Genomic DNA, 115,343 nt, shown 5'->3' on the forward strand with positions numbered 1-115,343 from the left:
ATTGACGATCTGATAGCTTAATTCGTAATCTGTATTTTTACCTTTATCAATACCGATGGCGGTGATCAGCAGCAAATCTGTCAGCTCTCTTTTATCCCAGCATCCTTGAAGAAGAACAATGGCGGCCAGCAGGAGCACAATCTTAAGGCTTCGTTTCATTTGGATCACCATCTTCTTGTTTTGTCTTCATATCGCCTGATTCCGGCGGATTGGGTTTCTGGTATTCTCCTTGACGCACCTTATTGTCATTGCCGATCAGTTCAGGCCGCTTCTCATGTGTCCACCAAGGCAAACGAACGATGGAGTCGCCCCAGTTTTTCAGAATAAACGGCGCAAAAGGAGTCATATATGGAACACCGAACGAACGGAGGCTGCATAAATGGACAAACATGATGATCAGTCCAAGAATAATGCCGTAAAAACCCGTCGTCGCCGCGGCTAATATGAAGAAAAACCGAACCAGCCGGGCAGATATCGCCATGGCGAAGGAAGGTGTGGCAAAACTTGAAATCGCTGTGATCGCTACGACGATGACCATCGCCGGCGACACAATCCCCGCCTGAACAGCCGCCTGTCCAATGACGATGGCTCCCACAATCGAAACGGCAGAACCTATCGCTTTCGGAAGCCGGATGCCCGCCTCTCGCAAAATTTCAAACGAAATTTCCATGATCAGCGCTTCCACCACAGCCGGGAACGGCACGATTTCACGCTGCGCGGCAATTACGATCAAAAGCTCTGTCGGGATCATTTCCTTGTGAAACGTCGTCGCACCGACGTAGACGGCAGGCGCAATAAGCGAAATAAAAAAGATCAACACGCGTAAAAAGCGGATGAACGTCGCAATGTCAAAGCGTGAATAGTAATCCTCAACTGATTGAAAGAATTGAATAAAAACGGCAGGGACAAGCAGGACAAACGGTGTACCGTCAACAAAGATGGCGATTCTTCCTTCAAGCAGATTCCCTGCGACCATGTCCGGCCTTTCGGTATGATATATCGTTGGAAAGGTCGTAAACACAGCGTCTTCAATAAACTGTTCAATATACCCCGATTCAAGGATGCTGTCGATCTCAATGCCAGCCATCCTTTTTTTGACTTCTTTCACCGTTTTCGGGTCGCACACCCCGTTGATATACATGATTGCCACATCGGTTTTTGTGACGCTTCCCATCGTCATTTTTTCAACCCAAAGATTCGGGTTTTTAATGATTCGGCGCACCAAAGAAATATTCGTGTCGACAGATTCGATAAATCCCTCACGTGAACCGCGGAATGCCTGCTGATTTTCAGGCTCCTTGATCGAACGCTTTTCCCCGCCTTTCGTGGTCGTAATAACCGCTGTTTCCGTTCCCTCGGCCAAAATGATCGTATCCCCTGCCATCAACGATTCAAGCATCTTGTCCAATCGCTTTTCTTTTTCGACACCGCCCAGCGCAACGGCATCACCTGCAATCGTCTCAAGAACATCCCGTCCGTATTCCTTTTTCGCTAATTCTTCAGAGCTCATGATCGATTCCAGCAAAAAGTCATGGATGGCTTTCTCATCTGTAATGCCGCCGACATAAACGACGGCCAATTCGATTTTCTCGTCAGCGCCCGTTTTTAATTTGCGGATGACGACATCTGCGCTGTTTCCGGTCGTTTCTTTAATCACGCTCAGGTTTTCGGCAAGCAAAGGACGCACAAACCCGGATACATTTACCGTTTCCGGGTTTTTATCTCCACTCATAAGAGATTCTTGTTTGTTATCTTTTTGATGACGACCTTTAAAAAAGAATGGCATGGCTGTCAGAATCCCCTTTTCGTTTTTCATATTTTTCCTTGCAAAAGCACATTTATACTATTCCCGGGGGAATAGTGCTTTATGAAAAGAGAAAAAATAACGGGGAACGGAGAGTGGTGAAAAGTTGAAACTGATCGGAATCGGGCTTTTATTATTTGTTTCCTTAGAGACTTTTGCTGTCATGCTTGATGTATTTCAAGGCATGACCTTGCAAAGAGCCGTAATAAACTCCCTGACGTTTGCCATCTTAGAGGTAGGCGAGTGGATCATGATCCTTTTATTTTTGTTTATCATTTTTCTCGAAGCCTCGGCGAACTTCCGCAAGAAGAAAAAAAGGACATAAAAGGCTCCCCATCAAAAGGGAGCTTAAACTTCAATATTTCCATTAACCGTATCTGTCTCGTGGGAATGGATCATACCTTTTACAACCCTATTGCCGATGATCAGCGTTTGCCTGGACGTATTGGTTTGAATTGCCGTCACTCTTGCAGCGGTATTGCTGCGGAGCGTGTTGTCGAGGATCGCCGAGTTCGACGATTGGTCGAGATAAATGAGGATAGCCGGCAAGGACGGCCTGCCGAGCGTGATCGTATTGCCAATAATCTCGTGTGTTCCGCGGGTGAGATACAGCGTGACAATCAGCGGTGAATCTTCGATGTCGTTTCCGATAATTTTTGTATGCTCATTTGTCGAGCAGTATATTGGAAAGTTTCTGAAGCGGGTGAAGGTGTTTTTCCGAATGACTGCAGAAGCCGTATTTGTGACGGATACGGCATATGACTCCGGCACCGTTTGAAAGCCGGCCGGCGAAATAAAGTTTCCTTCTATCACAGCATTTCCTTGCGATATCCAGATGCCTCTGGAGAATTGCTTGATGACGTTATCCTTTATTTGGACGTCATTGCCTGTGCTCCTGACCGCAAGTACGACATTTGCGATCTGATTGCCTGAAAACGTTACATTGTCTGATTGCGTGATGCTGAGAGCGGTGCCGGACCTTTGCTCAGGCACGTCGTTTTCGATATTATTCCCTTCAATGAAGATTTGCGACGTTTGATAAGCAAGAATTCCGGCATTTACAAAATCACGGATTTGATTTCCCGTGGCAAAAACGCTTTTTCCGCGGATATCGATGCCTGTCGTAAAACCCGAAATCAAATTCCCCTTTATAACGGCATCGCTTCTTGCTTCCAAAGCCCCTACACCGAGGCCGTTAATTCCGATGCTCTGTCCGGTGGATTCGGGGTTTTTCTTGATGATATTGTTTGCAATCGTCGTACTCGTCCCGTATCCGTATGAAATGGTACCGTCTGCGATATTGCCTTCGATGATGACAGAAGTGCCGTTGAAATTGGAAATGGCATTGTTGACATTGCCCTTTAACACGTTGTTTCGGATGATGACATTAACGGGTTCTTCATAGACGATGTTTCCTTCACTGTAGCCTTCTATATCAATCCCAAAACGGGGAGCCGTGCCGTTGCCTGTCCCCGCATCTGCAATTTCGCATCCTTCAACAAGAACATTGTCGCACCCTGTGATCGACAAATTATTTCTTCTGGAGCGCCTGATTTCACAATTGGTTACCTTAATACGCTTTGACGGCTTATAGCCGTCTCCTCCGTTGCTGATAATGATTCCGTCTCCTGTAAAATCGGCTATTCTCACATGTTCAATAACGACATTTGACGCCCCTTCGATACAAATTCCGAATCCCCATTCATGGGTCGGTCTCGGCGCCGGTGTATATGTGTGTTCATCCCTTTCCCCAATGATGCTGCCTCCGGATATTTTCACATTGGATGTTCCGCCTATATAAAAAGCAGCGTATCCCCATGAGCTGTTCGGTTTTACCTTGATGACGGTCTCCGCGTCCATCAAAATTTCAATATTGCCCGGAACATTGATGCCGGCTCCGCGAAACGGAGCACGCGGGTCGCTGTTTTTCGTCCCGTCAATCAGGTACGTGCCGTTCGGTATCCATACCGTGTTGTATCCCATCGACTTTGTCCATGCCAAACATTCGTTGATTGCATTTGTGGAGTCTGTTTTGCCATCGCCGACAGCACCGAACTTTGTCGCGTCAACCACTGTCATTCTCATTTCCTCAGGTTGCTGCTGCACGCTGTTTTCAGCCTCCTTTTGTAAAACGGTTCCTGATATATATATGCCAATCTAGTAAAATCCGCTTGTACATGAGATAGATAAAATTTTATTAAAAAATCTTTTCATCCGAATTTTTTTCCAAAACTTTTTACTATCCGCTTGTAAAGCGCTTCACAACTTGTTGCATCATCAATCAAAAATTCAAATCGATTGAAGGTGTATTGACACGAACATTATATAAGAATATGATTTTTATAATAGACATAGAAAGAGAAGGAGTATTGCGAATGTCAAACCATCAAAAAGAAACTTTTCAAAACATTCCGCAAAAGGGGTTTTTTGGACATCCCCGCGGACTCTTCACTTTATTCTTCACTGAATTTTGGGAGCGTTTTTCATACTACGGTATGAGAGCCATCCTTATCTACTATTTGTATACAGAGGTGACAAAAGGCGGCCTCGGGTTTGATCAAACCACAGCGAACTCGATTATGGCCGTATACGGTTCCCTCGTCTATATGTCCGGCATCATCGGAGGCTGGATAGCGGACAGGCTCCTCGGAACGGCAAACACCGTGTTTTACGGCGGCGTGCTCATTATGTTCGGACACATTCTTTTGTCATTCCCGGGAAGCGTCCCCGCGTTTTTCATCAGCATGTTCTTGATCATCATTGGGACAGGCCTTTTAAAACCAAACGTATCAAGCGTTGTCGGCGAGTTATACAGCCCTGAAGACACCCGTCGCGATTCAGGTTTCAGCATCTTCTATATGGGGATCAACCTTGGCGGATTTCTTGCGCCGATTATCGTCGGTACAGTCGGCCAGACATACAACTACCATCTCGGCTTCAGCCTTGCTGCTATCGGCATGCTGTTCGGGCTGCTGACCTATTTGGCGACACGGAAGAAAAACCTCGGACCTGCCGGAAGAACGGTACCGAATCCACTGACACCCGCTGAAAGAAAAATGGTGTTCGGACGGATTGGAATCGGTGTTTTGGTGATCGCTGCCATCTTTGGCTATTCCGCCTTTATGGGCTGGATGACAATCAAGCTGTTTACGATGATCGTCAGCTGTCTCGGTATTTTGATCCCGCTGATTTATTTCATCGTTATGTTTAAAAGCTCCAAAACGACGAGTGATGAACGTTCCCGTCTCACAGCTTACATTCCGCTGTTTGTCGCATCGATGATGTTTTGGGCGATTCAGGAACAAGGCGCCAATATTTTAGCCACCTATGCAGATAAACGCACTCATTTAGAATTTTTAGGTGTCCAATTGCACTCATCTTGGTTCCAGTCGCTGAATCCGTTGTTCATCGTTGTGCTTGCACCGGTTTTCGCATGGATTTGGATGAGGCTCGGCAACCGCCAGCCGTCAACGCCGACGAAGTTTTCACTCGGCTTGATTTTAGCCGGACTGTCATTTGTCGTCATGATTTTCCCTGCTTATATCAACGGCACTGAATCACTTGCCAATCCAATGTGGCTTGTGCTCAGCTTTCTGATCGTCGTTCTCGGGGAATTGTGCTTGTCTCCAGTCGGATTATCCGCAACGTCAAAGCTGGCTCCTGCGGCATTCTCAGCGCAGACGATGAGTCTATGGTTCCTGTCAAACGCTTCTGCACAGGCCATCAACGCACAGATCGTCAGATTTTACAGCGCTGATACAGAGATCGCCTACTTCGGCGTCATCGGCGGTGTATCCATCCTGCTCGGAATCATTTTGATGTTGCTGTCACCGAAAATTCAGAAATTTATGAAGGGTGTCAATTAAAAAGCAACAGGCTGATACTCCTTTTCTGAAGGATTTGCTTCTTGTCCGGCGAATAACTGAATAACCAATCGGTGCAGGATGGGAGGATAAAATATGGAGATCAAAAAGACGGCAAAGCCCGGATTTGTTGGTATTGGCTTTTCACAAACGGTTTCATTCGAAGAAGCCCGGGCAAAAAGCTCCACGGCATCATTCAGCAGCTGAAAGACCGGCGCGGAGAAATAGTCGGTGTTCAAGAAGACAGCGGCATGTGGGCCATATCGGATCATCACGGCGAAGGGGAATTCACTTATTATATACTAATGGAGACGGAGAGCCTCCCCGAAACCCTTCCGGAAGGAATGATCAGCTATCAGGCGCCCGCTCTGACATATGCTCATACAAGGCATCCGCAGCATGAGCGGCCTGAAGTGACTTATCAAAAAAGTCTATCAATGGATCAAAGATCAAGGTCTTCGTTTAAATTGTGACGCTTTTACACAATTGGAATTTTACCCGATGGATCAGGATTTAAACGAACTTGCGTTTCATATATACATTCCGATTCAATGAGAGATAGCGATGTTAAAGGCAGCCCCCGGAAAAAATTCCGGGGGTTTTCTTTGCGGTTACACACTCTAGAGTATCGGCGGTCTTTTTTTAACAAAAGTTTACATCCCCTCAAATGATAATTTTCATTGGTTTGCTAGGATAAGTGTTATCAAAAGGAGGTTTTAATATATGAACTTTTACAAAACGCTCGCTTTATCAACACTTGCAGCATCTTTATGGTCTCCCTCATGGAGCAGTCTCCCCCATAACGAAGCTGCGGCTCACAAAGAATTCACGGTGACTGCCGATGCGGAGACAGAGCCGGTCGACACCCCTGACGACGCGGCAGATGACCCGGCGATTTGGGTTCATCCGAAGCAGCCTGAAAAAAGCAGGCTGATCACAACAAACAAAAAATCGGGCTTAATCGTCTATGATTTGAAGGGAAAACAGCTTGCTGCCTATCCATTTGGCAAATTAAACAATGTCGATCTGCGCTACAATTTTCCGCTCGATGGCAAAAAAATTGATATTGCCGGGGCCTCAAACCGGTCAGACGGCAAAAACACGGTTGAAATTTACGCCTTTGACGGCGAAAAAAGCAAGCTGAAGAACATCGTCAATCCTCAAAAACCTATTCAAACCGATATCCAGGAGGTATATGGCTTCACCCTGTATCACAGCCAGAAAACCGGCAAGTTCTACGCCATGGTGACCGGAAAGAACGGAGAATTCGAGCAATATGAACTGTTTGACAACGGAAAAGGACAAGTCGAAGGCAAAAAGGTCCGCTCATTCAAAATGGGCTCTCAAACAGAAGGGCTTGCGGCAGATGATGAATACGGCAAAATGTACATCGCCGAAGAAGATGTTGCGATTTGGTCTTTCAGCGCCGAGCCGGACGGCGGAGATAAAGGAAAAATCGTCGATCGTGCCGACGGACCGCATCTAACCGCTGATATTGAAGGGCTGACGATTTACTACGGAGAAGACGGAGAAGGGTATTTGATCGCATCCAGTCAGGGCGATAACCGCTATGCCATCTATGACCGGCGCGGGAAAAATGACTATGTCACCGCTTTTTCAATTGATAATGGCAAAGAAATCGACGGGACAAGCGATACCGATGGAATCGACGTCATCGGCTTCGGCCTCGGCAAAACATATCCATACGGCATCTTTGTCGCCCAAGACGGAGAAAATACGGAAAACGGACAACCGGTCAATCAGAACTTCAAAATTGTCTCCTGGGAAAAAATCGCCGACGCGCTGGATGACAAACCTGATATAGATGATCAAGTCAATCCCCGAAAACTGAAAAACCGAGCCAAATAACGACCGATCCGCGGGTATTTCCCGCGGATTTTTCACATCCCTTCATGTTAAGATAACAATTAATGGAGGGATGGTATTGCGTCTAAATCTTTATGCTGTAGTGTTTATCATGTTGGCGGTTTTATCAAATGTGGTGCTTCTCTTTATTTTCGATCAAGGTGTGTTGGCGTATATTTCAGCTGTCATCTTCCTGCTCGCTGCTGCAAGTTGCACGAAGCGCCGGCCTGAAGAATGAGGCTTCCTAGGCTTTGCGGCTTCTCCGCAAAATGCTCGTTCCGTATGGAGGCAGTTTGAGAGCGCCTTTTTTCCGGGTTCCTTTTAAGACGTCCGTATATGTTTCTTCCGGAAGCGAGACCGTGCGGTTTTCCGCTGTAAAATTCATCACGAAAATATAATCGTGGCGGCCGTCTGTGCGGAGCTGGGCGGTGACGCCTTTCGGAAGCTCTGTATCGAGCACTTTGGCAATCCCGCACTCTTCAATGAGCCTCGATATAAACGCCTCTTGGAACGCCGCCTCATTCCTTGAAGCGATATAGTAGGCCTTCCCGTCTCCGAACAAATTGACCGTCAGCGCCGGCCGGCCCGCGTAAAAATCTTCCCCGTACAGAGCGAGCGCTTCGGCTCCTTCTAAATGAATCAGATCGCAAAGCTCGCTGGTTTCATAGCTCCCGCTTAATCCGAGCCGGTTTTCTGCATCCAGCACGATGGTGTTTTTCTGCCCGTCATGAAGCGCATCGATCTCCTCAGACCAAATGCCGAGCGTTTTTCTTAAGCCTCCAGGAAACCCTCCCAGGAACACAAGATCATCCTCATTGACAATACCCGACCAATAAGTGGCGACAAATGTACCCCCGTTTTGAACGAACTGTTCAATCCTTTCGGCGCTGCCTTCTTTCAGCATGTAGAGCATCGGGGCAACCAAAAGCTTATAGCGGGAGAAATCGGCCTCCATATGAATTACATCAACCGGTACACCTTCACGCCAAAACGGTTCATAAAACGATTTGGCGGTCCGTTCATAATGCATGCCGATATTGCGCGGACCTTGGGCGTCTTCCAAAGCCCAGCGATTCTCCCAGTCAAATATAATCGCGGCCTCGGGTTCGACTGTCGTTCCTGCGACATCCTCAAGTTTTTCGAGCTTTTCCCCAAGCTTTTTCACTTCCTGGAAAACGCGCGTATGCTCTGATCCCGCATGATCCACGACGGCCCCGTGAAACTTTTCGCTTGAGCCGCGGCTTTTCCGCCATTGAAAATACTGAACAGTGTCCGATCCGTGAGCGACTGCCTGTAATGATGACAATTCATGCATACCAGGGCGCTTCAGCTTGCTGACATCCTGCCAGTTCGTCATGCTCGGCGTACTTTCCATCAGCATGAACGGCCGGCCGCCTTTAAGAGACCGATTGATGTCATGAACAAAAGCAATATCGGCTCCAAGCCGGCTGTCTTCCTGCCGGCTGTTGTGCCATGCCGGATAAGAATCCCACGAGATGACATCAAGCAAATCGGCAAACTTCCAATAATTCAATCCGGCGTATGTTCCCATAAAATTCGTCGTCACGGGCAGTTCGGGGTTAAAAGAACGGACATGGGCAATTTCATGGCGGCAAAAATCAACCGTCTGATCTGTGACAAACCGCTTCCAGTCCAAATTCAGACCGTGAACGGCATCCTCGCCGTGCGGAGCCGGCGACTCGATCTCGTCCCAATCTGTATAGGTGTGGCTCCAAAACGATGTCCACCATGCATGATTAAGGCGGCCCAGCGTTTTGTATTTCGCGAGCAGCCACTCTCTGAACTTATCTTGGCAAAGTTCACAATGACACTCTCCGCCGTATTCATTGGAGATATGCCAGCCGATGACAGCCGGGTGATGCGCATAGCGCTCCGCAAGCTTTCCGTTTATGATCGCCGTTTTCCTGCGGTAGACAGGCGACGTATAGCAATGATTGTGCCGCTTTCCGTGAAGGTTTCTGATCCTGTTGCGCTCCGTTCTCAGCACCTCGGGATACTTTTTGGACATCCAAGCCGGTCTGGCGCCGCTCGGTGTAGCCAAGAACGCATAAATTCCGTTTTCCTTGAAAGTATCAAGAACCTGATCGAGCCAATCAAATGTAAATCTTCCTTCTTCAGGCTCGAGCGAAACCCAGGAGAAAATGCCGACAGACATCACATTGCAGCGGGACAGCTTCATCAGGCTGATATCTTCTTTTAAAACGTCCGGATATTTAAGCCATTGATCAGGGTTGTAATCGGCTCCATGCAACAGTCGGGGAACTTTCCGGCTGATCGGGGGATACGGTTTGACCATCGTAAAGTTTCATCCTCTCTTCCTCGTTTTCATATGACGCGGAGACAGACATTAAACGCTTTCAAAAATAGGTTGTTAGATTATATACTCTGTTTTCTTCCCTCTTCCCTGCCTAGTGGATGAATTTTCCTGTATGATTGAATTTATCTTTCTTTATTTGTAAAATATAATCTATCATTAACATTTTTAACTTTATTTCCATACACTTGACTAAATCAACGATTTTATTATAATTGATTAAAGCAACGATTTATAGGGAGAGAGGTTTTGAGATGACAGAAATCAATCATTCTATCACATTAAAATTCAGAAAGTTCAATCGATTCTACACAAATGTGCTCGGTTTTCTGAATGAACATATTTATGACAGCCCTTTTTCATTGACGGAAACCCGGATATTATTCGAAATTCACAATACGGCCGATTGTACAGCCAAACTGATTCAAGATACGCTCGGCCTGGACCGGGGCTATGTCAGCCGGATCCTGAAGCGGTTCGAAAAGGAAAATATGGTCTATAAAAAGAGAAGCGAGGAGGACAGCCGCAACCACTATATCTATTTAACAAGCTTCGGCGAATCCATTTATAAGAAGCTGGAGACAAAAGCCAATCAGCAAATCGAATACATGCTGAAGCATATCGGCGGCCCCCATCAGGAAAAGCTGACGGAGGCGATGAATACAATTGAATGCATATTGTCGGAACACCTGCCGCCCGAGAAATCGGACGTTTCCATAAGAGATTACTATATATCGGACGATATCAAACTGATGATCGAAAAACAGCGTGCGTTTTACGCGGAGACACACGGCTGGGACGATTCATTTTTGGATTACCTTCACGAAACATTTGATTCCGATATCGAAAACATCTGGATCGCGGAGAGCGCCGGAAGGTTTGCTGGATGCGTCGGGCTCGTCAAACATCCCGGCAAAACCGGACAGCTCAGATGGTTTCTGGTCGACGCCGCTTTTCGGCATCAGGGAGTCGGCACGCGCCTTTTGAAGCAGCTGATCGATTATTGCAAAGACAATCAATTTGAGCGGATTTTTCTATGGACGGTAAGTACGATGGCTGAAGCGCGGCCTTTGTATGAAAAATTCGGATTCAGACTGACGGAAGTGAAAGACGAGACTTTATTATGGGGACAGCGGCTCCGGGAAGAACGCTGGGATGCCGAGTTAGGCTGACGAAATGGAGGATCTATGAAACGGAAAATACACTACGCCTGGATTATCGTTTTTGTGACGTTTTTGACGCTTTTGGCCGTTCAAGGGGTGCGCCTTTCTTTCGGGGCCTTTATTCAGCCTTGGGAAGAAGAATTTTCAATGGACAGGGGCACGATTTCGCTTATTTCCATGCTGAGCTTTATTGTCTACGGCGTATCCCAGCCAGTGATCGGCAGGCTTGTCGACCGGTTCGGGCCGCGGATCATTTTATCTCTCAGCACGCTTCTGGTTGGCTTGAGCATCTTTTTTACATATCTCGTGACTTCTCCGTGGCAGCTGTTTATTTTGTACGGCATCATCGTTTCTCTCGGCGTCGGCGGTGCTTCGAATGTCGCGTCGACCGTAATCGTGACCAACTGGTTCAATGAGAAGCGGGGGCTTGCATTCGGCATTATGGAAGCGGGATTCGGCGCGGGGCAGATGCTGCTTGTCCCTGGATCGCTCATGTTGATCCACTGGTTTAACTGGAAAGTGACCGTCATCGTTCTCGGATTGTTTTTAGCTGTTATCGTATTTCCGATCGTCATCTTGTTATTGCGGAATCATCCTTCGGAAAAGAATGTACAGCCGATCGGCGGCACTCAGGGCGGCGAGATAAAAGAAGAGCCGGATGCCCAGCCGAAAAAGATTCCATACAAAGCCGTTTTTCTCAAAAGGACGTTTTGGTTCCTCGTCTTGCCGTTTTTCATTTGCGGATTTACAACGACAGGGTTAATGGATACCCACCTTATCCCTTTTTCGCATGACCACGGGTTTTCGACCGAAGTAACAAGCGCCGCTGTCAGCCTGCTGGCCGGGTTTAACATCATCGGCATTTTGATTTCCGGAGTCGTCGCTGACCGCTGGAGCAGCCGGAAAATTTTGTGCTTTTTATATGCCGTAAGGGCGCTGTCGCTTGTCATTCTGTTGTCGAGCCACAACTCGATGCTCCTGCTTTGCTTCGCGGTTTTGTTCGGTTTGGTCGACTTTGCGACCGTCGCCCCGACGCAAATGCTCGCAACCCAGTATTTCAGGCAGTACTCCGTCGGGTTCATTCTCGGCTGGCTGTTCCTCAGCCATCAGATCGGTTCGGCGCTCGGCGCTTATTTGCCCGGCGTCTGGTACAGCCAAACAGGCAACTATAACATGTCTTTCTACCTTTCAATCGTTATTTTGGCGGCAGCAAGCATTTTGAACATCCTCCTGCCGGAACCTAAAAAAATAAACCCAACACTGAATCAGGAAGGGCGTTCAGTCCAGCAATAATGGAAAAACCTGTTTTTGTTGTTCAAAAACAGGTTTTTCTTTATAAATTAAGAAGTTTTATTTTTATTGTAAATATCAAATGCAACGGCAATCAGAAGGACGAGGCCTTTAATTGCTTGCTGCCAGTCGATGCCCAGACCGAGCAGCGACATGCCGTTGTTCATGACCCCCATGACAAGCCCGCCGATGGTGGCCCCGCCGATCGTGCCGATTCCGCCGTAAGCTGAAGCACCGCCGATGAAACAGGCCGCAATGGCGTCAAGTTCAAACAGGTTTCCTGCTTTCGGAGTGGCCGCGTTTAGACGGGCGGCAAAAATCAAGCCGGAAAGAGCGGCTAAGACGCCCATATTGACGAAGACCATAAAGGTAAGCCGTTTTGTTTTGATTCCTGAAAGCTCGGCCGCTTTTTCATTGCCGCCGATTGCGTAGATTCTCCGCCCGATGACGGTTTTTTTCATAACGAATGTGTACCCGGCGATTAAGACGAACAATGTGATCAAAATGAGAGGTATGCCTTCGTACGTCGCGAGAATGTAGGTAAAAAGGTTGATAATGGCGATGATAAAAAACACCTTAATTGCAAACAGACCTTTTCCCTGCAAGTCAAATTGGTATTTCTTCTGCATGTTTCTCTGCTGAAGCTGATACACGAGATAAAGAATCGACACTCCCGCTCCGGCGACAATCGTCGTCATATGGAGCGCGCCTCCGTTCAGCCAGTCCGGGATAAAGCCGGACGCCATTTTTTGAAAGGACACAGGAAATGGAGCGATCGATTTCCCTTCAAGCACGATCATCGTGAGTCCTCTGAACAATAACATACCCGCCAGCGTCACGATGAAGGCCGGAATCTTGACATAAGCGATCCAAAATCCCTGCCAGGCGCCGATTGCCGCTCCCAGAAGCAACGACAGGACGACCGCCGCAAACAGCGGCATATCGTTTTCGATGATCATCATCGCGGAGACGGCGCCGACAAAAGCGGCGACTGAACCGACTGATAGATCAATGTGTCCCGTGATGATGACGAGCATCATCCCAATCGCTAAAATGAGAATGTAGCTGTTTTGCAAAATCAGGTTCGTAATGTTCAGCGGTCTCAGCAAAATTCCGTCCGTCAGTATTTGAAACAGCAGCATAATAAACACGAGCGCAATGACCATGCTGTATTTCCGGATGTTCTGCTTATACATGTCGCGAAACAGCTGAAAGTAACCGGGCTGAGCGCGGTCTTTATCCGTTTGCACCGGTGTCTGCATACGCCTCTCCCCCTCTCTTCATGCGGATGGTCATATATTTCATCAGCTTCTCCTGATCAGCTTCTTCTTTGGAAAATTCGGCGGTGATTTCCCCTTCACACATCGTATAGATTCTGTCGCACATCCCCAGCAGCTCGGGAAGCTCCGAAGAGATCATAATAACCGCTTTACCTGCTTCGGCAAGCTGATTGATGACGCCGTAGATTTCGTATTTGGCGCCGACATCGATGCCGCGCGTCGGTTCATCCAAAATTAAAATGTCAGGCTCCGCAAAAATCCACTTGCTCAGCATGACCTTCTGCTGGTTGCCTCCGCTTAAATTTCCGGTCCGCTGGCCGATATCGGGTGTCTTGATGTTCAATTTCCTGCGAAAATCCTCCGCTTCATGTTTTTCGCGGCGCTCGTCCATCACCAATCGGCTCGACACCTTCTCCAGTTTGGACAGCGTAATATTTTCTTTAATGCTGTCATCCAGAATCAGACCGTTTCCTTTCCGGTCCTCCGTCACATAGACGATGCCGTTTTTAATGGCTTCTTCAGGGTGGCGGATGTAAAGCCCCCGCCCGTCTTTTTCGATTGTGCCGGAGATGTTTTTTCCGTATGATCTTCCAAAAATGCTCATCGCCAGCTCCGTCCTTCCGGAGCCCATCAAGCCGGCAATTCCTGCAATCTCGCCTCTTTTGACAGAAAGGGCCGCCATGTTAACCACTTTGCGATCCTGTTGAAGCGGATGGTGAACTGTCCAATCCTTCACTTCAAAAATGACGTTCCCGATCTTGGCGCTTCTGTCAGGATAGCGGTTTTGCAGCTCCCTGCCGACCATGCCTCTGATGATCCGGTTTTCGGTCAATTGCCCGCTTTGCACATCAAGCGTTTCGATCGTCTGTCCGTCACGGAGCACGGTAATCGAATCTGCGACGTTCGTGACCTCATTTAATTTATGAGAAATCATAATTGAAGAAATCCCCTGTTTTTTCAGTTCGAGTAAGAGCCGCAGCAGATTCTCGCTGTCCGCTTCATTTAAAGCCGCAGTCGGCTCATCCAAAATCAAGAGCTGCACCTTTTTTGCCAAAGCTTTGGCGATTTCAACAAGCTGCTGCTTTCCGACGCCGATTTGGGAAACAAGCGTATCCGGAGATTCTTGAAGCCCGACTTTTTTCATTAATTCAAGCGTTTCCAGCTTTGTTTTTCGCCAATTGATGACGCCGCGGCTCGCCTGTTCATTGCCCAAAAAAAGATTTTCCGCAATGGAAAGCTGGGGGACGAGCGCCAGCTCCTGGTGGATGATGACGATCCCCGCTTCCTCACTTTGCTTAATATTTTTGAATTGGCATACTTCCCCTTTATACAAAATGTCGCCCGTATACGTACCGTACGGATATACACCGCTCAGCACCTTCATCAAAGTCGACTTGCCCGCCCCGTTTTCACCGCAGAGGGCATGGATTTCGCCCGCTTTCACGCGAAGGTGGACATTGTCGAGCGCTTTGACGCCGGGAAACTCCTTCGTGATGCCTCTCATCTCCAAAATGCAATCGGACATCGGATCACTTCCCTAATTCCGATTCTTTATAGTAACCGCTGTCAACGAGCACTTTTTTATAGTTCTCTTTATCGACGACGACCGGCTCAAGCAGGTAGGACGGAACGACCTTCTCTCCGTTGTCATACGTCTTTGTATCATTGACTTCCGCCTTTTCACCTTTTAAGACGGATGTCGCCATCTCAACGGCTTTTTTCGCCAGCTCTCTCGTATCTTTGAAAATGGTTGAGGTCTGCTCCCCTTTAATGATCGAATTCACGGAAGCAAGCTCCGCATCCTGTCCCGTAATAACCGGCAGCGGCTTCTTGTCCGATCCGTAGCCAGCGCCTTTTAAAGACGAAATGATTCCGATGCTGATCCCGTCATACGGTGAAAGCACCGCATCAAGCTTCGCTTTTGTATAATGCGCGCTCAGCAAATTGTCCATCCGGGATTGCGCGGTTGCGCCGTCCCATCTGAGCGTCGCGCCTTGTTCAAATGAAGCCTGGCCGCTCAATACCTTTAACTTGCCCGAATCGATATAAGGCTTCAAAACAGACATGGCGCCGTCAAAAAAGAAATGCGCGTTGTTGTCGTCAGGCGATCCCGCGAACAATTCGATGTTGAACGGTCCTTTTTTGTCTTTTAAGCCAAGCTTTTCTTCAATATATTTCCCTTGGAGTTCTCCGACTTTATGATTGTCAAATGTCGCATAATAGTCGACATGTTTGCTGTTCATAAGCAGCCTGTCATAGGAAATGACTTTAATATCCTGCTTATTTGCTTTTTCAAGGACGTCTGTCAGCGCTTCCCCGTCAATCGAAGCAATGACGAGCACATTGACGCCTTTTGTAATCATGTTTTCGATTTGTGAGACTTGGTTTTCAACGACATCTTCCGCATACTGCAGATCCGTTTTATACCCGAGCTTTTCAAACTCTTTCACCATGTATTTCCCGTCATACACCCAGCGTTCCGATGACTTTGTCGGCATTGAGATTCCGACGTAGCCTTTGTCTCCCCCTCCGCTCGCCTGATTCCCCGAACAGGCGGAAACAATGAGACAGAATAGCATTGCAGTGATCAACAGCCAGCATTTTTTCATGCTTGGTATCCCCCTTTTGATTTCTCCCATCATGAATCATGCCAACTGTACCATGTCTTTCGAATGTCCGTCTTTTGAATTAATTAACTATTTTTATAAAAATCAGACTTTTATAAAGCGCTTACATTACAATTTTCTCCCTGTTCGTTCAATTCCCGACATGCGTCGGTACTGATTGGGGGATACCCCCTTCGTTTTTTTAAATACCGTGCTGAAATAGTGCTGTGTATCATAGCCCGTTTGTTCGGCAATATCATGAATCGAAAGCGGGGTTGTCTCTAACAGATGAACCGCTTGGTCCATGCGCATCTCTGTCAAAAGCTGAACAAATGTGATGCCGAGCTCCTTCTTCATGATCCTGCTCAAATAGACGGGCGAGACTTGAAGCGCATCCGCCGTCTGTTTTAAAGAAAACTCCCTTTCAGTGAAATGCTTTTTCATATATTCTTTGGCCCTCGTGACAACCGGCGAGATATTAAATGCTTTCGAGACTTTCTGTCTGCATTGCTGATAGCATTGGGCGGCTGAGCGGCCGTTTTCGGCAAGCTTCGCGAAGCAGACGGCGGCGCCTGCCTGCATTTCAGCTTCGATCATCTCAGCAAGCGCCCGCTGTTCAGCTTCTGTAACAGAACGCCACAGGCAGGCGGCGATCAGACGGTCTCCGTCGAAAAAAACAGCCTTATCACGTTCATCGATAAAGAAGCGTTCTACTTTTTCTTTCAGACTGTCGGCTTCAGGCGGCTTGTTCCATACATGCCCGGCCGCGATGACACCGAGCGTCTCAGGATAACGTGCCGGCAGACGGAGGCATTCGAGCTGCCGGTAAACGTCTTCTTCGTCTGCCCGGCCTTCGATCCAGCTTCTGAAAACATGCTCTTTCAAAAGGCCGAGGTTTTGTTGAATATGCTGCTCGGCAAGCTTTTGCTCGCTGAGCTTCTTTTTTTCAGCTTTCAGCGACACGCTGATCTTTTCGAGCACTTGTTCCAGATGAGCGGGATCGACCGGCTTTAACAAATAATCATCGACATTCAGCCGGATCGCTTCTTGCGCGTACGCAAACTGATCGTAGCCCGTCACGATGACAAAGCGGCACTGCGGCAGGGCGCCGCGGAGCTTTTTCATCAGCGTGATTCCGTTGACGATCGGCATATTCAAGTCGACAATCAATAAGTCGATGCCGTGTTTGAGAGCGAGCTCAAATGCCTCCTCGCCATTCTCCGCTTCAGCCGACACCGACATTTGATAGCGCTCCCAAGAGACGGCATCCCGTATTCCTTCCCGAATCCACGGTTCATCATCGGCAATCAGTACGCGCCAACATTCACTCAAGGCTTGTTCCCCCTTTTGTTAAGATTGGAAGCCGTATTGTGACGGCGGTTCCGGCTCCTTTTCGGCTTTCAACCGTTAAACCGTACGGCTCGCCAAATGTAAGGGCGATCCGTTCATGGACGTTGATCATGCCGTAGCCCGCTGTATCGTCCCTGTGTTTGAATTGATCGGTTATTTGCTTTAGCGTCTCTTCATCCATTCCGGCTCCGTCATCCTCGATTTTGATGATCAGCGAGCCGTCTTCCTCCATACCTTTGATCGTAATATGCCCCGGCCCCTTTTTTTCTTTAATTCCGTGATAGATCGCATTTTCGACAATTGGCTGAAGTACGAGCTTTAATATCAGGCGATCGTCACAAAGCCCGGTCATTTCGATTGAGTAGTTTAATTTATCGCGGTATCGCGCTTTTTGGATTTTCAAATAGTTTTCAACATGTGCAAATTCATCAGACAGCGGAATGATATCTTTCCCTTTGCTCAAGGAGATGCGGAACAGCTTGGATAAAGCCTGCACGAGACCGCTGACCTCTTCCGCTCCTTTCTTCCTCGCCATCCAATTGATTGTATCCAGCGTGTTGTAGAGAAAATGAGGGTTGATCTGTGCCTGCAGCGCCCTTAATTCAGCTTCCCTTTTTTGGCGCTCTTGTCTTTCTGTGACTGACATCAGCTCCCTGATTCTCAACATCAGGCGATTGAAGCTTTTTCCCAATAGCCCGATTTCATCTTCCCTTTCCTCCTGATAACATGTTGAAAAATTCCCGCTTTCCGCCGTTTTCATGACAGCATTCAGCTTCAAAATCGGCCGCGACATGGAATGGGACAAATAATAGGAAGCGGACATTCCGAGAAACGCCGCCGTCAGTAAAAACAAAAGCACATACAAGTGGATTTCCTTCACTTCGAATACCGGTTCACCCGCTTTAAAAACGCCGACCGTTGTCCAGTTCGTAAAGGAAGACGTCTCATAAATGAACTGATACTCCTCTCCCTTGATCCGCTTCGAAAAATAGCCGGACCGGTCTTGACTGAACCACTTTTTCGGCAGAAACAGCTTTGAAGTCTCCGGTGCATAAATATTGCCGCCATTCTCATCCATGATCATCAAATAACCCGTTTTCCCCATACGGATATTTTTTGTCGCTTCTGCGAGGACGCGCAGCTTCAAATCGATGAGCACAACGCCTTTCACACGCTGTGTCTCAGGATCGATAACAGCTCTGACGGCAGAAACGACCTCGTCTTCCCTGTAGTGCACATGGCTTCTGATATTCCGATTGACAGGCTTTCCGATCATCTTGAAAATCCCTTCATTAGCGACAGCCGCCAGATACCACGGTTCTTTTGTCAAATCTGTCGGCGTGCGTTCATACATCTCATTGCTGATCATCTCACCCTTATCATTGACGACGAGAATGCCTGCGGCTTCAGAATATAAAGAAGTCAGGCCCTGCAAAAACGTCCTTCGCTTATAATCCGCCTCTCCGTCCTCCTTTTCGTGATTAAAAAACGCTTCCATTTCTTCATTCATTGATATTAAATATGTCAGGTTCTGCATGTGGCTGACATATACTTCAGCCGTCTTGTTCACTTCGCCGATCAGCTGCAGCGTTTGGTCGATCACCTGTTTTTCAATAATATTTTCAACGGCCCATCCCGATAAAATGCCGAGGCCGATCGTCGGCAGCATGCTGATTAATAAAAGAAGGCTGATCAGCTTATGACGGATCGGCGCATTGTTAATCAAACGTTTAATCATTCGCATAATAGGCTGCCACATTTTCTTTCGTTATGATCGTAATGCCTGTATCGATCGCTGCCGGAAGCGGGCGTTCATGCTTCAGATGGTGATTTGAGAAAAACAGCATGTGCAGCGACCAATAGCCCATTTGCCATGTGTCCTGACCCATTGTCGCGGAAATCGATCCGCTTTTGATGCCGTCCAGCGTTTTCTTGTCTTTATCAAAGCCGATGATGCATACTTCCCCTTCAAGTCCCGCCGCCTTCACAGCGCGGGCCACACCGCTCGCCCCATTGGCTTCTGTCGTGAAAATTCCTTTGATGGACGGATTTTTTTCCAGAATCTTCACCGCTTCTTTTTTCGACGTCAGCTCATCCCCTTTTCCGTCCAAAACCGCGGCGACCTTCATGTTCGGGTATTTTTGCTTGATCGTTTGTTCAAAGCCCTTCGTCCTTTCCTGGTGATTGTACTGCCGCGGCTGGGTAATGATGGCGGTCTCTCCCTTTCCATCTAAAAACTCGGCCATTCGCCTTGCGGCCTCAGCACCCGCTTCCATATTATTTGTGCCGACATATGTAGAGGCTTTGCTGAGCGGGGCGTCTGAATCGAATAAAACGATCGGAATGCCCTGCTCGTGCGCCTTGTCGATGACAGGGTTTAAAGCTTTGGGATCTATTGCCGAAAGCGCGATCCCCGCCGGCTTTTTTGCAATCACCTGCTCGAGGACGGTCGTCTGCTCATGGACATCATAATGGGCCGCCCCCCGATACTCGACAGAGACGTTGAAAAGCTGCGCAGCATCCTCAAAGCCTTTCAGGCCGCTCTTCCAATATTCGATTCCCGATTGAAACGTAACCATCACATATTTTTCGGACAGACTTCCGGCCGCCGGCCTTCTGCTTGCTTCTGTAGATCCGGTTTTATCGCCCCGGGAATAGTCGTAGACATACAGAAAAAACATACAGAGCATCACGGCATAAACAACTAACAGCTTCTTCATCTTCATCCCCCTGTTGGTCAGAGGACAAGACAGCGTTTACAATCTATCATGAAGGATATATTTGGCCGCATATTTTTCTAAGAATCCAGCTGAGGCATCCTGACAGAAATCCCGTCCGTCCCCTTTTTTCATCACAAACAGACAATTTCTCCCCCCTTGTTCATACGAAATATCTAATCTATTTGACATTCTGTTCGAAAAACCCTGTTTAGTGTTCGACAAGATCGCCTCTTTCTTAAAATTACCTTAAAGTTTGTGAAACAAAAAATAAATACAACAAAAATCCAAACCTTAAGAACCATGTCTTTAGACCTTGCAGGGAAATGGAGAAAAGTGCAAAATCGCAGTCATATTAAGGAATTCCCTGCATAACCGCTCGATTCAATTCTTTATTCACGGTACATTTTTCCTATTCAACTCATTTATACCATGTTGTAACATTAATAAGGTCCTTTAATGAACGAATCCCAACAGGTCATTTGAATCAAATTTCCGGGAGGTGGCAGTAACATGATCTGGGAAAAAACAGTTTTATACGGGCTGCAAGGTACACTTCTCATCAAAAAACAACAGCTCGAACAACTGAAAAATTGCCAAACCGAATTAGAAGCAGATAAAAAGGAATTTGACGATTCAAAAGACAGCATCAAAAAGCCCGAACTGTCGCCGACAACATGGCAGGGCAGCCTTGCTGATTCTTTTAAAAACGTCAGAAGCGATATGAAAACGGCCTACAATGATATTTGCGGAAAACAATTAAATGAAGTGTTTAAACAATTAAAAGAGAAAATCTCTTCCTTAAATGATGACATTGATTCACTAGGTAAGGATATCAGCTCATTAAAAACGAAAATCGAAAAGCTGGAAAAAGAAGAAAGAGAAGCCCGCCGCTAAAGGAGTGATTACGATGGGTCAAGAAATCAAAGTCAAAACGGGCGAAGTCAAACAGGCGCTCTCAAAACTGAAGCATTCAGCCCAAGCTGTGAAGCCGAACGTGCCGACAGATATCAGCGGCAAAAACAACCTTGACGTCGTCAAAAAAATCGAAAGCATGAACAAAGATTTGAAAAGTCTGACAAAAGCATACGCATCGGCTCTCGCTAAACAAATTGCACAAACCGAGCAGGCTGTCAACGCCATAAAAGACGCCGACAAAAAGCTGTCGTCATCGATCAAAGCCAAGTAGAAGGAAGGGACTACGCATTGAAAACTCTAGATGTTCAGGCTTTTCAAACCGGCCTAGACAAAACGCTGACCGAATTAAAAAACCAGACTGACGAGATTTCAAAAGTCAAACAAAGCGTCAAAGGCTTCACCTCCCTTGACGACGCCTTAAAAGGCGCGGGCGGTGAAGCGATCCGCTCGTTCTACGAAGAATGCCACACCACTTTTCTTCTTTTTTATGAATCTTTTGTTTCCGACTATAAAGGACTTTTAGAAAAGACGAAAAGCGCACTTCATTCCCTTGAACCGAACCAAAACGGCTTTATCTCGCAAAGCTTTCTTGAGAACGAACTCCATGACGGCGTCAGCCAAGCTGAATCGCTGACTGGCAGATTGACGTCAAAAGCCAATCAGACGATGGCCACTGTCAGCCACATCGTCGACCTGCCCGACCTTGACGATTCAGCCGTCAACGAGAACGCCAAAAAAGCGCAAAGACAAATCAGCGAGACGCTCGAAAAGCTCCACACTTTCGACCGCGAACAGACAAATGCACTGAAAGCGGCGAGGGATGACCTCGACACAATGAAGCAGTACATCCAGCAGCTGGAGAAAATGTATACGGGACCGAAGATTGAAATATCGGGATATAAAAGCGGTTCAATTTTAAAGCCGCAAAATGACTCAACAATCAGTCAAGCTCCCGGCGGCCTGCAAAGCGACCTGCAAAACCCCGGCGAAACACCGATGGAGAAGATGCTAGGGCGGTTTAGCGAAAAAGACGAAAAAGGCAAAATCGAAGACACAACAAAAGAAGAACTTCCATTTGAGATCGATTGGATGTATCCTGTATCGAGTGCGGGAAGTTTGTATGGGACGACTACTGCTGCGACGGATTTTGGGAAGAGTGTGAAGTATGTTGTTAAAGATGGGGTTAAAATTGAAAAAGGCATAGAAACCAATAGCGGAAGGAAGATAAGCGGATACAAGGTACAAAACGGCCAAGCAATAGGAATCAAAGGCAAAAATTATCCAGAAACATGGACTAAATCACAGTTAAAAGCCGGAAACACTCCTAAAATTGCTGAATATACAAAAGCTTCGTCTGCAGTAAAAGGGGCAATGAAAAGCAAATTGGGTTGGGCAGGTGTTGCCATCACAACTGGAGAAGATTTAGTGAAAAATATAAATGACCCTAATGTCTCAACAGAAAAAACTGTTGGTGATGTTGCAGTAGATGTAGGAGTTGGTGCTGCTACCTTAGGAGTCAGTGCTGTTGTTGGTGCGGCAGTTATTGGAGCTGGTGCTCCAATTATCGCAGCTGCTGCTGTAGGTTTTGTTGCATCAGTAGGGGTTTCTATGGCGTTAGGTGGGATAAAATTAGGTAAAGATAAAAAAAGCGTAACTGATATGGCAAAAGATACAGTGGAGTCTGGGTTAAAGACAGTCGCAGGCTGGTTTAAATAACCTAAAGGAGACGAGCATAATTGCTGAAATTAAATGAAAAAGTTATATTCAGAAGATTACCTGAAGAAACTAGGCATCATTTAATCATTTTAGTTGACCGAGACGAAAAAGTGAGTATGTGCATATTAAATATAATTATGTTAGATGCATTACTTTTATTTCTGCTGCTTGCAAACGGAATAAAACCGTTTACTATAGTAGCTTTACCACCTCTTATACTCGTTAATTTATGGATGTTTATTTTATTCTTCAAAGACATGGAATTACATAGAAACAATCTTGAATTTGTACTTTATAAAGGTTTTTCATTCAGTACTATGTCCTATTGCTGGTTTATTCTATCCCAGAAAATGTATTATTCCATCCTAGGACTTAATTGGTTGTTTATAATTTTTTCTGTCCTATTTCTTGTTATTGTGGCTCTAGGTTCATTTCGCTACTACTTGATAAAGTTTTCTATTCACAAACAAAAAAAAAGAGCAGTCCCTACTTGGGCAGTCTACTTATTAGCGGCTGGGCCAGCCGCTGGCTATATGATTTCTCAAATTACACTTCATTTTTCAGAATCTGTAATAAATATATTTATGAGCATTGTTTCTCTACTTGCAGCCTGCCTATTTTCTTTTATAGGTGCTAAATTTATACACCAATTTCTTTTTGTTAAAACAAATCAAAACATCATTAAAAATATAGGGAAGGGGAGAAAGTAATGGGTGAAAATAACCTACTGCCTTCCGGCTCCATCGTCCTCCTCGAAGGCGGAACAAAAAAATTAATGATTTACGGAAGAAAACAGATCGTCGTGAGCGAAGATCCACAAATGTTTGACTATATCGGCGTTTTTTACCCCGAGGGCTACATTAATCAAGAATACACTTTTGCTTTTAACCATTCAGATATTGAGAAAGTGATTTTCGAAGGCTATCAAGACGAAGAAGAAATTGAGTTTCAGCAAGTTTTGGCTGAAGCCGCGATCGATTAAACCTCTAAGCATCTCACAACGGGATGCTTTCTCTTATTCCAGTTTCCTGAATTATTGTTTCAAAAAGATAGACGAGATATGAAAAAAACACAGAGCCAAACGTTGCCGATGCAGAAAACACTCATCAAGAAAAAGGGGCTCAATATGAAAAACGAAAAAATTTTTCTATATAAAAAAATAAACGAAGCAATGATCATCTTCACGATTTTATTCCCTGTGGTTGGTATCTTTTTTGTCATCATGACGATATTGGGTTTATTGGAACAAGCCCCTTCAGAAATTCCCTTATTTGTTTCGGTTATCAGCTTATTTTTTTTCGTTCCTCCGCTCCTATTGCATATCTACAGAAAAAAGGTCTGGCTGAAAAAACACATGCAGAATTATAAAAATTCAGAGGGATAAGCGGAGGAATACAAGCTTTGCTGAGACTAAAAGAAACGGTTACATACAAAGATTTACCTTACAATATTCAATCACATTTGACAGCTCCCGTCAGCCGGGAAACGAAATGGGGAATGGCGTGTTTTATCGTGTTGATGCTGGATATTCTATGCATATTACCTGTGCTGGCGAGCAAAGTCGAATTTTTCACTTTTGCCGCCGTCCCTGTCGCTATTCTGATCAATATATGGATGATCATCATGAATAGCAGAAATATGACCGAATATCTTCATCACCTTCAATATGTTCGGTTTATGGGCGTATCATTCAGCGGTATGTCATATTGCCAGCTGATCACGGCGCAAAAAATGATGTTTACTGCTATCGGTTTCCATTTAACGTTGATCAGTCTGTCACTATTCATATATGCCGCCTCTATCTTCCTCGTTATTCGATATTACTTGGTTGTATTCCCTGATTCTAAAGGCAAAAGGGAGACAGCAGCTCCGACATGGGTGCTCCTCGCGACTGTTCCGGCAGCCGGTTTTATGATAAGTCATGCCGTTTTGCGAGTTTCCGAGTCTGCCGTCTATTTTTTGATGAGTACCGTCTATCTGCTTATGGCTTGTTTATTTTCTATGATGGGGGTCTACAAATACTTCTTCATCAAAGCGAATCAAGATATCATCAGACAGCATAGGATTGAAGGCACAAGGAGAGGTCATGTTTGAAAGGCAGAAATAAAATCATTCTCTTAGTTTATTCCCTATATGCAATAACCATCATTTTGGAAGCTCTTGTAAGACCTGCGATCAACTGGAGGGAAAAAATTTCCGTCATCGGCTTTATGTTCGTTTCAATTTCTTTATTCGCACTCATTATTTATGTGTTCATAAATAAGCCGAAGAAAGATCAAAGCGCGCCCCGATGCAACATCGTCGCGAAAATCTTTTGGAAGAAATACAGAAAGCCGTTCACGCTCTCTTTCTACTTCATCGGCATCCTGATTGTGGGGATATCCGTGTTTTTCATGCCCGAACTCTCACTCGCTTGGAAATCCGGCGTGTTTGCGATTTTGTTTGCCGTGATATCTGGCGGCTTTTTTGCGGTTTATCAAACGGCGAATCAAATGCTGAACCGGTCTTGTTTGGAAAGAATGCCTGACGAAGAATGAGAAGCTTTTTTTTTGTTAAAAAACGCTGGAGTCCGCCATTCATAAAGGAGTTATGATGTCACCAGAAACTTTTGTTGTATATACCGAATACTTTATCGCCGGTATGTTGGCCGCCCATTTCGCTTACAGTTTGGGTTTTTTAATCATAGCGGGCCACATGATCATTGAATATGAAAAAATGATCTTTTTAAAACCTGAAAAATGGTCCCATAAAATCACGAATACATTCGTTTTTCTTCTTGTCGGCACCGGTTACTTTGTTTACAAACGGCTATTAAAATACAACTGGTTCCTGAGAAAACTGTATTTCGCCCTTTATCTTGCGGGCAGAGGCATTTTAAGCATCATCATCTTTTATATTTTTTCCTTTCTGCTCCATCTCATTTTCAGCGTTTAAATCATTTACGATTGGAGTAATCTGCATGTCTAAATTTCTACAAAAACCAAGAAACAAAGCCATCTTATCCGTCTACCTGTTTTTCGTTTGCGGCTCCGTTCTCAGCTCTGTTCTGAATCCGGTGATGAGCCTGGGCGAAAAGCTGTTTATCCTCTGTTTTAATATTTTCTCGGCAACTTTATTCGCATTTCTCATTTATGTGCTGCTAAATAAACTGATGAAAGATGAAGACCACAAACACCCGGCAGCCCCCGAAAAAAACGGGATTAATCAAGTAATTTGGAAAAAATACAAAAAGCCGCTGATCCTGTTTGTTTATTTTGGCGGCGTGTTTTCCGTCTGCGCTGTTATTATTCCCATGCCGATATATACCGTTGCTGAAAAGCTCGTGATCCTTTCGATCGCCATTATTTTTATTACAATTGGCTGTATCTTGGCTTATAAAGTGACGAATAAGATGCTATCGAAATAAAACTTGGATTTGAGATAATTGCTGCAATTTATTGAAGAATCATCATGACATAATCAACAAGCCAGAATGCGATGATTCGGGTAATCAATGGGGGTAAAAGTTCCAGATGTTGAAATTGAATCAAAACGTGAAATATAGAAATCTACCTTCTGAGATTAAAACACATTTATCAACTCCTTTTAATAATCGCGAAAAATTCACCATTGTTATTTTCATTCTTTTCTTTCTCGATGTTACTTGCTTAGTGCCATTGTTGGCTAACGAAGTCAGGATTTTCACATTTTTCGCGATGCCCTTTATCATTGTCATCCATATATGGTCGTTCATTACGTTATTCATAAAACTGGATCGGTATAAAAAGAAACTCGCTTTTTTAATCTATACTGGCTGTTCATTCGCGGTAGTTTCATATTGCGCTTTTATCGTGACTTTGAAACGGACCTATTATGTGTTCGGTTTTAATTGGCTCATTGCCGGGACTGCGGGGCTGACCTACTTACTGTTTACCATTAAAATGATTCGTTATTTCTTAATTGAATTCCCCGTTTTCAAAAGAAAGAAAAAATCATCTCCTACCTGGATAGGACAAGTATTTACAGCGGCTCCTGCCGTAGGATTTATAACAGGTCATTTTCTGTTTCGCTCCTCCGAAGCTGTCATTAATACTGCAATGAGTGTCATTTCATTACTGACTGCTTGCACTTTTTCTTATATGGCTGTCAAATTTTTTCACCAGTTCTTTTTTATAAAAGCCAATCAAGATATTATTAATCAAAGATTGAAACAATACCCCGGAAAAAAAGCAAGAAAAAGAGCCGCTCGTATGCAGCAGCAAAATGAACGATAAATGTCGAGACGTAAACTAGTTATATTTGAAGCCTATTCCTCAAGAAACAGCAGTATAAAATCCAAAAAGACAAGCCAAAGCATGACTTGTCTTTCTCTACTATTTCCTCAGCTCCCCCAGCGTCTCCTCCCACCGCCGCAAAACCGCCGCTTCATCCTTCAGCTCAATCTGAACGCCGGAGATGATATCAGCGTATTTTGCGATATCTTCCCGTGCCGCTTCGACCGTACCGGCGAAGCGCGCTCTCGGGTGTTTGGCGTCTTTTAATTCGGGCAGTTTCTTTAAAGACAGCCGCACATAATGTGCTTTGCCTTTCCAGCAGGTGACAAGGAGCGCCCGGCCTGTTCTCGCGATGTTCGCGGTTGTCGTTGTGCCTTGCCAGAGAGCCAGGCGGATGTCGGTTTTGTTCAAAGCGAGGATTTCGCCGGCGCTGATCATCGCTGTGTGCGGCCAGCCGTCTTCTGTGACGGTCTGGAGCATCATCGCTTCGTGCCGCTTTCCGGCGAGTTTCTCTCCGTTTATCAGCTGAAACAATTCGTTAGATATCTGAGCCATGCCGGATGCCTCCCTTTAGATTTTCCGGTCTGGAACCGCCGGCACTTGTACGGCTGTTTCAACTTCAGAAGGGTCGATTTTAAAGGCCGGATTGTATTTTTCAGGATTTGTAATCGTCTCCGGCTCCGACGACCTCCAAGTGAAAAAGCAGTGCTGGCATTGATAAACTTCCCAGGCTCCTTCAACGGGTGACTTGCTGACGGTTTCCGCTTTTTTTAATTCGCAGCGCGGACATGTATGCATGATGAAACACTCTCCTCTTTTATTGATTTAACAGATTCATTAATTTCGCTTCCCACTCTTTCGTTCCTATAGGGGAATCGAGCGGCTGTGAATAGTGTCCTCTTGTTTCCGGGGCCGCAGGCGTTGTCGCGTCCAGGATCATTTTGTGGGTGATTCCCGCCGGTTCAGAACCCGGATCAAGCGCCAGAACGGATAAATCCGGGATGATGACTGCATCGTGTTTTGGATGCATTTTCGTTGAAATTGCCCACATCACTTGCGGGAGGTTAAACGGATCGACGTCTTCGTCAACGAGGATCACCATTTTGCAGTATCCGAGGCCGTGCGGGGTCGTCAGCGCGCGCATGCCGACGGCTTTGGCGAATCCGCCGTAGCGGCTTTTCGTTGATACAATGGCGATCAAGCCGTGTGTATACATCGCGTTTACCGCGACAATTTCATTCGGATAGGCCTCTTTTAGCTGCTGGTAAAGCGGCACACATGTATTAATGCCGACCATGTAGTCAACCTCAGTCCAAGGCATGCCTAAATACAGGTGTTCAAAAATCGGGTTGTTGCGGTGGCAGACGCGCTTGATTTTGATGATTGGCATGCTTCTTCCGCCTGAATAGTGGCCGGTAAACTCGCCGAACGGGCCTTCATACTCACGTTCGCCCGCCAAGATCTCGCCTTCGAGAACCACTTCCGCGCCCCATGGGATATCTAAGTCAGACAGTTTTGATTTGACGATTTTATAAGGTTCGCCTTGCAAGGCCCCTGCCATTTCGTATTCTGATTGATCGTATAAGAGCGGTGTGGATGCCGCCGTTGCAATGACCGGTTCGCAGCCGAGCGCAATCGTGACAGGCAGGTTTTCGCCGCGCTCTTCAGCCTGGCGCAAGTGGATCGCAATGTCATGCTGCGGGACGGGCTGAATGCCGAGGCGGTCTTTTCCTTTTACTTGCAATCTGTACATGCCGACATTTTGTTTGCCGAAGTGTTCCGGATCCTCGACATCTCTGGAAATGACGCATGCCTTGTCTAAATAAAAGCCGCCGTCGCCCTGATTGATGCGGAAGAGCGGCAGAATGTCAAACAGGTTGATGCCTTCTGTGATGTCGTTTTCATGAAACGGCGCTGTCTCCTCTCTTTGCACTTTTACAGGAAACTGATCATAGCGGCGCGCAAATTCAAAGAACTGTTCTTTGACAGGCGTGTCTTTCGGAAGGCCGAGCATTAACGCGTGGTTCGGCCAGGAGCCGATGACATTCAGCGCGATTTGGGCATTGTTATAGCCGTAAATGTTGTTGAATAAAAGAGCGGGTGATTTGTCTCCGAGGTTGTTGGCGGCGCGTGCAGCAGCTCCCAAATCGGGTTCCGGCTTCACCTCTTCCTGAACTTCAAGAAGCTGTCCTTCTTTTTTCAGCGTATTTAAAAAATCTCTAAAATCTTGATAAGCCATTCTGTTATCCTCCTTATTTCTCCTGTTTCATTCCTTCCCAGCGCTTCGCTTCAGACAGATGGATTCCAAATTGGTCCAGCGTCCGGAATACGATATGGTCGACCATTTCGGTCAGATTTTGGGGATGATTATAAAAAGCCGGCATCGGCGGCAGGATCACCGCGCCCATTTTTGTCAGCTCAAGCATGTTTTCAAGATGAATCTGGTTCAGCGGCGTCTCCCTTGTTAACAGCACAAGCTTTTTCCGTTCCTTCAGCATGACGTCCGCCGAACGGGTCAACAGGTTATCCGCCATACCGGTGCGGATGCCCGCCAACGTCTTCATGCTGCACGGTGCGACAATCATTCCGTCCGTTTGAAAGGAACCGCTTGAAATGCGGGCCGCCTGGTCTTTGTGGGAATACGTAAAAGATGCGAGCTTTTCTACGTCTTTCATCGTATATCCCGTTTCGTGCAGGATCGTTGCCGCTGCCCACGGAGAGATGACCAGGTGTGTCTCTGCGTCGGTTTTCTTCAGCCACTCCAGCATCCGCACGCCAAATATCGCGCCGGTCGCGCCCGTAATTCCGACGATGATGTTCATATGCGCCCCCCTTTCCCTCTTGGTGCTTCAGTTAAAATGATACGCCTCTATTTACCATATTGAAAATATCTGTTAAATCTATATATAATACTTTAAAGGTATAAAAAGGAGTGCCGAGAAAATGGATATTCGCCAGTTAAAGTACTTTGTTACGATCGCCCAAGAAGGAAAGATTACAACGGCAGCGAAGCGGCTCCATATCGCCCAGCCGCCGCTCTCCAGACAGTTGAAGCAGATTGAAGAGGAGCTCGGAGTCGTTTTATTTGACCGGAACAAAAAGAAAAATCTGACGCTGACCTATGAAGGAGAAGTGTTTTTGAAAAGAGCAAAAGAAATCCTGCACAAGCTTGAGGATTCCATCTTGGAGGTGCGGGAGCTGCGTGAAGAAGTCAACGGAACCCTTGCCGTCGGTTCAACGATTTACTGTGCGGCTCTATTGCTCTCAAAAGTCTCGAAGATCAGGGAAATGTACCCGAATTTAATGTTTAACATTTGGGAAGGTGAGCCTTCACGGCTGAGCGGGCTCCTGGAAAGCCGGCAGATCGATGCGGCGGTCACGACAACGCCTTTCCACAGCAAAAATATCGAATCAAAGAGCCTGCCGGAGGTCCCATGCAAGCTCGTTCTTCCGGGGAATCAGTCGTATGGCTTAAAAGGGGAAGCCGGAATGAAAGAAATTGCCGGTCTGCCGCTGATTCTGCTCAGGCCGTCGCATGGAAAAGGGATTTATGATGAGGTCGTCTATCACTTTCAATCATCGGGCTTGGAGCCGAGGGTCGTCTGTGAGTGCCACGATTCTACAACGCTCCTCAGCCTCGTCACTTCAGGATTCGGAGCAACGATTCTGCCGCTGTCCATGCTGCCGGCGCATTTTGCACGCCATGTTCAGACTTTGGAGATTCAAGACAATCCGTTCATTCTGCAGCCGTCTGTCGTTTGGCGGGCCGGCAGTTTTCTGCCGAAGCCCGTAAGAGAGTTTTTGGCTTTATTTTGATAAAAAAAAGAAAAGGCATCATGCCGATGCCTTCTCCTTTGCATTGGTTACAGCAGCTTCTTCCCTAACAGCGATTCGATCAGTTCGACGGCCGCCTCACCGGTTTTATTTTTATGATCAAGTATCGGGTTGACTTCAACAAACTCGGCAGAAGTAATGATATCTGCATCATAAAGCATTTCCATCGCCAAATGGCTTTCCCTGTAGCTGATGCCTCCGACGACAGGGGTGCCGACTCCCGGAGCGTCGCTCGGATCAAGACCGTCCAGATCGAGGCTCAGATGAATGCCGTCGCAATTTGCTGACAGATACTCGATCGTTTCCTCTATCACCTTCGTCATGCCGAGCCTGTCGATTTCATGCATGGTGTAGACTTTCATGCCGGTTTCACGGATATATTTGCGCTCTCCTTCATCAAGCGAGCGCGCACCGATGATGACGACATGCTCCGGCTTGATTTTCGGCGCATAGCCGTGAAGGTTGACCAGCTTTTCGTGGCCGACACCGAGACTTACCGCCAGCGGCATACCGTGGATGTTACCCGACGGTGATGTCTCCAGCGTATTTAAGTCGCCGTGTGCGTCATACCAAATCACGCCGAGCTGTTGATAATGCTTGGCTACCCCCGCCAATGTCCCGATGGCTATGCTGTGGTCTCCGCCCAACACGAGCGGGAAGCGGCGCTGTTCGATGACATTGTCGACGATATCGGCCAGCTTGCAGTTTCCTTCGAGTACGGAAACTAAATTTTTCAGCCCTTTGTCTCCTTTTGGCTGATCGCGGTTGATCGGCACATCGCCAAGATCATCGATATCATAGCCCAGCTCGGTCAGACGTTCCACGATATGAGCGTAGCGAATCGCGCTCGGTCCCATATCCACACCGCGCCGCGCCTGTCCCAAGTCCATCGGCATTCCAATCAGAGAAACTTGCTTATTCATCAATAACCACCTCATCGTTCGTTTTGTTTTGATAGATCAATGCTTCTTGTCGCTCAAGAGTCTGGCGTTTTTTCACAAACATATGATAAACAAAGTAGCAGGCCGACATGAACAAAATTCCGCAGTACAATGCCATTCTCTGCTCTGAATCAAAGGCAAGGCTCACAAGGACGGCGCTGTTTAAAATAAATCCCGTCAGCGGCAAATAAGGATAAAGAGGCGTTTTAAATTTCAAGTCTTCAACCTTACCGCCTTCTTTGACATATCGTCTGCGAAATAGCAGCTGTGATACCGTAATCGTGATCCAGCCGACTTGTGCGCTTAAACCGGCAAGAGACAAAAGCCAGATGTAGAGCGTTTCTGCGGCAACTACGCTTGAGACGAGGGACAAACCGGCAAAACCGAGCGTGATCCACAGCGCATTCATCGGGATCCCTCTTTTATTGACCCGGCTTAAAGCTTGAGCGGCCATTCCTTCTTTCGCAAGGGAATAAAGCATCCTCGTCGATGCGTACAAACCCGAATTCGCCACCGATAATAAAGCAATTAAAATGACAAAGTTCATCAGATCAGCGGCATACGGAATGCCAATTTGTTCAAATACGACAACGAACGGGCTTTCAACAACCCCCGCTTTTTCCCATGGAATCAACCCTGCCAGGACAAATACGGACAAGCCGAAAAACACGAGTGTCCGCCAGACCGTCTGTTTAATGGAGCGGGGCACCGTTTTTTCCGGATTTTCGCTTTCCCCCGCCGCGATCCCGATCAGCTCTGTCCCCTGAAAGGCAAAGTTGACAGTGATCATCGTGATAAAGATCGCGCCGAATCCGTTTGGAAAAATTCCGTCTCCAATCAGATTGGAAAAGAACGGTGCAGCCTGTCCGTCTTTCATATCGATAAGTCCGAACATCGCGCCTCCGCCGAGGATAATAAACAGAAGGATGACGATAATTTTAATACCGGACAGCCAAAATTCCGATTCCCCGAAAGCTTTCGCCGATAGCGCGTTAAGCGAAAAAAGCAGCAGGCCGAAAATCAAACACCATATCCAGACGCCGACATCGGGAAACCATCTTTTCATGAGCTGCCCCGCCGACAAAAATTCCAAAGCGACCGTAACCGACCAGCCGAGCCAGTAGATCCAGCCGACGGCAAATCCTGTGGCAGGCCCGATAAATCTTGTCGCGTACGTCTGAAAAGAGCCTGAAACCGGCATTGCCACTGCGAGCTCCCCAAGGCAAAGCATCGTAAAATACATGATCATTCCGCCCGCTAAATAGGAAAGAATCGCGCCGATCGGCCCGGCTTCATTGATCGTATATCCTGTTCCGAGAAAAAAGCCGGTTCCGATCACGCCGCCAAGCGAGATCATAAACAAATGGCGGGATTTCATCGTTCTTTTCAGTGCATATTGTTCACGGTTTTCATGATTCAAACCGCCTTCACCCCTTCCGTTTCCATTCTCCCTAATGTCAGCTCACCCTATGACATATAGACTATTTTTTAAATCTCCTGAACATTTTCCTGATATTTCAATTTTTGACAAACTTCGCACATACGGCGAAAAAACGGGCTGAACAACCCCCTTATTGTTCAGCCGTCCGCTTTACTTCGACAAAACACGGGTAATCTTTTCAATCGCCCAATCCAGATCCTCATTTGAAATAACAAGAGGAGGCGCAAAGCGAATCACCGTTTCATGCGTTTCTTTGCAGAGCAGGCCTTCTTCTTTCAAACGCTCGCAATACTGACGCGCCGCCTCTGTCAGCTCAACCCCGATGAACAGCCCTCTGCCGCGCACTTCTTTGATTTTTGGATTATCGATTTGCGAGAGCTTCTCTTTAAAATATTCCCCAAGCTCCAACGAACGTTCAGCGAGCCGCTCATCTTCCAGCACTTCAAGGGCGGCGATCGATACGGCGCATGCAAGCGGATTCCCTCCGAAAGTCGACCCGTGCGAGCCCGGATTAAACACGCCAAGCACATCCCGGTTTGCAGCAATACAAGATATCGGGAACACGCCGCCTCCTAGCGCTTTTCCTAAAATGTACATGTCCGGTGTGACATCCTCCCAATCAGAGGCGAACATTTTGCCCGTTCGCGCAAGCCCTGACTGTATTTCGTCAGCGATAAACAAGACATTGCGTTCTTTGCAGACTTCAGCAGCCTGTTTCAAAAAGCCTTCCGGCGGAATGACAATGCCCGCTTCACCCTGAATCGGCTCAATTAAGAAAGCGGCTGTATTCGGTGTGATCGCCTGTTTCAGCGCCTCCAGATCCCCGTATGGAATCAGCTTGATGCCGGGAAGCATCGGCCCGAAACCGCGTTTATATTCTTCTTCTGATGAAAGCGACACAGCCAGCATCGTCCGGCCGTGAAAATTGCCTTCACATGCGATAATTTCCGCCTGATTGTCCGGAACGCCTTTTACATCATAAGCCCAGCGCCGGGCTGCTTTAATCGCTGACTCAACCGCTTCCGCTCCGGTGTTCATCGGCAGAACCATATCTTTCCCCGTTAATGAAGCGACTTTTTCATAGAAAGGACCAAGCTGGTCATTGTGAAAAGCTCTCGACGTCAGGGTGATTTTGTCGGCCTGATCTTTTAACGCCTGGATGATTTTCGGATGCCTGTGCCCTTGATTCACTGCGGAATAAGCGCTCAGCATATCCATGTATCGGTTGCCTTCCGGATCTTTCACCCACGCGCCTTCCGCTTCAGAAATCACGATCGGCAAAGGATGATAGTTATTCGCGCCAAAATGTGCGGTTTGCTTCATAATTTTCTCGGACTTTGATAGAACCGTCATTCTGATTCCTCCTTCTTATTTTTGGACATACATGCCAGATGTCGTATTTTGTTTCACACTATTTTATATGCAAGTATCGTGCCAATCCTTAAAACCGCAAATTTTCAGAACATTGCATGTATAATTCGCAAAAAATTTTGCGGTTTTTATTCAAAGGTGCAAAAATAAATGCATATTTTTTTGCACCCTTATCAAGTCTTCACTTACAATGGAGACAGTTACGAACAAAGGGGGATGTCACTTGCTGAAGGATTATGATTTACTGAAGCTTATTTTTCAAAGAATTATAGATGAAATCGATATCGGCTTGCATGTCGTCGACGAAAACGGCACATCTGTTGTCTATAACAAAAAAATGAGCCAGATTGAAGGGATGGAAGTCGGCGATGTGCTCGGCAAAAACGTGCTGGACGTGTTTACGTTTGCCAGCCAGCATGACAGCACTCTCCTGCAGGCGCTGCATCACGGTAAAACGAACAAAAACGGCAAGCAGACCTACTTCAATAACAAAGGCCAGGAAATTACGACCGTTAATCATACGTTTCCCATTATGGAAAACGGGAATACGAAAGGAGCGGTTGAGATTGCCAAAGATGTCACAAAGCTTGAACGCCTGATCAGAGAAAATATGAACAAAACAGAAAACACAAAGTATACGTTTGACAGCCTGATCGGCGTCAGCCCGGCGTTCAAGGAAGTGATAGAACATGCAAAGCGGGCGACCCGGACCTCTTCCTCCATTCTCATCGTCGGTGACACCGGAACCGGAAAAGAACTGTTCGCCCAAAGTATACATAACGGAAGCCAGCGGTCGACCGGCCCATTCATCTCGCAAAACTGCGCAGCCCTCCCGGAAAGCCTCGTTGAAGGCCTATTATTCGGCACGGCCAAAGGGGCATTCACGGGAGCAGTCGATCGCCCGGGTCTTTTCGAACAAGCAGACGGTGGCACATTGCTCCTTGACGAGATCAATTCTTTGGACTTCAGTTTGCAGGCAAAGCTTTTGCGCGCGATTCAAGAAAAAACGATCAGGCGGATCGGCGCTTCCAAGGATACTCCGATCGATGTCAGGATCATTGCGACGATGAACGAAGATCCAGTCGATGCGGTCAGCGGGCAAAGACTGCGAAAAGATTTGTATTACAGACTGAGCGTCGTCACTTTGTTCATTCCTCCATTAAAAGATCGGAAGGAAGATATCATGCCGCTCACGCAGCATTTTATCGATAAATACAACGCATTGTTCCAAATGGAGGTCAAAGGTTTTGAAGAAGAGGTGCGGCGGTTTTTGCTTTCATATGATTGGCCGGGAAACGTCAGGGAACTTGAACATTTAATTGAAGGCGCCATGAATTTGATGTCTTACGAAGACAAACTGGAGCTGACGCATCTTCCATTGCAATACAGGACGAAACCAGCGGCAAAAAAGCAGCTGCCGCAGCAGGGCTATGATCTGTTCGCCCAGCTTCCTTCCGCCTCAACCGCTCCTTTGAAGGAACAAATCGAGAATGCCGAAAAGTATTATATTCAAAAAACCGTTAAAAAATGCAATTACAATGTGTCACAGGCGGCGCGGGTTCTGGGGATCAGCAGGCAGAGCCTGCAATACAGGCTTAAAAAATGGAAGATCCGCTTTGATCAGGAATCAGAATGATCATCACTAAAAACGAATTTCTTGACTCATACTAAAAAAGGTTTATGCTTTACTTTTGTAAGACCGTTAAGTAAAATCATAACAACTAAATCCAATCAGAAAAGTGGGGAATAAAATGAAGAAAGCCATATTCGCTGTATTATTGACGCTGTTGATCACCGTGATGGCCGCATGCGGCGCGTCAGGGGACAACTCCAAGGATAAAAACGCAGCCGGCGACAGTCTCTGGTCTTCAATTCAAGATAAAGGCGTTTTGACCGTCGGTACTGAAGGAACGTACGAACCATTTACATTCCACGATAAAAAAACAGATCAATTAACAGGTTATGATGTCGAAGTGATGCAGGAAGTCGCCAAGCGCCTCAACCTGAAAGTTGAATTTAAAGAAACGCAGTGGGACAGTATGTTTGCCGGCCTCAACTCCAAGCGTTTTGACGTCGTTGCCAACCAAGTCGGGAAAAAAGACCGTGAAGATCAGTACGATTTTTCTGATTCATATACAACTTCCCAAGCCGTCGTTGTCACAAAAGCGGACAACAACGATATAAAATCTGAAGGGGACGTCAAAGGGAAAAAAGCTGCACAGTCTTTGACAAGCAACTATAATGATCTTGCGAAAAACGCCGGCGCTGAAATCGAAGGCGTGGAAGGAATGGCTCAATCGTTTCAACTGATTCAGCAGGGCCGTGTCGACCTCACCTTTAACGATAAACTGGCGGTGCTGAACTATTTGAAGACATCAGGAAACAAAAACCTGAAAGTCGCTTTTGAAACAGGCGAACCGCAAACTACGCATTTTGCTTTCCGCAAAGGAAGCGGCGAGCTGGTTGACAAGGTCAACTCCGCGCTGAAAGACATGAAAGAGGATGGCACACTCGCGAAAATAGCGAAGAAATGGTTTGGCGAAGATGTTTCTAAGTAATATACAAGCGGCGGCCATCGGCGCGGCGATCCCCTGGGATCTTGTGCGTGAGTCATTTTGGCCGATCTTTTTAAGGGGAATCTATTACTCGATTCCCCTTGCCATTCTCTCTTTTATATTCGGTATGATCATCGCATTGATCACGGCGCTGGCGAGAATGTCCAAATCCCGCATTTTAAGAGCGGTTTTCGGCATTTATGTCTCAGCGATCCGCGGAACGCCGCTGCTCGTTCAGCTGTTCATTATTTTTTACTTGTTTCCAGCGTTTCAAATCACGATTGACCCGTTTCCGAGCGCAATCATTGCCTTTTCATTAAATGTCGGCGCATATGCGTCGGAAATCATCAGAGCTTCCATCCTCTCCGTTCCGAAAGGGCAGTGGGAAGCGGCTTATTCGATTGGAATGACTCAAAAAACGGCGCTTACCAGGGTCATCCTGCCGCAGGCTGTACGCGTGTCGATTCCGCCATTATCCAATACATTCATCAGCTTGGTTAAAGACACATCGCTTGCGTCGCAAATTCTTGTTGCTGAATTATTCCGGAAAGCCCAGGAAATCGGGGCCAGCAATCTTGACCAAATACTAATCATTTATATGGAAGCCGCATTCATCTATTGGATCATCTGCTTTGTTCTCGCGCTTGTTCAGCAGCAGATTGAACGGCGGTTGGACCGGTATGTGGCCAGGTAAGGAGGGAAATAGACAATGCTTGCGATCAAAGAGCTGAATAAATCCTTCGGCGAAAACGAAATCTTAAAAAAAATCGACCTGAACATCGAAAAAGGAAAAGTGATCGCCATTTTAGGGCCTTCCGGTTCCGGCAAGACGACGCTGCTTCGCTGCCTGAACGCTTTGGAAATTCCAAACCGCGGCATTCTTTCTTTTGACGATTTCACCATCGATTTTTCCAAGAAAAATAAACCGGCTGACCTCCTCCGCCTGCGGAGAAAGTCGGGAATGGTATTCCAGGCCTATCACTTGTTCCCGCACCGCACCGTGCTTGAAAATGTGATGGAAGGGCCGGTAAAAGTGCAAAAGCGCAATAAAGCAGAGGTCAAAAAGGAAGCCGTTCAGCTTCTGCAAAAGGTCGGCCTTGAAGACAAAATGGACCTCTATCCATTCCAGCTTTCCGGGGGACAGCAGCAGCGCGTCGGGATCGCCCGCGCTCTGGCCATCAAGCCAGAACTGATGCTTTTTGACGAGCCCACATCAGCGCTTGACCCCGAGCTGGTCGGTGAAGTGCTGAAAGTCATGAAAGACCTTGCGAATGAGGGCTGGACGATGGTTGTCGTCACCCACGAAATCAAATTCGCGCAGGATGTCGCAGACGAAGTCGTCTTTATCGACGGCGGCGTCATCGTCGAACAGGGCCCGCCTGAACAAATTTTCTCAGCCCCTAAGGAAGAGCGAACAAAACAGTTTTTAAACCGGATTTTGAATCCTGTATAAACATACCACCCCTGATCTGACAAGATCAGGGGTTTGTCATTTTTAACGTTCAATCAAATCTCGAATTATTTTGCTAGAATGACAAAGTCCTGTGGATTGGACCGGATGAAAGAACTAATTCTTTTCAGACTGCCGGAAACGATCCCTTGAAATCGCTCGTATAACTCGTTCATTGTATGTAACAGTCCCTGTCTCTCCAGTTCTTTGAAGGCGCTAACTCCTGCGTGAGGGTTATACCCATTAGTTTCAATGACCTGCTTTGTATCTTCGAGCAGTTTCAACAGGTTTTCATCACCGAAATAGCGCAAGGCCCCAGTCACACCTGTCCAGTATCCCGGTGCCTGCAATAAATAGGATACCCAGGAGTAAAACTCTTGGGCGGAGTCCTTTGCATGGTCATAGAAAACCCTAAACATGCACAGGGCCCGCTGACTTCTGTTCAAATTGGTAATCGCTTCTGATTTTGCCGTGGCATCCTTTCCACGAATACTTAGTAGGGTAGACTCAACACATATCCATCCGAGCCTCTCATCACTTAATGTATCAAACTCCGCTTGTGTTATCGTTACTAATGTCATTATCCACATCCAATCTTTTGACTTACACAAATGTCAATAAAAAATTTACTCTGCTCTTACGATAGATAAAGCAGTTTCTGTAATTTCCATTATAACAGTCATCAACTGATGATTTTCTGTTTGCTCTGTTGTTCCTTTTTGTTGTTGCTCCTGCTGCAGTTGCCCTAAGTAGTTCATACCTTGTGATATGGCTCCCCAGAATTGCATAGCCATAAGATTTACACTTCCTTGCCGTATCGAACCTTGTTGCATGCCTTGTTCAATAACCGAAGCGATGGGTTCAATAAATTCTTTTACCCATTCAAAAGGAGAAAGCTGTTCTTCGGTATACAGCAAATGAATGTCTAGACTGATTCTCATGTAAAAACGTGAAAGGGCTGGTTCCTTCAAAACCTGCATGCATACTAATCGTGCATACTCGCTTAACAATTCCAAAGGAGGCCGATCCTGCTGAAAGTGAGACACCGTTTTCTGCTTGGTTTTAGCCATTATATCCTCATACAATTCACGGAATAAGGTTTGCTTGTTCTTAAAATAGTGATACACCAATCCACGCGCCAGGCGAGCCTGTGCTGCAATGTCGCCAATTTCGGTAGCTGAGTACCCTTTTTCAGCATACACCAAGGTGGCTGCTCGTAAAATTTCCTGTTTCCGCTGTCTTCGAATTTCTTCATTCTGTTCCTTTGTACGTGGTGACAAGAAAAAAACCTCTTTTCATTGACATTCATGTCAATCAACATTATAAAAGGATATCGGCAAACTGTCAACAAAAGGTAATATCATTGCGATCTCTTAGGCGTTTAGCAGCTTCGGTTGTAAAAGGAATCAACTCATCTACTCGACTATTACCAACTTTCACAGCACGCTTCCGATTAACAAGCAAAACTCGCCCAACCGCGTCGAAATCAAACTCTTTATTGTCAAGTCTGTGCAAAAGTAAGCCCCTTTAGAAAATCCCGACACCTTCCCCAGGAATCCCGTAAAACGTTGAACGGTTCGAATAACGCTTGAATCAAAGATTTATTTATTCATTTTTTGCCGTCTCATTTATTCAAACTGAAAAAGGTTTGTCGACACAACAAAACAGCCTGATCTCTCTTGATCAGGCTGTTCTTTTTATTCTGCGGCCAGTTTAAACTTGGATGCCGCTTGATTCAATTCTTCCGACAAAGCGGAGAGCTGCTGAATGGCCGATGCGATTTCCTGCATGCCGGCGCTTTGCTGCTCCGCTGCTGCCGCGACTTCCTCAGAACCTGCTGCCTGCTCTTCGGTAACGGCGGAAATCTGCTCCATCGCAGACGAAATGGTTTGATACGATTTTTCGACTTTTAACAAGGACTGAAGCAATTGATCGGTCCGTTCGGTAAATTGAGAGATCCCTTTAAAAATTCCTGAAAAATTCTCGTATGTGCCGTTGATTAATATCTGCCCTTTATCAACCGCTTCGTTTCCTTCCTGAATACGTTCCATGACAAGCCGGCTGCTCTCCTGCGTGCCCGCCACAAGCTGGGAAACGGATAAAGCGGCATCTGCCGAGCGTTCGGAAAGCTTTCTGACTTCTCCCGCAACAACAGCAAAGCCCTGGCCTTCTTCACCGACCCGGGCGGCTTCAATTGAAGCATTGAGCGCCAGCAAATTCGTCTGTTCAGCAATAGAGGAAATCATTCCGATGACTTTTTCAATTTCTTCGGTATGGTTTTGCATCTCTGCTGCCGCTTGTTTGGACTCTTCCATCACGTTTTTAATCGTCTGGGTCTGCCGCAATGTTTCTTCAACAAGCTCCTGTCCGGTCTTGGAATCGTTGCTGACGCCTTCGGCAACGTTCTTCATCTCGTTCACTTCTTCTGTGACATGTGTAAGCTGATGATCGATTTCGGCAGCCGATGTGTGGCAATCCGAAACAGACGAGACAACTTCGTTGATTCCCTCGCTCATGCTGTTCATCGATTCAGCCACCTGGGCCGCGCTTTCGCTCGATTCAGCCGATACATTTTTCAACTGGAGACTCGTCTTGGATACCTCTTCAGAGGAAGCTGAAATTTGTCCAATCAATTGTTGTAAATTTTCGCTCATCCGCTTGAACGATTCGGCAAGCTTTCCGGCTTCATCACGGCTCTTCACAGAAATGTCCGCCGACAGATCGCCGTCGGCAATTTTTTCTGAAGCCTTCATCAGCTGCCTGATCGGCTTCGCGATATAAGAACCGAGAAAATAAGCCATGACCATTCCGAGCAGCAAGACAAATGCTGCGATCGCAATTGTATACCACATCGCTTTTGCCGCTGTCGCCGGAATCACGGAAGCATCAAGATCGATCCCCAAAATTCCCACCTTTTCGCCGGAGCTGTTCTCAAGCGGCAGAAAAATCGACTGGTGAATGCCGTATTCGTCTTCATACACGTCGCTTACTGTCTCTTTGTTTGTCGTCAAGGCTTCTTTCATTTCAGGAGAAAAGCTGTAATCCGTGCCGAAATCATCGGACGTATCCGACAGCACGAGAATCCGCTCCTTCCCGCCCTCATTGGAAAGGATATAGATATTCTCAAGTTTGTTTTTCTTTTTCAGGCTGTCCACAGCCATTTTTGTCTGCTTGTAAAGCGGGTTGTCCGCAGAATCGATTTCAAGCGGATTCCCGTCCAGACGTTTGATTTGGTTTTCAGCAAGATGAATATCGGTATAAAGGCGGTTTTGGAACTGCTGTTTCAGCTGTTCTGACAAGTCTTTGCTGATATAAGTAAACACAGCTGAAAATGATGCGATCGTGATCAAAAGCACTAAGGCGACGCCAATCATAATTTTGACTGAAATGTGTTCTGTTAGCTTTTTCTTCAACGTTTTCATCGTCTATATCCCCTTTAATTTGTCATGAGAGATCCATGCTCCCGGCAGACTTCCGCAATATTTTCTTTTAAATAATCGATTATTCCCGGGACATGTTCAGGCATGGTATACGGAGAAATGACGAAAAATTTGCTGACGCAAAGCGGTATTTCAGTCCCTTCACAGGACTTCACAAGCAAGTGCTTTTTCGTATCGCCAAAAAACATCTTGTCCCTTTTGGTTCCGAGCTTTTCAAATAGTTTTTCAGTGAGTGCATTGTTTCTTTCCAGCTCTTGAATGGTGCATGCACCCGAAATTTCGTCTTCAAACCTAGGTGCACCTTCAGGATAAATGCGAAACAGTGTAGACATGCCGAAGTTGTCCGGGTTCACAATATCGGCCTCCGGAATCTGCTGAGACAGCTGTTCCCTAAAATGCAGGTTGACTTCAAGAAACTGGCCGAGCAGCTTTTGATAACCTTCATAGCCAAATGCCATCAGCGCGCTGTACATACTGATCGAACTGGCCATGCGCGAACATTCCAGCGTGTAGCCCGTATGGTAGTCCCCATAGCCGCGGTGGCCGACATACGGCGTCTCATCAGGATCCAGATCGATCCGTTTTAAGTCGTTGCGATCTTTCACAAGAAACAGGCTTGTCACATAAGGCGTCTGTCCGAGCTTCTGAAAATCAAAGCAAAGCGAATCGGCTGCGTGCAGATGCCTCATTTTTTCCTGAATCGGCTTGATCATGCTGAGGACACCGGGACTGAAGGATAAAGCGTTCTCACTCAGATCGTACTCATTAAAGAAGGCAAAAAATCCTCCCAAGGCGGAATCGGCGTGGATATGCGGAACCGGCAGTCCGAAGCTTTTCGCCGTTTCTTCAGCCGTACGGCGGACAGCGCTCACATCATCGATGCCGATCGCATCTGTCGTTCCTGTCGTCGCTACGATATAAACGGGAATGCCCCCGGCTTCGCAGACTTGTCTAAGCTTCGCTCGCAAATCTTCCGTATCCATCGAATGGTCGAGATTTGTTTTGACTTTAATTAAATGATCGCTCCCGAGTCCTGCGGCTTCCATTGACTTATACAAGCTGTAATGAGCCGCTTCAGAACAAAACGCGTAGAAATTGCCGGGAACCCCTTCCTTGAGCGATGACGGCGCCATTTTGGCAATCGCGATTCTGAGGCCGCTGTATACCGCACCTTGTCCTCCCCATGTCGTGTAGCCTCCGCTTGTTTCGGCATCATACCCCGCAAGCTTTGACATCATCGCCGTAACTTTCACTTCCGCCTCCGCTCCGGCCGGACCGTAAACATCCCACAGGTTGTTGCCATTAACCATGAACGCCGTAAGCATGCCTAATATCCCCGGGATGCTCGCCATCGGCAGAATGTTCGTGAAAAAGTATTTGGTATGATACGGATGGCCGTGCAACAGCTTCAACAGCTCTTCGTTAACTTCTTTCATCGGCGCACCTTCATGCGGAATCCGGCTCTCTGCGACCAGCTCTTCATAAAAGAAGCCCTCACGGTTCTTCTCGCCGCCAAGGTTGACCTGATCCGGATTTTTCAGCTCGTCCACTCCCTTGATCAGCTGTTCGATCAATGATAGGAATTCATGTCTTTTCGCTTCATTTCCGTCCTCGCTCGGAAACCATTTCTGTACATCCGGTGTATTGCGTTGCTGCATGATTTTCTCTCCTGCCTTGTCTTTAATATTTCGGAAAAAGTTTTCACTTGCCATATCGGTATAATATTCCTATATTTTTAGGCCTTCGCTCAAAAAGTTCATGAAATTGTTTTATCTTTTACATTTTCTTTTAAATAAGAAAACTTCTTAACGATAGATTAAGAAGTTTTCGAAACATTTGATCGATATTTCCGTACAATAGAATAATAAATTCATATTGGAAAGGATTTCTTTAAAATGAAACACGGAACAGAGAAAAAGACTTTCAGTATGAGAATGGTGCTCAATGTGTTCGGTCTATTCGCCTTTACCGGCATGATAGTCAGCGCATATACCCAGGCTTATTACTTGGATGAACATCTCGAAATCCGCCGCCTTGTATACATGACGGCAAAAGAGTGGAAAGAATTTTTATTGTTTGTGTCCGGGACGGCCGTCATCTATTTCGTTTTGGCAAATGTTCTTTCATCCAAGAAAAAACGCTGAAGAAAAGATCAGTGCTTTCGTCTTCTCCATTCCTTCATTTCCTCTATAAAGGCAAGATACAGGCAGACGATTAAGGCAATGATCAAAGCGATCCAAACGGGCATCGCCAGAAAAGGTGCATAGTTCAATATAAGCAACAGCACGAGACAGGCTAAAAAGGCAAGGCAGATCAGCCTTACTAAAAAAATCAACGCCATTCCCCTCCTTTTTTCATAAAATCTGCTGTTTTTTCGCTGCAAACTGCTGAACCGCAATGACAGCAAAGAGCCAGCATACAAGAACGGCCCAAGCGCTCGGTTCGCCCATCGGCTCTGTCAAATAGGGCTGGCCGATGCTCGTCGAAAGAAACAAACGGGTCGGGACCCGCTATCAAACTCTTAATTTCTCCCCTCCATAATGGAAAATGTATCTCCACAGCTATCATACATCATTTTCATTAATTGGAATATAATCATAATTATGTAAATTGAAGAGCCGGATGCCGAAATCCGCATTTATCCGTTCTGAAGAATGTGATACAATGACAATCGATTGTTTTTTTTGAAAAGAGGGGAATCCATTGAAGCGGGAACTTGTTTTGCGCTGGCTTTTTTATTTTGTCGGATTGATTGTTTTGTCTTTTGGGGTTTCTCTTACGATTGAAGGGAAAGTGCTCGGCATCGGTCCTTGGGATGCGTTTCACTACGGGCTGTATATGCTTTTGGGCCTTACGGTCGGCCAATGGGCGATTATTGTCGGGGCGGTTATTGTAGGTTTAACGTCCTTATTTACAAAAGCATGGCCGAAAATCGGCGCCGTGCTTAATATGCTGTTAATCGGTATTTTTATAGATTTCTTTACTTATATTCTTCCAGACCCGGAAACGTATATTTCAAGCACTGTCGTATTCGTGATCGGCGTCATTTTTATCGGTTACGGAGTCGGCATTTATGTGTCGGCCGATCTTGGTGCGGGTCCGCGCGACTCCTTGATGCTTTTGATTTCCGAGAAAACGGGCTGGAATGTTCAGTGGGTCCGCAACGGAATGGAGCTGACGATTTTACTGATCGGCTGGCTGCTTGGCGGGCCGATCGGCATCGGCACTGTTTTAACCGCCATTTTAACAGGCCTGATTTTGCGGTTTTCTTTGCCGCAGTCCAAACAGCTTTTAAAAGCAGCAATGACAGGAAGGCGCATCAGAACTGCCAAGCCTGTACATATGTCGCTGAAAAAAAACGGATGAGCGTTTCATCCGTTTTTTTCATTCAGACTTATTTCTTTACTACTGGTATCCAAATCTCTGTGATATGGTCTTGCGCCATAATGTCCCCGTCTTTCGGATAAGCTTCAAATTGCGGAGCGTTTGCCAGTTCATAGCCCGTTGCCGGAAACCACTCCGAGAAGATCCTTTCCCATGTGGCTTGAACAGCGGGATTGACGGGACCGACGGCCTCAAATACGGCCCATGTTGCGGCAGGAATCGGTTTTTCGACACAGCCGTCAGGCGTGTCAGCCGTTGTTTTTTCGACCCCGATGACATAATGGAACGTATCGGCTTGATCATTAAAATCCATGCAGACGCCAAGGAAGCCGAGTTGGCCGATATGCGGCTTCAAAGAATCGGTAAAGCCGTTGTGATTTAATTCGTTCCAAAAAGCCGGAATATCTTTTTTGTTTTGACCATCCCTCACCGTAACCTCCAACGCTTTGCCGATCACCTGAAACGATTCTTTTTCAACAACCTTATAATTCATATCCTCCACTCCTTTTATTTGAATATGAAAGGAAAGACGCGGAAATGCCCTGAGCGTCCGGCCTTTTTCACGGGCCTGTGAAGGGCTGATGCCATGAAGGCGGCTGAATGCCTTTGAAAATGATTCCGGTGTGTTGTAGCCGTACTTAAAAGCAGCATCAATCACTTTTATTTGTGAAGCAGCCAGCTCCTGCGCGGCGACTGTCAGCCTTCTTTTCCGAATATAATCGGCAAGCGTGACACCCGTCAGCATGTAGAACATCCGCTGATAATGAAATTTCGAACAGTATGCGATTTTGGCGATTTCTTCGTGTTTCAGCGGCTGATCCAAGTGCTTTTCAATATAATCGATGCTTTCAGCCAAACGATTCAGAATGTCCATTGCTTCCGCTCCTCTCATTTACAACGATACTTCATGCCAATCAGACATTCCTGTCATTCCGTGCGTTGTTGTGACAGGAGCCGAACAGCCATTTGACGGCTTCCGGAAAACGCTTCGCAAACCTCTCAAGCCGATGTAAGCCTCCTTCATCAATGACAAACTTCAGTTCTTTTTCGAAGGCGGTGCTTTCGGTTAACAGGCTGAAGGCTTCCTTCGTCCTCGGTATCATCTCCTTCTGCAGATTATCCCTGTCTGCCCCTTCTGCGCTTCCGACATCCATATAAATGCGCAGATGCTCATTATCAAAGCGGTTATTCTTCATAAATTCGGTCATTCCTTCAAACCAGAAAGACCCTGACAAAGATCCGATTTTCCCAAAAGTCTCAGATGCTACATACGCCGTGTAAACCGAGATCAATCCGCCGAACGACTTTCCGATGATTCCTGTATGTTCACGGCTTGGATTCGTTCGGTAGCGCCCGTCGATATAAGGCTTGAGCCGATTGGCCAAAAAAGCGGCATATTCGCTCCCCTTCCCGCCGTACTCCCGTTTATTCGGAAGCAAATGCGAATTGGGAAAAGGCGTGTATTCGCTTTCCCTGTCTTTCGGAGCCACTCCGACCAGCAGCAATTCCGGCACTTCCTGATTCGAAAACAGCTTTTCGATTGAGCGCAAACTGCCGCTGTATGCCGGATCGAACAAATCACCCAAGTCGTGTACGTATAGGGCGGGATAACGGTTTTCACCGCTCCCGTATGAAGGAGGAAGATAGATCAAAAGCTCCCTCCCGAAGTATGTATCTTTTATCAATGTTCCGTCTATCATGTTCATCACTCCATTCTGCACAGGTATCATGCCTATCTTTCCTGCTGCCCGTTTGCTAAAATGAAAGCAGAAAAAATATCATGTGAAGAGGTTGCATTTGATGAAGATTTACGCCGTTTATATGGATCAGCTGCCGGAAGCCGGCCAATTTAACCGAATGATGGCCATGGTGTCTGAAGAAAAGCGCAAAAAAGTGGGCCGATACAGATATCCCGAGGATGCCAGCAGGACGCTGATCGGGGAAGTGCTGGCGAGGCACATCATCAGTGAAACGTTTCATTTGCCGAACGATCAGATCCGTTTTACGGAAGGAAGGTACGGCAAACCGGCTGCTGAAGGTCTGAACGACTTTCATTTCAACATTTCCCACTCCGGAAACTGGATCGTGTGCGGAGCCGGCACGCAGCCGATCGGAGTGGATGTCGAAAAAATCAAGCCGATCAATTTCGACATTGCCAAGCGGTTTTTTTCACCTTCCGAACACCATGATCTCATGGAAAAGGACGACTCAGAGCGCCTGTCGTATTTCTATCATTTGTGGACGATGAAAGAAAGCTTTATCAAACAGGCGGGAAAAGGCTTGTCTCTGCCGCTTGATTCCTTCTCCGTCAAACTGAACGAACAAGGACGCGCCTCGGTGGAAACCCCCCCGGGCTATCCGCCTTGCTATATCCAAGCCTATGAAATTGATCCAGGCTATAAAATGGCGGTGTGTTCCGCCGCGCCTGAATTTCCAGGCCGCATTGTGATGAAAAGCTGCGCTGAACTGTCAACGCTTTAAAAAGTTCCGTCCTAAAAATAAGCGGTTTCCACCGCTTGCCGCAATCGGTCGATGCCGCGGCGGATGTCGTCTTCCTTTACATTGGACGTATTGATTTTTAAAAGATTTCTTTTTGGAAAGGCCGACATATAATGAGCGTTTACCGGTTCGAGCAGGACGTTCCGTTTTTGTAAGCTTTTGATCAGACGGGATGCCGGGATCGTCCGGTTCAATTCGATATGGGTGTGGATGGCCGGATGTCCGGGAGGATGGAATTCAAGCACATCTCCTAGTGACGCGGCACATTCTTTTAGCAGATCATGCAGAAGGCATGATCTTTTTTGATAGGAAGAACGGATCTTTTGCTTATGCTTTTCAAACATCCCGCTCTTCAAATAGATCTCCAAAGCGGCCTGAGACAGCATGGAACTGTCAATGTCGAGCAACTGTTTGTACCGGTTGAACACATCTGTCAGAGAAGCGGGCAGCACAGCGGCTCCGACCCGCAGACCCGGAAAAATAATCTTTGAGAAACTTTTCAAATAAATCACGTGTGAAGAAACGTCATAATAATGTAACGGGTCAGCCTTTTTATGATTCTCCAAATCTCCTAAAAAATCATCCTCGGCGATATAGACGTCATACTTTTCCGCCAGCTTGACGATGGCCATTTTTTCCCGTTCCGTATAGGAAGTCCCGAGCGGGTTGTGGAATCTCGGCATCGTATAAAAGAATTTGATGTCTTCGGTTTGGAAGATGCGCTCCAGTTCGTCTATATCGATGCCTTCAGCGGTTCTCTCGATGCCGATTGCGGGGATGCCGTGAACTTCAAGGTATTGAATCAGTAAATGATAGCTTGGCTGTTCGATCAGAATTTTCCGCTTTCCGTTTGGAAAAGGCATTGAAGCGAGCAGAGCGAGGGCCTGCTGCACGCCTGATGTAATAAAAATGTGTTCTTCTTTCGCAAACACCTGGCCGTTGGCAAGCTCTTTTTGTATAGCTTCGATTAATGACGGAAGACCTTTCGGCGTCCCGTAGATAAACAGATCGTTTTTGTATGTGTCAATGGCTTTATTGATGCAATGCTGAAAATCGATGTATGGAAAGACATCAGGATCAGGAGCAGATGCTGAGAAATCGATCACAGTCTTTCCGGGATTTGGCCGCTGATTCGTTTTTTTCACGACGTAATAGCCGCTTTTCGGCACTGAGTAGATGAGGTGCTGTCTCTCCAGCTCGCTGAACGCCCTGATGACCGTGCTTTTGCTTACTTTGAAGCGTACGGACAGCTCGCGGATGGACGGCAGCCTGTCCCCTTCCTGAAAGGATTTGTCTTCGATCATATCCTCCAATTCGTTTATCAGCGCTACATATTTGTGCATGTTCGTCTCCTTCGCCAATCTGTAACGGTACAGATTCCGTTTTTTTGTATTGTATCAGATTTCGCTTCCGTATAAGATGACAGAAGCCGGTAAAATATCTGTATTGCATGCATACTTTAACGGAGATGATCGACTTTGAACAAATCTGCTTATACGGCAGCTTTGCTCTATGCTTTTATCATTGGGTTTTCCTTTTTCTTTGTCAAATTGGCTCTCACTGCAGCGAGTCCGGTCGACATTTTGGCCCATCGCTTTACGATCGCTTTTTTGGCCGCGCTCTTTCCCCTTCTGCTTGGATGGGTGAAGATCGGCATCAGCATGAAAGACGCGCTGAAGGTACTGCCTTTAGCTTTATTTTATCCTGTCATGTTTTTTGCTTTTCAAGTGTTCGGGCTCGTCTACACGTCTTCGTCTGAAGCCGGCATCATTCAAGCGGCGATCCCGATTTTTACGATGATATTCGCCGCTTATTTTTTAAATGAACGGTTTACGAAGCGGCAATTCTTTTTCACCGTCTTGTCAGCGGCGGGGGTGGCCTGCATCTTTATGATGAAAAGCGCAGGCACCGGAAGTTCCGATTTGAGAGGGGCGGCGCTGATTTTGCTTTCGGCGCTTTCATCGGCAGGCTACAGTGTACTCGCCAGAAAGATGACGCGCTCCTTCAGCTCACTTGAATTAACATATGTGACAACAGGTGCGGGATTTCTTTTTTTCAACGGCATCGCCGGGATCAGTCATATGGCAGACGGTACGCTGAGCGGGTTTTTTGCCCCCTTCATTAATCCGGTGTTTGTTCTTTCCGTTTTGTATTTAGGTGTGATGTCATCGTTTGCGACATCATTTTTATCAAATTATGCTCTCTCAAAAATAGAAGCTGCGAAAATCAGCATGTTTAATCATCTGGCGACACTGGTGACGATTTTGGCTGGGATCATATGGCTGGGGGAATCACTCGAGTGGTTTCACTTCGCCGGAACGGGGATGATCATTGCCGGACTGATCGGAGCGACGATGGTTAAGCCGGAAAGTCGGCTGAAAAAAGGCTGAAAAACGGAAAATCGGCTGTTTCAACACACCGATTTTCCGTTTTTCTTTATATTATCGGACCAGCCTCCTTGCGGCTGACCGCGGCAATCGTTTTGATCTTGGCGGCTACTTGTTCCGTTTTTGCTAAAAGATACATATGGCCGCCTTTGAAATAGTGGAAATCGATCGTACGCGCCCACTTTTTCCAGCCAAGCGCATCCTTCATGCATTTCTCATCGCGATCTCCGTTCAGGATATGAACAGGCGACATAAGCGGCGTATGATCCGTATGGTAGAACGTTTCAAGCGCTCTGTAGTCCGCTCTGAATGACGGCAGGAAAAAGTTCATGACTTCTCTGTTCTCTTCCAGTTGTTGGGGTATTCCGCCAAGCTGAACGAGATGGTCGAGAAATGCGTCATCATTTTTGTGGGACACTTTTTGCCGCTGAATATGAGGCGGCTGAATCGCTGAAATCACCGCGGCTGTCGGAAAGATTCCTTCTTGTTCAAGCTTTTGCGTCAACCTGTAAACAACCATTCCGCCCATGCTGTGACCGAACAGCACGAATTGAGCGGAGAGTCTCGGTTTGAGCGCCGCTATATACAGATCGACGAGTTCTTCAAAATTGTCGACAAACGCCATTCGATTTGTTCCGTGTCCAGGCGGTTCGATCGCCAGTACTTCAAAGTCTGCCTTTAAATGTTCATAAAGCGGTCTGAATGATGCCGAATATCCCCCGGCAAACGGGAAACAGATTAACTGCGTGCCGCCTGCCGGCGCTCCAAACTGCTTAATGATCTCGTTCATTCATCATGCACCCCCGATTACAGCGGCACGTTCGCCCAAAATCTGTCTGATCAGATCTGCATTGGTTTTGACAAAACCGTCCGCGAGCATTTCATCATGTCTTCCAGCACCTTGATATTCCTCATAAGAAGACGCCGTTCCTTCTTTCCACGACGAAAGCCATTCCGGGAGCGGTTTCGCCTGCTCTGATTTGATCAAGTGAATCTCGGAGCTGACCGTTCCTTGATGGACAAGATTGACAAAGTAAGAATAATAGGCTGTCATCTTTTTGGCGATGCCATCGGCGACCGCCTTGATTTTCATATATTCATTGTCCTTGTTGGCTTCCATCAGGGCAGCCGTATCGGCTTCAATTGACCGCCCTTCTAAATCGCTGACACCGTTCTTCATATATGAATCGATCATCAGCAGCTTTTCGACTTTCCGCCCGTTCTTTTCGAGCGTTTGCGCCACTTCAAAGGCGAGTCCGCAGCCGGCTGAATAGCCGATTAATGTCAGCGGCCCTTCTGGCTGAAGGCCGGAGATGGCTTCTGCGTAGCGCACGGCGCGGTCGTCGCTTTCGATAAAGTCAAACGCGTGAATCTTGTATTCCGGCATTTGTTCGGCCAGTTTGCCGTACACGATCCCATAGCCGAGGACAGGCGGGAAGGCGAACAAATGGCGGGTGCTTTCCTGATTGAAGACGGTTTTTTTCACGTCATTCGTATGTCCGCCCTGGTCAATATAAGTCGCGAGGCCCTCGATTGTGGGCTTTTCAAACAACACATTCACCGGAACATCGATGGCGAGATCTTTCAGCATCCGGGAGGTGACAGCCATGGCTTTCAATGAATGTCCGCCGATTTCAAAAAAGTTCTCATCTATTCCGATCTGCTGTCTGCCGAGAACCTCAGACCAAATGACCGCAAGCTTTTCTTCCGTCATATTGCGAGGTGCACGGTGTTCTGTTCGATTCGGCCGGCCATCTGCTTCAGGAAGAAGGCGGCGGTTGACTTTTCCGTTTGCGGTGAGCGGCAGCTCTTCAAGCATCATATATGCATCCGGCACCATGTAAGCCGGGAGATTCCGAGCCAATTGGCGGCGAACCTCCTCGTTCGAAACCGCAGCTCTCTGCTCTGGGACAACATAAGCGGTGAGCGCCGCATCCCCGTTCCCGCTTTTCTTGGCGATTACAACGGCTTCCTTTACGCCTTGACAGCGCATCAGCTCCTCTTCGATTTCACCGAGCTCAATTCGGTGGCCGCGGATTTTCACTTGATCATCGATCCGGCCGATGAAGTCGATATTGCCGTCCGGCAGCCAGCGGGCCAGATCCCCCGTCCTGTACATCGTTTCACCGCTGTTAAACGGATGCGGCGCGAATTTTTCCGCAGTCAGTTCCGGCCTGTTCAAATAGCCGCGCGATACCCCTGTACCGCTCAGACACAATTCACCCACCGCTCCAATCGGTTGAAGCCGGTTATTTTCCGTCAGAATGTATGCATTGGTTTCGTTTATCGGCTTGCCGATCGGAATGGAAACCGCGCTGTCCTCGATGCGGTTGACCGGATAGAACGTCGCGAAAACGGTCGTTTCCGTCGGCCCGTATACATGGATGATTCTGTCCGGTCCCATGGCGGCAAGTGCTTCCTTGACATGGCTGACAGATGAGCGCTCTCCGCCGAACAGAACTTTTCGAATCCCTTTCATCCACTCTGTTCCCGCATCGACCAGGAGGTTGAACAGCGCTGTTGTCACAAACATGACCGTGATGTTTTCCTTCTGAATCGTTTCTGTCAGCTTGCCGATATGGAGGATCGTCGCCTGATCGGCCACTACCAGCTTTGCTCCGCTTAAAAGCGCGCCGTACATATCAAATGTGAAGCCGTCAAACGCATAGTTTGAAAGGGACAGCAAGGTGTCTTTCTCGGAAAGACTGATATAGTTTGTCTCTTTTACAACTCTTGTAATATTGGCATGTGTCGTCAGATTGCCTTTCGGTTTTCCCGTTGTGCCTGACGTATACATGATATAAGCAAGGTCGTCCGGCCCGGCGGCAATTTCAAGGTTTCGCCCGCTTTCTGCAGACACTGCCGGATCGTCGATCAAAATCGTATTCTTAGAAAGCGACGCCGCCCGGCCGGCAAGCTCTTCTTGTGTCAGCATGCAAACAGCCCCGCTGTCCTCCAGCATATACTGTATGCGCGCTTCAGGATATTCCGGGTCAATCGGCAGATAGGCGCCCCCTGCTTTTAAGACGGCGAGTATCGCGATGACCATTTCCGGCGAACGGCGGAACAAAAGAGCGACAGGTTCGCCGCGGCCGACGTTGTTTTTGCGCAAAAGATGCGCGACCTTGTTCGCCCGTTCGTTCAATTCCCTATATGTCAGCGTCCGCCCGTCCGCTGATACCGCGGGCTGTTCCGGGAGCGCTTCAGCATATTGCTCAAACCATTGCGGGATCGTCAGCCCGGTTTGCTTCCGTTGGAGTTGACCGTTAAATTCATGGAGAAGGCGCTCTTTTTCCTTTGTGGATACGACACAAATGTCGTCAAGCGGCTGCTCCGGATTTCTGATGATCTCGCGAATAGCTGTCAATAGCTGTTCTTTTAACTGCAAGATGAAAGATGGTTCGAAGACATTCCGGTTGTATGCGAGTTTCAGCAGCATTTCTTCACCCGGTGAAGCAAGCAAATTCAGATCATAATTCGATTTTTCGAAAACGGTGATATCGTCCATTGTGAAGCCGAGATTTTTTTCTTCCTGCTGTTTGTTGGCTTCTTGCAGCGGATAATTTTCAAAAACGATAATATGGTCGATCAAGTTCGGCGCTGCGATATGACTTTGAATATCATAGAGCGGCACATATTGATGCGGCTCAGCTTCGAGCGCCTGCTTCTGCAATTCAGCGACCAGCTCCGTAAAGGTCGTCTGCACGCCAAAGGTTACCCGTTTCGGGACGACATTGATAAACAAACCGACCATGTGCTCGACACCTTGAATGTCAGCGGGGCGGCCTGACACAACTGTACCGAAGATCAGATCGCGGGATCGCTGATAGCGGCTGAGCAGCACCGACCACACCGCCTGAAGAGCCGTGCTTAACGTGGTATGATGTGCTTTTGCAAGCTGTGTGAACGCTTCTGTATCTTCTTTTGGAAGGGTAAACAGCAGTTCTTCCGGCTGATTGCCGGCTTGCTCCGGTTTTTTCCGCTGTTCGCTGAACGTCGTCTGCCCTTCGAATCCGGCTAAATGATGTTCCCAGTAGGCCAGCGATTTTTGTTTGTCCTGACTTTCGAGCCATTTAATATAGTCTTTGTAAGGTCTGACGCGCCCGAGGCTGTGTGGCCTGTTTTCGCGGAGCGCGTTGTACACTTCAAACAGTTCCTGTACGACAATCCCGAAGCACCATCCGTCCAGAAGAATATGATGATAGCTCCACACCCATTCGTAACGGTCTTGTCCCTTTTTAAAAACCGCGGTTCTCATCGGAATGTCTTTTGAGAGGTTAAACCCTTTTTCTTTATCTTTTCGTTTATAATCTTCGATTCTCTCATTTTGGTCTGCTTCAGAAAGTCCTGATAGATCAATTTCTTCTGCCTGAAACGACCTTTCCTTTAAAACGACTTGAACCGGACGTTTCATTTTTTCATGAACGAAAACGGTTCGGAATATATCATACCTGCCGATGATGACATTCATGCTTTTTTCCAATATATCTTTTTGAAAAGAGCCTTTCACCTGCATGCTGATTTGTTCAATATAAAAGCCTTGCCCCGGATGCAGCAGCGTATGAAACAGCATCCCTTCCTGCATCGGCGACAAATAGTATATGTCCTGGACATGTTCTTTTTTGAACTGGCTCAAGATCGTATCCCCCTTTCATAGGCTCGCCCGCTTAACAAGCGGGCAAGTCCTCGGTGTTTATTTCAAATTTTCTTCAAGAACGTCAAACAGGTCGCCCATTTCTTCCATCTCAAGATCGCCGGCAGAAAAATCACTCGGTGTAAATTCGCGCTCCTCTTTAGCTGTACAATGGTCGATCAATGCCGTTAGGGAAGCTTTGAATCTGTCCATCAGCCCTTGTACGGTCTGTCTGTCATATTCCTCTGTATTGAATGAACATGACAAGATGAATTTTTCCTTGCTGATGATGCCGCTGAAGCTCAGCGCATAGAGTGCTTCAGACCTTTCAGAAACCTGTCTGCCCATATCATAAGAAGAAGGTCCGAAGAAATCGGTCTGCACCTCCCTGTCGATCTGCCCGAGGTAGTTAAAGCTGATGTCAGGCTTGATCGAAAAATCGGCACCGGCTTTTTTCCGGTCTGTTAAGTAGCGAAGAATGCCGTAGCCGATTCCTTTGTCAGGAATGCGCCGAAGGGTTTCTTTGACGTTTTTAATGGTCTCAGGCAATTCTGCCGCTGCTTCGCTTTTTAAAATAACCGGATATTGCGCGGTAAACCATCCCGCCGTTCTCGAAATATTCATCCCTGGAATGATTTCCTCCCTGCCGTGTCCTTCCATATTGATGCAAATATTGGAGCCGTTCGTCCATTCTCTGATCGTCAGGCTGAGGGCGGAAAGCAGGATGTCGTTGATATCCGTTCCATACGGCTCATGCACTTTCGTCAGCAGCAGACGCGTCTCCGCTTCGCTTAATTCAAACGTAACAGCAGAAGTGTTTTCCGCTTTTCTTTCTGCGGCAGCCCGATCTTTCGGCAGCTCGCAAATATGCTCTTGTTCAAGTCTGCGCCAATAATCGGCCGTTTTAAGAAAGCGTTCGGTTTGCGCGTAAGCCTCAAGCTCTTTTGCCCAATCTTTAAACGAATTGGTTTTATCAGGGAAGACAATGTCATGCTGCTGTGCGGCTTGCGAGTAGCCTGATGCAAAGTCTTCCAGCAGAATCCGCCATGACACGCCGTCGATCACCAAATGGTGAATGACGATCAGCAAATGGTCGCCTTCTGCGGTTTGATACTGTTCTGCCTTTACAAGCGGCCCGTTTTCAAGATCAAGGCTTGCCTGGAGACGGTTTGCCTGGGCAGTGATTTCCGTTTCAATGTCGGTGACATATCGAAGGTCAACCACTCGAAAGGCGAACGAACGGTCACCCGGCCCTCGGTTATATTGAATGAGGCGGCCGTTTTTCTTTTGATACACCATGCGCAAGGCATCATGATGCTCTGTCAATGCCGCCAATGTCTGTTCGACAAGCTCCGGGTCAAATCCTGAAGGCGCATGAAGCATAACCGACTGATTCCAGTGATGCTCGTTCGTAAATTTGCGTTCAAAGAACCAGCGCTGAATCGGCGTCAATGTGACTTCCCCTTCGACAGGTCCTTGATCGATCGGTTTAGCATCAGCCCATTCAATATACGAACTTATCTCTCCGATCGTCGGATGCTGAAACAAGTCTTTCATCTCCAGCTTCCACCCGTGCTGCTGAAGGCGGCTTGCCATTTGAATTCCTTTGATCGAATCTCCGCCGAGCGCGAAGAAATTGTCTGTGATCCCGATTCGGTCCAGACCGAGAACCTCCTGCCAAATGTCGGCCAACAGCTGTTCCGTTTCCGTGCGCGGCGCTTTGTATTCGGCTGTCTGCGCTTCGACGTCAGGCTGATGCAGCGCCCTTCGGTCGACTTTTCCGTTCGCCGTAACCGGAAGCTCATCAAGCTGCACCCAGAATGCCGGTACCATATAGTCCGGGAGCGTCTGTGCCAGCTTGCGGGCGAGGCTTTCTGTATCAAGCTGTTGATTCGCAACGACATAGCCGCACAGCGCTTTGTTGCCGCAGGCGTCTTCGATGTCGGTGACGACGGCTTCCTGCACTTCAGAGAGGCGCGCGAGCTGGACTTCGATTTCAGAAAGCTCGATCCGGAAGCCGCGGATTTTCACCTGCTGGTCGATCCGGCCGATGTACTCAAGCCGCCCGTCTTCCAGCCATTTGACCGCATCCCCCGTCCGGTACATGCGCTCGCCCGGCACAAACGGGTCTTCCGTAAAACGCTTCGTCGTTTCCTCCGGCTTGTTCAAATAGCCGCGCGCAAGCCCGCGGCCGGCGATACACAGTTCGCCCGCGACGCCGACAGGCTGAACTTCGTTGTTTTGTCCAAGCACATACGCCCGCGTATTGGCGATCGGCTTTCCGATTGAAAGCATTCCTTCATCAGGATCGATCGCCGCGCTCGTTGCGACGACTGTGTTTTCCGTTGGCCCGTAGTTGTTGACGAGCGTGTAGGAGCGTTTTGCGATCCGTTTCAGCTTGTCTCCGCCCGTAAGCAGCACGCGCAGCGACTGGTTATCGAGCTCCATGAACTGTTCGCACAGCTGTGTCGGCAGGAACGTGATCGTAATCTTGTTCTCTTCGAAGTATTCGTTCAAGCGCGTAATATCCATCCGGATCGCTTCATCGATGATGTGAAGCTCTGCTCCAGCGATCCAGTACGGGAACATCTCCCAGACGGAAGCGTCAAAGCCGAAGCCGGCGTATTTCGCGCTTTTGTCCTCTTCAGTGACCGCAAATGCATCATGATGCCAATAACACAAGTTCACGAGCGACTGATGTTCGACCATGACGCCTTTCGGCTGGCCGGTCGTGCCCGAGGTGTAGATTAAGTAGGCCAGGTGGTTTGGCTGTGTGCCTGCCTGCAGGTTCACTTCATCATCTTTTGTGATTTCTTCGCTCAGCATCGAATCGAGAAAAAGTGTTTCACCGCTGAATTCTTCAGGTGCGGCTAAGTTTGTTTGCGTCAAAAGCAGCTCTGCGCCGCTGTCTTTCAGCACGTATCCGATCCGCTCGGCCGGATAGCTAGGATCGATCGGCACATAGGCCGCTCCCGCTTTTAAAATTGCGAGCACGCCAGCGGCCATTTCAATCGAAGGCTTGACCATGATCCCGACCCGCTGTTCAGGACGGGCCCCTTTTTCGATCAGCAGCCGGGCCAGACGGTTCGCACGCGCGTTCAGCTCTTTGTACGTCCACGCCACGCCGTTGTAAACCGCTGCCCCGCGGTCTGGCGTGTGGAGGACTTGTGCTTCGAACAGCTCATGGACTGTTTTGTCCTGCGGCACAGCCAGTCTCGTCTCATTCCATTTTTGGACGATCCGCCGTTTTTCCGCTTCATCCAGAAGCGAAAGCTCTGAAAGGCGGGCATCCGGATTTTCGGCAACCGCTTCGAGCAGATTAAGCAAATATCCGCTCCAGCGCTCGATCGATTCATGCTTAAAGAGAGCTGTATTGTATTCCATTTCAAAAACGAGAAGTCCGTCCTCTTCCGCCGCTGTCAGCGTCAGATCAAACTTCGCGGTCTGATGGGCAAAATCATACGGCTTGAGTGTGATCCCTTCCATTGACAAGTCTTTCAAATCGGCATTTCGCATTGAAAAGACGGCATCAAATAACGGGTTTCGGCTCATGTCGCGCTGGATGTTCAGCTTCTCAATGAGTTCTTCAAACGGGTAATCTTGATGCTCAAACGCGCCGAGCGTCGTTTCTTTCACTTCCTCAAGGAACGCAGAAAACGGCTTGTCTCCTTCAGGACGCGTTCTTATCGCAAGCGTATTGACAAACATGCCGATGATACGGCTCAAATCAGCATGCGGCCGCCCGGCAGCCGGAGAGCCGACAATGACCTCGCTCTGTCCGCTCAGTTTCGATAAAAGCGCACTGTATGAGGCAGCGAGCACCATGTATAAAGTGCTTTCCGTTTCCTTGGCCAGTTTTCTCAGCTGCTGGACAAGCTCCGGTTTCAGCGCAAAGCTGAGACGGCTTCCTTCAAACGTTTGAACAGAAGGACGCGGATAATCTGTCGGAAGCGTCAAAACAGGCAGTTCGCCGTCCAGCTCTTTGAGCCAGTATTCCTCCTGCATTTTGTGCCGTTCTGTCAGCAGGTGCTGCTGCCATACAGAAAAGTCTTTATACTGAATCCTCAGCGGTTCAAGCGCCTCTCCCGCATAAAGCCTTGTCATCTCGTCGATTAGGACGCTGACGGAAGCGCCGTCTGAAATGATATGATGCATATCCACAAGCAAAAGATGTTTTTCTCCTGTGACACGTATAATGCTCATTCTAAATAACGGAGCCTTTGTTAAATCAAACGGCCTGATGAACTCTTCAATCAGCTTTTCCGCTTCTTGCTCATCTGCATCGATGACATCAATGGTCAATTCCGCAGCATCCGAAATCCGCTGAACAGGTTCGCCGTCCCTGATTTCAAACGTGGTGCGGAATGCTTCATGGCGCTTGATCAGCATTTGCGCGGCAGACTCGAGGCGCTTCAGGTCAAGCTTCCCTTCAAGCTGGAGAACGGCCGGCATGTGATAGCTTTTCTCTGCGCCTTCAATCTGCTGAAGGACGTACAGCCGTTTTTGCGCCGAAGATACCGGGTACGTTTCCCGGTCCGGCACCGCTTCAATATAAACGGCTGATTTTTTCTCAGCTTTTGCCGCAGCCTGCGCCAGTGTTTCGATTGTCGGCGCCTGGAACAAATCTTTCAGCTGCAGATCAACATTCATCTCTTGCTGGATGCGGGCAATGAGCGTCATCCCGATTAAAGAGTGTCCGCCAAGTTCAAAGAAATTGTCATGCACACCGATTTTCGGTACATTGAGCACTTCCTGCCAAAGATCGGCAAGCTGTGCTTCTGTTCGGCTCCTTGGCGCCGTATATTCCTTTTGCGCTGCCTGCGCGACATCCGGCTCAGGCAGCGCCCTTCTGTCGACCTTTCCATTGCCTGTGAGCGGAAGCTCCTGCAGCTGCATAAACACGGACGGAATCATGTAGCCCGGCAGACCTTCTGCCGCATGTCGGCGAAGCTCTTCACTCGAAAGCTCCTGATCGGCCGTAAAGTAAGCACAGATCATTTGATCTCCCACCCCGGTGTCAACAGCAAGAACAGCGGCTTCCTGAATCATGTCATGCGTCAGGAGATGGTGCTCGATTTCACCGAGCTCGATCCTCTGTCCGCGAATTTTGACCTGATGATCAATCCGGCCGATAAATTCAAGGCATCCATCGGCAAGCCATCTCGCCATATCACCCGTCCGGTAAATCTTCTCACCGGTTTTGAACGGATGTTCCGTAAACTTTTCAGCCGTAAGTTCCGGGCGGTTAAAATAACCGCGGACGAGGCCGCCTCCGCCGACGCATAATTCTCCCGCAACCCCTGTCGGCTGTACATTGCCGAATGAATCAAGAATCAGAACCTCCGTATTGCTGACTGGCTTCCCGATTGGTATAGCCTGCGCGTCGTCCGGTACTTCGTTGACTGGGTGATAGGTTGTAAAAACAGTGCTCTCAGACGGGCCGTACATATGAAGCAGCCGTCCTTTGCCAACTGTGTTCAGAGCTCTTCTGACATGATCGACAGACGCACGTTCGCCGCCGAACAGAACCCTGCGGAGTCCCTTCAAACTGTCCGGCCGCATGTCTGTCAACAGATTGAATAATGCGGTCGTGATCATTAAGACGGTAACCTTTTCTTTTTCCAGTACATGTGCGAGCCGGCTCATATCAAGAATCGTGTCTTTTGGAGCTATCACCAGCTTGGCGCCGTTCAGCAATGAACCGAACACATCAAACATAAAGGCGTCAAACACATAATTTGAAATCGAAAGAACGATATCGGATGTCATCACATCCAAGTAATTCGTGTTTTTTACCGTACGCAATATATTCCGGTGAGAGACCATATTGCCTTTAGGCGTCCCTGTCGTTCCGGATGTATACGTTAGATTTGCCATTGCTTCCGGTGAAATCCGAAGCCGCAAATCAGACGCATCTCCCAGATAAAGGTGTTCATCCTCAAGAAATAGGATGTCGCCGCTAAATTCGGCCGCCTCAGCGAGCGGCTTCATCACCTTTTGCGTTAAAAGAACCGCCGCTCCGCTGTCCTTGAAGAAATGTTGCATGCGTTTTTCCGGATGATCCGGATCGATCGGCACATAAGCCCCGCCGGCTTTCAGCACAGCGAGAATGCCGATAACCATTTCAGCCGACCTGGCGGTAAGAATGGCTGCTGTCGTGCCGGCCTGCACACCTCTTTCGCGGAGGCACCTCGCCAATTGGTTCGCTTTCCGATTGAGCTCACCGTAGGACCATACTTTGTCTTCAAATTGCAGGGCGGGATGTCCGCCTCTTTCTGCCGCCTGTTCCTCAAATAGCTGAACGATCGTTTTCTCCCGCGGATAATCGCTTGCCGCGGGGTTGAACTCGACGAGCTGACGATTCGTTTCCTCTTCTGTCAAAAGGCTGTACTCGCCGATCCTGCGGAGCGGATCAGCCGTCATGCCGTCCAGAAGGTGCAAATACGCTTTCAGCATCCTTTCAGCCGTATCTTTTTTAAACAGCTTCGTACTGTAATCCAAATCAAGAATCAATTGTCCCTGCTCTTCTTTTGCCTGCAGCGTCAGGTCGAACTTTGCAATATTGAAGTTCGTTTCATAAATCGAGAGGTGCAAATCGCCGAGCATCGGAATGTCTTCCCATGCATTTTGCAAAATAAACATCGTGTCAAAGACGGGATGACGGCTTAAATCGCGCGATGCACCAACCTTTTCCGCTAGCCGCTCAAACGGATAATCCTGATGCTCAAAAGCGTCGATTACCGTTTTCTTTACATCGTGCAGGAAGTCTCTTAACGTTCTGCCCGGCTCCACTTTTGAACGGATCGCCAGCGTATTGACAAACATGCCGATGATCCCTTCCAGATCGGAATGTCTGCGGCCGGCCGCCGGCGTCCCGACGATCACATCTTCCTGCCCGGAGTACTTTGCTAGCAGCATGTTGTATGCGGCCAGCATGACCATGTACAATGTCGCGCCGTTTTGTTCTGCCAGCACGGCTAATTTTTCTTTCATGTCTTTTGGCAGGACTGCGGATACCCTGTCTCCTTCAAAGCTTTGAACAGACGGCCTCGGCTCATCCGTTATCAGCTGCAGTACGGGAAGCTCGCCGGCAAACACGCTTTGCCAATAAGCTTCTTCTTTTTGAAAACCTTCTTGTGCCTGTGTCCTTTGCCAGAAGGCATAATCTTTGTAATGCAAATTCGGCTCCGGCAGTTCTTCCCCTTTATACAGCGCCGCCAGCTCATTCAATATGATCGAAATCGACACGCCGTCAGACACAAGATGATGCATATCGAACAACAACAAATGTCTGCCGTCTGCGAGACGGACGAGACCGGCTCTCATCAGCGGAGCTTTGGCGAGATCAAAGCGGCGGACAAAAGATTTTGCCATTTGTTCGATCGGCTTCCCATCTGCTTCAACCTTCTCAATCTTGAATTGAACCCTTTGATGAATGTTCTGTCTCGGCTCGCCATCGACAACTGTAAACGAAGTCCGCAGCGCCTCATGCCTATCAATCAGTTTTTGAAAAGCAGCTTCAAGGCGCTGAACATCGAGGGTGCCCTCAAGCATCGCCGCGGCCGGCATATTATAGCCGACTCCGGCATCCTCCAGCTGGCTGACGATATAGATTCGCTGCTGCGCCAATGAGAGAGGATAATCGTCACTTTCCGGCGCCGGTTCAATTACCGTGTATCCGTCTTTCTCCGCTTCAGAAACAAAGCCGCTTAACGCCGCCACTGTCGGTTTTTCAAATAGGACTTGCAACGGAACCTCGACACCGAAAGATTTGTGAATTTTTGCCAGAATGGCCATCGCTTTGAGAGAATGGCCGCCCAGTTCAAAAAACTGGTCGTTGATTCCGACTTGTTCAGCTCCGAGCACTTCCTGCCATATACCCACCATTTTTTCTTCACATTCATTTCTCGGCGCCGCATACTCTGCAGTCCCGCTGACAGAGACTTCATGGCGAAGCAGCGCTTTCCGGTCGACTTTGCCGCTTCCCGTCAGCGGTATTTCATCAAGCTCGACAAAGCGGGAAGGTATCATATAGTCAGGCAGATGCTTGGATAAATACTCCCTCAGCCTCTGAATATGAATCTCTCCGCCTTGTTTCGGAACGACATAAGCGCAAACCTCAAGGCTGCCGCCTGTTTCAGGCCGCGCGAGGACAACTGCTCTTCCGACAGCAGGGGATCCTTGCAGCACCGACTCTATCTCGCCAAGCTCGATCCGGTAGCCGCGGATTTTCACTTGATCGTCTTTTCGGCCGATAAAATCAACCGTACCGTCAGGAAGCCAACGTACAGCATCCCCTGTTCGATACATGAAACCTCCGGGGACAAACGGGTCTTCCAAGAACTTGTCTCTGGTCATGTCAGGCAAGTTCAAGTAGCCTCGGCCGACCCCGTCTCCTGCAATATACAATTCCCCTTCGACCCCATCAGGAAGGAGTGCACCGTTTTCATCCAAAATATAAAAACGGTTGTTTCCAATCGGCCGGCCGATCGGGACATAGGCCGTATCGCCTTGAAGGTCTGCGCGGTTTGTAACCGTAAAAGAAGAAGCATCCACACAAGTTTCAGTCGGGCCGTAAACATTCGTAACAGCAGGCACGGATTCAGCTGTTTCTGCAAATAATTGAAGCAGCCTTTCCGTTGCGACCCTTGATAAAGCCTCTCCTCCAACAAGCATATGCCTCAGTTTGACGCCTGTAAGATCATCGGCCGCAGACAAAAGCTGCAAATGAGCCGGCGTACCGTCTGTCACATCGATTTGATGACGGCGGTAATAATCCGATAAAGCGCGTCCGTCGGAAACCGTCTTTTTCGGCACGATGTACAACGTCTGGCCGAGCAATAGAGACGTAAAAATCTGCTGAACGGAAGCATCAAAATGAAACGGAGCCAGAAGGGCCAGTTTCAAATCATCCTGATCATATGTACCAACGGCCTGCTGAAGCCCTCTTACAAGGTGGTGAACCTGCCTGTGTTCAATCATGACGCCTTTTGGACGGCCCGTTGTCCCGGAAGTATAAATGATATATGCAAGGTGCCCGGCGCCTGCCTCTGAAGACGGATGACCGTTTTCCCGCGATTCAGAAAGCGCTTCGCTGAACCGCACCGTTTCGGCCGTTTCAAAAGTCAGCCCGCTGTCTGTGATAACCGCTTTGACCTTTGAATCCTCCAGCATGAAGCGAATTCTTTCTTCCGGAAATCCGGGATCGATCGGTACATAAGCTCCGCCGGCTTTCAAAACGCCCAGCATCGCCGTGATAACCCGCTCTGACCGCTCCATCACTATCGCAGCCGGAGCGTCAGGCCCGATGTCTCTTCTCCGTAGCGCCATTGCCAGACGGTTTGATTGTTCATTCAGCTCGCGGTACGAAAGTTTTTGTCCTTCATATACAACCGCGGTTTTTCCGGGATGATCGGCTGCTTTTTGTTCGAATAAACCGTGCAGGGTCATGTTCTTGTCATATGCGATGGTTTGGCTTGATGCACGCTTTAACAGCCGCTCTTTTTCAAAAGCGGGAACAAGCTCCAGTTCCGCAATTGTTTTTTGCGGAAACAACAGGGCATCTTCAAGCAGCGTCATCAGCCGTTCATATAAAACGGCCATTTCTTCACAGGTGAAAAGCTCCTCCCTGTAATCAAAATCAATCGCAAGCGCCCCGGTGTCCCATCTCTCTTTCACGTGAATAGAAATATCGTTGATTTCACTACCGCTGAAAATCGGCTCGGTAAGAAATGACAACGTTTCTTTCCGCTGCCATTGCATAACTTGATATTCCAGTGAGACGGAGAACAATTTGCTGACATGCGGCTGTCTTTCCCGCAAATCATTAATCAGCAGATTGTACGGATACTTTTGATGCCGAATGATCTTCAGCTGATCTTTCATTCTTTCCTGCACAAATGCACTAAAGTCTCGGTGTACATCAATGGAGGCTTTCATCGGAATCGTCGACACAAACATCCCGAGCATCTGTTTTTCTTTTGCATTTGTCCGGTTACCCATAAATGTGCCGAGAACGACGTCTTTTTGTCCGGTTACCCGATGCATATAGATGTGCAAAATCGATAAGAACAGGGAGAGGACACTTATGTTGTGTTCCTTACAATACGTTTGAATTTTTTTATACAGGGCGGGGGAAACCTCTTTTGAAAAGCGGGCTGCATCCAATTGGATCTGATACGTATCACTCGACTTTAACGATACGGGCTCCGGGATCACTTCATATTGTGCGTTCCAATATGCTTTATCCTTCTGGAACCGCTTCGAATTTTCATACTCCAACTCACTCTGAATATGTTCCGTAAACGATGACTGAACAGGTTCGAGGCCGGTTTCCCCTTTGGCAAGCTTCAAATAAATGTCTGTAATGCGGTTACCCAGAATCGTCATGGAAATACCGTCGGAAATGATATGATGAACTTTTGCAAAAAACCAGCTTTCTTCTTCACTGATGCGAACGACGGCAAATTTAAACAGCGGACTTTCATACAAAGGCAGGGGCCGGCGCGCTTCAGCTTGTCCCCATTTAAGAACGCCGTCTGCTCCTCCGCTTTCTGAAGCGTCAAAATATTCAATCTGGAAAGGTTCGTCTTCCGCTATATATTGCTTCGGCTCATCTTCTCCTTCAAACATCAGCCTGAATCGCATGGTTTCATTCGTACGAACAAACTGGCGAATGGCTTCAGTCAATAACCCGGAATCGATTCCCGAGGCAGATTTTAATTTTCCAAAGCCGCTCAAATTTGAAACACTTGTGCCGGGATAGAACTTTTCCGTGTACCAAATTCTCCTTTGAGCATGTGTCAGCGGGTAAAATGTGTTTCCCATTCTTTATTCCTCCTTTATCTCTTGCTATGTATGACGATGCGAACAGCCAAGCCGCAATGCAATGTTGCGGTATTGCGATGAGCGAAAAACACTGTCACAGATTTGTCATTTCCAATAAAACATTATATTGGAAATAAAAAGAAAAGAGCCCACCCGAATAAAAACGGGCGAACTCCCTGTTTATTCGGCAACCTGTCAACCGTAGCACCGTCAGTACCTTAGGCCATGGCTTTGCGTCCCTGCGTTTCCGCAGGTTTGCCTTTATCTGCTTTTATTGATATAAATTCATTTTCTGCTCACAGTTCACTTTAAATGAAAATTTTGTTTTTTTCACCGAAAAATAGGTGAAAAGTTTCATGCGGGATGCCGAATGTCATCCATGAATGTTAATGCGCGATCCCGAAATCAATAAAAAAATATGCGGGAAAACGAAAAAAATCGCTTAATTCCGCAAAAAATTCCAAATCCTAGATAAAGAGTATATTAAAATATTAAAAAAACAGCCTTAACTTCATGAATTAATCATGAAAATCCGTTAAGGCTCAGGCGTTTCCTTTTACAATGTTCATTCAAATAAAACGTTTCTTTTACCCGGCCGTTTAAACTGACAAGAAAAGACAAACAGCTTGCAAAAACTTTGAAGCAGAACGAAAAATCGCTGAACTGTCTCATCCTAAACGGTATCTTGAAATACTTCCGGTGTTCCATACAAAAAAGCAGGCTGAGTTTCGCCTGCTACACGGTTTTTGAAAGCCCGATCGTCCGCTCGATGATGATCAGCGCGATCACTGAAACTGTGATAAAAATAACCGAAATCGCATTAACGCTCGGATCAAACGTCTGGTCAATATAGCTGAACGTGCGCACCGGTACAGGCGTGACAGCAGGTGAAGAAACAAACAGACTGATGGATACTTCCCCGAATGACGTCACAGCGGCAAACACGGCTCCCGCAATGATTCCCGGTTTAATGAGCGGCAAGGTAACATGAAAAAAGGTATACCAGGGACCTGCGCCGAGATTCATGGACGCCAGTTCAAGCTTCGGATCCACGTTCGCCATGCTGACGCCGACCGTCCGTAAGACATACGGAAGGCTGATCAGCATATGCCCGGCGGCCAGCCCGGCAAATGTGCCGTTTATCCCAAACATTGTCAATAAATAGAGAAATGACACGCCTAATGCGATTTGGGGAATCATCAACGGCGATAAAATAAAAGCCTGAATCGCCTGTTTTCCAGGAAAGTTCAGCCGCGCCAATGCATAGGCTGCAACTGTTCCAAGGATCACCGCAAGAGGCGTTACAACGAGGAGCAGCATACCGCTGACCCAAATCGATTCCATCCAGCCGCTGCTGCTGAAAACTCCGGCAAACCAGCGCAGCGAGACGCCTGATGGCGGGAACTTCGGATATTCGTCAGGGCTGAAAGCCGACAATATAATCACAAAAACAGGCAGCGCCAAAAAAAGGTATACCAATAAACCCGCCGCCCAAACACACGCATCAATCCACTTTCCCCCAGACAAACAGCGCAATCGTCTACCCATTTATTCTCGCCTCCCAACGCTTTTGGAAAAAGCCAAGGATTCCAATAACCACGCTGACAACGGCTAATAAAGTAATCGACATGGCCGCTGCAAGAGGAAGATGAAAGACTTGCATGACCTGCTGATAGATTGATAACGGCAGCAGCGGCTGCATCCTTCCGCCGACGAGAAGAGGCGTAATATAGCTTCCGGCCGAAAGGGAAAACACGATCATTGCTCCTGTCAGCAATCCTGGTACCGTCATCGGCAAGGTCACGAAAAAAAATGTCCGCAGCCTCCCCGCTCCAAGGCTCATCGAAGCAAATTTAAGATCCCGTTTCATTTCGCTTAAAGAACCGGCGAGCGGCAGCACAGCAAACGGCAGCATAACCTGGACATATGCGATGATGACGGCGTTCATATTCCATAAAAGCGGCACGGGCTTTTCAATCAGCTTCATGCTGATTAGCGCCTCATTGACGATCCCGTTTTGCGAAAGCAGCACAATCCAGGAAAACGTCCGAATGACAACACTGGTCAATAAAGGGGAAACAAGCAATATATAAAACAAAGCCCGCAGCCTGCCGGTTGGCGCCTTTACGAGTAAATATGCCGCCGGATACGCCATCACAAGGCATAATACAGTGGTCTTCAACGCCGTCCAAAGCGTTATACCGATTGTTTTCAAATAAATGTCCGAAGAGAACACTTCGACATATTGAGAAAAACTGTACGTATCGAGCGTATTCATCATAGCGTCCACGTCTCTGAAACTTAATAACAGCAGCAGAACAAGCGGCAACACGAGAAAAACGCCGAGAAATAAAAGGACGGGAACAAGCAAAACCCAATAAAACCGTTTTTGTTCAAGAGCACCCATCTGCATCCTCCTTTACATCCAGCGGAACAAAATCGTCCGGCTCCAAAGAAAGATACACTTGATCTCCCGCCTTCGGCAATCTTGGAAATTGAGGATCGGGCGCCTGAATGATCCATTCTCCTTTGAAAACAGCGGCTTTCAGCCTGAGAGCATGTCCGGCATAACTGACTTCTGTTATCGTTGCAGGCATTTCAATCAGCCTGTTCTTCAGCTTCTTGAAAGAGACTGAGATTCTCTCGGGCCGCACCATAAACAATACAGAGGATTTTTTCAATAGATTCCGGCTGATCTCAAAAGTCAGCGGAACACCTTCATATATTTCGAAATCGACCGCTTCATAGCCATAACCGCCTGATGAAGGCTGTATCTCCGACGCACGCGCTTTCAGCAAATTGACCTGTCCGATAAATTCGGCGACAAATTGATTAGCAGGCGTGCGGTACACGTCCAACGGAACGCCGAGCTGCTGAAGCCTGCCGCAGCCGAGGATTCCAATTCTGTCCGATAAGCTTAAAGCCTCCTCCTGATCGTGCGTCACTAAAATCGTTGTAATGCCGACGCGTTTTTGGATGCTGCGCAGCTCCGTCTGCATTTCTTTTCGAAGTTTCGCATCCAGGTTGCTCAGCGGCTCGTCTAGCAATAGCACAGACGGCTGAATCGCCAATGCCCGGGCAATCGCCACCCGCTGCTGCTGGCCCCCGCTCAGCTGACGGGGCATGCGATTAGCAAACGCTTCAAGCCTGACAAGAGCGAGACTTTCCATCACCCGTTCTTCAATCTTGCGGCGGGGCCATTTTCGAACTTTCAATCCGTATGCAACATTGTCAAATACGCTGAGATGCGGGAATAAAGCATAATCCTGAAAAACCATTCCGATATGTCGGTCGTATGGCGGCAAATCAGTTACATCTCGTCCTCCTATATATACAAACCCTGACGTCGGTTCAAGGAACCCGGCAATGATATGAAGGAGCGTTGACTTTCCGCAGCCGCTCGGACCGAGGAGAGAGAAAAATTCCCCTTCTTTGACTTCAAGCTGTACGTCTTCCAATGCGATGGTGTTTCCGAAATGCCGGCTGACATGCTGAATCTGAATTGCGCTCATGTTTGTCACCTATTTTCCGCCAAGTACTTGATTCCAGCGATTTGTCCAATCGCCCAGATCTTTTGCCGCTACTTCATAGTCAACCCATTTTAAATTCCTGTAATAGTCCTCCCCCACTTTAATCTTTCCTTTTAATTTATCGCTGTATTTCACTTTTTTATTGGCCATGCCGTAAAATGTTCTATCGGCAAAATCTCCTTGCACTTTTGGACTGAGCAGGTGATTTAACAGCTTGTATGCGTTATCCTGATTAGGGCTTCCTTTCATCAAAGCCCAGCTTGCAACGGCTGCGACGGCACCTTCCTCGGGGTATGCAAATCCCAGGTCAAGACCGGCATCCTGCAAAGAAAAAGCGCGTCCGTCCCAAAACGGGACAACCCATGCATCCCCGCGTTCCAAAAGCGTTTGTATCGAGCCCGGATTATCGGGATAGGCCGTTATGTTGTTCTTTAAATCCGCCAAACTGTTAAACGCTTTATCGACGTCTTTCCCATTTGACTCCAGGCCGCCCTGGGCATTGATTAATCCTACAAAAAACTGAAGTCCCGCCGAATAAGCCGGCGATGATATGGCCACATGACCTTTATAGCTGCTGTTCCAAAGATCCGTCCAGCGTTTAGGCTCCTGCGGTACAAGGTCCTTTCGGTAGACAATTCCGAGCTGCCCCATACTGAAACCGGCCGCATACTGCTTTCCATCATCAGTGAAGCGTTTCTGAACGGAATGATACAGATCGCGGACATTTGGAACCTTTTCCTGATCGATCGGCGCCAGCAATCCCGCCGACTGTGCCCTGTGAATTGTATCCGGCTGCAGGATTAAGAGATCATACGGAGCATTTCTGCCATTTGCAGCTTTGAGCTTTGTAAACCACTCAGAGTCTGTCCCTGCGACGACTTTGACCTTCAGCCCTGTTTCTTTTTCAAAAGATTCAAGGCTAGGCTTAATATGTTTTTCCCAATCGCCTCCATAGACGCCGATCACGACTGTATCTGATTGTTTGCTTTTCTGACTTCCGTTTCCGCCGCAGCCCGAAAGAAGGAGCACCGCTACAAGAGACAGAATAAATAAAGCAGAAATTTTACTTTTCATTGTCATCTCACCATTCCCGTGTTATTTTTGCCGGCCAGTTTTTCCACAGCGCCGCAACGTCGCCTTTGCTGATCGGACCGTTATGTTCTTTTGAAAAATAACGGTGGACTAAATGTTTAACATGTGATCTTTGATGAGCCGGAAGCTGGCGCAGAAGCCGGGCCAATGTGCTGCTGGCTTCCTCTGTCCAGCACCGTTCGTATTCTTCTCTGGCAAGCCCGAAATCCCAATGTTTCCGAGGTTCGCCTGCTTTCTTTTTTCTGATTTCAGCTGTTTCTTGCAGATCAATAATGAAGGAGCCTGCCTCGTTTTCTTTTACAGCCGCGCCGTATTGGTGATAGGCCGCTTCCGGGCTCAGCAAGCCCGCTTCAACTTCTCTCAAAATCGATTCAGCTTCCCGGCTGTATGGATCTCCCCAGCCTCCGCCGCCAGGCGAATGAATGCTGATAACATCCCCTTTGTTGAGCTTTAGAACGTCGATCTTCGAAATCGTTTTCTCCTGAGGCTGCTCCGGATAAAGACGCACCCGTCCGAGCGCTCCTGCCGTTCCCCCGGCGAGCCCCCACGGATGAAATCGCATTCTCTCCATCCCTCTTGCGGTCACAATTGATTCTGGCGCCGCCGCTTCAAACTCCAGCCCGATTGCATGGCCGCCCCTGTGAAAACCGGCTCCGGCGGTATCTTTAATCAGTTCATAGCGGCGGACATGGATGTCAATGTGCTGTTCGAGGCTTTCAATCGGCGTATTTTTCAAAAATCCGGATGCATGATCAATACCGTCTGCTCCGTCCATGTCATGCTGGCCGCCGCCTCCGCCTCCCATCGGTTCGACCACCGACATCTTCCGGCCGCCCGTTGATTCGTCGGGAACCGACAGTACGACAATCGCTGACTGACCGGCACCTGCTGCAGGCACAGCTTTCGGAAGCGCCTTGCCCAAAGCGCCCAGTACGGCATTATAAAGTCTCATCGTAATCGAATGACGAATGCCGACGGCCGCTGGATATTCCGGATGAACGAGCGTACCTTTCGGAGCGATAACTTTGATCGGCCTTGTCAGTCCCCCGTTAACCGGAATATACGGGTCTTCACTTATGATAAAGTTGATCAGGCCCTGAAATAGAAAAGAATGTTTGCTTCCATTAGTGACAAGGTTAAATGCGGTTTTCACCTGGGGATCACAGTCTGAAAAGTCCAATGTGATTTCCCCTCCCGTGACGTTTGCCGTAACAGCCAAGCGGATCGGAACGTCAGAAATCATATCGTCATCAAGATAATCTGAAAAACTATATGTGCCTTCCGGAATCCCGCTGATCACCCGGCCGGCTCTCATCGCTGCTTGTTCGAGCAAATCATCCATTCCTTGTTGGACCGCTTCTTTTCCAAACTTGCCGACCATCTCTGTCAATCGGTTCTCCGCCGTATTGACCGCGGCCACCATCGCATGAATATCCCCTTCATTTAAGTCGGGAACCCTGCTGTTTGCCCGCAGCACATTCAATATATCGCGATTTTCTCTTCCCGCTTTGTAAATTCTTACCGGCGGTATTCTCAGGCCTTCCTGATGGATGTCTGTCGCTGTCGGCGAAATGCTTGCCGGAACAAGGCCGCCGACATCGCTGCAATGGACAAAACACCACGCATAACTGATGACCTCGCCCTCCATGAAAATCGGCTTCACCACATGTATATCAGGCAAGTGGGTCGCCAATCCGTCCGTTGTATAGGGATCGTTTGTGAGGATAATGTCTCCCGGTTCAAACGGGCCGCTTTCTTCGATGATCCGTTTTAATGAAAGCCCTAAAAAAATCGTGACGCCGACCGTTTTCGGATAAACAAAAAACTCCCCTTCCGGCGTCGCAAGCGCAGTAGCGAAATCGGCCGATTCTTTTACAAATGTGGTAAAGGACGTCCGTTCAATAACGTGTCCCATTCCCGCGGCTATCGCGTTAAAGTAGCTTCTCATCATTTCCAGCCGGGCAGGATCTGTGCGCATGGTCAGCTCTCCTTCCGTTCAATGATCAAATTTCCGGCATGATCGGTTTTTCCGCTCCAATTTGGCAAAATCAGCGTCGTTGTATCATCCTGCTCAACAATGGCCGGCCCATTTAATCTCTGTCCGCACCTTAAATCTGAACGTCGGTATACAGCGGCTTGATATATACCGCCTTTTATGATGATCTTTCTTTGGCTGACCGGTTCAGCTTCGGGCAGCTCACTTCGGCCTCCTTTTCCGCCTGGCGGCTTCGGTGTCTTGCCTATGATGCGGACGCGCATATTCATCAACTCAATGCTTGCTTTCTCATCGCTGTGTCCATATTGCTTTTCATGTAAGAGGTGAAAGGAGTCCGCGATTTCACGCGTGCTTTTGCCTTCCAGGTATTCCGGTGAAACAAGGAGCTCAATTTCGTATGCCTGACCTTTATAACGGGCATCAAGCAAGTAAAGAAGAGAGGTTTCCGTCAGCAACTCCGCCTGTTGTTTCCGCAGCCATGTTTCCGCTTGCTCTTGCAGCCTCACAAACTCTGCTTTTAACTCGGCCGTTTTTATTTGTTCAAGCAGCACCTGTCTTGAACATACAGCATCATAAATAAAATCCGCCGTCAGTGCGCCTAAAGCGGACAAGGTTCCCGGATGCGGTGGGATCAGCACATTTTTGGCCTGAATTTCCTCAGCCAAAAAATTAGCCGTGACCGGTCCTGCGCCTCCAAAGGCCATGAGGCTGAATTCACGCGGGTCAAACCCGTTTTGCTCCATAACATTGCTTAGTTCCGTATACATATTGGCAAGCGCAACCTGAATCATCTTATCTGCGGCCCGCTCCACATCTGTGCCTAAATACTCGGCAACCGGGAGGAGCGCTTTTTCGGATCTTTCCCGGTAAAGTTTCATATTTCCTGAAGCAAACCGGTTTGGATTTAAATAATGACATATGAGAAACGCATCTGTAAGTGCGGCCTTTGTTCCTTTTCCGTAACAAGCCGGCCCCGGATCAGATCCAACTGACTCCGGTCCTACTTTCAAGAGACCTCCGCTGTCAATCCATGCCACCGATCCTCCGCCAGCACCGATCGAATACATCGCTACAGACGGAATCGGAATCGGAAATCCAGAGATTTGATTTGACTGTGTAAAAGTCGGCTCCCCTTCTTCAACAATCGAAATATCCGCGCTAGTTCCTCCGACATCAAATGTGATGATGTTCGCCTCTCCGGCGGCTTCCGCCGTTCTGATGGCTCCGATGACCCCTGCAGCCGGTCCGGAAAAAAGCGTTTTGACAGGTGCCTCGGCAGCCGATTCAATGTCCATCAGTCCTCCGTTAGACTGGGTGATAAACGGCTGCGCTGAAATTCCTTCCAGGGCAAGCCTCTCTTTCAACGTTCGAAAGTAGTGATGGACATTCGGTTTGATGTATAGGTTCGCGACGGCCATAACCGTCCGTTCGTATTCCCTCATTTGCGGCCAAAGCTCCGCAGACGTTGCCACCTCAAGCTCAGGTGCTATTTGTCTGATCCGTTCTGCAGCCTGGCGTTCATGAAGCGGATTCCGATAGCTGTGCAAAAAAGAAACAACGATTCCTTTTAAGCCTTTTCTTAAAACTTGTCCAACCGCCTCATCGATCTGTTCCATATGGAGCGGCAGCTTTTCAGAGCCGTCATAAAGCATTCTTTCTTGAATGGGAAACACGTTTTTCCGGGGAATAAGGGGATCCGGCATTCTCGATCTAAAATCGTACGGTATCGGAAGCCGGAGGCGTTGAAGCGAAAGAATATCACGGAAACCTTCGGTTACGAATAAAGCAATATCAGCCCCTTTGCGTTGTAATAATGTGTTCAAACCGATTGTCATGCCGTGTACGAAGTGATGAATTTCTGAAGGGTGAACACCCTGGGTCTTCAAGAGAGCCAAGCCGTTGATGATCCCTTGAGCCGGATCCTCGGGAACGGTCGGCGTTTTAACTGCGGTCATGCTCCCGTCCGCCTGGTTTAACAATGTAAGATCGGTAAAAGTTCCTCCAATATCAATTCCAAGCCGGTAACCTTCTTCATTCAATCCCGATCCCCCCTTTTAAAAATATCCTTTTTTTAAAATATTTTACTATCATACTAATCAAGCATGAGAAAGTAGTCAATTATGTTTAATTACAATATTCCGAGTCTTTTTTATTTAATATTTTATTTTAAGATACCATAAAATCACATTTTTAATTGTGTTGTTCACAGTATTTCATATTTTTGGTGTTCTGCTTTTCTTCGGTCCGACGACACAACCCCGCCATATAAAGGACTAATTAACCACTAAAACAAAAGTCTCCCATTACGACAAAAAGCCTAAAGAGCTTGAAAATTTGATCACAAAGATTCATTTTCATGGATATTCAGGATTTATTGCCCAATCCCCTGTGACAAAGTGGTACACTCTGTACTAAATAAGTCGCAGGAAGGGCAGATTTCCAATGAAAGTCTACGAAGCGGAAACCCTATTATCAGCTATGAAGCAAAGATCTGATGAATATAAAAACTTGAGAGAACAGCTCGTCAGCTTAAAAAAATCGTTAAACAGCGTCGCAGAACTTGATGAGTTCCAAGGAAAAGGCGCCGATGCCATTAAAGCGTTTTACAGAGACCAATCAGGGATCATAGACGGCTGGCTGGATTTAGCTGATATGCAGATTCAGTTTCTGAATGGTGTATCTGCTGCTGCCGAAAATGCCGGACTTTCAGAGAACACATTCGTTGATGTTCAATTTCTTGAACAGGAGCTTGCAAATGTCCACATTCACTCTCAAAACATGGTCTCCGCACAGCAACAAGAACTGTCGAATATTTTAGGACAGATTGATGATTTAATATCGTTACAGCCGTTCTCATCCGATGAAATCAAACAGCAGCTCGATGCTGCAAACCAAAACAGAAAAGACACAATTAAAGCTGTCGAGGATCTTGACGGGCTGCTCAAAAGAGAATACTCGGCCTCTGAGCAAATTCAGCAAATGATCCAGACCGACTACTCCGCCTTGATCGACGCAACAGGAAAAGGGAAAAATGCATCTCCGCTAAACTACAATTCACATACCTATCAAAACAGCGAAGTCTACAAACTGAAACATCGGATGCATCAAGAGGCCAGAAGCTACATCGCAAATAAACAAAAACAGTATGAAACAGGAAAAGCCGAAAAAGCAGAAGAACATTAGGCTTTCAGGTCGTCCAAAACTCCGTTTTCACAAACGGGGTTTTCTTTTTCATCTTGTCAAAACGCCCCCATTTTAACCGATATTGTATATACAGGTGAAACAAAAGGGGGAAAAGCAGTGAAGAAAAAGCGATTTAAGCTGAAATTGGGGACAAAAATCAATCTTCTCGTGTTGGCCGTTATTTTGATCTTTTCGTCAGCACTCGGGATTTTCATTATCAAACAGCTTTCAAAAGAGTTAGAACAGATGGCGACAGAAAAAGCCAAAAGCGATTTGAAATTGAGCTACCGTTATTTGAATGAGTCTCTTGAAGGGGATTGGGAAGTGAAAGAAGACAGGCTCTACAAAGGTTCGACCCTGATCAACGGAAATGAAGAACTCGTCGATCAAATCGGCAATGATACGAAAGACACGGTTACCATCTTTCAATATGACACTCGCGTATCTACAAATGTGACTGTAGACGGAAAACGCGCTGTTGGAACGAAAGTGTCTTCGGAGGTAGCAAATGCGGTTTTAAAAGAAGGAAAAAACTTTTATGGAAAAGCTGATGTAGCGGGAAAAACATATCAAACGGCATATATGCCGATCAAGGACAAAAGCGGTGAAGTTATCGGCATCTTTTATACAGGGGCCAACCAGGATATGATCACAAGCACTCTTCAATCGTTCCTGAAAATTTTTGCTATCGTTCTGACTGCTTCAATCATCATCTCCATTTTGCTTGTCCTCATATTCACCAAAAGGATCAACAGAAGGCTCAGGAAGCTCACTCATGCTTTTGAACAGGCGGGCAGCGGCAACTTGACGATCGAGATCCAGGATGATTCGACAGATGAACTCGGCGACTTGTCACATCATTTCAATCAAATGAATGACAACTTAAACCGTCTGATGCAAAAAATTTCACAGTCGTCGCACAGTGTAGCTGCCGCTTCTGATCAATTGACATCTGGCGCTGAAGAAACAAGCCTTGCTTCTGAAAAAATCACCGAAGCCGTCCAGCATGTCGCAAGCTCGTCCGAAATGCAGACATCAGGGATAGCAGGCAGCAAACAAGCCATTGAACAAGCTTCCTCCGATATTCAAAACATATCCGAAAACGCTGCAGTCCTTTCTGAGAAAAGCCAATACGCCCGCGAAAAAGCAAAACAGGGGGCAAAAGATATCTCCGAAACGATGCAGCAAATTCACACAATGCATCAATCGGTCCATGAAAGCGGAGAAATCATTGAAATGCTTAATACAAGATCACATGAAATCGGCAGCATTTCAAAAGCGATCACGGAGATTGCCGATCAAACCAACCTGCTCGCCTTGAACGCTTCAATAGAAGCTGCAAGAGCAGGAGAACACGGAAAAGGTTTCGCCGTCGTTGCGGAAGAAGTACGCAGTCTTGCTGAACAGTCGCAGCAATCAGCCAATCAGATCTCCCATCTCATTTCAGGGATTCAATCAGAAATCGCAACCACAACCGATTCAATCATGGCAGTGAAAACGGAAGCGGTCAACGGCGTCAAAATGATCGAACAGAACAAAAGAACGTTTGAATCTATTGTCGGCTTAATGGAAGAGTCCAGCGTAAGAAATTCCGACTTATCTTCCGCTGCCCAGCATATATCGCAAAGCATTCAAAACATCACAGCGTCATTTGCAGCAATCTCAAAAGAAGTCCAGGAAACATCAGATCATTCACAACAAGTCGCAGGTCTGACAGAAGAGCAGTTTGCGGCTATGCAAGAAGTCACCGCCTCTGCAAATGAACTCTCCAAACTGGCTGAAGATTTGCATCAGCTCATCGGGGAAGTCAAAATGAAATAGCAGGGAATAAAGGCTGCCGTTAAAACGGCAGCTTCTTCTTTTCCGTCGTACAGGAAGTCAAATCGCCGATAATCTCTTCTGCACGCTCATATGGGAGATCAATCTGCAGCATTTTCCGCAGAACAGATTTAAGCCAAGGCGATAGGCTGAGCTCTTCTTCCCAGCATTTTTCTTCCCGGCCGGACGGAGTAAACCCGGAGTACAGGAGAAACAATGCGAAATGCCCCAGCGCATAAAAGTCACTTTTGACTGAAACAGCACGCATCAGCCTTTTTTCCGGGTGCCGGTCATCAACACGTTCTCTTTCAGTCAGATGGCATGCCAGTCCGAAATCTATAATGCGGATCGTTCCTTCACTCACAATCAAATTGGGGATCCTCAAATCGCGGTGAATAATCCCTCTCCTGTGAAGAAGTGAAACGCTGTGAAGCACTTCCTTCAATATGCTGATCGTTTGCTGTTCATCAAAGACATGCCCATCATAAAAGAGCAAATCTTCAAACGTTTTTCCTTCGATATACTCCATTACGATAAACCGCTCGCCGTCCGTTTGAAGCACCTCATATATACGGGGCGCGGCAGGCAGATCCAATTCCCGCAAAATTTCAGCCTCGCGCTCGAAAGACCGCCGGCCGGCTGATGTCCATGCTTTTGTCTTTCTCTGCTGCTTGATGACGCGGAAACCGGCTCTCCCGAGTTCTTCGGCAAGATATGTGATGCCGTAGCTGCCCATCCCGAGAACACGGTTGATTCGATATCTCCCCTCCAAGACGGTTCCTTTTTTGAGCGGGCGGTCAAACAGCCATCTCATCAATGTTTTCACCGATTTAGCTGCTGCCGGTAAATTTCTTATGCTTTCTTTTGTAATGGTGATGACCATACCCTTTTCTTTTATAATCACTGCTGCTGTATTTTTTGTATGATTTCCGTCCGTAATCACTGCTGCTGTATCGCCGGTTTTTACCGTTTTGAAGTGCCTTCAACAGCTTGCGAAGCAACTCGATCAGCTCCTTTTCTGTCTTATATTTCATATCATTCGCGCAAGAAAGCTTGATAAAGGGGGCTCGAAAGTTTTTCTTTCACATAAGAAAATTAGATTTTGAACCTTTAAAACCTTCTAAACTGCCGGCAAAACAGTTAAAAAATCGATATGATAGACGGAAGCTCAGCTTTTCAAGAGGAAAAACCTATTAATCTCCCCTTTATTTCTCAAATCATTTTTACGATAATAAAGTTGTATTTACTTCCGGCCCGCTGCGGCCGAATGATTTAACTTAGAAGAAAGCAGGACAACAAGAATGGACAAGATTAAATCTTTGCTGATCACCTTGCTCGCCGTCGCCGTCGTGATCATCGGCATTATATCCGGCGACTTTTTCACTTCAGAACACCAGCCTTCAGGCCGGCAAAACGGCTCAAACTATGATGAAGTGCTGATTTTTCCGTCGGACCGCTATCCTGAAACAGGCGCACACATTCGAAAGGCCATCAAAAAAGGGCATTCCAAAATCTGCACGATCGACAGGGACGGAGCCGACGAACGCCGAAAGGAATCGTTAAAAGATGTTCCTTCCAAATCTGGCTATGACCGCGACGAGTGGCCGATGGCCATGTGCGAAGAAGGCGGAACAGGTGCTTCCGTCGAGTATATCAGTCCATCTGATAACCGCGGAGCAGGGTCTTGGGTGGGCAATCAGGTAAGCGATTATCCGGACGGTACGAAAATACTTTTCAAGATTAAATAACACTGGAGGTACGTTCTTTGATCAAAAAGTGGGAAGCACAAGAAATGACGATGTCATACCATCAGTTTACCGTTTATCAAAAAGGCGGAAAGCCGCCCGTTATGGATTGGACAGACGAGGATATTAAAAGAGGCTACACAACGGGAGAACACGCGGTCTCGTTTGAAGCTCTCGATAATACCTCATCTTTAGTAGAAGTCCGTTTGAATGTCCAGGAACAGGTTCCCTCCTTTAACAGGCGCGTCACCGTTTCTTTCGACGTGCTTCATGACGGGGTCGAAATTGCAAGCGTCCTATCCAAGAAATTGTCATGCGACATCCCGCAAGGCGTCTATCAGCTGACATGCTATACGATTATGCCTGATCAAAACGGCACTGCAAAGATCACCTATATTCTCGATTTTAAACAGGCCTGAACAAAGAATAAAGGCGCCGGTTTCATCCGGCGCCCTTCTCCTACAGCTCTTCCCCGTTTGTCTGAATGACATTTTGGTACCAGTAAAAGCTGTCTTTTTTAATCCTCTTCAAGTCCTTTACATTCTCTTCATCACGATTAATATAAACGAAACCGTATCTTTTCTGGTAGCCGTTCAGCCAGCTCAATAAATCTGTAAATGACCAGCTGCAGTAGCCGATTAAATCGACTCCGTCGTTTAAAGCCTGTCTGCACTGTTCAAGATGCGCACGCAAGTAGGCAATTCTGTAATCATCATGAATCGCGCCGTCATTTTCAACCTTATCGAATTCCCCCAGCCCGTTTTCCGTTATGAAAAGCGGAAGCCCATAGCGGCTGGAAATCCTGCGAAGCCCGATTCTTAGACCGATCGGGTCAATGGCCCAATCCCAATTCGATGTCTCAAGATGAGGATTCCTCTTTGTTTTGTATAAACCGGGCATACCTGTTTCCTGGTTGCTGCCCTTTTGGCCGGTCGTATTCATCTTTCCTTCCGATACCCCGTCTAGAGGATTCATTTCATATGTGATGGTTTGATAGTAATTCACACCGACAAAATCGGGTTTTCCTTTTACTAAAAGCTCCATATCCCCATCCTCAATTGTCGGCGCCCAGCCTTTTTCTTTCAAATATTTCAAAGGAATGCCCGGATATGTTCCCCGGCAATACACATCAAGCCACCAATAATTTGTAAATTCCTCGGCATTTTCGAAAGCGAGGATATCATCCGGACGGCTGGAGAGCGGATATGCAGGCGAATAAGCAAAACTCGGTCCTATTTTTCCATCGGGAACATACCGGCGAAAAGAATCGATTGCCTTTGCATTCGCAAGAAATGCAATATGGTTAGCCTCATAGAAGCGTTTCCTATCCTTCACACCCGGAGGATGCATCGCTGTGATAAAGCCGTGATTAAAATTGTAATTTTGCTCGTTAAGGGATACCCAATATTTGACCCTGTCCCCATACCGCTTATAGAGCGTAACGCAATACGCATTGAAATCCTCTATAATCCTTCTGGATTCAAAGCCGCCGTATTCATCCATTAAAGCTTGGGGAAGATCCCAGTGATAAAGCGTCAAAACAGGTTCAATATCATGAGCAAGGAGCTCATTAATCAAGTCATCGTAAAATTTCAAGCCCGCTTCATTGACTTCTCCCCTGCCCTGCGGAAAAATCCTCGGCCAGCTGACTGAAAAACGGTATGCTTTTAACCCCATCTCAGCCATTAAAGCAACATCTTCTTTAAAACGGTGGTAATGGTCGACCGCAATGTCTCCATTGCTTCCTTTAAACGTTTTTCCGGGAACCTTTGTGAACACATCCCAAACCGAGAGGCCTTTGCCGTCTTCCTTCCAGGCTCCTTCGATCTGATAGGCCGCTGAAGCTGATCCCCATAGGAAATGGTTTGGAAATGATCGTAATCGCTGATGAATCATATGGCTCAACTCCTGTTTCGTATTTTGATCCGGATGCACCTTATCATATCCTATGAAACGCGTTTCAGATCAAACATCATCTAAAAACAGCTCCGCCAAAAGCTTTTCCCGGTGCTGAAGAAAATACTTGGTTAAGGTGTAATGATCCGTATCCTCATAGTTCACTTCAGCGATTTGTTCACCATCAAAACTGAAGATGTCGGCTTCCGGATACCCTAATAAAATGGGGGAGTGAGAGGCGATGATAAACTGAGCTTGGTTTGATTTCGTCAAATCATGAAGGATTTTCAAGAATGCCAGCTGTCTTGCCGGGGATAAAGCAGCTTCAGGCTCATCGAGAAGATAGATCCCCTTCTCTTTAAAACGATGCTTAAAAAGCGATAAAAAAGATTCTCCGTGTGATTGCTCGTGAAGAGATCTGCCTCCGTAGCTGCGAAAACCGGTGATATCCACTTCATCAATATGAGTGGCAAAATGATAAAAAGATTCGGCGCGCAGAAAAAAACCGTTTGTTACTTTAGGAAGCCATGACAATCTGATATAGTCTGCTAGATCAGAACCGGAACCGTACACTTGATATGTATTATTTCTTCCCCCGCCAGCCGTGTTAAATTCGCATTTATCTGCGATTGCCTCAAGCAGCGTCGATTTGCCTGATCCGTTTTCCCCGACAAAAAATGTTACGTTTTTTTGAAACGTCAGTTCTTTTAACTGTTGAATAGCAGGAATTGAAAATGGATATTTTGCATAAGAAGGAACTTCTTCCCGAAGTAAAGTCAGCTTTTTTAAAAACATGCGAACACCCCCTGCTTTACTTTTACTCAACTGTATCACGTTTTCTTAGAGGATAACGAAAAAAAGAGGGTTGCGCCTGAGCACAAACCTCTTGACTTAAATCGAAAATACTTCTTTTAAATGGGCGTCCAAATCAGCTAAATATTGATCCACTTGCGGATTGCTGATGACATCATGGACAGAGAATGTTTTTAAAGGCTGCATGCCGACGAATTCCTGCATTTTGTGCAAATGAAAGAGCGCTTCATCAAGGCTTTTACCTTCGAAGAATGTCCCCTCTTTGGAGAATACATCCTTCGGCGCGTTCCATGTGGTTGAAAACATATACTTTTTGTCGTTAAACAGCCCGCCTCTGCCGTAGTCTTCAGATCCTTGATAAAAAAGCCCGTACTCATAAATTTCATCAATATATTTTTTAAATAAAGCAGGAACACTGAACCAGTACACAGGTGTCTGATAAATAACAGCATCAGCCCACTTGAATTTCTCGTGCTCCTCCGGGATTTGATATCCGTCCGCCACCACTGTTTTTTTCACTTCATATTTTTTACCGAGCTTTTCCGCCATCGCTGTAAAAATAGTGTGATTAAGCTGTCCTCTTGTATGGGGATAGGCCTCATGTCCGTTGATGATTAAAATATTTTTCATCTTTTCTTATCCTCCTTGTGTTTCAATTTACCAATACCTTTATGATTCCATCTTTCACCTTAAAAAGTAAAGCAGGTTGCACGATCAATTATTTTATTTTTTCCCAATACTAATTATCTTATTGCCTAATCCCTACTTCAGTGCTATGGTTTACTTGACTAAAGGAATAGGAGGATTGTTTTAAGTGAATAAATTGCATACGTATAAGCGCATTACATTGTTGATAACGGTGTTAGCGCTCGCTCTTATAACAGCTGCATGCAGCACCGCTCAAAATAAGGCTGAAAATCAAAAAACAGCCTGGGATGAGATAAAGGAAAAAGGGAAGATCGTTGTGGCAACTTCGGGAACCCTTTACCCCACTTCATATCATGACACTGATTCCGGCAAAGACAAGCTGACCGGCTACGAAGTTGAAGTCATCCGTGAAGCGGCTAAACGGCTCGACCTGAATGTTGAATTTAAAGAAATGGGCTTTGACGGCATGCTGACGGCGGTGGGGAGCGGACAAGTGGACGCTGCTGCCAACGATATTACAATGACAGACGACCGCAAAGAAAAGTTTTTGTTCTCTACGCCTTATAAATATTCATTCGGAACGGCTATCGTCCGCAAGAAAGACCTATCAGGCATCCACACGCTTGAGGACTTAAAGGGAAAGAAAGCCGCTGGCGCAGCTACGACAGTTTACATGGATATCGCACGCCAATACGGAGCCGAGGAAGTCATTTACGACAACGCAACAAATGACCAATTTTTAAAGGATGTAGCGAATGGAAGAACCGATGTCATCTTAAACGACTACTACCTTCAAAAGCTCGCGCTCGCCGCAATGCCTGATCTGGATCTGACGATTCATCCCGATCTGAAATACTATCCGCATCAGCAAGGCATGATCATGAAAAAAGGAAACGCAGAACTAAAAAAACAATTCGACAAAACGATTGACGAAATGCTGAAGGACGGCACAATCAAAAAGATTTCGAAAAAGTTTTTCGGCGGTGCCGATGTTTCGAAAAAGCAGGATATCGACTTTGTCGATGTCGATGTGAATAAATAGAGGGATGTCAATTGGGCTCTATTCAATGGGAGTATATTTTTAATGCGGAATTGGCCGCGAAATCGTTTCCTTATGTGATGCAAGGCATATGGAATACGCTTTTTATTTCATTCACGAGCATGTTTGCCGGTTTAATTCTCGGTTTCTTCCTCGCGCTTGGGCGCATGTCCGGGATCTCTTTGCTTCGTTGGCCGGCAAGAATCTATATCTCGTTTATGAGAGGCGTTCCGATTCTTGTCATTCTATTTATTCTTTATTTTGGTTTTCCTTATATCGGAATCCAATTTACAGCTTTGACTGCTGCCCTAATCGGCTTCAGCATTAACAGTGCTGCATACATTGCCGAGATTATCCGCTCGGCCCTGTCGTCCGTTGACAGAGGGCAGTGGGACGCTGCAAAATCGATCGGTTTTTCATACTGGCAGACGATGCGTCACGTGATTGTCCCTCAATCGGTTAGAATTGCACTCCCGCCTCTTGCAAACGTAATGCTTGATCTCGTTAAAGCGTCTTCCCTGGCCGCCATGATCACCGTGCCTGAATTGTTTCAACAGGCAAAAATCGTCGGCGGACGGGAATTCGACTATATGACGATGTATATTTTAGTTGCCTTAATTTATTGGGCCGTTTGCTCGGCGATTGCTTTGCTCCAGGATTTCCTGGAAAAGCGGACAGAGGTTTATATCAAAAAATAGCAAGAAGCTGCCGGATGCTCCGGCGGCTTTCCATACTGTGAAACGGAGGCGGTATTATCCATATCCTCAGATCGACTCATTTTCACACAGATAACCTTTATACGATCGACAGAAACAAAGTAAGCTATCAAACCGATCCATCAGGCCATTTCCAAGCATCAAACGTCTGCTGCAACCATACGAATGCCGAAGACTGCATCCATATATCCGTTTTCTTTGAAGGAAATGACCGGCCCTCGCAAACCTTTCCATCCATCGTTCCCGCTCATTCGTCCAAGGAAATCAAAATCAGGCTCCAGCATGTTCCTGCGGGCAGACACATCGTTTATATCATCACCCCAGTCCTTCATGTTCGACCCAAAGGCTGAGCGCGATTGCAAATGGAATCGGGATGCCGACGATGTAGCGCCCTACTATTTTGAATTGATTTCACATGCTCCGCATTCTGACCGGCTCTCGGCGCATCCTGCTTACATTGAACCTGTTAACTATCAAACGAACAGTGGCAGCGCATCTGAAACAAGATTGATTTACCTGTCTGACAAAGCAGGAAACCCGGTTGAAAAAACTGTCCGAGAAGACCTGTATATCTCTTTGGTCAATCAGGAAGCGCATCGTTTAAAGGGCTATTTATATTGCTTTCAAAACGGAGAATATCAACAGTTCATGATCAGTCAATCTAAAGCTCAAGCATTCTCCTACGAACTCGCTCCTGAAACCGTCCAGACTTATCCGATAAACTTAAAAATACTCAGGAGCCATTATTTCCGATTTCTGTCTACATCCATCCCGCCCGAGGGGCCATACCGCGACGCTCCTTTTCCGGCGAGGATGATTTATTACTCCAAACTTTATACATGGTAGTCTCACAAAGGGATGGTTATGCCGCTCCCTGATCGTTTCAGCCGCTTGTGCGGCAGCACAAGCGGCTTCTTATTCCATTCGAAAGGACATTCCGCCCTTCACTCGAATATCGCATGGATAAGAGCCTTTTGCAGCATTAAACACCCGCCCCATCCGCATATTCCAAATACAACAGAAATGACAACCGGAAATGATGCTTTTAAACTCAAAACCACGATCAAAAGGAGAACCGCCGTGGCGGGAACCCCCCATAGCACGCCTTTCGCGAATTGGCTTAAATGCTTTAAAGATTCCCCTTGTACACTAAGCCAAAATAAACTGAGCAGACTGACAAGCGGCAATGCCGCAATCATTCCGCCCATTTCAGGCGATTTTCGTGCAATTTCGGTTATAATGGCGATCAATATTGCAGAAACCCCGATTTTCACTATTAAAAACATGATTTTGCCTCCCGGCTCAACAAGGAAAATGCCGTTTTAATCATTTCGACTTCTTCCTCATTTAATTGCTCCAGCACCTTTTGCAGTTTTTTCGGATGAAGTCTCGTATGCCGTTTCACTGCTTCTTCACCTTCAGGCGTTAGTGTGACGTAGACTTTGCGTTCATCGCTGCTGTCCCTGTTTTTCTGTACAAGTCCTTTTTGTATAAGTCTTTTCACATGTTCTGATGCCGTATTATGAGAGACATCCAATAATTCTGCTAAATGGCCAATGGTCACAAAGCGGTTTTTTTCGATATGCTGAAGCATTCGAACCGCTTGGTGAGACAAATGATCATCATGTTTTGTGTGCAGATGGTAGTAAATATCCGTCCAGTCCTGATTCATCACTTCTATGATTTGTTCCGTAGTCACTTTCATCACCCTCTCTAATTATATCTTATAATACGATATATTCTTAAATCAAGACATAAAAAAACCCGGCTTCACCGGGTGTCGCTTTTATTCATTCAGGTGCTTTCTCAAAAACGCCAGCTTTTCGGTTTGGAACGGCGGGATGTATTCGTGTCCAAAATAGCGGTACACTTTTATTTCTTTATCCGTTTCCAAGTGATTGTAAGCCGCAAAGACGGTGGATGGCGGTGTGATGGTGTCAACCAGTCCGATCGACATGAGAACGGGCGCTTTGACCGCTTGGGCAAGGTTCATGATATCGAAATAAGACAGGGTCCGCATGGCCGCCTGTTCAATATCCGGGCTGGTGTTTCTTCTGAAAAAGGAGTTGATTTCGAGATAAGGCTGGTCGATCGCTGTATCGATCGCTCGTTGAAAATGGCTTAAATAAGGGTATTCGGACACGGTTGCTTTTGGAATATCGGACAGCGCCGAAACCGCGACGGACAGCCCGCCTCCTTGGCTTGCCCCGATCACTCCGATCCGCTTTTCATCGACTTCAGCAAAACCGCTGACCACTTCGACTGCTCGTACGGCATCTAAATAGACACCTCTGTAGTAATATGTTTTCGGATCGAGGATTCCTTTTGTCATCCAGCCGGGTACATGTCCGTGTTGAGAGGTCTCTGTATCTTCACTGCTGTTCTGCCCGCGGACCAGCATACCGAATGCCGCATAGCCGTGAAGAGCCCAATTGACAATATCATGAATGTCTCCATCATAGCTGGCGTTATAGCCGTGATATTTGACGATCGCAGGATGCGGCCCTTGGCGGTCGGGTACTGCGTACCAGCCTTTAATTCGCGCTCCCCCGGTGCTTTTGTATGTAAGCCAGTAGACTTTTACCCCGTCAGCCGGATATTCATACGGTTCAAGCTCAGGCTCCGCTTTTTCATTTGCCAATTCATCCAATGAATCCTTCCAGAACTCTTTAAAATCGGCCTTTGCCGTCCGTTCCGGTTTATACTGATAAAGCTGTTCTAGCGGCATATCATAAGGCTGCTGCATCTTGTCTTTCCCCTCTTCTTTTCATTTTTTGAATATTCTTATCATAACATTCCCCTTCAAGGCTGTGTATTGATTCTGTCACATCTGCGCCTCCCATTATCTGCCCCCGCCGCACAAAACCGTTTTTTCAATTTATGTTATAATGCTAGATTGAAACTAAAAATATGCATTTGCGCGGAGGTTTTTTTGTGGCTTCACAATCCTTTCTGCAGCTGAACTCAATATTTATCAGTATATTAATAGAAGCGATTCCGTTCGTTTTGATCGGGGTTTTTATATCAGGTTTGATTCAAATGTTTGTGACTGAGGAGATGATGGCGAAAATCATCCCGAAAAACCGATTTCTCGCCGTTTTGTCAGGTACATTTGCCGGGGTATTGTTTCCGGCTTGTGAGTGCGGCATCGTTCCGATTGCCCGCAGGCTGCTTTTAAAGGGAGTGCCGCTTCACGCGGCGGTCGCCTTCATGCTGACGGCCCCGATCATCAATCCGATTGTTTTATTCTCGACATTCATCGCTTTCGGGAACAAATGGGATGTTGTGTTCTACCGCGGCGGGTTGGCGATTGCGGTGTCTCTTATTGCCGGGCTGATCATCTCTTATCAATTTAAAGGGAATCAGCTGATCGAAAACGGGACGCACAGCCATCACCACCATGGCCATGCGAGCCAGTCTTTCCTGCAAAAGCTCGGCGGGACGCTTCGCCATGCAGTTGACGAGTTTTTCTCGGTCGGGAAATATTTGATCATCGGCGCATTTGTCGCAGCGGCGATGCAGACGTATATTAAAACATCGACCCTTTTGGCGATCGGCCAGAATGATGTATCTTCCTCCCTCGTTATGATGGGGCTGTCATTTGTGCTCTCCCTTTGTTCAGAGGTCGACGCTTTTATTGCTTCTTCTTTCAGCAGCACGTTTTCACTCGGCTCACTTATCGCCTTTCTCGTATTCGGAGCGATGGTGGACATTAAAAATCTGCTGATGATGCTCGGCATCTTCAAAAAGCGCTTTGTGTTTGTCTTAATCGCCTACATCGCCGTTATTGTCTTAGCCGGATCACTGTTGGTAAAGGGGTGAAAACATGTTTCGCACATTCATTTTAATGCTGTTTACGTTTTTCTTTTTTCATCTTCATGCATCCGGCAATCTGACAAAATATATTAATATGAAATATGCTTACCTTTCATACATCGCTATTTTTCTTCTCGCCATTTTGACAGCGGTGCAATTCTACATTTATATGAAAGGCTCGGATGAAAAAGGGTGTGACCGCGACTGCGGATGCGGCCATGATCACGATCATGAAAAAGACAAGCCTTTTCTGAAAAGAATGTTCATTTATTTCGTGTTCATCTTCCCTTTATGCACCGGACTGTTTCTGCCGGCAGCGACGCTTGATTCCAATATTGTCAAGTCGAAGGGCTTCTCGTTCAAAGCGATCGAACAGCCGGAGCATTATGCCCAAACCCAGTACCTGCGCCCTGATACAAGCATCTACTACGGCGAGGAAGGGTACGATGAATTGATGAATAAAGCGCTGAAAAATTATAAAGGCAAACAGCATATTACATTAAAAGACGATGATTTTTTGAAGGGCATGGAAACAATCTATCAATATCCGGGAGAATTCCTTGACCGAACGATCGAATTCGACGGTTTTGCTTTTAAAGGGGAAGCGATTAGTGATAAACAGCTGTTTGTCCTCCGCTTCGGAATCATTCATTGCATCGCCGACTCGGGAGTCTACGGCATGCTGGTCGAGTTCCCTGAACATACGAATATTAAAGACGATCAGTGGCTCCATGTAAAAGGAACGCTGTCTTCCGAATACTATCAGCCTTTCAAATCTACGATTCCCGTGGTGAAAGTGAAGGATTGGTCTACAATAAAAGAGCCGAAAGATCCTTACGTTTATCGGACATATTAAAAGCCGGCACTTTGAACTGCACCGGCTTTGCTTTTTCTGTTTACGATTTGTAGCCTGCTTTCTTCATCAGCATTAAATCGATAAACAATTGACATCTAGTATTAAAATCATTGAGATCGATTGATGTCATTTCCAGTATTTGTTTGATGCGGTAGTTGAGCGTGTTTTGGTGGATAAACAGCTGTTCTGCGGATGGCTTGACCTTGCAGTTGTTGACGAGATAAATTTCAAGTGTTCTCAAAAATTCGGTGTGGCTTTCTTTATCTTTTTCTTTCAGCAGCTGAAGGTCCGGGTTTACATATTGCAGATGATCGTTTTTTGCGGCGATTTGGTCAAGATATTTGAAAAGCCCGAGCTTTTGATATTCATAGGGAATGTGTTCCTGGCTTCCCGTGATTTCCGCTGCTTTCGTCACTTGGAGCGCCTCTCTGTAGCTTCTGCCAAGAGACAGCAGGCTGCTGTACTCATTGCCGACCCCGATCAAAATAAGGGGCAGCATTTGCGAGCGCAAATGGGTCAACAAACGGTTGATCAGTTCTGAGGCTGCGGCCAGCGCGGAACGCTTGCGCGACACACTGCCGACAATGATGGCGATATTCGAATGATCCTCCAATACGTGACTGATGTTGTCTTTCAGGTTTAAATAAGACCGGATCGTTTCCTTCAGATCTTCGAGCAGTTCATCCTCCCCGTCAACGACTTGAAGCACCATGACGGTAAACACGGCCGGCAGGACAACGCTTGCCTTATCGGCGGCGGCTTTCAGCTCTTTTTCCGTTTGAAACTGATCGTTAATTGCCTTTTTGTAAAGCTCTTCCGCCTGTTCTTCTTTTTCTTGTTTGAGGCGTTTTTTCTTATAAATGATCTTCCCGACATGAAAAGAAGCTTTGTATAAGAAATCAAGCTCTTCATCAGACAGGTTGTCTTCAATCTCCTGCACCCAGATATAGCCCATAATTTCATCTTTATGCTTGGCGCTGACGACAACCCGCTGGTTTAAGCCGATTTCTTCAATCTGTTTTACCCGAAAAGGAGTCGGAATCGTTTTCAATTGATCAATAATACCTTCTTCGACGAACTTTTCAAAGATCGGCAGCGGACATTTTTTGGAGAAAATCGTTTGCTGGTTTGCTGCATCAAAATGGTTAATATAATAGGAGTTGTAAGCTAATAAGAAAAAATCTGCGCTTTCCAGTATGACCGGCTTTTTCAGCTCGCCGCTGATAAAGTCAATGATCTCATTAATGTTTGAAAGAGAAACAACTTGTTCTAATAGCTCTTCCATATCCTTTCTCCTACTCGTTTTTAACTTAATCATACTTCTCCTTTACACTCTTGTATAGACTTATATGCGACTTTTAAAAAAATGGGATCAATCCCCTGTTAGAAGGGGGGAGAAGGCCTATAAAAAGAGAGACGGAGAATGGTTCCCCATCTCCATCATCGTTACAGTGTTTGTTTGTATTGCTCGAATTCATCAAGCACCTGCTGCTCCGGTTTTGATGTCAACAGACTGACGACAAACACAAACAGCAAGCTGGCGGCAAAGCCCGGAATAATTTCATAAAGAACATCGGAAAGCCCGGCTTCCGCCCAAATGATGACGGTAACTGCTCCGGCAACCATTCCGGCAAGCGCCCCCCATTTTGTCATCCTCTTCCAAAACAAACTTAAGATGATCACAGGGCCGAACGACGCGCCAAAACCTGCCCAAGCATAGCTGACAAGACCGAGAATCGTATTGTTTTTTGTCCAGGCAAGACAGAGTCCGACAATGGAAACCGCCAAAACCGAAAGCCGTCCGAAAAAGACGAGTTCTTTGTCAGATGCAGAGCGTTTAAATAGCGTTTTGTATAAATCTTCAGTTAGAGAACTTGATGTAACAAGCAGCTGGGAGGAAATTGTACTCATAACCGCTGCTAAGATCGCCGAGATTAAAAATCCTGTGATCAGAGGGTGAAACAGGATGTTACCCAATTGAATGAAGATCGTTTCCGGATCATCCAAGTGAAGCCCGTTCTTCGAGTAATACGCAATACCGAGCAATCCGGTCAGCAGTGCGCCCGCGCTTGAAAAGATCATCCAACCCATGCCGATCCGGCGTGCTTTTTTCGTTTCCTTGACAGAGGATATCGCCATAAAGCGCACGATAATGTGAGGCTGTCCAAAGTAACCGAGGCCCCATGCGAACAAGGAGATGATGCCGAGGACGCTCGTTCCTTTAAAAATATTGAGGAGGTTAGGATCGATCGACTGGATTTCGCTGAAGGCTTCACCAGGTCCGCCCGTCTGAATGACCGTTACAATCGGAACAAGAATTAACGCAACAAACATAATGATGCCCTGGACAAAGTCCGTCCAGCTGACTGCCAAAAACCCGCCGAAAAGCGTGTAGGCCACGACGACACCCGAAATGATCCACAGCCCTGTATGATATTCCAAATGAAACATGCTGTTAAATAAAACGCCGCCGGAAACCATTCCTGATGATACATAAAACGTAAAAAAGGTAATAATGACGACTCCGGAAAATATTCGCAGGATCTTTGATTTGTCATGAAAGCGGTTTTCTAAAAATGCAGGGATAGTGATCGAATTGCCTGCTACCTCGGTGTATGACCTCAAGCGCGGCGCCACAAAAATCCAGTTCGCCCATGCGCCTAGCACAAGGCCGATAACAATCCATGAACCGCTCAGGCCTGTTGCAAACATGGCGCCCGGCAGCCCCATCAAAAGCCAGCCGCTCATGTCAGATGCGCCGGCGCTGAGCGCCGTGACAGCAGGCCCGAGCGTCCGTCCGCCAAGCATATAGTCTGAGAGGTTTGCTGTCCGTTTGTAAGCGTAATACCCAATATAAAGCATCCCTACCATGTAAATTACGATGGACATGATCAATTGTACGTTCTGAATAAGAATCTCCCCCCAAGATGCCGTTTATCTAAATTTTTAGACTAATTTCTCTTTTTTTGAAGGCAGCCTATGAAAGGCTGCCTTCGTCCCCCTGTTTAACCCCTTTTCTTACACCTTAAAACGTTTCGCTGATCGTTTTCGCCTGCATATGAAGCGCAAGATAATCAGGTCCGCCCGCTTTCGAATCGGTTCCCGACATTTTGAAACCGCCAAACGGATGGTAGCCGACGATCGCCCCTGTACAGTTGCGGTTGAAATACAGATTTCCGACATGGAATTCTTGTTTTGCCCTATTGATATGGTCGCGGTTTTTAGTAATGACAGCGCCTGTCAGGCCGTATTCGGTGTTGTTGGCAACCTCCAGCGCCTCATCAAAGCTGCTGACTTTTGAGAAAGCAACAACAGGTCCGAAAATTTCTTCCTGCATTAACCGGGCTTTCGGATCCAGATCGGCAAAGATCGTCGGATCGATGAAGTAGCCTTTTGAATCATCGCCTTTTCCTCCGCTGACTAAGCGGCCTTCTTCTTTTCCGATTTCGATATAGTCCATGATTTTATTAAACGATGCCTGGTCGATGACAGGTCCCATGTAAACGTCCGCGCTGTCAGGCTCTCCGACTTTCTTGGATTCCGTAATTTCGATCACGCGCTTCAATACTTCGTCATATACCTTTTCATGCACGACAGCCCGTGAACCTGCTGAACATTTTTGGCCTGCAAAGCCGAAGGCAGATGTGAAAATTGATTGTGCAGCCAATTCAATGTCACAGTCTTCATCAACTACGACCGTATCTTTTCCGCCCATTTCAGCAATCACTTGTTTTAAGTGTGTCTGACCAGGCTGAACCTTCGCTGCGCGCTCAAAAATGCGCGTTCCGACTTCCCTTGAACCTGTAAACGTAATGATGCTTGTTTTCGGATGATCCACCAGGTAATCCCCGACTTCAGCTCCGCTTCCAGGGACGAAGTTGACTACTCCTTTTGGAAGTCCGCTTTCTTCAAGCACTTCAACGAACTTGGCAGCAATGACAGGCGCTGCGCTTGCCGGCTTCAGAACAACCGTGTTTCCTGTCACGATCGGCGCAACCGTCGTTCCGGCCATGATCGCGAAGAGGAAGTTCCAAGGCGGAATAACAACCGTTACACCAGTCGGTGTGTACACATATTGATTGCGTTCGCCTTCACGGCTGTTTACCGGCTTTCCTTTCGCAAGCTCAATCATTTGCCGCGCATAGTATTCCATAAAATCGATCGCTTCTGCTGTATCCGCATCTGCTTCATTCCAAGGTTTCCCTGCTTCTTTGACTAAAAGCGCAGAAAACTCATGCTTTTTGCGGCGCACATTGGCAGCCGCGCGGAATAAAACAGCCGCTCTTTCTTCAGGATCTGTGTACCTCCAAGTTTCAAACGCTGTCGCAGCCGCCTGAATGGCCTTTTCCGCATGATCCTGAGTAGCCTTGGATACCGTACCTACCACTTCTTCTTTGTTTGCAGGATTGATCGATACGATCTTGTCTTCCGTTTCATACCTTTCTCCATCGATAACAAGAGGATAGGACTGACCCAGCCATTCGTTATTTACCGTTTCCAGAGCTTTTTCGAATGCCTTCCGGTTTTCTTCGATCCCGAAATTTGTAAATGGTTCGTGTTTGTAAGGTGTTGTCATGCTAATCTCCCCTTTTTATCGTTTTATTTCTTCGTCATGCCTTTAAACGCAAAAGCGATGTTGGCTGGCCGCTCGGCAAGCCTTCTCATAAAGTATCCGTACCAGTCGTCTCCGTAAGGAAGATACACGCGCATATTGTAGCCTTCCTTCACCAGTTCCAGCTGAGTTTTGTTGCGCATCCCGTACAGCATTTGAAACTCGAAGCGGTCTTTGCCGATTTGATGCTCTTTCGCGATTTCTTTGGTGTAATCAATCATCTTGTCGTCATGAGTTGCGATGGCTGTGTAATGGCCGCTCAGCAGCTGCTTTTTAATGAGCTTTTTGTAATTCTCATCCACATCTTTTTTGTCAGGAAACGCCACTTGCGGCGATTCTTTATAAGCTCCCTTCACAAGACGGAAAAACGGATTATACGGATTAAGCTCCTCCAAATCCTGTTCGGTCCGGTACAAGTAGGCCTGCAGGACGGTGCTGACATACTCGTATTTCTGCCTGAACTCCTTAAAGAGGTCGAGCGTCTTTTGGCAGCGCACTTCATCTTCCATATCGATTGTGACCATCACTTTATGCTGTTCGGCACATTCCAGAATGCTGGTCATATTATCCCTGACAAGGTCAAGGTCAATATCAAGCCCCAGTGACGTCATCTTTAATGAAACATGTGAATTAAGCTGTTCCTGAGCAATCAGCTGAATGGCTCGAATGCATTCCTGCGTGCGTTCTCTTGCGACTTCCCTGCTGTCTACAAATTCGCCCAAGTGATCAACTGTGACAGTTAACCCTTGTTCATTCAGCTCCTTAATAATCGGAATTGAAGCTTCAAAATCTTTTCCTCCGATAATTTTTCCGGTCGCGACGGAACTCCCCCAATTTCTCGCCAGGCGATTCAGGATGCTGCTTTTAGATAAGAATAGGAAAAAGTCTCTTGTTATCACTTCCATTACTCACACCCCGCCATCTCATGAAATATTTCTTTATATTCTTAATTTTATAAGAGCTAAGGTCCGATTCACAATATTTCGAAAAAACAAAAAAGCTGACGATTTTTGTGGTTTTTCCACAATGTTTTACATCTGCTGGGATTTTTTCAGAAACTTTCTTCCTAAAACTTGGATGGTATACGACAATAGAACCAGGAAGAAACTTCGGTAAAGAACAGGATGCGTTTTCGGCGAACCCGTTTTTGCGTATGCCCTGTTTGCCGTTCCGCTCCGCTTTATTTGAAAACGCTTTCTGTTATACTCAACCATTTCCCTATGAATGCAAAGAAAAAACCCTTTAAGAATACTTAAAGGGAATATTATGTTATGCCCACACCTCGTCTAGCGTTTCTCTAAACAGCCGGTCAAGCTCCTGCGTCAGATCTTCATGATCCGTTTTATAGGCTTTTGCTACCGTCTGAAGCCGCTCCAATTCATGATCAATAAATGCGTGGAGGATGGGGTTTTGAGGTTCAAGATTAGAATTCCTCCCCTTTCTTTTTCCTCTCAAGCAGCTGATGGATTTCCGTTTTCAGCGGTCCGTCTTCCATAAGTTCGTCAAGCAAAACCTGAAATTCAATCGGAGGAACCGTCCGGCGGCTTTCAATCCACTGGCAAGCCAGAATCGGGCGGAGCACATAAAAATATTTTTTGATTTTCACTTCTTCCCGCTGCAGATAGTGGCGGAAATTCCCTGATGCCATATTGAGATAATGGTACATGCAGGAGATTGGAGAAAAGGCGCGGCTTTTTAGCTGCCTCATTTTTTCCGCCAGCGAATAGGCTTCATAATAAACCGTTCCCGAGGAAAGCCATTCGAGAAGCGGAGGGTTTGATTTCCTAAACAGTCTTAACGCTTTTGTCAACTCCCAGCCGCTGATATCGAGGGAATCGTCAATCGGCAGTTCAATCACATCGCGCTTTGCATCAATTGACAGATACCAGTCTTTTTGATGGACATAAATAAATCTGACGTCGTAATCACTGTCCTGTGAGGGAAAGCCCCAGGCTCTGCTGCCCGATTCAACCGCATAGAGGATTTTAACGCCATATGTCGCTTCAATGTTTTTTAGTTCTTCTTGAATTCGCTGTTTCATGATAAGTGCACCGCCAGTCTAATCGTTTCTATTATTTACATTATAGTGCGCGATTCGGCAATAAGCGACTTTTTTGCGGCCGCAAGGGCAGAAAAAGTCTTTATCCATGGAAGTGCCGGCGGGGCGGATAACGTGATGCCCATCCCGATCCCCTATACCGTATCAAATGGACAAATGGTCAAACAAGACCGAAAGAGCCAATGATCAGACAAATCATTGGCTCTTTGCTTATTCCAATATATTAACACAGCGACAGAATACCTTAATTAAACGTTTGTTTAAGACCGGCCAAGCCCCAGCATCTCCACAATGTAGTCGGCCGTTTCCTCGGAAGACCGGTTATCTGTTTCCACTTTCAAGTTGTGAAATGCATAGATGCTCTTTCTCTCGTTGAACAGCTGTTTCATTTCTTCGATTGAACGGTTATGAAGAACCGGCCTGTTCTCAATCAGGAGATCCATTCGCTGCTGCCAATTCTCCCATGTTAAATCAAGAAAGATGACGAAGCAGTGTTCGAGGCACTTCTTTCTGACGTCTTCCTGTTGGAAAGCGCCGCCCCCTAAAGATACGATGCTGCCCATTGTATGTTCGCACATCTGAACAATATATTCTTTTTCAGTCTGTCTGAAAAACGCTTCCCCTTTTTGCAGAAAAATCTCCGGAATGGTCATTTGAAAATCTTTTTCGATCTGCTGGTCGATATCGATAAAGTCGCGGCCTAATTTCTTTGACAGAAGCTGACCGATGGTTGTTTTCCCGACGCCCATAAACCCGATCAGCACGATATTCTTATCTCTCATTGCGGCATTCATATCCAGCTTCTCCTCCTCCTTGCATAAAGGAATCAAATATCTTAAGTATATGACAAATCCAGCTGGAATGGTATAGGCTGCCTGTTAATAAAAAAAGAGGCTGAAGTCAGCCTCTTTTTTGCTATTTCCACCAGTCGTCAAACATTGAAGCAGGGACTTGGCGTTTGTGCTCGGATGCCTTATAGCGTTTTTCGATCGCCTCGGCCACTTCGCTGGAGACGGCTTTTCCTTCAAGGTAGTCGTCGATGTTGTCATACGTCAGGCCGAGCTCTGCTTCATCGGATTGCTGAGGTTTTTCATCAAGCAAATCGGCGGTCGGAGACTTCGTATAAAGCCGCTCCGGTGCTCCCAGCTCTTCCAGCAAGCTTCTGCCTTGGCGCTTTGTCAATCCTGTTAGCGGCAAAAGGTCTGCGCCTCCGTCTCCGTATTTTGTGAAGAATCCGGTAACAGCTTCTGCAGCATGATCTGTTCCGATTACCAGCAGCTGATTTTGACCCCCGATCGCATATTGGGCAATCATCCGGACTCTTGCTTTTACATTGCCTTTATGAAAATCGGCAAGCGCCTCTCCTGTGACTGACTGATATTGAGCAGCAAATGAGCCTACAGTTGAAGCAATGTCAAAAGCAAAAGACTTGTCCGGCTGGATAAATTTCAGCGCCAGCTGGGCGTCATCTTCATCCTGCTGAACGCCGTAAGGCAAGCGAACCGCAATAAATTCCGCCTGAACGCCTTCTTCTCTCAATTCTTCAACAGCCAGCTGGGCAAGCCTGCCCGCCAATGTGGAGTCCTGTCCTCCGCTGATGCCTAAAACAAAACCTTTGGCACCAGTTTTTTTCAAATAGCTTTTTAAAAAACCGACCCTTTTTTCAATTTCCTGTTTCGGTTCGATAGAAGGCTTTACATTCAGTTCCTGCATGATTTTTTCTTGTATAGTCATCCGTCATTCCTCCTTTTGACTGAATGAACCGTAGTGTTTATGTCTTTAACTATAGCATATGTCTCATTTCAAAGTGAATATTGAGGTGCGCAGAGAGGCTTTTCTCCCTCTTGTCTTCGTGAATAAAAAAGGCGCCCCCTGGCAAAATAACAAGAAGATTAGAGGGGTTGAAACGATGAAACGTCAAGCGAAAAAAGGAGATTTGAAATGGTGGCAGCTCTCCATGATCGGAGTCGGCTGCACAATTGGAACGGGGTTTTTTCTCGGGTCAAGCATCGCGATTAAGAAAAGCGGCTTTTCCGTATTAGCCGCCTTTCTTCTTGCTGCCCTCGGCACTTTTCTCGTCTTTCAGCAACTGGCGAAATTAACAGCGGATCATCCTGTTGAAGGGTCTTTTTGTTCTTACGCCAGGGAGGCCTTCGGCAATTGGGCGGGGTTTAGCAATGGCTGGGTCTACTGGTCATCGGAAATGCTGATTATCGGGAGTCAGTTGACAGCGATCTCTCTGTTTACACGCCATTGGTTTAACCAGGTTCCGCTGTGGGTGTTCGCCTCCATTTATGCGGTTCTCGGACTGATCGTCATTTTCACAGGGCGCAGCAGTTTTGAAAAAACGGAAAACATACTGGCCGTGTTGAAAACGGCGGCCATTTTAATGTTTATCATCATCGCTGTCTTGGCATTGTGCGGGCTGCTGCCCGGAAAAACGCCTGACGCGCAGTTCCCTGACCGGGTTCACGAATTGTTCCCTTTCGGCTTTATGGGATTGTGGACGGGGTTGATTTACACATTTTACGCCTATGGTGGAATCGAAGTTATGGGTCTGATGGCGATTCACTTAAAAGACCCGAAAGATTCATCAAAATCAGGGAGCCTGATGCTCATAACCCTTGCTGTGATTTACGTCGCATCGATCGGGCTGGCCATGCTCCTTGTCCCCCGCGGGGCATTTACCGAACAGAACAGCCCGTTTATTACGTCATTAAAAGACTTTCATCTCGATTTGATCATGGATATTTTCAACGGCATTTTTATTATCGCCGGTTTTTCAACGCTGACCGCTTCCCTGTTCGCCGTCACCACACTGATGGGAACAATGGCGAAAAACGGAGATGCACCGGCCTGCTTTGCCAAAAAAGAAAAGGCGAAAGTGTCGTGGCCGGCACTTGGCCTGACGGTGCTCGTTCTCGCTGCTTCCATTGTACTGTCGCTGCTTTTGCCGAAGCAGCTTTATGAACATATGACGACGGCCGCCAGCTTAATGCTGCTCTATAACTGGATGTTTATCCTGCTTTCCAGTAAAAAGCTCACAAAGCCGAAAATGAAAGGGAATGTCCAGATTGTCACAGCGCTTGTCCTGATTTTATTTGCCGTTTCGGGTACGTTATTTGAAAAAAACAGCAGGCCCGGTTTTTTTGTAAGCCTTCTGTTTCTTGCCGTTATTGCTGTTGTGACGATGCTGATGAAAAAAAGGTGGGCCCATCAGGAACAGAAAAACGGGCAGACCTGATCAGCCTCCCGCCTGCAGCAGTTCAAGCATCCCTTGATAGCCGAAGTAACATCCGAAAACAATCAGGCTGACGCCCGCGAGCCAAGTCGTTGCCTGGATCATCCGCGGGCTTAAAAATGTTCTGAATGTCCCTGCAAGAAAAGACATGGCCAAGTCCCACAAAAAAAGTCCGATTAAAATGCCTGAACTGCATATCAGCAGCTGGTATGATTCGTACGTCTCTACCGTTTTCGCCAAAATGCTTCCGTAAATGCCGAGCCAGAACATGATGCTCAGCGGGTTTGAAAGGGAGATCACCAGCCCCGAAAAAAATGATTTGCGGTATGATCCTTTCTCTCCCGCGCCTCTCATCAGCGATACTTCCTTCGCCTTGATCAGGCTTTCGATCCCCGTATAGGTTAAAACAAAAAAACCAAACAGCCATAAAAATGTTTTTAAAAATGGCGCTGTCAAAAATTGAGCGACTCCAAAATAGATCAAAGCCATATATAAGACATCCGCCGTCACAGCGCCAAGTCCAAACAGCCAGGCATGAAAGAAACCGCCTTTCATCCCCCTGTCGATCTGCGCCGCATTCACAGGGCCGACAGGTGCCGCCAATGACAAGCCCAAAAACACATAACTCAGGAAGATGTTTAACATATCGCGTCCCCCTTCCGCGGATAACTTGTACAATGTATTCAAAAAGAGGACATGATAGAACAAACAGCTAAAAAAGCCTTTTCCCAATATGGGAAAAGGCTCTTCTTTATATGCCAAACTTCGAAAGCGCAAATGTCCAAATGCAAATTATGAAAAGCAGGACCAAGCTGTATTTAACGGTTTGGCTGAAAAGCTTTGATTCCTGCCCTGTCTCTTGGACCGCAGCTGTTGCGATCGCAATCGACTGCGGTGAGATCAGCTTGGCCATCACGCCTCCCGCGGTATTGGCGGCAAGCAGCAACGATGAACTTGTCCCGATTTGCGCTCCGGTGACAGCTTGCAGGTGGCCGAATAATGCATTGTTGCTGACGACTGAACCTGTGATAAACACGCCGATCCAGCCCAATACGGGACTGACGAACGGAAAAATATCCCCTGCTTTGGCGAGCGCCAGTCCGATGGTTGAACTCAATCCGGCATAATTGGCCAGATTTGCAAAGCCCATCACAAAGCAAATGGTCAGAATGGGAAGCCACAGTTCCTTGACCGTCTCTTTCAAACTGGAAAGTCCTCCGCGGAAACTAAGGTTTCGGCTCAGCACAATCGTGATGATCACGGCGATCAGTATCGCCGTACCCGTCGCTGAAATGAAGTCAAGCTTCATCACGGCATCAAGCGGTGCCGGCTCCTGGGCTATCGGCGGCGTTTTCAGCACTTCCCGGTGAAGAAAAGGCATGTTGAATAAAAGCGTCGATTGTTTCAGCCATCCGCCTTCCTGAAAAAGCCCTTTGAAACCGGGCAGACTCCACACCGCAATGACGGCGGTCAAGATATAAAACGGAGACCAGGCTTTCATAATCTCTGCTGCATGATATTTTTCAGCGGGTTCATGTTCATTCCTGGTTTCCCTGTATATGTGACGCGGCTGCCATTTTTTCAAAAACAGCGCCAGCGCTCCCATACTGATTAAAGCGGCCAAAATGTCTGCAAGCTCCGGCCCCAATGCAATCATCGTTAAAGTCTGCACCGCCGTATAGCTTCCGCTTAATACAAGGAGAGCCGGCAGCGTTTCCCTTATTCCTTTAAACCCGTCCAGTATGAAAACGAGCAGGAACGGGACAAAGAAAGTGATGAACGGCAGCATCAAAGCGAGCGTTCTGGAAAGCTCAACAGGTGTCAAGCCTCCCATCTGCGCTCCTGTGATGACCGGAATTCCGATCGCTCCAAAGGCGCCGGATGCCGCATTCGCAATTAAACATAGGGATGCCGCTTTCAAAGGTTTAAAACCAAGCTCGACAAGAAGAACGGCGCTGATCGCAATCGGCACGCCGAAGCCTGCCGCGCCTTCCAAAAAGGCGTTAAAACTGAACCCGATCAGCAATAGCTGAAGCCGCTGGTCAGACGAAATCCCGGCAATGCTCGCTCTGATCACTTTAAACTTTCCGGTTTTGACAGAAATTTTGTAAAGCCATACAGCCATCAGGACGATATAACCGATCGGCCAAAGGCCGTTTGCAATTCCAAGTAAAACGGCGGAGACAGCTTTAGCAGCCGGCATGTGAAAAAAGAACACCGCTACAATAAAGCTGACCGCCAGCGTCAAAAATGACGCGATGATTCCTTTCATCTTCAGCACGGTCAATGCAAGGAGAAAGAAAAGAATCGGCAGAATGGCGGCAAAAGCGCTGATAAACAGGTTCCCAAACGGATCGTATATCTGCTGCCACATTTTCATCATCTCGCAATCTTCATGATGTTAGTATCTTCAGATGTTCAGTTACGCCTGCAGTTCAAAATGCGGTTTTAAAATTGCTTTTAACACACCTGCACTATGCTTAAATTGCTGTTTTTCCTTTTCATTCAGATCAAGCTCAACAATTTCCCGCGCTCCGCATCGACCTACAGCCGCCGGAACTCCGATATAAACATCATTTTCCCCAAATTCGCCTTCAAGATGTGCGCTCACGGTCAAAATCGCTTCTTCATTGCGGTAAATCGCTTTCGTGATACGCGCGAGGCTCATGGCAACTCCGTAGTATGTCGCACCTTTTTTCTCGATAATGTGGTAAGCGGCGTTTTTAACATTGTCAAACAGTTCATCAAGATCTTCCGCTTTGTATTTCTCATTTCTTTTCAGCAAGTCGCTGACGGGAACTCCGCCGATATTCGCGTGGCTCCACACAGGCAGCTCTGTATCTCCATGTTCACCAATGATGTAGCCGTGCGCATTGTGGGCAGCGACACCGAAATACTCGCTGAGCAAGTAACGGAAACGGGCTGTATCAAGTGTTGTACCGCTTCCGATAACGCGTTCTTTCGGAAGTCCGCTGAATTTCCAAGTCGCGTAAGTCAAGATGTCGACCGGGTTTGTAGCGACAAGGAAGATACCGTCAAAACCGCTGGCCATGACTTCTCCGATAATTCCTTTGAAAATTTTCAAGTTTTTTTCGACAAGATCCAGACGGGTTTCACCCGGCTTTTGGTTCGCTCCGGCGCATACACAGACAATGTCGGCGTCTTTGCAGTCCTCATATGTGCCGTACCATGTTTTCACAGGATGCGGGGCAAATGCTTTACCGTGGTTTAAATCCATGACATCGCCCATTGCTTTGTCTTTATTTAAATCAATGATCACAAGTTCTTCTGTGATACCTTGGTTAATTAACGTAAATGCATAACTGCTTCCAACAAAACCTGCACCGATTAAAACTGTACGATTGACTTTTTGGTTTCTCATGACTCATCATTCCTTTGCCGTTTGTTTTAAATCTAAGCTGTTTGTGAAATTCTTCACATTCATATTGTGCAATACTTCACATACTTTTTCAAGTGATATACATTTTTATTTATGTCTATTTTGTGTCTCCACATATTTCTTCCTTAAATTTGTACATTTTCTGGTAAAAATATACCTTACAGCTAAAGAAAAATTGGTTAACGTGCTGCAAAAGACGGCTTTATCTGCAAGTGCATCAGGCCCATTCCAATATAAAGTTCCCCTTTTCAACCGTCATAACACCTCTAATCTTCAGGAAGATTCAATCATCGCCGGGTATGATGCCATCCAAATTAACATTTTAAATATTCAATCTTTTAGTTTGTTAGTAAAGCTGACAAAAATACTGCCAATCCTATTCTATTTTGTCATGATAAATTCTAGAATCTATCGGATGGGGAGTGTTGCAATTGAAATTGGCGGATTTGAGGAAGAGCGGACACGCGCCTTCCTTGTTGTCATCTTTTTTATATTTCGATGTCAGCTTTATGATTTGGGTGTTGCTGGGGGCGCTTGGTGTTTATATTACGGCTGATTTTGATCTATCGCCTTCACAGGTCGGATTGATTGTCGCCATACCTACTTTGGCCGGATCGTTTTTCCGGATTGTGCTCGGCATTTTAACCGACCGTTTCGGACCGAAAAAAACGGCTATTGGCGGAATGCTGGTGACGATGATTCCGCTGATATGGGGGTGGCAGTTCGGTTCATCGGTCGCCGAGCTGTATGTCATCGGAATTTTACTCGGTGTGGCCGGCGCAAGCTTTTCCGCATCCCTTCCGATGGCGAGCCGCTGGTACCCGCCGCACTTGCAAGGTCTTGCCATGGGGATCGCCGGAGCGGGAAACAGCGGGACACTGCTCGCTACGCTATTCGGCCCTCGCCTTGCGGAGCAAGTGGGGTGGAACGGCGTCATGGGAGTGGCGCTGATTCCTCTAACCCTCGTATTATTCAGCTATTTCCTTATGGCAAAAGAACCTCCGAATCAGCCGGCGCCTAAACCGCTCAAAGACTATTTTGCCGTTTTCAAAGAAAGGGACACTTGGTATTTTTGCCTGCTCTACAGCGTGACATTCGGAGGTTTTGTCGGCTTGTCCAACTTTTTAAGCTACTTTTTTGCATCCCAGTATGCCGTTCCGGCGGTAAGAGCCGGCGAATTTGTCACGCTCGTCGTTGCATCGGGAAGCTGCCTCCGCCCTGTCGGCGGGTTGATTGCCGATAAAATCGGCGGTGTGCGTCTGCTGCAGTTCCTCTTTATCGGGGTGGCTCTGTGCATGTTCTCGGTCAGCATGCTCCCGTCTCTTGGCGTTGTCACGGCCGCATTATTTATCGGCATGGGCTGCCTCGGGATGGGGAACGGCGCGATATTCCAGCTTGTACCGCAGCGATTCCAGCAAGAGATCGGGATGGTGACGGGGATCGTCGGCGCTGCGGGGGGAATCGGCGGATTCTTCCTCCCGAATATTCTCGGAACGCTGAAGCAAGTCACGGGTACGTATTCAAGCGGATTCCTCACCTTTACCGTTATCGCATTTTTGGCACTCGGACTGCTTTTGTTTGCTCAGGCCGGATGGAAAAAACAGTGGAAAGCCGAGGAGAAATCAATTCGAATATAAAGGGAGCCGCTCGATTCTTTTCGGGCGGTTTTCTATTCGGCAAAATTTGTTTAATCCTTTGGTTATCCTGCCCGGACCGTGACTCATGTGAAAAGTCACCCTGATCCTCCTGAGTGATGAAATGCAGATTCAAGCGCTTTTTCCGCGAATTCCAGTATCCCGCTGTCGAGCGGATAAAGCCCGTTTGGCTCTTCAGATTTGCGAACCTCCCAAAATCGATCGGCTAAATCCTCATGTCCCTTAAATGAATAATCAGACAGGCACATGATATCCTCCGCAATTTGCTTTCCCCATTCAGACTCAGGCGGCACCTCTTCTTTTAAGCACAGCTTAATCCGCTTGATGATGGAGAGCCATTGCTTTGTGATAAAATCGTCATTTTCCGCCTTCGGAAGCCTCTCTGCTAAAATCTCAGCCTCCTCTTCAGAGAACGATTCCTTCCATGGTTTATCCCGGGTTTGCCTGACGAGCTTGAGAAGGTCTTCCCAGCTCAAGCTTCCTTCGATTTGATACATGTTCAGCAAAGTATTTGTATGCTGCAGGCTCTTCGTCAGCTGTTCAATCTCCGAGTTCAGGCGCCTTTTATGCATTTTAATGATATTGATGGTATCCAATTGATACCTTAACGTCTTGATATGCTCCAATGAAAATTGAGCAGATTTCAAGATCAAAATTTTTTCGAGTTCTAACATATCTTCCTTCGAATATTGCCTTCGCCCATTTGACAGTGTCGTGCTCGGTTTTAATAAACCGATTTGATCGTAGTAGCGGAGCGTCCTTACGGATATCCCCATCATCTTCGCCACCCGCCCGGTTGTCAGTTCTTCTTTCACCATATCTCCCTCCCAAAATATCGCTTGAAGATTACGTTACGTCACGATTTAAAATGATTTTATCTTAAAAACAGGAGGGTTTTGTGATGGAATGGAAAAATCCTTGGAACAAAAAGCAGCTGGTCTACTTGCTTTAATCGCATTTGCAGCTGTTCCGATTTTCATTGAGTATCTATTAAAAAACGCTTTGGATTTGCTTTTGGGCGAAGGCATGCCTTCAGCCATGTTGATGGGTATTGCAATGGCGGCCGCTTTTATTTTAAGCCTGTACTATATCGCCTTAAAGCCTGACCGCCTGTCCTGGCGGGAAATCGGAATCTCCCGGTTCGCCCCTGCATACTGGATTCAAATAGCGGGATGGACGGTTTTTTTAATTGTGATGACGTCTGCCATTATGGAAATCCTGACTTGGTTCGGCGCAGGCTACGAAAATACAAAAACAAAAACGATCACTGCCGATCTTTCATGGTTAAACATTGCCATGTCTTTCGCTTCTGCCTGCATCGTTTCTCCCATCTATGAAGAAATGTTTTACCGCGGCTTTCTTTACCGCTGGTTCCGGGCTGAATTCGGGGTTGTATGGGCACTTGTTGCAAGCAGCGCTCTCTTTATGATCGCTCACATCCCCACATATAACACCCTGGCCGTTAACTTTGCAACAGGGCTTGTGTTTGCCTGGACATACGAAAAAACACAATCGATTATACCTGCGATGCTCATCCATAGTTTATTTAACGCGATTTTGCTGTTTTTCACAATTTTACTCACATAATATTGTTCAAAAAAGATTCGTCAAATTCGAATACCAGATATTAACCCATATCATGTTGTCCGTATAAAGCAGGATGCCGATGACGATCATCAGCGCGCCGCCGATTTTCATGAGCATATTCGAATATTTCATAAGCGGCCTGATGTTTCCGATAAAAAACGCCATGAGTAAAAAAGGAATGGCAAAACCTAGAGAATATGCGGTGATCATCATGAATGCGCTCCCAAAATCAGGGTTCTGAAAATTTGCATATGCGATCGTTCCGAATATAGGTCCGATGCATGGCGTCCAGCCCGCCGCAAAAATCATTCCGACAAGCATTGAATTCAACAAGCCTATTTTTCCTCTTCTAAACGAAAGGCGCCGCTCCTTCATCATGAAAGTCGGCCGGAAAACGCCGAGGAGGAACAGGCCCATGACGACGACAAATATTCCGCCCAGCATGCGGATCAAGTTATGGTATTGCAAAAACAGCAGGCCAAACGAGCTGGCGGAGAAACCCAATATGTAAAAAATCACAGAAAAACCGGCCAAAAAAGCCGCCGCGTGAATCATCACCGATTGTTTGATGCGCTTTGCATTTCGGCCTTTCAAATCGCTGACCGAAATCCCGGTGATGTAGGAAATAAATGATGGATACAAAGGCAGGCAGCACGGAGAAATAAACGACAGGAAACCGCCGCCGAATGCCAGCCATAAAGCGGTCATACACTTCCATCTCCTTCATTTTTATATAATTTTTACCATTCAATTCTCTTTCTCTAGCATAACATAAAAAACCGCCTATCATGGCGGTGATTTTTTGTATATTTGAAGCCGTCGCCAGCTTATCTGGCGGACGGCTTCTTCACTATCCTTTTTAACCGTTTAAAGCGGCTTTTTTCATATTGTCCTGAAGTTCCAATATGCGTTTTGCCCCTTCTTCGCGCAGGCGTTTGTTCTCATCTTCAATCTGCTTCGTCTCCTGCATGCCTTTGACAATTGTATTCCAAGACTGTTCGATCGTTTCAATATCGATGCTCGGCCTTCCGGACATTCTCGCGATTTCAACGGACTGGCTCGAAATATTTTCCGCGTTCCGCTTCAGCATTTCGTTAGTGCGGCGGTCGAGTTCGCTCATTGAATCGGCGACAAGCTTTTGGCGCTTGGCGGTAACGGCCTGGATGATGCCATTTTTGAAAATCGGAATCGTAATGATGAATGCCGAGTTGATTTTTCCGATCAGCTTTGTGTTTCCGCGCTGGAGCAGGCGGATTTGCGGCGCGGTTTGAATCGCGACCATCCGCGCCATATCGAGATCATACACCCGTTCTTCCAGCGCTTGAATGCCGTTTCGAAGCGTATCAAGCTCCATCTGCGCCATTTGGTTACCGCTGGCCGCTTTCGCTTCATATTCAGGGATGAGCTGCTGCAATTCTTCTATTTTCATCTGGCCGGCTACGACGTATTTCTCCAGCTCCACATAGTAATTGAGGTTGCTTTCATACATTTCATCAAGCGTCACGGTCGATTTTGTCATTTCATCTTTATATTTCGAAATTTCGACGTTGATTTTTTCGATTTCACCGCCGAGCGTTTGATATTTTTTGAATATTTTCTCGATCATGCTGTTGCCGCGCTTAAATAACTTGGAAAGCAGGCCTTTCTGTTCTTCAAAGTCATTCTTGTCAAAGCGGTCCATGATTTTTCCGAGCTGCGTCAACATCGCACCTGAATCTGTCACACTGTTCGTTCTCATCATAGAGAGAATGCGGTCTGAGAACTTGGATATTTCAAGAGCGGGCTCTTTTCCGAATTCTAAAAGCTCCACTTGGTTTTTTACGTCAATTTGCCGAGTCAGAGCTTGCACATCGGGCTCCCGGCGGAGTTTGGCACGGATGTCTTCCGCTTTTTCAATCGTGATCTCTTCCTCTTTGCTGATATTGATGATGCTTGTTTCATTTGGATTTGCCATCAGAGTGGCTCCCTCCTTAAAAGATTTTATTGATGAACTTCCGGACGATTGACGGCTCTTTAAACTCCTGGTTGAAGGACATGTCATCAAGCCAATGGGTATCGAAATGCTGTCCGTCGATATAGCGGTCAATACACTTATAGCCCGGCGGATTATAGATGATGATGTCGATGCCGATTTCATTTAACAAAAGCAAGGCGGCCGCGTCTGAACGGGTAAGTGTTCCCGTCTGTTCAGTGTGGTACAAGATCAGCTTCGGCACTGTCTGTGAATAGTCAAATGTCTGAATCATATTCAAAAGCGCTGCCGGAAGCTGTACCGCCTGGGTAAACAAATACAGCTGCACATCGGCTGTCTTTTCATTGTTCAAAGCCAGCATCTTCGGGCTTTTGCACAGCCTGGAAACCGCTTGGGCAATGCCGCGCTGCACTCCCTCAGGCAAATGCTTGTAGCGCCATATATTGCTCTCCATCAAACGGTCCGGATCGATCATCCCCGTTTGATCAAGCGCATGGCTGTAATGGAATTGATAATTCGACGTCTCTTCGTTTGTAAACGGGAAGCGCCGGATCGTATGCGACTCCTTATACTCCGTCAGCGTCTGCAGACGGTCCCAGTACTCTTTTTCATTGCTGGAGACGCCCATGACCATCGCGAATAAGTTCGGAATGTTGACCGTTGATTGAGACGCTTGAAAATCGGGTCTGATAAAGGCGCGTTCCTTCGCAATTAAAAACAGTTCATCATACGTGGTCTTCAAAGTCACGGAGACCGGCGTATGCTCCCTGAACTGCCAAGGTTTGTACATGAGCGAATCCTCATTGTGCAGAACAGTATCCAGCTCCTTCGCGGAACGGTACGCCACCGTTGATTTGCGCTGAGGCTTTTCAGTCGGGAACGGCTCCAATGCAGACGTGCCCGGGTATGTGAAGACAAAAGAAAGCTTTTGCTCGGGATCAAGCTGGCGAAATTCGTCTTTTCCCTCCGGATGAAACAGCAGCACATCACACCCGACAAGCATCAAATAGTATAAAAAATACCGTTGGCTTTTTGTGGTGTCCCCGTACCAAATCACTTTCGGCATCGCCTTTTCGCAGTCGGCTTCTTTCAGCCACTTCTCCAAATGATTGCCCATCCATTTGACAAGGTCGAGGAGGACCCGGCGAAAATCCGGATCGTTCAATCCTTTTTCATGAAAGGACTGAAACATCTGCAGCACTTCGATAAGCGCCTTCCTTAAATGGCGGTGCATAGCGGCGTCAGGGTGCTTAGGAATGAGCTGCTCCCCGTCGAGAAAAGCGGCAAACCGATTGACGGAAAGCCCTTTTTCTTTCTGATTCACCATATGGATGCGCTGTATGGCCTGAAACCTTTCCGGAGAAATGGTCTTATCAAGCGTCTCGCTTAACACATGCACATCACCGGACTCATACAGCTCATGGAGATATATGTAGTAATCCGTTTCATCGTGCGGCGTTCCGAGAATCCGTCCCGCCAGACGGCTTATAGTCAGATGTCCGTTTTTTTCATACGGGGTTCTCTCCGGCAGCGGTTTCTTGATGATCTGCTTCCATTCATCATCATTGACCAGGGCGTTTTGAATATTAATTTCTTGATTCATAGCGCTCAGCCGTCTCCCCTTTCTTCTGAGTCAGTGTCACTTTTCCGTCCAAATACGGCACACATGCCCGCTCTTGTCACGGCATAGGTTGTCCCGAACTTTCGGATTGTTCCTGCAGGAAAGTCATGCGCTCTCTTTCGGAGCGTAGACGATTCAATCCCCCACTCTTCACAAGCCTGCTGAGAACTGAGAATCTCGCTGCTCGTGAGATCGACTATTTTCATCATGGCTGTTCATCCTAAACATTCATTTGTTTTCTCCTGAGAATATTCACAATATATGATGCCGTCTGCGGCTCTTATTTTTGAGACCGGAGTGCCGGCCCGGCCTAACTTCCGAACGATCCAAGATTTGAAAGCGGTTTGGACGCTCTCAGTATGTCTGTATAGCTGCGGTTTTCATGATATACCCCGTAGATTTCAGCCTTTAATAATATTTTTTTGGCCCAGCTGAGGTACGGCTTGATTTCGATCATTTTATTTGAAAAAGAGCTTTTCACAACGCCTCGGGTGCCGTCGGCACTTTCGACGATGCTCAGGGCATCCAGATAATCTTCCATTGATATAACGTGCAGGCTTTGGACCGCTTTTATTTGTGACGGATGAATCACGCTCTTGCCGTGAATGCCGTTGGCCAGATCAAGAAGCGTTTCATTGATCAATCCGTCTATATACCGATTGATCCCAAGCGAAGATTCTCCCGCATCAGCCCAATTCGGCCCAAAAGTCTGAACCGTTCGCGAAGCATCTTCAAAGTACTCCCAGACAGGCCCCGAAATCACGAATTGCAAGCCGAAATAATTGACGATATCTTTGATGAAATCAGAGATGACCAAAACGTCATAAATCGGCGTTTCCGGTTTTCTTCTTATCCCGTACAGACCGCACAAATCAGTCGCGCCGATCCTGATATTCAGAACGATATCTTGATAGAAACCGAGCGTTGATTTTAATTCCTGCAGCGCCTTTGCCCTCGTTTCCATTGCCAGCAGGTCAGGTGTCTCAAAGATCGGCATTCCGTACAGCACGATGCCGGATTCTTGCGACAGTTTCGTTAAAGTATCAAGATAGTGCTCCGCATTCAACATCGAAAACTTCGGAAATACGAATCCGGTAAACAAGTGAAGCGCGCGGCCGAGCTTGTTGCCCAATTCGAGCATTTGCTCCGGTTCCCGCACTCGGATAAACATCAGTGGCAGCCTATCGCCGCTGATGTTCTGCAGTTTTTGCGCCTGGTAAATCATGTCGGCCTGACTGACAAGATTGTTTTCAGCCTGGAGAACCTCACAATCGCCGATCGAATCTTCAAGGCAAAAAACGACCGAGCACAGCTCAGGATACTTGTTATTGATCATGACATCTGCTATATCTTTTCGGTTCCCCGGAACATAAAGCGCAGCTCCAAGCGCATGCTCCAGAATGTGCTTCGGAGAGTCTTTTGTAACGGAACCCGGCAGTTTGAAAAAGACATCTTCTTTTTGAGAGGCGGATAAAAAATCAAAGTATTGCATATGGGTCACCTTCTTTGAATAAGAATCATACACCCCTTTGATGTAAAAAAGGGCGGAGCAGATATACTCCCCCCTTTATGTTTTGCAGGTTTGTTATTCTTCCTTTGACGCCGCCGTTTGCTCTTTCACAGCTTTTTGCTTGTTCATATAGTGAATGATGAATGTCACGGCAAAAGCGATAATCAGAATGATAAAGAAGACGCTGTGCGGCATTTCAATATGCCATACACTCGCAGCCATTTTCAGTGCGATGATCCCGATTAAAACAAAGGCCGTCGCTTCAAGTTCAGGCACTTTGTCAATCAGCGTCAGGAAGAATTTCGCAACGGTTCTCATCATTAAGATGCCGAGCATGCCGCCGATCAGAAGCACCCATACCTTTTCAGATACGGCAAATGCCGCCAGGATGCTGTCCACCGAAAATGCGAGGTCCATGAGTTCTACCGAAATGACAGTCGCCCAGAAGACACCGAAAACACGTACCATCCAGCTGTCTTTTTTGATGGCGTTTGCTTCATCATCGCCCTCACCGATGAAGAAGTGCTTAATGACGAGCCATGCCAGATATGCGGCTCCGAGCAGTTTGATCCACCAGAATTTAATCAGGATCATACCAAGTCCAATGAATAGAAACCTAAAGAAGTAGGCTCCAATTAAACCGTACGTCAACGCTTTTTTGCGCTGTTTTTCCGGCAGGTGCTTTACCATGACGGCGAGAACGAGAGCGTTATCCGCCGATAAAAGCCCCTCCAGCACGACCAGCGAGCCGATCAGCCCCCAGGAAACGGGGTCCGTTAATACTTCCACCCACATTTCCCAATCGAAAAATGAGGCGTAAATTGACATAATATGATGAAATAAATCCACTTTGGTTACCTCCTAATGATGAAAAAGCAAGACTGAATCACGCAAACGTGATTCAGCCGGCAAAACTAGACTTGCAGGCCGTAGTTGCGGCAAAGCGATGCCAATCCGCCGGAAAATCCGCTGCCGATCGCATTGAATTTCCAATCGGCTCCGTGACGGTACAATTCGCAAACAACAACCGCTGTCTCAATCGAAAAATCCTCTCCCAAGTCAAAACGAAGCAGCTCCTCATTTGTTGATTCATCAGCGAGCCGGACAAACGCATTTGAGACTTGTCCAAAGTTTTGGCTGCGGCTTTCCGCCTCGTGAATCGTCACTGTGATGCCGATCTTTTCAACATGGGCGGGTATTTTTGAGAAATCGACGATGATTTGCTCGTCATCGCCTTCACCTTCTCCTGTCCGGTTGTCACCCGTATGAATCACGGCGCCGCTCGGATGCTCGAGGTTGTTGTAAAAGACGAAGTCGCGTTCATTGATGCATCGATCGTTCTGATCGACAAGAAAAGCCGACGCATCCAAATCAAAATCGGCGCCGCCGGTATATTTGTTTGTATCCCAGCCTAAACCGATCAGCGCTTTCGTCAAACCGGGGTTCGTTTTCGTTAAATCGATCCTTTGTCCTTTAGATAATTGAATCGCCATCGATAGGACCTCCTTTAAGAAATGTCAGGCACCGGACAAGCGGACGCCGGGGCGGGGACGCTGTCCGGATCGTCAAAATCAGCCGACCTGCAGGCCGAAATCGGTGGCAATCCTCGCCAGCCCGCCTTGATAGCCTGAGCCGATCGCTGAGAATTTCCATTCTTCTCCGTGGCGGTACAGCTCTCCCGTGATCAGCGCTGTTTCAATTGAGAAATCTTCACCAAGATCATAGCGGATTAACTCTTCATTCGAGTCTTCATTGATCACGCGAACATAAGCATTTGACACCTGTCCAAAGTTTTGGCGACGCGCTTCCGCTTCATGAATCGTAATCACAAAAGAAATCTTTTGAATGTCGGCAGGCACTGCATTCAAATTGATTTTTACCTGCTCATCGTCTCCTTCGCCTTCCCCTGTCCGATTATCGCCTGTATGTATGACAGCTCCGCCTGCGCCTTCGGTCTGATTATAGAAAATAAAGTCCTTTTCAGAAGCGCATTTGCCTTCTGCATTGAGCAGAAACACGCTCGCATCCAGGTCAAAATCAGCGCCGCCGTGATATTGATTGACGTCCCAGCCAAGGCCGACGACGACTTTCGACAATCCGGGATTTGTTTTTGTTAAATCGATCTTTTGTCCTTTCGCTAATGAAATTGCCATGTTATCTCCCCATTTCTTTTATGAATGTCAGGCGTAGCGTTTGACGATTTCCGTTATGCTCGTATCGTTTGTGCCTTCTCCGACAGCGGTGAATTTCCACTCGGCGCCGTCACGGTAGATCTCGCCCGCGATCAGGCTTGTCCGTCCAGAATAATCGTCCCGCAGATTGTATTTGACCATCTCCACGCGATCGTTCATATTGACGATGCGTATGAAGGCATTTTCGATCATTCCGAAATGCTGGCTTCGTTTCACGCAATCGTATATATTCACGACAAAGACAAGCTTATGAATATGCGAAGGAACTTTTTGCAAATCTACGATGATTTGTTCATCATCTCCGCTGCCTTCACCTGTCAGATTATCTCCGGTATGTTCGATGCTGCCGCATCTGCTCTTCAAGTTTCCGAAATAAATGACGTTCTTGTTCTCCGTGACTCTTCCGTTTTCCAGCATCAGCACGGATGCGTCACAGTCAATATTCGGGGCTCCTCCTCCAAACAGCTTTCCAAAAAAACCGCCGCTTCCGGACGCAACCGGGTCCCAGCCGAGACCGACCAAAATCTTCGAAAGCCCCGCTTTCCCTTTTGTTAAATCAATCCGCTGACCTTTCTCTAAAGAAATAGCCAAACTGTTCACTCCTCCGTTGAATCATGACTTTCAAGATCACAGTGCTGGATGAGAATAAGAGTTTGATAGATCCAATTATCACGCCAGCGTGATTCATCTCTTCACAACTACAAGACCAATGAATCATTATTTAACCTGCTTAACTATATATACGGAAAGATTCAGGGGAAAGTTTCGCAGTTTTCGATATTTTTTTATCATCTTTTTATACTGGTCAAAATAGAGACGACAATAATAGCGATTGCATGAAATCATCGTGTTTGATATAGTATATCTAAAAGATATATATCAAAAAGATATAGAAAGGCGGTATGTATGACAAAAAGAAATCACACGACTTACGCTCTCCTTGGATTGATTACGGCCGGCTACCGAACGGGTTACGAAATGAAACGAATGATCGATCAAAGTTTGAATCATTTTTGGAAAATCAGCTACGGCCAAATTTATCCCGCGCTGCGCCAATTAACAGAAGCGGGCTGGGCCGCTGCATCTCCGGCGCTCTCGGACAAAAAGCCGGACAGAAAAGAGTACCTGATTACCGACGAAGGTCAAAAAGCGCTGCAAAGCTGGCTTGAAGAGCCGATCAGTGATATCGCCTCAGAAAAAAACGAGTTTTTGCTGAAGCTGTTTTTCAGCAAGGAAGAAAAGCGGGAGAAAACCGCATTGAAAGTCAAGGAGTACCAACAAAAGCTTGAAGAACGGCTTGAGGCATATCAAGCAATCGAGCAGTCCATTCTTTCGTGCAGAACCGATTCAAAGGACAGAGACTACTGGCTTTTCACTTTGGATTATGGAAAACGCACCACCTCGGCCGGAATTGAATGGTGTGAAGCCACAATCAACCGGCTGAATGGAAAGGAAGGGAACAATGGGTAAAACGATCATCAACAAGCCCTTTACGGCCGCCCCTGAAGATGAAGTCGTTGTATTTGTGATCGGGATGAGAATAAACAAGTGGCATGCTGTTCATAAATGGTGGCCGGTTTTTACCGCCATGTCTCCTATGATAAAGGAGCTTTATCAAAACAAAGACCTCGGCTTTCTGGCAATGGAATCATTCATCAATTTCAGGACGATTTTTCTCATTCAATATTGGCGTTCTTTCGAAGATTTGACAGCATATGCAAAGGCTGATAAACATATGGCGGCTTGGCGCCGTTTTTATCAGAAAACAGCCGCATCTGGAGTCGTCGGCATCTACCATGAAACGTATACGGTTCCAAAAGGGCGTTATGAGGCTTTTTACCATAACATGCCGTTGTTCGGCTTGGCAAAAGCGTACGGACATCGACCTGTCACCCGCAGAACCAAGACGGCTGAACAACGAATGCGGGGATCTGAAATAAGCTAAAAGGGGCTATCGCAATCGATAGCCCCTTTTCTGCTTAAAAAGCTCCTGCCCCGTCGCCTCCGCCCGCTCCGGGACCGCCCGCATCATATGCCCCGGCGTGCTCTTGCGAAGACGGCAGCTGCCAGCTGTAAAACGGATAATGCAAACAGCCTGCTGCGGCCATACCAAGGACAGGGGAAGCGTAATCAAGCCTGTTTGCTGATTGATTGAACCATCCTGCAGATTCATCCTCAACTTCAAGCACAATTGCATAGATCATCGTCTTTTCGTTTTCAGACAGGCTTCTCCCTGAGAACAAATCTTCTTTTCTCAGATGGTTTCTCCAAGAAAGAATCGATCTTCGGCAGATGGAAGCGTACCAGCTCTCTTTTACGGCCGGAATGAAGGCAATCAATAAAATAGACAGCCCGACGCATATGCCGTAATACAAAATGGTATGAATGCTGTCGGTAAACAAAGATGCTAAAAACAAGCCGGC

102 protein-coding genes, 2 pseudogenes and 1 riboswitch (2 of these 105 cut by a window edge) are annotated in these 115,343 nt (G+C 47.0%); of the genes and pseudogenes, 40 read left to right on the forward strand and 64 right to left on the reverse strand.

Annotated elements, in window-relative coordinates; translation table 11 throughout:
* A protein-coding gene (locus QMZ64_RS08920) for a Ger(x)C family spore germination protein (protein ID WP_301441259.1) crosses the window boundary here: on the reverse strand, window positions 1-159 show its start. The gene continues 1,065 nt to the left of window position 1, outside the view; the window shows 159 of its 1,224 coding nt (coding positions 1-159); its start codon is at window positions 157-159; its stop codon lies beyond the left edge, outside the window.
* A complete protein-coding gene (locus QMZ64_RS08925) occupies window positions 143-1,786 on the reverse strand; it encodes a spore germination protein (protein ID WP_205689380.1) in 1,644 nt (547 codons plus the stop codon). The genes QMZ64_RS08920 and QMZ64_RS08925 overlap by 17 nt, the downstream gene beginning before the upstream one ends.
* 124 nt (window positions 1,787-1,910) lie before the next feature.
* Between QMZ64_RS08925 and QMZ64_RS23310 the strand changes: the two genes are divergently transcribed.
* Entirely contained in the window at window positions 1,911-2,129 is a 219-nt protein-coding gene (locus QMZ64_RS23310; RefSeq protein WP_026580535.1) for a YczF family membrane protein, read from the forward strand.
* Between the two features lie 23 nt (window positions 2,130-2,152).
* Here QMZ64_RS23310 and QMZ64_RS08930 read toward each other — a convergent pair whose 3' ends face one another.
* Window positions 2,153-3,889, reverse strand: coding sequence for a right-handed parallel beta-helix repeat-containing protein (locus QMZ64_RS08930; protein WP_265627862.1), 1,737 nt, complete (start codon window positions 3,887-3,889; stop codon window positions 2,153-2,155).
* Between the two features lie 290 nt (window positions 3,890-4,179).
* Here QMZ64_RS08930 and QMZ64_RS08935 point away from each other — a divergent pair, with 290 nt between their 5' ends.
* The 4 genes from QMZ64_RS08935 to QMZ64_RS08950 all read left to right on the forward strand — a co-directional run bounded on the left by QMZ64_RS08935 (window position 4,180) and on the right by QMZ64_RS08950 (window position 7,771).
* The gene (locus QMZ64_RS08935; protein ID WP_243943527.1) at window positions 4,180-5,670 is read left to right on the forward strand and encodes a peptide MFS transporter; all 1,491 of its coding nucleotides are present in this window, start codon (window positions 4,180-4,182) and stop codon (window positions 5,668-5,670) included.
* A 71-nt stretch (window positions 5,671-5,741) separates the two neighbouring features.
* Window positions 5,742-6,140 (forward strand): hypothetical protein, encoded by a 399-nt coding sequence (locus QMZ64_RS08940; RefSeq protein ID WP_265624850.1) that lies wholly within the window; start codon window positions 5,742-5,744, stop codon window positions 6,138-6,140.
* 250 nt (window positions 6,141-6,390) lie between these two features.
* A complete protein-coding gene (locus tag QMZ64_RS08945; protein WP_265624851.1) occupies window positions 6,391-7,536 on the forward strand; it encodes a phytase in 1,146 nt (381 codons plus the stop codon).
* 76 nt (window positions 7,537-7,612) lie between these two features.
* Window positions 7,613-7,771: a hypothetical protein gene (locus QMZ64_RS08950; RefSeq protein ID WP_164468291.1), complete on the forward strand. Its 159-nt coding sequence runs from the start codon at window positions 7,613-7,615 to the stop codon at window positions 7,769-7,771.
* Between the two features lie 6 nt (window positions 7,772-7,777).
* Here QMZ64_RS08950 and QMZ64_RS08955 read toward each other — a convergent pair whose 3' ends face one another.
* Complete coding sequence (locus QMZ64_RS08955) at window positions 7,778-9,850, reverse strand: beta-galactosidase (RefSeq protein WP_301441260.1); 2,073 nt, start codon at window positions 9,848-9,850, stop codon at window positions 7,778-7,780.
* A 272-nt stretch (window positions 9,851-10,122) separates the two neighbouring features.
* Between QMZ64_RS08955 and QMZ64_RS08960 the strand changes: the two genes are divergently transcribed.
* Both QMZ64_RS08960 and QMZ64_RS08965 read left to right on the forward strand, forming a co-directional pair.
* Window positions 10,123-11,040: a bifunctional helix-turn-helix transcriptional regulator/GNAT family N-acetyltransferase gene (locus QMZ64_RS08960; RefSeq protein ID WP_301441261.1), complete on the forward strand. Its 918-nt coding sequence runs from the start codon at window positions 10,123-10,125 to the stop codon at window positions 11,038-11,040.
* Between the two features lie 15 nt (window positions 11,041-11,055).
* Window positions 11,056-12,324, forward strand: coding sequence for an MFS transporter (locus QMZ64_RS08965; protein ID WP_243943535.1), 1,269 nt, complete (start codon window positions 11,056-11,058; stop codon window positions 12,322-12,324).
* Between the two features lie 47 nt (window positions 12,325-12,371).
* Here the strand turns inward: QMZ64_RS08965 and mmsB are convergent, their stop codons facing one another.
* The 6 genes from mmsB to QMZ64_RS08995 form a co-directional block, all read right to left on the reverse strand.
* Complete coding sequence (gene mmsB, locus QMZ64_RS08970) at window positions 12,372-13,583, reverse strand: multiple monosaccharide ABC transporter permease (protein WP_301441262.1); 1,212 nt, start codon at window positions 13,581-13,583, stop codon at window positions 12,372-12,374.
* On the reverse strand, window positions 13,558-15,126 hold the full coding sequence (gene mmsA, locus QMZ64_RS08975; protein ID WP_301441263.1) for a multiple monosaccharide ABC transporter ATP-binding protein: 1,569 nt from the start codon (window positions 15,124-15,126) through the stop codon (window positions 13,558-13,560). Before mmsA ends, mmsB begins: the two co-directional genes overlap by 26 nt.
* 4 nt (window positions 15,127-15,130) lie before the next feature.
* On the reverse strand, window positions 15,131-16,210 hold the full coding sequence (gene chvE / locus QMZ64_RS08980; protein WP_301441264.1) for a multiple monosaccharide ABC transporter substrate-binding protein: 1,080 nt from the start codon (window positions 16,208-16,210) through the stop codon (window positions 15,131-15,133).
* A gap of 126 nt (window positions 16,211-16,336) precedes the next feature.
* Window positions 16,337-17,539, reverse strand: a complete 1,203-nt coding sequence (locus QMZ64_RS08985) for a response regulator transcription factor (RefSeq protein WP_301441265.1) — start codon at window positions 17,537-17,539, stop codon at window positions 16,337-16,339.
* Window positions 17,532-19,295, reverse strand: a complete 1,764-nt coding sequence (locus tag QMZ64_RS08990) for a cache domain-containing sensor histidine kinase (RefSeq protein ID WP_301441284.1) — start codon at window positions 19,293-19,295, stop codon at window positions 17,532-17,534. The genes QMZ64_RS08985 and QMZ64_RS08990 overlap by 8 nt, the downstream gene beginning before the upstream one ends.
* Complete coding sequence (locus QMZ64_RS08995) at window positions 19,288-20,277, reverse strand: substrate-binding domain-containing protein (protein WP_265624858.1); 990 nt, start codon at window positions 20,275-20,277, stop codon at window positions 19,288-19,290. The genes QMZ64_RS08990 and QMZ64_RS08995 overlap by 8 nt, the downstream gene beginning before the upstream one ends.
* Before the next feature lie 510 nt (window positions 20,278-20,787).
* Here QMZ64_RS08995 and QMZ64_RS09000 point away from each other — a divergent pair.
* The 10 genes from QMZ64_RS09000 (at window position 20,788) to QMZ64_RS09045 (ending at window position 27,161) form a co-directional block, all read left to right on the forward strand.
* A complete protein-coding gene (locus QMZ64_RS09000) occupies window positions 20,788-21,171 on the forward strand; it encodes a YwqH-like family protein (RefSeq protein ID WP_003178893.1) in 384 nt (127 codons plus the stop codon).
* Window positions 21,172-21,184: 13 nt separating this feature from the next.
* Window positions 21,185-21,463: a YwqI/YxiC family protein gene (locus QMZ64_RS09005; protein WP_020450144.1), complete on the forward strand. Its 279-nt coding sequence runs from the start codon at window positions 21,185-21,187 to the stop codon at window positions 21,461-21,463.
* Between the two features lie 17 nt (window positions 21,464-21,480).
* Entirely contained in the window at window positions 21,481-22,908 is a 1,428-nt protein-coding gene (locus QMZ64_RS09010) for a ribonuclease YeeF family protein (protein WP_265624859.1), read from the forward strand.
* Window positions 22,909-22,928: 20 nt separating this feature from the next.
* On the forward strand, window positions 22,929-23,618 hold the full coding sequence (locus QMZ64_RS09015) for a hypothetical protein (protein WP_076791917.1): 690 nt from the start codon (window positions 22,929-22,931) through the stop codon (window positions 23,616-23,618).
* Complete coding sequence (locus QMZ64_RS09020; RefSeq protein ID WP_076791919.1) at window positions 23,618-23,890, forward strand: DUF4176 domain-containing protein; 273 nt, start codon at window positions 23,618-23,620, stop codon at window positions 23,888-23,890. The genes QMZ64_RS09015 and QMZ64_RS09020 overlap by 1 nt, the downstream gene beginning before the upstream one ends.
* Before the next feature lie 419 nt (window positions 23,891-24,309).
* Window positions 24,310-25,002 (forward strand): hypothetical protein, encoded by a 693-nt coding sequence (locus QMZ64_RS09025; RefSeq protein WP_265624861.1) that lies wholly within the window; start codon window positions 24,310-24,312, stop codon window positions 25,000-25,002.
* Window positions 24,999-25,445 (forward strand): hypothetical protein, encoded by a 447-nt coding sequence (locus QMZ64_RS09030; RefSeq protein WP_043925974.1) that lies wholly within the window; start codon window positions 24,999-25,001, stop codon window positions 25,443-25,445. The genes QMZ64_RS09025 and QMZ64_RS09030 overlap by 4 nt, the downstream gene beginning before the upstream one ends.
* Before the next feature lie 52 nt (window positions 25,446-25,497).
* Window positions 25,498-25,842, forward strand: a complete 345-nt coding sequence (locus QMZ64_RS09035; RefSeq protein WP_301441266.1) for a hypothetical protein — start codon at window positions 25,498-25,500, stop codon at window positions 25,840-25,842.
* A 25-nt stretch (window positions 25,843-25,867) separates the two neighbouring features.
* Window positions 25,868-26,314, forward strand: a complete 447-nt coding sequence (locus QMZ64_RS09040; protein WP_265624863.1) for a hypothetical protein — start codon at window positions 25,868-25,870, stop codon at window positions 26,312-26,314.
* Window positions 26,315-26,420: 106 nt separating this feature from the next.
* Complete coding sequence (locus QMZ64_RS09045; protein ID WP_076791931.1) at window positions 26,421-27,161, forward strand: hypothetical protein; 741 nt, start codon at window positions 26,421-26,423, stop codon at window positions 27,159-27,161.
* A gap of 99 nt (window positions 27,162-27,260) precedes the next feature.
* On the opposite strand, the gene QMZ64_RS09050 is transcribed toward QMZ64_RS09045, so the two are convergent.
* From QMZ64_RS09050 to QMZ64_RS09065, 4 genes are read right to left on the reverse strand one after another with little or no spacing between them, the layout of a single operon-like run.
* Window positions 27,261-27,716 (reverse strand): pyridoxamine 5'-phosphate oxidase family protein, encoded by a 456-nt coding sequence (locus tag QMZ64_RS09050; RefSeq protein WP_265624864.1) that lies wholly within the window; start codon window positions 27,714-27,716, stop codon window positions 27,261-27,263.
* A gap of 15 nt (window positions 27,717-27,731) precedes the next feature.
* Entirely contained in the window at window positions 27,732-27,959 is a 228-nt protein-coding gene (locus tag QMZ64_RS09055; RefSeq protein WP_020450130.1) for a non-oxidative hydroxyarylic acid decarboxylases subunit D, read from the reverse strand.
* Window positions 27,960-27,978: 19 nt separating this feature from the next.
* Window positions 27,979-29,400, reverse strand: coding sequence for a non-oxidative hydroxyarylic acid decarboxylases subunit C (locus QMZ64_RS09060; protein ID WP_265624866.1), 1,422 nt, complete (start codon window positions 29,398-29,400; stop codon window positions 27,979-27,981).
* Window positions 29,401-29,413: 13 nt separating this feature from the next.
* Window positions 29,414-29,983 carry a non-oxidative hydroxyarylic acid decarboxylases subunit B gene (locus tag QMZ64_RS09065; RefSeq protein ID WP_145652693.1) on the reverse strand — a complete coding sequence of 190 codons (570 nt, stop codon included), beginning with the start codon at window positions 29,981-29,983 and terminating at the stop codon, window positions 29,414-29,416.
* A gap of 121 nt (window positions 29,984-30,104) precedes the next feature.
* On the opposite strand from QMZ64_RS09065, the gene QMZ64_RS09070 reads away from it, so the two are divergent.
* Window positions 30,105-30,977, forward strand: coding sequence for a LysR family transcriptional regulator (locus tag QMZ64_RS09070; protein WP_265624868.1), 873 nt, complete (start codon window positions 30,105-30,107; stop codon window positions 30,975-30,977).
* A 47-nt stretch (window positions 30,978-31,024) separates the two neighbouring features.
* Here QMZ64_RS09070 and rocF read toward each other — a convergent pair whose 3' ends face one another.
* From rocF to QMZ64_RS09085, 3 genes are all read right to left on the reverse strand, one after another.
* Entirely contained in the window at window positions 31,025-31,918 is an 894-nt protein-coding gene (rocF, locus tag QMZ64_RS09075; RefSeq protein ID WP_243943563.1) for an arginase, read from the reverse strand.
* A complete protein-coding gene (locus tag QMZ64_RS09080; protein WP_265627864.1) occupies window positions 31,911-33,314 on the reverse strand; it encodes an amino acid permease in 1,404 nt (467 codons plus the stop codon). Before QMZ64_RS09080 ends, rocF begins: the two co-directional genes overlap by 8 nt.
* A 213-nt stretch (window positions 33,315-33,527) precedes the next feature.
* Window positions 33,528-34,730: an ornithine--oxo-acid transaminase gene (locus QMZ64_RS09085; protein WP_265624869.1), complete on the reverse strand. Its 1,203-nt coding sequence runs from the start codon at window positions 34,728-34,730 to the stop codon at window positions 33,528-33,530.
* A gap of 241 nt (window positions 34,731-34,971) precedes the next feature.
* On the opposite strand from QMZ64_RS09085, the gene QMZ64_RS09090 reads away from it, so the two are divergent.
* From QMZ64_RS09090 to QMZ64_RS09105, 4 genes are all read left to right on the forward strand, one after another.
* Complete coding sequence (locus tag QMZ64_RS09090) at window positions 34,972-36,384, forward strand: sigma-54 interaction domain-containing protein (protein ID WP_265624870.1); 1,413 nt, start codon at window positions 34,972-34,974, stop codon at window positions 36,382-36,384.
* Window positions 36,385-36,499: 115 nt separating this feature from the next.
* The gene (gene tcyA, locus QMZ64_RS09095) at window positions 36,500-37,306 is read left to right on the forward strand and encodes a cystine ABC transporter substrate-binding lipoprotein TcyA (RefSeq protein ID WP_265624871.1); all 807 of its coding nucleotides are present in this window, start codon (window positions 36,500-36,502) and stop codon (window positions 37,304-37,306) included.
* Window positions 37,293-37,997 (forward strand): amino acid ABC transporter permease, encoded by a 705-nt coding sequence (locus tag QMZ64_RS09100; protein ID WP_243943567.1) that lies wholly within the window; start codon window positions 37,293-37,295, stop codon window positions 37,995-37,997. Before tcyA ends, QMZ64_RS09100 begins: the two co-directional genes overlap by 14 nt.
* A 15-nt stretch (window positions 37,998-38,012) precedes the next feature.
* On the forward strand, window positions 38,013-38,756 hold the full coding sequence (locus tag QMZ64_RS09105) for an amino acid ABC transporter ATP-binding protein (RefSeq protein ID WP_265624872.1): 744 nt from the start codon (window positions 38,013-38,015) through the stop codon (window positions 38,754-38,756).
* Window positions 38,757-38,821: 65 nt separating this feature from the next.
* Here the strand turns inward: QMZ64_RS09105 and QMZ64_RS09110 are convergent, their stop codons facing one another.
* The 4 genes from QMZ64_RS09110 to QMZ64_RS09125 all read right to left on the reverse strand — a co-directional run bounded on the left by QMZ64_RS09110 (window position 38,822) and on the right by QMZ64_RS09125 (window position 43,851).
* Window positions 38,822-39,334: a hypothetical protein gene (locus tag QMZ64_RS09110; protein ID WP_265624873.1), complete on the reverse strand. Its 513-nt coding sequence runs from the start codon at window positions 39,332-39,334 to the stop codon at window positions 38,822-38,824.
* Between the two features lie 45 nt (window positions 39,335-39,379).
* Window positions 39,380-40,033: a TetR/AcrR family transcriptional regulator gene (locus QMZ64_RS09115; RefSeq protein WP_265624874.1), complete on the reverse strand. Its 654-nt coding sequence runs from the start codon at window positions 40,031-40,033 to the stop codon at window positions 39,380-39,382.
* Window positions 40,034-40,450: 417 nt separating this feature from the next.
* Window positions 40,451-42,175 (reverse strand): methyl-accepting chemotaxis protein, encoded by a 1,725-nt coding sequence (locus tag QMZ64_RS09120; protein ID WP_243943569.1) that lies wholly within the window; start codon window positions 42,173-42,175, stop codon window positions 40,451-40,453.
* 14 nt (window positions 42,176-42,189) lie between these two features.
* Window positions 42,190-43,851 carry a pyridoxal phosphate-dependent decarboxylase family protein gene (locus tag QMZ64_RS09125; protein ID WP_265624875.1) on the reverse strand — a complete coding sequence of 554 codons (1,662 nt, stop codon included), beginning with the start codon at window positions 43,849-43,851 and terminating at the stop codon, window positions 42,190-42,192.
* A gap of 237 nt (window positions 43,852-44,088) precedes the next feature.
* Here QMZ64_RS09125 and QMZ64_RS09130 point away from each other — a divergent pair, with 237 nt between their 5' ends.
* Window positions 44,089-44,337, forward strand: a complete 249-nt coding sequence (locus tag QMZ64_RS09130) for a hypothetical protein (protein ID WP_265624876.1) — start codon at window positions 44,089-44,091, stop codon at window positions 44,335-44,337.
* A gap of 8 nt (window positions 44,338-44,345) precedes the next feature.
* Here QMZ64_RS09130 and QMZ64_RS09135 read toward each other — a convergent pair whose 3' ends face one another.
* Both QMZ64_RS09135 and QMZ64_RS09140 read right to left on the reverse strand, forming a co-directional pair.
* Window positions 44,346-44,534, reverse strand: a complete 189-nt coding sequence (locus QMZ64_RS09135; protein ID WP_265624877.1) for a hypothetical protein — start codon at window positions 44,532-44,534, stop codon at window positions 44,346-44,348.
* A 13-nt stretch (window positions 44,535-44,547) separates the two neighbouring features.
* Window positions 44,548-44,688: a hypothetical protein gene (locus tag QMZ64_RS09140; protein WP_265624878.1), complete on the reverse strand. Its 141-nt coding sequence runs from the start codon at window positions 44,686-44,688 to the stop codon at window positions 44,548-44,550.
* Window positions 44,689-44,896: 208 nt separating this feature from the next.
* Here QMZ64_RS09140 and QMZ64_RS09145 point away from each other — a divergent pair, with 208 nt between their 5' ends.
* On the forward strand, window positions 44,897-45,559 hold the full coding sequence (locus tag QMZ64_RS09145; RefSeq protein ID WP_080131238.1) for a YczE/YyaS/YitT family protein: 663 nt from the start codon (window positions 44,897-44,899) through the stop codon (window positions 45,557-45,559).
* 28 nt (window positions 45,560-45,587) lie between these two features.
* Here QMZ64_RS09145 and QMZ64_RS09150 read toward each other — a convergent pair whose 3' ends face one another.
* Together QMZ64_RS09150 and QMZ64_RS09155 are read right to left on the reverse strand one after the other, a co-directional pair.
* The gene (locus tag QMZ64_RS09150) at window positions 45,588-46,451 is read right to left on the reverse strand and encodes an AraC family transcriptional regulator (protein ID WP_265624879.1); all 864 of its coding nucleotides are present in this window, start codon (window positions 46,449-46,451) and stop codon (window positions 45,588-45,590) included.
* Window positions 46,452-46,491: 40 nt separating this feature from the next.
* Window positions 46,492-47,307 (reverse strand): alpha/beta hydrolase, encoded by an 816-nt coding sequence (locus tag QMZ64_RS09155; protein WP_326140205.1) that lies wholly within the window; start codon window positions 47,305-47,307, stop codon window positions 46,492-46,494.
* Window positions 47,308-47,377: 70 nt separating this feature from the next.
* Between QMZ64_RS09155 and QMZ64_RS09160 the strand changes: the two genes are divergently transcribed.
* Window positions 47,378-48,058 (forward strand): 4'-phosphopantetheinyl transferase family protein, encoded by a 681-nt coding sequence (locus tag QMZ64_RS09160; RefSeq protein ID WP_265624881.1) that lies wholly within the window; start codon window positions 47,378-47,380, stop codon window positions 48,056-48,058.
* Window positions 48,059-48,069: 11 nt separating this feature from the next.
* Here QMZ64_RS09160 and QMZ64_RS09165 read toward each other — a convergent pair whose 3' ends face one another.
* Window positions 48,070-49,419 carry an aminotransferase-like domain-containing protein gene (locus tag QMZ64_RS09165; protein WP_265624882.1) on the reverse strand — a complete coding sequence of 450 codons (1,350 nt, stop codon included), beginning with the start codon at window positions 49,417-49,419 and terminating at the stop codon, window positions 48,070-48,072.
* A gap of 135 nt (window positions 49,420-49,554) precedes the next feature.
* Between QMZ64_RS09165 and QMZ64_RS09170 the strand changes: the two genes are divergently transcribed.
* Window positions 49,555-50,466 (forward strand): DMT family transporter, encoded by a 912-nt coding sequence (locus QMZ64_RS09170; protein WP_265624883.1) that lies wholly within the window; start codon window positions 49,555-49,557, stop codon window positions 50,464-50,466.
* A 46-nt stretch (window positions 50,467-50,512) separates the two neighbouring features.
* Here QMZ64_RS09170 and licTE read toward each other — a convergent pair whose 3' ends face one another.
* The 9 genes from licTE to QMZ64_RS09215 all read right to left on the reverse strand — a co-directional run bounded on the left by licTE (window position 50,513) and on the right by QMZ64_RS09215 (window position 74,580).
* On the reverse strand, window positions 50,513-51,253 hold the full coding sequence (gene licTE / locus QMZ64_RS09175) for a lichenysin biosynthesis thioesterase LicTE (protein WP_265624884.1): 741 nt from the start codon (window positions 51,251-51,253) through the stop codon (window positions 50,513-50,515).
* A 3-nt stretch (window positions 51,254-51,256) separates the two neighbouring features.
* Window positions 51,257-55,099, reverse strand: a complete 3,843-nt coding sequence (gene licC / locus QMZ64_RS09180) for a lichenysin non-ribosomal peptide synthetase LicC (RefSeq protein ID WP_265624885.1) — start codon at window positions 55,097-55,099, stop codon at window positions 51,257-51,259.
* A gap of 57 nt (window positions 55,100-55,156) precedes the next feature.
* Entirely contained in the window at window positions 55,157-65,923 is a 10,767-nt protein-coding gene (gene licA, locus QMZ64_RS09185; protein ID WP_301441267.1) for a lichenysin non-ribosomal peptide synthetase LicA, read from the reverse strand.
* Between the two features lie 183 nt (window positions 65,924-66,106).
* Window positions 66,107-66,193: riboswitch (cyclic di-GMP riboswitch) on the reverse strand.
* Between the two features lie 465 nt (window positions 66,194-66,658).
* A complete protein-coding gene (locus tag QMZ64_RS09190; protein WP_243943593.1) occupies window positions 66,659-67,471 on the reverse strand; it encodes an ABC transporter permease in 813 nt (270 codons plus the stop codon).
* A complete protein-coding gene (locus QMZ64_RS09195; RefSeq protein WP_243943595.1) occupies window positions 67,464-68,330 on the reverse strand; it encodes an ABC transporter permease in 867 nt (288 codons plus the stop codon). The genes QMZ64_RS09190 and QMZ64_RS09195 overlap by 8 nt, the downstream gene beginning before the upstream one ends.
* The gene (locus QMZ64_RS09200; protein WP_243943597.1) at window positions 68,317-69,435 is read right to left on the reverse strand and encodes an ABC transporter ATP-binding protein; all 1,119 of its coding nucleotides are present in this window, start codon (window positions 69,433-69,435) and stop codon (window positions 68,317-68,319) included. The genes QMZ64_RS09195 and QMZ64_RS09200 overlap by 14 nt, the downstream gene beginning before the upstream one ends.
* 9 nt (window positions 69,436-69,444) lie before the next feature.
* Window positions 69,445-70,533, reverse strand: coding sequence for an ABC transporter substrate-binding protein (locus tag QMZ64_RS09205; protein WP_409365373.1), 1,089 nt, complete (start codon window positions 70,531-70,533; stop codon window positions 69,445-69,447).
* A 1-nt stretch (window position 70,534) separates the two neighbouring features.
* A complete protein-coding gene (locus QMZ64_RS09210; protein ID WP_265624888.1) occupies window positions 70,535-72,523 on the reverse strand; it encodes a hydantoinase B/oxoprolinase family protein in 1,989 nt (662 codons plus the stop codon).
* A gap of 2 nt (window positions 72,524-72,525) precedes the next feature.
* Window positions 72,526-74,580: a hydantoinase/oxoprolinase family protein gene (locus QMZ64_RS09215; RefSeq protein WP_265624889.1), complete on the reverse strand. Its 2,055-nt coding sequence runs from the start codon at window positions 74,578-74,580 to the stop codon at window positions 72,526-72,528.
* A gap of 403 nt (window positions 74,581-74,983) precedes the next feature.
* Here QMZ64_RS09215 and QMZ64_RS09220 point away from each other — a divergent pair, with 403 nt between their 5' ends.
* Together QMZ64_RS09220 and QMZ64_RS09225 are read left to right on the forward strand one after the other, a co-directional pair.
* Window positions 74,984-75,724 (forward strand): ribonuclease YeeF family protein, encoded by a 741-nt coding sequence (locus QMZ64_RS09220; protein ID WP_265624890.1) that lies wholly within the window; start codon window positions 74,984-74,986, stop codon window positions 75,722-75,724.
* A gap of 117 nt (window positions 75,725-75,841) precedes the next feature.
* Window positions 75,842-77,545 carry a methyl-accepting chemotaxis protein gene (locus QMZ64_RS09225; protein ID WP_265624891.1) on the forward strand — a complete coding sequence of 568 codons (1,704 nt, stop codon included), beginning with the start codon at window positions 75,842-75,844 and terminating at the stop codon, window positions 77,543-77,545.
* A gap of 19 nt (window positions 77,546-77,564) precedes the next feature.
* Here QMZ64_RS09225 and QMZ64_RS09230 read toward each other — a convergent pair whose 3' ends face one another.
* Together QMZ64_RS09230 and QMZ64_RS09235 are read right to left on the reverse strand one after the other, a co-directional pair.
* Window positions 77,565-78,368: a serine/threonine protein kinase gene (locus QMZ64_RS09230; RefSeq protein WP_265624892.1), complete on the reverse strand. Its 804-nt coding sequence runs from the start codon at window positions 78,366-78,368 to the stop codon at window positions 77,565-77,567.
* Window positions 78,369-78,372: 4 nt separating this feature from the next.
* Window positions 78,373-78,576: a hypothetical protein gene (locus QMZ64_RS09235; protein ID WP_125897646.1), complete on the reverse strand. Its 204-nt coding sequence runs from the start codon at window positions 78,574-78,576 to the stop codon at window positions 78,373-78,375.
* A 267-nt stretch (window positions 78,577-78,843) separates the two neighbouring features.
* Between QMZ64_RS09235 and QMZ64_RS09240 the strand changes: the two genes are divergently transcribed.
* Complete coding sequence (locus tag QMZ64_RS09240) at window positions 78,844-79,290, forward strand: NucA/NucB deoxyribonuclease domain-containing protein (RefSeq protein ID WP_243943606.1); 447 nt, start codon at window positions 78,844-78,846, stop codon at window positions 79,288-79,290.
* 17 nt (window positions 79,291-79,307) lie between these two features.
* Window positions 79,308-79,706 carry a competence protein ComJ gene (locus QMZ64_RS09245; protein ID WP_243943607.1) on the forward strand — a complete coding sequence of 133 codons (399 nt, stop codon included), beginning with the start codon at window positions 79,308-79,310 and terminating at the stop codon, window positions 79,704-79,706.
* A 40-nt stretch (window positions 79,707-79,746) separates the two neighbouring features.
* On the opposite strand, the gene QMZ64_RS09250 is transcribed toward QMZ64_RS09245, so the two are convergent.
* The 3 genes from QMZ64_RS09250 to QMZ64_RS09260 all read right to left on the reverse strand — a co-directional run bounded on the left by QMZ64_RS09250 (window position 79,747) and on the right by QMZ64_RS09260 (window position 82,626).
* On the reverse strand, window positions 79,747-81,183 hold the full coding sequence (locus tag QMZ64_RS09250; protein WP_243943609.1) for a glycoside hydrolase family 1 protein: 1,437 nt from the start codon (window positions 81,181-81,183) through the stop codon (window positions 79,747-79,749).
* Between the two features lie 69 nt (window positions 81,184-81,252).
* On the reverse strand, window positions 81,253-81,978 hold the full coding sequence (locus QMZ64_RS09255; RefSeq protein ID WP_243943611.1) for an AAA family ATPase: 726 nt from the start codon (window positions 81,976-81,978) through the stop codon (window positions 81,253-81,255).
* A gap of 96 nt (window positions 81,979-82,074) precedes the next feature.
* Window positions 82,075-82,626: an NAD(P)H-dependent oxidoreductase gene (locus QMZ64_RS09260; protein WP_265624893.1), complete on the reverse strand. Its 552-nt coding sequence runs from the start codon at window positions 82,624-82,626 to the stop codon at window positions 82,075-82,077.
* A gap of 184 nt (window positions 82,627-82,810) precedes the next feature.
* Between QMZ64_RS09260 and QMZ64_RS09265 the strand changes: the two genes are divergently transcribed.
* The 3 genes from QMZ64_RS09265 to QMZ64_RS09275 all read left to right on the forward strand — a co-directional run bounded on the left by QMZ64_RS09265 (window position 82,811) and on the right by QMZ64_RS09275 (window position 85,245).
* Entirely contained in the window at window positions 82,811-83,686 is an 876-nt protein-coding gene (locus QMZ64_RS09265; RefSeq protein ID WP_243943614.1) for a transporter substrate-binding domain-containing protein, read from the forward strand.
* An 11-nt stretch (window positions 83,687-83,697) separates the two neighbouring features.
* Window positions 83,698-84,381, forward strand: a complete 684-nt coding sequence (locus QMZ64_RS09270) for an amino acid ABC transporter permease (protein ID WP_243943616.1) — start codon at window positions 83,698-83,700, stop codon at window positions 84,379-84,381.
* Window positions 84,382-84,681: 300 nt separating this feature from the next.
* Window positions 84,682-85,245 (forward strand): hypothetical protein, encoded by a 564-nt coding sequence (locus tag QMZ64_RS09275; protein WP_301441268.1) that lies wholly within the window; start codon window positions 84,682-84,684, stop codon window positions 85,243-85,245.
* 98 nt (window positions 85,246-85,343) lie between these two features.
* Here QMZ64_RS09275 and QMZ64_RS09280 read toward each other — a convergent pair whose 3' ends face one another.
* From QMZ64_RS09280 to QMZ64_RS09290, 3 genes are all read right to left on the reverse strand, one after another.
* Window positions 85,344-85,685 carry a DUF3147 family protein gene (locus tag QMZ64_RS09280; protein ID WP_301441269.1) on the reverse strand — a complete coding sequence of 114 codons (342 nt, stop codon included), beginning with the start codon at window positions 85,683-85,685 and terminating at the stop codon, window positions 85,344-85,346.
* A complete protein-coding gene (locus tag QMZ64_RS09285; RefSeq protein WP_265624896.1) occupies window positions 85,676-86,104 on the reverse strand; it encodes a MarR family winged helix-turn-helix transcriptional regulator in 429 nt (142 codons plus the stop codon). Before QMZ64_RS09285 ends, QMZ64_RS09280 begins: the two co-directional genes overlap by 10 nt.
* 81 nt (window positions 86,105-86,185) lie before the next feature.
* Window positions 86,186-87,145 carry an acetylxylan esterase gene (locus QMZ64_RS09290; protein WP_265624897.1) on the reverse strand — a complete coding sequence of 320 codons (960 nt, stop codon included), beginning with the start codon at window positions 87,143-87,145 and terminating at the stop codon, window positions 86,186-86,188.
* 164 nt (window positions 87,146-87,309) lie between these two features.
* Between QMZ64_RS09290 and QMZ64_RS09295 the strand changes: the two genes are divergently transcribed.
* Window positions 87,310-88,221, forward strand: coding sequence for a permease (locus QMZ64_RS09295; protein ID WP_243943626.1), 912 nt, complete (start codon window positions 87,310-87,312; stop codon window positions 88,219-88,221).
* A gap of 4 nt (window positions 88,222-88,225) precedes the next feature.
* On the forward strand, window positions 88,226-89,071 hold the full coding sequence (locus QMZ64_RS09300; protein WP_080131213.1) for a TIGR03943 family putative permease subunit: 846 nt from the start codon (window positions 88,226-88,228) through the stop codon (window positions 89,069-89,071).
* 40 nt (window positions 89,072-89,111) lie between these two features.
* Here the strand turns inward: QMZ64_RS09300 and QMZ64_RS09305 are convergent, their stop codons facing one another.
* The 7 genes and pseudogenes from QMZ64_RS09305 to nadE form a co-directional block, all read right to left on the reverse strand.
* Window positions 89,112-90,356, reverse strand: a complete 1,245-nt coding sequence (locus QMZ64_RS09305; protein WP_265624898.1) for a PucR family transcriptional regulator — start codon at window positions 90,354-90,356, stop codon at window positions 89,112-89,114.
* A gap of 161 nt (window positions 90,357-90,517) precedes the next feature.
* Entirely contained in the window at window positions 90,518-91,960 is a 1,443-nt protein-coding gene (putP, locus tag QMZ64_RS09310) for a sodium/proline symporter PutP (protein WP_301441270.1), read from the reverse strand.
* 136 nt (window positions 91,961-92,096) lie between these two features.
* Window positions 92,097-93,647 carry an L-glutamate gamma-semialdehyde dehydrogenase gene (gene pruA, locus QMZ64_RS09315; RefSeq protein WP_165425986.1) on the reverse strand — a complete coding sequence of 517 codons (1,551 nt, stop codon included), beginning with the start codon at window positions 93,645-93,647 and terminating at the stop codon, window positions 92,097-92,099.
* A 23-nt stretch (window positions 93,648-93,670) separates the two neighbouring features.
* The gene (locus tag QMZ64_RS09320; RefSeq protein ID WP_265627866.1) at window positions 93,671-94,582 is read right to left on the reverse strand and encodes a proline dehydrogenase family protein; all 912 of its coding nucleotides are present in this window, start codon (window positions 94,580-94,582) and stop codon (window positions 93,671-93,673) included.
* Between the two features lie 370 nt (window positions 94,583-94,952).
* Window positions 94,953-95,724: pseudogene (locus tag QMZ64_RS09325) on the reverse strand (nucleotidyltransferase domain-containing protein).
* Between the two features lie 278 nt (window positions 95,725-96,002).
* Window positions 96,003-96,536 (reverse strand): shikimate kinase, encoded by a 534-nt coding sequence (locus QMZ64_RS09330; protein WP_265624899.1) that lies wholly within the window; start codon window positions 96,534-96,536, stop codon window positions 96,003-96,005.
* Window positions 96,537-96,657: 121 nt separating this feature from the next.
* A complete protein-coding gene (nadE, locus tag QMZ64_RS09335; protein WP_265624900.1) occupies window positions 96,658-97,476 on the reverse strand; it encodes an ammonia-dependent NAD(+) synthetase in 819 nt (272 codons plus the stop codon).
* A 175-nt stretch (window positions 97,477-97,651) separates the two neighbouring features.
* Here nadE and QMZ64_RS09340 point away from each other — a divergent pair, with 175 nt between their 5' ends.
* Window positions 97,652-98,986 (forward strand): amino acid permease, encoded by a 1,335-nt coding sequence (locus QMZ64_RS09340; RefSeq protein ID WP_265624901.1) that lies wholly within the window; start codon window positions 97,652-97,654, stop codon window positions 98,984-98,986.
* Here the strand turns inward: QMZ64_RS09340 and QMZ64_RS09345 are convergent, their stop codons facing one another.
* From QMZ64_RS09345 to QMZ64_RS09355, 3 genes are all read right to left on the reverse strand, one after another.
* On the reverse strand, window positions 98,987-99,628 hold the full coding sequence (locus QMZ64_RS09345) for a LysE family translocator (protein WP_265624902.1): 642 nt from the start codon (window positions 99,626-99,628) through the stop codon (window positions 98,987-98,989).
* Window positions 99,629-99,734: 106 nt separating this feature from the next.
* The gene (locus QMZ64_RS09350; protein WP_301441285.1) at window positions 99,735-101,357 is read right to left on the reverse strand and encodes an L-lactate permease; all 1,623 of its coding nucleotides are present in this window, start codon (window positions 101,355-101,357) and stop codon (window positions 99,735-99,737) included.
* A 48-nt stretch (window positions 101,358-101,405) separates the two neighbouring features.
* Window positions 101,406-102,365, reverse strand: a complete 960-nt coding sequence (locus tag QMZ64_RS09355; RefSeq protein WP_301441271.1) for an L-lactate dehydrogenase — start codon at window positions 102,363-102,365, stop codon at window positions 101,406-101,408.
* 449 nt (window positions 102,366-102,814) lie between these two features.
* Between QMZ64_RS09355 and QMZ64_RS09360 the strand changes: the two genes are divergently transcribed.
* Window positions 102,815-104,020 (forward strand): nitrate/nitrite transporter, encoded by a 1,206-nt coding sequence (locus tag QMZ64_RS09360; protein ID WP_243943642.1) that lies wholly within the window; start codon window positions 102,815-102,817, stop codon window positions 104,018-104,020.
* A 95-nt stretch (window positions 104,021-104,115) separates the two neighbouring features.
* On the opposite strand, the gene QMZ64_RS09365 is transcribed toward QMZ64_RS09360, so the two are convergent.
* The gene (locus tag QMZ64_RS09365; protein ID WP_265624904.1) at window positions 104,116-104,856 is read right to left on the reverse strand and encodes a MerR family transcriptional regulator; all 741 of its coding nucleotides are present in this window, start codon (window positions 104,854-104,856) and stop codon (window positions 104,116-104,118) included.
* Between the two features lie 88 nt (window positions 104,857-104,944).
* Here QMZ64_RS09365 and QMZ64_RS09370 point away from each other — a divergent pair, with 88 nt between their 5' ends.
* Window positions 104,945-105,625 carry a CPBP family intramembrane glutamic endopeptidase gene (locus tag QMZ64_RS09370; RefSeq protein ID WP_265624905.1) on the forward strand — a complete coding sequence of 227 codons (681 nt, stop codon included), beginning with the start codon at window positions 104,945-104,947 and terminating at the stop codon, window positions 105,623-105,625.
* Between the two features lie 6 nt (window positions 105,626-105,631).
* Here QMZ64_RS09370 and QMZ64_RS09375 read toward each other — a convergent pair whose 3' ends face one another.
* The 9 genes and pseudogenes from QMZ64_RS09375 to QMZ64_RS09415 all read right to left on the reverse strand — a co-directional run bounded on the left by QMZ64_RS09375 (window position 105,632) and on the right by QMZ64_RS09415 (window position 113,511).
* Window positions 105,632-106,333 (reverse strand): cytochrome c biogenesis CcdA family protein, encoded by a 702-nt coding sequence (locus tag QMZ64_RS09375; RefSeq protein ID WP_301441272.1) that lies wholly within the window; start codon window positions 106,331-106,333, stop codon window positions 105,632-105,634.
* Window positions 106,334-106,484: 151 nt separating this feature from the next.
* Window positions 106,485-107,579: a toxic anion resistance protein gene (locus tag QMZ64_RS09380; RefSeq protein ID WP_048350465.1), complete on the reverse strand. Its 1,095-nt coding sequence runs from the start codon at window positions 107,577-107,579 to the stop codon at window positions 106,485-106,487.
* A 16-nt stretch (window positions 107,580-107,595) separates the two neighbouring features.
* Complete coding sequence (locus tag QMZ64_RS09385) at window positions 107,596-109,200, reverse strand: YceG family protein (protein ID WP_243943648.1); 1,605 nt, start codon at window positions 109,198-109,200, stop codon at window positions 107,596-107,598.
* 5 nt (window positions 109,201-109,205) lie between these two features.
* Window positions 109,206-109,412 (reverse strand): annotated as a pseudogene (locus tag QMZ64_RS09390) (helix-turn-helix domain-containing protein); the annotation flags it as partial.
* 116 nt (window positions 109,413-109,528) lie between these two features.
* The gene (locus QMZ64_RS09395) at window positions 109,529-110,710 is read right to left on the reverse strand and encodes an HpcH/HpaI aldolase/citrate lyase family protein (RefSeq protein ID WP_265624907.1); all 1,182 of its coding nucleotides are present in this window, start codon (window positions 110,708-110,710) and stop codon (window positions 109,529-109,531) included.
* A 93-nt stretch (window positions 110,711-110,803) separates the two neighbouring features.
* Entirely contained in the window at window positions 110,804-111,577 is a 774-nt protein-coding gene (locus QMZ64_RS09400; protein WP_048350140.1) for a TerC family protein, read from the reverse strand.
* A gap of 65 nt (window positions 111,578-111,642) precedes the next feature.
* A complete protein-coding gene (locus QMZ64_RS09405; protein WP_301441273.1) occupies window positions 111,643-112,221 on the reverse strand; it encodes a TerD family protein in 579 nt (192 codons plus the stop codon).
* A 78-nt stretch (window positions 112,222-112,299) separates the two neighbouring features.
* The gene (locus QMZ64_RS09410; RefSeq protein ID WP_301441274.1) at window positions 112,300-112,881 is read right to left on the reverse strand and encodes a TerD family protein; all 582 of its coding nucleotides are present in this window, start codon (window positions 112,879-112,881) and stop codon (window positions 112,300-112,302) included.
* 27 nt (window positions 112,882-112,908) lie between these two features.
* Window positions 112,909-113,511: a TerD family protein gene (locus QMZ64_RS09415; RefSeq protein WP_020450063.1), complete on the reverse strand. Its 603-nt coding sequence runs from the start codon at window positions 113,509-113,511 to the stop codon at window positions 112,909-112,911.
* 315 nt (window positions 113,512-113,826) lie between these two features.
* Between QMZ64_RS09415 and QMZ64_RS09420 the strand changes: the two genes are divergently transcribed.
* Both QMZ64_RS09420 and QMZ64_RS09425 read left to right on the forward strand, forming a co-directional pair.
* Window positions 113,827-114,390 (forward strand): PadR family transcriptional regulator, encoded by a 564-nt coding sequence (locus QMZ64_RS09420; protein WP_243943650.1) that lies wholly within the window; start codon window positions 113,827-113,829, stop codon window positions 114,388-114,390.
* Complete coding sequence (locus QMZ64_RS09425; protein ID WP_265624909.1) at window positions 114,383-114,865, forward strand: DUF4188 domain-containing protein; 483 nt, start codon at window positions 114,383-114,385, stop codon at window positions 114,863-114,865. Before QMZ64_RS09420 ends, QMZ64_RS09425 begins: the two co-directional genes overlap by 8 nt.
* Before the next feature lie 34 nt (window positions 114,866-114,899).
* On the opposite strand, the gene QMZ64_RS09430 is transcribed toward QMZ64_RS09425, so the two are convergent.
* On the reverse strand, window positions 114,900-115,343 hold the final stretch of the coding sequence (locus tag QMZ64_RS09430) for a DUF2207 domain-containing protein (protein ID WP_265624910.1). It continues 1,452 nt past the right edge of the window; only the last 444 of its 1,896 coding nucleotides appear in the window; its start codon lies off the right edge, out of view; its stop codon occupies window positions 114,900-114,902.

The sequence above is a fragment of the Bacillus sp. LB7 genome (assembly GCF_030449715.1).
Lineage (GTDB): Bacteria > Bacillota > Bacilli > Bacillales > Bacillaceae > Bacillus > Bacillus paralicheniformis.

What these genes read in the sequence shown, in the direction of transcription:
- QMZ64_RS08925 (WP_205689380.1), bottom strand. Translation starts at nt 1,786, where the DNA reads ATGCCATTCTTTTTTAAAGGTCGTCATCAAAAAGATAACAAACAAGAA.
- QMZ64_RS08930 (WP_265627862.1), bottom strand. Translation starts at nt 3,889, where the DNA reads ATGAGAATGACAGTGGTTGACGCGACAAAGTTCGGTGCTGTCGGCGAT.
- QMZ64_RS08935 (WP_243943527.1), top strand. Translation starts at nt 4,180, where the DNA reads ATGTCAAACCATCAAAAAGAAACTTTTCAAAACATTCCGCAAAAGGGG.
- QMZ64_RS08945 (WP_265624851.1), top strand. Translation starts at nt 6,391, where the DNA reads ATGAACTTTTACAAAACGCTCGCTTTATCAACACTTGCAGCATCTTTA.
- QMZ64_RS08955 (WP_301441260.1), bottom strand. Translation starts at nt 9,850, where the DNA reads ATGGTCAAACCGTATCCCCCGATCAGCCGGAAAGTTCCCCGACTGTTG.
- QMZ64_RS08960 (WP_301441261.1), top strand. Translation starts at nt 10,123, where the DNA reads ATGACAGAAATCAATCATTCTATCACATTAAAATTCAGAAAGTTCAAT.
- QMZ64_RS08965 (WP_243943535.1), top strand. Translation starts at nt 11,056, where the DNA reads ATGAAACGGAAAATACACTACGCCTGGATTATCGTTTTTGTGACGTTT.
- mmsB (WP_301441262.1), bottom strand. Translation starts at nt 13,583, where the DNA reads ATGCAGACACCGGTGCAAACGGATAAAGACCGCGCTCAGCCCGGTTAC.
- mmsA (WP_301441263.1), bottom strand. Translation starts at nt 15,126, where the DNA reads ATGTCCGATTGCATTTTGGAGATGAGAGGCATCACGAAGGAGTTTCCC.
- chvE (WP_301441264.1), bottom strand. Translation starts at nt 16,210, where the DNA reads ATGAAAAAATGCTGGCTGTTGATCACTGCAATGCTATTCTGTCTCATT.
- QMZ64_RS08990 (WP_301441284.1), bottom strand. Translation starts at nt 19,295, where the DNA reads ATGATTAAACGTTTGATTAACAATGCGCCGATCCGTCATAAGCTGATC.
- QMZ64_RS08995 (WP_265624858.1), bottom strand. Translation starts at nt 20,277, where the DNA reads ATGAAGAAGCTGTTAGTTGTTTATGCCGTGATGCTCTGTATGTTTTTT.
- QMZ64_RS09000 (WP_003178893.1), top strand. Translation starts at nt 20,788, where the DNA reads ATGATCTGGGAAAAAACAGTTTTATACGGGCTGCAAGGTACACTTCTC.
- QMZ64_RS09005 (WP_020450144.1), top strand. Translation starts at nt 21,185, where the DNA reads ATGGGTCAAGAAATCAAAGTCAAAACGGGCGAAGTCAAACAGGCGCTC.
- QMZ64_RS09020 (WP_076791919.1), top strand. Translation starts at nt 23,618, where the DNA reads ATGGGTGAAAATAACCTACTGCCTTCCGGCTCCATCGTCCTCCTCGAA.
- QMZ64_RS09035 (WP_301441266.1), top strand. Translation starts at nt 25,498, where the DNA reads ATGATGTCACCAGAAACTTTTGTTGTATATACCGAATACTTTATCGCC.
- QMZ64_RS09040 (WP_265624863.1), top strand. Translation starts at nt 25,868, where the DNA reads ATGTCTAAATTTCTACAAAAACCAAGAAACAAAGCCATCTTATCCGTC.
- QMZ64_RS09045 (WP_076791931.1), top strand. Translation starts at nt 26,421, where the DNA reads ATGTTGAAATTGAATCAAAACGTGAAATATAGAAATCTACCTTCTGAG.
- QMZ64_RS09050 (WP_265624864.1), bottom strand. Translation starts at nt 27,716, where the DNA reads ATGGCTCAGATATCTAACGAATTGTTTCAGCTGATAAACGGAGAGAAA.
- QMZ64_RS09055 (WP_020450130.1), bottom strand. Translation starts at nt 27,959, where the DNA reads ATGCATACATGTCCGCGCTGCGAATTAAAAAAAGCGGAAACCGTCAGC.
- QMZ64_RS09060 (WP_265624866.1), bottom strand. Translation starts at nt 29,400, where the DNA reads ATGGCTTATCAAGATTTTAGAGATTTTTTAAATACGCTGAAAAAAGAA.
- QMZ64_RS09065 (WP_145652693.1), bottom strand. Translation starts at nt 29,983, where the DNA reads ATGAACATCATCGTCGGAATTACGGGCGCGACCGGCGCGATATTTGGC.
- QMZ64_RS09070 (WP_265624868.1), top strand. Translation starts at nt 30,105, where the DNA reads ATGGATATTCGCCAGTTAAAGTACTTTGTTACGATCGCCCAAGAAGGA.
- rocF (WP_243943563.1), bottom strand. Translation starts at nt 31,918, where the DNA reads ATGAATAAGCAAGTTTCTCTGATTGGAATGCCGATGGACTTGGGACAG.
- QMZ64_RS09080 (WP_265627864.1), bottom strand. Translation starts at nt 33,314, where the DNA reads ATGAAATCCCGCCATTTGTTTATGATCTCGCTTGGCGGCGTGATCGGA.
- QMZ64_RS09085 (WP_265624869.1), bottom strand. Translation starts at nt 34,730, where the DNA reads ATGACGGTTCTATCAAAGTCCGAGAAAATTATGAAGCAAACCGCACAT.
- tcyA (WP_265624871.1), top strand. Translation starts at nt 36,500, where the DNA reads ATGAAGAAAGCCATATTCGCTGTATTATTGACGCTGTTGATCACCGTG.
- QMZ64_RS09100 (WP_243943567.1), top strand. Translation starts at nt 37,293, where the DNA reads ATGTTTCTAAGTAATATACAAGCGGCGGCCATCGGCGCGGCGATCCCC.
- QMZ64_RS09105 (WP_265624872.1), top strand. Translation starts at nt 38,013, where the DNA reads ATGCTTGCGATCAAAGAGCTGAATAAATCCTTCGGCGAAAACGAAATC.
- QMZ64_RS09110 (WP_265624873.1), bottom strand. Translation starts at nt 39,334, where the DNA reads ATGACATTAGTAACGATAACACAAGCGGAGTTTGATACATTAAGTGAT.
- QMZ64_RS09120 (WP_243943569.1), bottom strand. Translation starts at nt 42,175, where the DNA reads ATGAAAACGTTGAAGAAAAAGCTAACAGAACACATTTCAGTCAAAATT.
- QMZ64_RS09125 (WP_265624875.1), bottom strand. Translation starts at nt 43,851, where the DNA reads ATGCAGCAACGCAATACACCGGATGTACAGAAATGGTTTCCGAGCGAG.
- QMZ64_RS09130 (WP_265624876.1), top strand. Translation starts at nt 44,089, where the DNA reads ATGAAACACGGAACAGAGAAAAAGACTTTCAGTATGAGAATGGTGCTC.
- QMZ64_RS09135 (WP_265624877.1), bottom strand. Translation starts at nt 44,534, where the DNA reads ATGGCGTTGATTTTTTTAGTAAGGCTGATCTGCCTTGCCTTTTTAGCC.
- QMZ64_RS09150 (WP_265624879.1), bottom strand. Translation starts at nt 46,451, where the DNA reads ATGGACATTCTGAATCGTTTGGCTGAAAGCATCGATTATATTGAAAAG.
- QMZ64_RS09155 (WP_326140205.1), bottom strand. Translation starts at nt 47,307, where the DNA reads ATGATACCTGTGCAGAATGGAGTGATGAACATGATAGACGGAACATTG.
- QMZ64_RS09160 (WP_265624881.1), top strand. Translation starts at nt 47,378, where the DNA reads ATGAAGATTTACGCCGTTTATATGGATCAGCTGCCGGAAGCCGGCCAA.
- QMZ64_RS09165 (WP_265624882.1), bottom strand. Translation starts at nt 49,419, where the DNA reads ATGCACAAATATGTAGCGCTGATAAACGAATTGGAGGATATGATCGAA.
- licTE (WP_265624884.1), bottom strand. Translation starts at nt 51,253, where the DNA reads ATGAACGAGATCATTAAGCAGTTTGGAGCGCCGGCAGGCGGCACGCAG.
- licA (WP_301441267.1), bottom strand. Translation starts at nt 65,923, where the DNA reads ATGGGAAACACATTTTACCCGCTGACACATGCTCAAAGGAGAATTTGG.
- QMZ64_RS09190 (WP_243943593.1), bottom strand. Translation starts at nt 67,471, where the DNA reads ATGGGTAGACGATTGCGCTGTTTGTCTGGGGGAAAGTGGATTGATGCG.
- QMZ64_RS09195 (WP_243943595.1), bottom strand. Translation starts at nt 68,330, where the DNA reads ATGGGTGCTCTTGAACAAAAACGGTTTTATTGGGTTTTGCTTGTTCCC.
- QMZ64_RS09200 (WP_243943597.1), bottom strand. Translation starts at nt 69,435, where the DNA reads ATGAGCGCAATTCAGATTCAGCATGTCAGCCGGCATTTCGGAAACACC.
- QMZ64_RS09205 (WP_409365373.1), bottom strand. Translation starts at nt 70,533, where the DNA reads ATGACAATGAAAAGTAAAATTTCTGCTTTATTTATTCTGTCTCTTGTA.
- QMZ64_RS09210 (WP_265624888.1), bottom strand. Translation starts at nt 72,523, where the DNA reads ATGCGCACAGATCCTGCCCGGCTGGAAATGATGAGAAGCTACTTTAAC.
- QMZ64_RS09220 (WP_265624890.1), top strand. Translation starts at nt 74,984, where the DNA reads ATGAAAGTCTACGAAGCGGAAACCCTATTATCAGCTATGAAGCAAAGA.
- QMZ64_RS09235 (WP_125897646.1), bottom strand. Translation starts at nt 78,576, where the DNA reads ATGAAATATAAGACAGAAAAGGAGCTGATCGAGTTGCTTCGCAAGCTG.
- QMZ64_RS09240 (WP_243943606.1), top strand. Translation starts at nt 78,844, where the DNA reads ATGGACAAGATTAAATCTTTGCTGATCACCTTGCTCGCCGTCGCCGTC.
- QMZ64_RS09250 (WP_243943609.1), bottom strand. Translation starts at nt 81,183, where the DNA reads ATGATTCATCAGCGATTACGATCATTTCCAAACCATTTCCTATGGGGA.
- QMZ64_RS09255 (WP_243943611.1), bottom strand. Translation starts at nt 81,978, where the DNA reads ATGTTTTTAAAAAAGCTGACTTTACTTCGGGAAGAAGTTCCTTCTTAT.
- QMZ64_RS09260 (WP_265624893.1), bottom strand. Translation starts at nt 82,626, where the DNA reads ATGAAAAATATTTTAATCATCAACGGACATGAGGCCTATCCCCATACA.
- QMZ64_RS09275 (WP_301441268.1), top strand. Translation starts at nt 84,682, where the DNA reads ATGTTCCTGCGGGCAGACACATCGTTTATATCATCACCCCAGTCCTTC.
- QMZ64_RS09280 (WP_301441269.1), bottom strand. Translation starts at nt 85,685, where the DNA reads ATGTTTTTAATAGTGAAAATCGGGGTTTCTGCAATATTGATCGCCATT.
- QMZ64_RS09285 (WP_265624896.1), bottom strand. Translation starts at nt 86,104, where the DNA reads ATGAAAGTGACTACGGAACAAATCATAGAAGTGATGAATCAGGACTGG.
- QMZ64_RS09290 (WP_265624897.1), bottom strand. Translation starts at nt 87,145, where the DNA reads ATGCAGCAGCCTTATGATATGCCGCTAGAACAGCTTTATCAGTATAAA.
- QMZ64_RS09295 (WP_243943626.1), top strand. Translation starts at nt 87,310, where the DNA reads ATGCATTTGCGCGGAGGTTTTTTTGTGGCTTCACAATCCTTTCTGCAG.
- QMZ64_RS09300 (WP_080131213.1), top strand. Translation starts at nt 88,226, where the DNA reads ATGTTTCGCACATTCATTTTAATGCTGTTTACGTTTTTCTTTTTTCAT.
- QMZ64_RS09305 (WP_265624898.1), bottom strand. Translation starts at nt 90,356, where the DNA reads ATGGAAGAGCTATTAGAACAAGTTGTTTCTCTTTCAAACATTAATGAG.
- putP (WP_301441270.1), bottom strand. Translation starts at nt 91,960, where the DNA reads ATGTCCATCGTAATTTACATGGTAGGGATGCTTTATATTGGGTATTAC.
- pruA (WP_165425986.1), bottom strand. Translation starts at nt 93,647, where the DNA reads ATGACAACACCTTACAAACACGAACCATTTACAAATTTCGGGATCGAA.
- QMZ64_RS09330 (WP_265624899.1), bottom strand. Translation starts at nt 96,536, where the DNA reads ATGAATGCCGCAATGAGAGATAAGAATATCGTGCTGATCGGGTTTATG.
- nadE (WP_265624900.1), bottom strand. Translation starts at nt 97,476, where the DNA reads ATGACTATACAAGAAAAAATCATGCAGGAACTGAATGTAAAGCCTTCT.
- QMZ64_RS09340 (WP_265624901.1), top strand. Translation starts at nt 97,652, where the DNA reads ATGAAACGTCAAGCGAAAAAAGGAGATTTGAAATGGTGGCAGCTCTCC.
- QMZ64_RS09345 (WP_265624902.1), bottom strand. Translation starts at nt 99,628, where the DNA reads ATGTTAAACATCTTCCTGAGTTATGTGTTTTTGGGCTTGTCATTGGCG.
- QMZ64_RS09350 (WP_301441285.1), bottom strand. Translation starts at nt 101,357, where the DNA reads ATGTGGCAGCAGATATACGATCCGTTTGGGAACCTGTTTATCAGCGCT.
- QMZ64_RS09355 (WP_301441271.1), bottom strand. Translation starts at nt 102,365, where the DNA reads ATGAGAAACCAAAAAGTCAATCGTACAGTTTTAATCGGTGCAGGTTTT.
- QMZ64_RS09365 (WP_265624904.1), bottom strand. Translation starts at nt 104,856, where the DNA reads ATGGTGAAAGAAGAACTGACAACCGGGCGGGTGGCGAAGATGATGGGG.
- QMZ64_RS09370 (WP_265624905.1), top strand. Translation starts at nt 104,945, where the DNA reads ATGGAAAAATCCTTGGAACAAAAAGCAGCTGGTCTACTTGCTTTAATC.
- QMZ64_RS09375 (WP_301441272.1), bottom strand. Translation starts at nt 106,333, where the DNA reads ATGACCGCTTTATGGCTGGCATTCGGCGGCGGTTTCCTGTCGTTTATT.
- QMZ64_RS09380 (WP_048350465.1), bottom strand. Translation starts at nt 107,579, where the DNA reads ATGGCAAATCCAAATGAAACAAGCATCATCAATATCAGCAAAGAGGAA.
- QMZ64_RS09385 (WP_243943648.1), bottom strand. Translation starts at nt 109,200, where the DNA reads ATGAATCAAGAAATTAATATTCAAAACGCCCTGGTCAATGATGATGAA.
- QMZ64_RS09395 (WP_265624907.1), bottom strand. Translation starts at nt 110,710, where the DNA reads ATGCAATACTTTGATTTTTTATCCGCCTCTCAAAAAGAAGATGTCTTT.
- QMZ64_RS09405 (WP_301441273.1), bottom strand. Translation starts at nt 112,221, where the DNA reads ATGGCGATTCAATTATCTAAAGGACAAAGGATCGATTTAACGAAAACG.
- QMZ64_RS09410 (WP_301441274.1), bottom strand. Translation starts at nt 112,881, where the DNA reads ATGGCAATTTCATTAGCGAAAGGACAAAAGATCGATTTAACAAAAACA.
- QMZ64_RS09420 (WP_243943650.1), top strand. Translation starts at nt 113,827, where the DNA reads ATGACAAAAAGAAATCACACGACTTACGCTCTCCTTGGATTGATTACG.
- QMZ64_RS09425 (WP_265624909.1), top strand. Translation starts at nt 114,383, where the DNA reads ATGGGTAAAACGATCATCAACAAGCCCTTTACGGCCGCCCCTGAAGAT.